This window comes from Butyricicoccus sp., assembly GCF_977037065.1.
Map to the genome: position 1 here is coordinate 57,672 of NZ_CDRQNY010000004.1, position 93,110 is coordinate 150,781.

The 93,110-nt window shown below is 55.2% G+C and carries 96 protein-coding genes, 1 other RNA gene and 1 other annotated feature; of the genes, 28 read left to right on the plus strand and 69 right to left on the minus strand.

Annotation, left to right across the window (positions count from 1 at the left end):
* The first annotated feature begins 100 nt into the window (after positions 1-100).
* Positions 101-1,117 (plus strand): 3-deoxy-7-phosphoheptulonate synthase, encoded by a 1,017-nt coding sequence (gene aroF, locus ACWVX6_RS02530; protein ID WP_455152269.1) that lies wholly within the window; start codon positions 101-103, stop codon positions 1,115-1,117.
* A gap of 237 nt (positions 1,118-1,354) precedes the next feature.
* On the opposite strand, the gene ACWVX6_RS02535 is transcribed toward aroF, so the two are convergent.
* Positions 1,355-2,182 (minus strand): polysaccharide deacetylase family protein, encoded by an 828-nt coding sequence (locus ACWVX6_RS02535; RefSeq protein ID WP_455152270.1) that lies wholly within the window; start codon positions 2,180-2,182, stop codon positions 1,355-1,357.
* A gap of 145 nt (positions 2,183-2,327) precedes the next feature.
* On the opposite strand from ACWVX6_RS02535, the gene ACWVX6_RS02540 reads away from it, so the two are divergent.
* Positions 2,328-4,076: a copper amine oxidase N-terminal domain-containing protein gene (locus ACWVX6_RS02540; protein WP_455152271.1), complete on the plus strand. Its 1,749-nt coding sequence runs from the start codon at positions 2,328-2,330 to the stop codon at positions 4,074-4,076.
* Between the two features lie 69 nt (positions 4,077-4,145).
* Here the strand turns inward: ACWVX6_RS02540 and pheT are convergent, their stop codons facing one another.
* The 28 genes from pheT to ACWVX6_RS02680 form a co-directional block, all read right to left on the minus strand.
* Positions 4,146-6,554: a phenylalanine--tRNA ligase subunit beta gene (gene pheT / locus ACWVX6_RS02545; RefSeq protein WP_455152272.1), complete on the minus strand. Its 2,409-nt coding sequence runs from the start codon at positions 6,552-6,554 to the stop codon at positions 4,146-4,148.
* A gap of 213 nt (positions 6,555-6,767) precedes the next feature.
* Positions 6,768-7,787 (minus strand): phenylalanine--tRNA ligase subunit alpha, encoded by a 1,020-nt coding sequence (gene pheS, locus ACWVX6_RS02550; protein ID WP_118478298.1) that lies wholly within the window; start codon positions 7,785-7,787, stop codon positions 6,768-6,770.
* Between the two features lie 214 nt (positions 7,788-8,001).
* Positions 8,002-8,236: a binding site (T-box leader), on the minus strand.
* Between the two features lie 807 nt (positions 8,237-9,043).
* Positions 9,044-9,229, minus strand: coding sequence for a type Z 30S ribosomal protein S14 (locus ACWVX6_RS02555; protein WP_110435201.1), 186 nt, complete (start codon positions 9,227-9,229; stop codon positions 9,044-9,046).
* Between the two features lie 14 nt (positions 9,230-9,243).
* Positions 9,244-9,789: a 50S ribosomal protein L5 gene (gene rplE / locus ACWVX6_RS02560; RefSeq protein WP_117555184.1), complete on the minus strand. Its 546-nt coding sequence runs from the start codon at positions 9,787-9,789 to the stop codon at positions 9,244-9,246.
* A gap of 19 nt (positions 9,790-9,808) precedes the next feature.
* Positions 9,809-10,126, minus strand: a complete 318-nt coding sequence (rplX, locus tag ACWVX6_RS02565; RefSeq protein WP_117491401.1) for a 50S ribosomal protein L24 — start codon at positions 10,124-10,126, stop codon at positions 9,809-9,811.
* Positions 10,127-10,141: 15 nt separating this feature from the next.
* Positions 10,142-10,510 (minus strand): 50S ribosomal protein L14, encoded by a 369-nt coding sequence (gene rplN, locus ACWVX6_RS02570; protein WP_116704662.1) that lies wholly within the window; start codon positions 10,508-10,510, stop codon positions 10,142-10,144.
* Between the two features lie 12 nt (positions 10,511-10,522).
* A complete protein-coding gene (rpsQ, locus tag ACWVX6_RS02575; protein WP_054326963.1) occupies positions 10,523-10,780 on the minus strand; it encodes a 30S ribosomal protein S17 in 258 nt (85 codons plus the stop codon).
* Positions 10,781-10,798: 18 nt separating this feature from the next.
* Complete coding sequence (gene rpmC, locus ACWVX6_RS02580) at positions 10,799-10,999, minus strand: 50S ribosomal protein L29 (RefSeq protein ID WP_110435205.1); 201 nt, start codon at positions 10,997-10,999, stop codon at positions 10,799-10,801.
* Positions 10,999-11,424, minus strand: a complete 426-nt coding sequence (gene rplP, locus ACWVX6_RS02585) for a 50S ribosomal protein L16 (protein WP_110435206.1) — start codon at positions 11,422-11,424, stop codon at positions 10,999-11,001. Before rplP ends, rpmC begins: the two co-directional genes overlap by 1 nt.
* A complete protein-coding gene (gene rpsC, locus ACWVX6_RS02590) occupies positions 11,424-12,191 on the minus strand; it encodes a 30S ribosomal protein S3 (protein ID WP_116704663.1) in 768 nt (255 codons plus the stop codon). The genes rplP and rpsC overlap by 1 nt, the downstream gene beginning before the upstream one ends.
* A gap of 13 nt (positions 12,192-12,204) precedes the next feature.
* The gene (gene rplV / locus ACWVX6_RS02595) at positions 12,205-12,540 is read right to left on the minus strand and encodes a 50S ribosomal protein L22 (protein ID WP_110435208.1); all 336 of its coding nucleotides are present in this window, start codon (positions 12,538-12,540) and stop codon (positions 12,205-12,207) included.
* 17 nt (positions 12,541-12,557) lie between these two features.
* Positions 12,558-12,839 (minus strand): 30S ribosomal protein S19, encoded by a 282-nt coding sequence (gene rpsS / locus ACWVX6_RS02600; RefSeq protein ID WP_110435209.1) that lies wholly within the window; start codon positions 12,837-12,839, stop codon positions 12,558-12,560.
* 18 nt (positions 12,840-12,857) lie between these two features.
* Positions 12,858-13,691, minus strand: coding sequence for a 50S ribosomal protein L2 (gene rplB, locus ACWVX6_RS02605; protein WP_116704664.1), 834 nt, complete (start codon positions 13,689-13,691; stop codon positions 12,858-12,860).
* A gap of 271 nt (positions 13,692-13,962) precedes the next feature.
* On the minus strand, positions 13,963-14,256 hold the full coding sequence (gene rplW / locus ACWVX6_RS02610) for a 50S ribosomal protein L23 (protein WP_110435211.1): 294 nt from the start codon (positions 14,254-14,256) through the stop codon (positions 13,963-13,965).
* Entirely contained in the window at positions 14,256-14,879 is a 624-nt protein-coding gene (rplD, locus tag ACWVX6_RS02615; RefSeq protein ID WP_117491403.1) for a 50S ribosomal protein L4, read from the minus strand. The genes rplW and rplD overlap by 1 nt, the downstream gene beginning before the upstream one ends.
* Positions 14,880-14,897: 18 nt before the next feature.
* Positions 14,898-15,593 (minus strand): 50S ribosomal protein L3, encoded by a 696-nt coding sequence (rplC, locus tag ACWVX6_RS02620; RefSeq protein ID WP_117491440.1) that lies wholly within the window; start codon positions 15,591-15,593, stop codon positions 14,898-14,900.
* A gap of 126 nt (positions 15,594-15,719) precedes the next feature.
* Entirely contained in the window at positions 15,720-16,031 is a 312-nt protein-coding gene (gene rpsJ / locus ACWVX6_RS02625) for a 30S ribosomal protein S10 (protein WP_054326972.1), read from the minus strand.
* A gap of 502 nt (positions 16,032-16,533) precedes the next feature.
* The gene (locus ACWVX6_RS02630; RefSeq protein ID WP_455152273.1) at positions 16,534-17,487 is read right to left on the minus strand and encodes an anti-sigma factor family protein; all 954 of its coding nucleotides are present in this window, start codon (positions 17,485-17,487) and stop codon (positions 16,534-16,536) included.
* On the minus strand, positions 17,480-18,094 hold the full coding sequence (locus tag ACWVX6_RS02635; protein ID WP_455152274.1) for an RNA polymerase sigma factor: 615 nt from the start codon (positions 18,092-18,094) through the stop codon (positions 17,480-17,482). The genes ACWVX6_RS02630 and ACWVX6_RS02635 overlap by 8 nt, the downstream gene beginning before the upstream one ends.
* 32 nt (positions 18,095-18,126) lie before the next feature.
* A complete protein-coding gene (gene dusB, locus ACWVX6_RS02640) occupies positions 18,127-19,110 on the minus strand; it encodes a tRNA dihydrouridine synthase DusB (protein ID WP_455152275.1) in 984 nt (327 codons plus the stop codon).
* Positions 19,111-19,262: 152 nt separating this feature from the next.
* On the minus strand, positions 19,263-19,772 hold the full coding sequence (locus ACWVX6_RS02645) for a DedA family protein (RefSeq protein ID WP_158576188.1): 510 nt from the start codon (positions 19,770-19,772) through the stop codon (positions 19,263-19,265).
* 120 nt (positions 19,773-19,892) lie between these two features.
* Entirely contained in the window at positions 19,893-20,153 is a 261-nt protein-coding gene (locus tag ACWVX6_RS02650) for a hypothetical protein (protein ID WP_455152276.1), read from the minus strand.
* 61 nt (positions 20,154-20,214) lie between these two features.
* Positions 20,215-22,569, minus strand: coding sequence for a SpoIIE family protein phosphatase (locus ACWVX6_RS02655; RefSeq protein ID WP_227108899.1), 2,355 nt, complete (start codon positions 22,567-22,569; stop codon positions 20,215-20,217).
* Between the two features lie 421 nt (positions 22,570-22,990).
* Entirely contained in the window at positions 22,991-24,916 is a 1,926-nt protein-coding gene (locus ACWVX6_RS02660; protein WP_455152277.1) for an ABC transporter ATP-binding protein, read from the minus strand.
* A complete protein-coding gene (locus tag ACWVX6_RS02665) occupies positions 24,916-26,646 on the minus strand; it encodes an ABC transporter ATP-binding protein (protein ID WP_455152278.1) in 1,731 nt (576 codons plus the stop codon). The genes ACWVX6_RS02660 and ACWVX6_RS02665 overlap by 1 nt, the downstream gene beginning before the upstream one ends.
* The gene (locus tag ACWVX6_RS02670; RefSeq protein WP_455152279.1) at positions 26,646-27,152 is read right to left on the minus strand and encodes a MarR family winged helix-turn-helix transcriptional regulator; all 507 of its coding nucleotides are present in this window, start codon (positions 27,150-27,152) and stop codon (positions 26,646-26,648) included. The genes ACWVX6_RS02665 and ACWVX6_RS02670 overlap by 1 nt, the downstream gene beginning before the upstream one ends.
* Before the next feature lie 541 nt (positions 27,153-27,693).
* Positions 27,694-28,203: an HD domain-containing protein gene (locus ACWVX6_RS02675; RefSeq protein ID WP_455152280.1), complete on the minus strand. Its 510-nt coding sequence runs from the start codon at positions 28,201-28,203 to the stop codon at positions 27,694-27,696.
* Positions 28,204-28,414: 211 nt separating this feature from the next.
* Entirely contained in the window at positions 28,415-28,729 is a 315-nt protein-coding gene (locus ACWVX6_RS02680) for an MGMT family protein (protein ID WP_118478278.1), read from the minus strand.
* Positions 28,730-28,946: 217 nt separating this feature from the next.
* Between ACWVX6_RS02680 and gdhA the strand changes: the two genes are divergently transcribed.
* Positions 28,947-30,290, plus strand: coding sequence for an NADP-specific glutamate dehydrogenase (gene gdhA, locus ACWVX6_RS02685; protein WP_455152281.1), 1,344 nt, complete (start codon positions 28,947-28,949; stop codon positions 30,288-30,290).
* A gap of 447 nt (positions 30,291-30,737) precedes the next feature.
* Here gdhA and ACWVX6_RS02690 read toward each other — a convergent pair whose 3' ends face one another.
* The 6 genes from ACWVX6_RS02690 to ACWVX6_RS02715 all read right to left on the minus strand — a co-directional run bounded on the left by ACWVX6_RS02690 (position 30,738) and on the right by ACWVX6_RS02715 (position 38,763).
* Entirely contained in the window at positions 30,738-32,333 is a 1,596-nt protein-coding gene (locus tag ACWVX6_RS02690) for a peptide chain release factor 3 (RefSeq protein ID WP_117491423.1), read from the minus strand.
* 752 nt (positions 32,334-33,085) lie between these two features.
* Positions 33,086-33,685: a recombination mediator RecR gene (recR, locus tag ACWVX6_RS02695; protein ID WP_110435225.1), complete on the minus strand. Its 600-nt coding sequence runs from the start codon at positions 33,683-33,685 to the stop codon at positions 33,086-33,088.
* A complete protein-coding gene (locus ACWVX6_RS02700) occupies positions 33,685-34,038 on the minus strand; it encodes a YbaB/EbfC family nucleoid-associated protein (RefSeq protein ID WP_118359721.1) in 354 nt (117 codons plus the stop codon). The genes recR and ACWVX6_RS02700 overlap by 1 nt, the downstream gene beginning before the upstream one ends.
* A 14-nt stretch (positions 34,039-34,052) precedes the next feature.
* A complete protein-coding gene (gene dnaX / locus ACWVX6_RS02705) occupies positions 34,053-35,678 on the minus strand; it encodes a DNA polymerase III subunit gamma/tau (protein WP_455152282.1) in 1,626 nt (541 codons plus the stop codon).
* A 372-nt stretch (positions 35,679-36,050) separates the two neighbouring features.
* Positions 36,051-36,317: signal recognition particle sRNA large type (gene ffs, locus ACWVX6_RS02710), an RNA gene on the minus strand.
* A gap of 55 nt (positions 36,318-36,372) precedes the next feature.
* Positions 36,373-38,763: a transglycosylase domain-containing protein gene (locus ACWVX6_RS02715; protein ID WP_118761104.1), complete on the minus strand. Its 2,391-nt coding sequence runs from the start codon at positions 38,761-38,763 to the stop codon at positions 36,373-36,375.
* 348 nt (positions 38,764-39,111) lie between these two features.
* On the opposite strand from ACWVX6_RS02715, the gene ACWVX6_RS02720 reads away from it, so the two are divergent.
* The 5 genes from ACWVX6_RS02720 to ACWVX6_RS02740 all read left to right on the plus strand — a co-directional run bounded on the left by ACWVX6_RS02720 (position 39,112) and on the right by ACWVX6_RS02740 (position 43,321).
* Positions 39,112-39,441 (plus strand): BofC C-terminal domain-containing protein, encoded by a 330-nt coding sequence (locus ACWVX6_RS02720; RefSeq protein ID WP_118359727.1) that lies wholly within the window; start codon positions 39,112-39,114, stop codon positions 39,439-39,441.
* Between the two features lie 159 nt (positions 39,442-39,600).
* Positions 39,601-39,846: an IreB family regulatory phosphoprotein gene (locus ACWVX6_RS02725; protein ID WP_110435230.1), complete on the plus strand. Its 246-nt coding sequence runs from the start codon at positions 39,601-39,603 to the stop codon at positions 39,844-39,846.
* A 406-nt stretch (positions 39,847-40,252) separates the two neighbouring features.
* Entirely contained in the window at positions 40,253-42,268 is a 2,016-nt protein-coding gene (locus ACWVX6_RS02730) for a YgiQ family radical SAM protein (RefSeq protein ID WP_455152283.1), read from the plus strand.
* A 68-nt stretch (positions 42,269-42,336) separates the two neighbouring features.
* Positions 42,337-42,750 carry a hypothetical protein gene (locus tag ACWVX6_RS02735; protein WP_455152284.1) on the plus strand — a complete coding sequence of 138 codons (414 nt, stop codon included), beginning with the start codon at positions 42,337-42,339 and terminating at the stop codon, positions 42,748-42,750.
* Positions 42,751-42,889: 139 nt separating this feature from the next.
* Positions 42,890-43,321: an Lrp/AsnC family transcriptional regulator gene (locus ACWVX6_RS02740; RefSeq protein ID WP_116704675.1), complete on the plus strand. Its 432-nt coding sequence runs from the start codon at positions 42,890-42,892 to the stop codon at positions 43,319-43,321.
* A gap of 217 nt (positions 43,322-43,538) precedes the next feature.
* Here ACWVX6_RS02740 and rsmA read toward each other — a convergent pair whose 3' ends face one another.
* The 23 genes from rsmA to ACWVX6_RS02855 form a co-directional block, all read right to left on the minus strand.
* A complete protein-coding gene (rsmA, locus tag ACWVX6_RS02745; RefSeq protein ID WP_455152285.1) occupies positions 43,539-44,402 on the minus strand; it encodes a 16S rRNA (adenine(1518)-N(6)/adenine(1519)-N(6))-dimethyltransferase RsmA in 864 nt (287 codons plus the stop codon).
* A gap of 85 nt (positions 44,403-44,487) precedes the next feature.
* Complete coding sequence (gene hpf / locus ACWVX6_RS02750) at positions 44,488-45,015, minus strand: ribosome hibernation-promoting factor, HPF/YfiA family (protein ID WP_118359735.1); 528 nt, start codon at positions 45,013-45,015, stop codon at positions 44,488-44,490.
* 195 nt (positions 45,016-45,210) lie between these two features.
* Positions 45,211-46,053: a fumarate hydratase gene (locus ACWVX6_RS02755; protein ID WP_110435236.1), complete on the minus strand. Its 843-nt coding sequence runs from the start codon at positions 46,051-46,053 to the stop codon at positions 45,211-45,213.
* Positions 46,050-47,222, minus strand: a complete 1,173-nt coding sequence (locus tag ACWVX6_RS02760) for an amidohydrolase (protein ID WP_455152286.1) — start codon at positions 47,220-47,222, stop codon at positions 46,050-46,052. The genes ACWVX6_RS02755 and ACWVX6_RS02760 overlap by 4 nt, the downstream gene beginning before the upstream one ends.
* Positions 47,223-47,581: 359 nt before the next feature.
* Positions 47,582-48,046: a S1 RNA-binding domain-containing protein gene (locus ACWVX6_RS02765; protein WP_110435239.1), complete on the minus strand. Its 465-nt coding sequence runs from the start codon at positions 48,044-48,046 to the stop codon at positions 47,582-47,584.
* 33 nt (positions 48,047-48,079) lie between these two features.
* Positions 48,080-48,343, minus strand: coding sequence for an FtsB family cell division protein (locus tag ACWVX6_RS02770; RefSeq protein WP_455152287.1), 264 nt, complete (start codon positions 48,341-48,343; stop codon positions 48,080-48,082).
* A gap of 64 nt (positions 48,344-48,407) precedes the next feature.
* Positions 48,408-48,866, minus strand: a complete 459-nt coding sequence (yabQ, locus tag ACWVX6_RS02775; protein WP_455152288.1) for a spore cortex biosynthesis protein YabQ — start codon at positions 48,864-48,866, stop codon at positions 48,408-48,410.
* Positions 48,867-48,872: 6 nt separating this feature from the next.
* Positions 48,873-49,157, minus strand: coding sequence for a sporulation protein YabP (yabP, locus tag ACWVX6_RS02780; RefSeq protein WP_110435242.1), 285 nt, complete (start codon positions 49,155-49,157; stop codon positions 48,873-48,875).
* Between the two features lie 74 nt (positions 49,158-49,231).
* Positions 49,232-49,471, minus strand: coding sequence for an RNA-binding S4 domain-containing protein (locus tag ACWVX6_RS02785; RefSeq protein ID WP_116704678.1), 240 nt, complete (start codon positions 49,469-49,471; stop codon positions 49,232-49,234).
* Positions 49,468-49,749 (minus strand): HU family DNA-binding protein, encoded by a 282-nt coding sequence (locus tag ACWVX6_RS02790; RefSeq protein WP_110435244.1) that lies wholly within the window; start codon positions 49,747-49,749, stop codon positions 49,468-49,470. Before ACWVX6_RS02790 ends, ACWVX6_RS02785 begins: the two co-directional genes overlap by 4 nt.
* An 11-nt stretch (positions 49,750-49,760) precedes the next feature.
* Positions 49,761-50,558 (minus strand): nucleoside triphosphate pyrophosphohydrolase, encoded by a 798-nt coding sequence (gene mazG / locus ACWVX6_RS02795; RefSeq protein ID WP_455152289.1) that lies wholly within the window; start codon positions 50,556-50,558, stop codon positions 49,761-49,763.
* 15 nt (positions 50,559-50,573) lie between these two features.
* The gene (locus ACWVX6_RS02800) at positions 50,574-52,199 is read right to left on the minus strand and encodes a putative polysaccharide biosynthesis protein (RefSeq protein WP_455152290.1); all 1,626 of its coding nucleotides are present in this window, start codon (positions 52,197-52,199) and stop codon (positions 50,574-50,576) included.
* 84 nt (positions 52,200-52,283) lie between these two features.
* Complete coding sequence (locus ACWVX6_RS02805; protein WP_455152291.1) at positions 52,284-52,676, minus strand: hypothetical protein; 393 nt, start codon at positions 52,674-52,676, stop codon at positions 52,284-52,286.
* A 170-nt stretch (positions 52,677-52,846) separates the two neighbouring features.
* Positions 52,847-53,770, minus strand: coding sequence for a uridine kinase family protein (locus ACWVX6_RS02810; protein ID WP_455152292.1), 924 nt, complete (start codon positions 53,768-53,770; stop codon positions 52,847-52,849).
* Between the two features lie 46 nt (positions 53,771-53,816).
* On the minus strand, positions 53,817-55,286 hold the full coding sequence (gene hemZ / locus ACWVX6_RS02815; RefSeq protein WP_455152293.1) for a coproporphyrinogen dehydrogenase HemZ: 1,470 nt from the start codon (positions 55,284-55,286) through the stop codon (positions 53,817-53,819).
* The gene (locus tag ACWVX6_RS02820; protein WP_455152294.1) at positions 55,283-55,915 is read right to left on the minus strand and encodes an MBL fold metallo-hydrolase; all 633 of its coding nucleotides are present in this window, start codon (positions 55,913-55,915) and stop codon (positions 55,283-55,285) included. The genes hemZ and ACWVX6_RS02820 overlap by 4 nt, the downstream gene beginning before the upstream one ends.
* A gap of 134 nt (positions 55,916-56,049) precedes the next feature.
* Entirely contained in the window at positions 56,050-56,502 is a 453-nt protein-coding gene (gene dtd / locus ACWVX6_RS02825) for a D-aminoacyl-tRNA deacylase (protein ID WP_455152295.1), read from the minus strand.
* Between the two features lie 456 nt (positions 56,503-56,958).
* The gene (locus tag ACWVX6_RS02830; RefSeq protein ID WP_110435252.1) at positions 56,959-59,145 is read right to left on the minus strand and encodes a RelA/SpoT family protein; all 2,187 of its coding nucleotides are present in this window, start codon (positions 59,143-59,145) and stop codon (positions 56,959-56,961) included.
* Between the two features lie 20 nt (positions 59,146-59,165).
* On the minus strand, positions 59,166-61,241 hold the full coding sequence (gene recJ / locus ACWVX6_RS02835) for a single-stranded-DNA-specific exonuclease RecJ (protein WP_118761117.1): 2,076 nt from the start codon (positions 61,239-61,241) through the stop codon (positions 59,166-59,168).
* Between the two features lie 180 nt (positions 61,242-61,421).
* Entirely contained in the window at positions 61,422-64,268 is a 2,847-nt protein-coding gene (uvrA, locus tag ACWVX6_RS02840) for an excinuclease ABC subunit UvrA (RefSeq protein WP_455152296.1), read from the minus strand.
* A gap of 131 nt (positions 64,269-64,399) precedes the next feature.
* The gene (uvrB, locus tag ACWVX6_RS02845) at positions 64,400-66,322 is read right to left on the minus strand and encodes an excinuclease ABC subunit UvrB (RefSeq protein ID WP_455152323.1); all 1,923 of its coding nucleotides are present in this window, start codon (positions 66,320-66,322) and stop codon (positions 64,400-64,402) included.
* 211 nt (positions 66,323-66,533) lie between these two features.
* On the minus strand, positions 66,534-67,238 hold the full coding sequence (locus ACWVX6_RS02850) for a JAB domain-containing protein (RefSeq protein WP_455152297.1): 705 nt from the start codon (positions 67,236-67,238) through the stop codon (positions 66,534-66,536).
* Between the two features lie 36 nt (positions 67,239-67,274).
* The gene (locus tag ACWVX6_RS02855) at positions 67,275-67,874 is read right to left on the minus strand and encodes an N-acetyltransferase family protein (protein WP_455152298.1); all 600 of its coding nucleotides are present in this window, start codon (positions 67,872-67,874) and stop codon (positions 67,275-67,277) included.
* Between the two features lie 260 nt (positions 67,875-68,134).
* Between ACWVX6_RS02855 and ACWVX6_RS02860 the strand changes: the two genes are divergently transcribed.
* From ACWVX6_RS02860 to ACWVX6_RS02880, 5 genes are all read left to right on the plus strand, one after another.
* A complete protein-coding gene (locus ACWVX6_RS02860) occupies positions 68,135-68,689 on the plus strand; it encodes a DUF4364 family protein (protein WP_158557284.1) in 555 nt (184 codons plus the stop codon).
* A 5-nt stretch (positions 68,690-68,694) separates the two neighbouring features.
* A complete protein-coding gene (locus ACWVX6_RS02865) occupies positions 68,695-69,063 on the plus strand; it encodes a CidA/LrgA family protein (RefSeq protein ID WP_147357269.1) in 369 nt (122 codons plus the stop codon).
* Positions 69,056-69,748 carry an LrgB family protein gene (locus ACWVX6_RS02870; RefSeq protein WP_455152299.1) on the plus strand — a complete coding sequence of 231 codons (693 nt, stop codon included), beginning with the start codon at positions 69,056-69,058 and terminating at the stop codon, positions 69,746-69,748. The genes ACWVX6_RS02865 and ACWVX6_RS02870 overlap by 8 nt, the downstream gene beginning before the upstream one ends.
* 109 nt (positions 69,749-69,857) lie before the next feature.
* Complete coding sequence (locus ACWVX6_RS02875; RefSeq protein ID WP_455152300.1) at positions 69,858-71,135, plus strand: glycosyl hydrolase family 18 protein; 1,278 nt, start codon at positions 69,858-69,860, stop codon at positions 71,133-71,135.
* A gap of 152 nt (positions 71,136-71,287) precedes the next feature.
* Positions 71,288-71,833, plus strand: coding sequence for a CAP domain-containing protein (locus tag ACWVX6_RS02880; protein WP_455152301.1), 546 nt, complete (start codon positions 71,288-71,290; stop codon positions 71,831-71,833).
* Between the two features lie 64 nt (positions 71,834-71,897).
* Here the strand turns inward: ACWVX6_RS02880 and ACWVX6_RS02885 are convergent, their stop codons facing one another.
* Both ACWVX6_RS02885 and ACWVX6_RS02890 read right to left on the minus strand, forming a co-directional pair.
* Positions 71,898-72,917 (minus strand): hypothetical protein, encoded by a 1,020-nt coding sequence (locus ACWVX6_RS02885; protein ID WP_455152302.1) that lies wholly within the window; start codon positions 72,915-72,917, stop codon positions 71,898-71,900.
* Entirely contained in the window at positions 72,914-73,396 is a 483-nt protein-coding gene (locus ACWVX6_RS02890) for an RNA polymerase sigma factor (protein WP_455152303.1), read from the minus strand. The genes ACWVX6_RS02885 and ACWVX6_RS02890 overlap by 4 nt, the downstream gene beginning before the upstream one ends.
* A gap of 487 nt (positions 73,397-73,883) precedes the next feature.
* Between ACWVX6_RS02890 and ACWVX6_RS02895 the strand changes: the two genes are divergently transcribed.
* Together ACWVX6_RS02895 and ACWVX6_RS02900 are read left to right on the plus strand one after the other, a co-directional pair.
* Positions 73,884-74,294 (plus strand): RrF2 family transcriptional regulator, encoded by a 411-nt coding sequence (locus ACWVX6_RS02895; protein WP_455152304.1) that lies wholly within the window; start codon positions 73,884-73,886, stop codon positions 74,292-74,294.
* Between the two features lie 30 nt (positions 74,295-74,324).
* Positions 74,325-74,870 carry an NADH peroxidase gene (locus tag ACWVX6_RS02900; RefSeq protein WP_455152305.1) on the plus strand — a complete coding sequence of 182 codons (546 nt, stop codon included), beginning with the start codon at positions 74,325-74,327 and terminating at the stop codon, positions 74,868-74,870.
* Between the two features lie 99 nt (positions 74,871-74,969).
* Here the strand turns inward: ACWVX6_RS02900 and ACWVX6_RS02905 are convergent, their stop codons facing one another.
* From ACWVX6_RS02905 to ACWVX6_RS02915, 3 genes are all read right to left on the minus strand, one after another.
* Complete coding sequence (locus ACWVX6_RS02905) at positions 74,970-75,113, minus strand: FeoB-associated Cys-rich membrane protein (RefSeq protein WP_116704689.1); 144 nt, start codon at positions 75,111-75,113, stop codon at positions 74,970-74,972.
* Between the two features lie 13 nt (positions 75,114-75,126).
* On the minus strand, positions 75,127-77,511 hold the full coding sequence (gene feoB, locus ACWVX6_RS02910) for a ferrous iron transport protein B (protein WP_455152306.1): 2,385 nt from the start codon (positions 77,509-77,511) through the stop codon (positions 75,127-75,129).
* Positions 77,512-77,825: 314 nt separating this feature from the next.
* Complete coding sequence (locus tag ACWVX6_RS02915; RefSeq protein ID WP_147358647.1) at positions 77,826-78,452, minus strand: IS256 family transposase; 627 nt, start codon at positions 78,450-78,452, stop codon at positions 77,826-77,828.
* Positions 78,453-78,540: 88 nt separating this feature from the next.
* Here ACWVX6_RS02915 and ACWVX6_RS02920 point away from each other — a divergent pair, with 88 nt between their 5' ends.
* The 4 genes from ACWVX6_RS02920 (at position 78,541) to ACWVX6_RS02935 (ending at position 81,004) form a co-directional block, all read left to right on the plus strand.
* A complete protein-coding gene (locus tag ACWVX6_RS02920; protein WP_118761125.1) occupies positions 78,541-79,629 on the plus strand; it encodes a DUF6076 domain-containing protein in 1,089 nt (362 codons plus the stop codon).
* Positions 79,630-79,663: 34 nt separating this feature from the next.
* Positions 79,664-79,894 carry a hypothetical protein gene (locus ACWVX6_RS02925; RefSeq protein WP_455152307.1) on the plus strand — a complete coding sequence of 77 codons (231 nt, stop codon included), beginning with the start codon at positions 79,664-79,666 and terminating at the stop codon, positions 79,892-79,894.
* 84 nt (positions 79,895-79,978) lie between these two features.
* The gene (locus ACWVX6_RS02930) at positions 79,979-80,194 is read left to right on the plus strand and encodes a hypothetical protein (RefSeq protein WP_442861266.1); all 216 of its coding nucleotides are present in this window, start codon (positions 79,979-79,981) and stop codon (positions 80,192-80,194) included.
* A 30-nt stretch (positions 80,195-80,224) separates the two neighbouring features.
* The gene (locus tag ACWVX6_RS02935; protein WP_455152308.1) at positions 80,225-81,004 is read left to right on the plus strand and encodes a hypothetical protein; all 780 of its coding nucleotides are present in this window, start codon (positions 80,225-80,227) and stop codon (positions 81,002-81,004) included.
* A gap of 194 nt (positions 81,005-81,198) precedes the next feature.
* Here ACWVX6_RS02935 and ACWVX6_RS02940 read toward each other — a convergent pair whose 3' ends face one another.
* Positions 81,199-81,639 carry a MerR family transcriptional regulator gene (locus tag ACWVX6_RS02940; RefSeq protein ID WP_455152309.1) on the minus strand — a complete coding sequence of 147 codons (441 nt, stop codon included), beginning with the start codon at positions 81,637-81,639 and terminating at the stop codon, positions 81,199-81,201.
* 137 nt (positions 81,640-81,776) lie between these two features.
* Between ACWVX6_RS02940 and ACWVX6_RS02945 the strand changes: the two genes are divergently transcribed.
* Genes ACWVX6_RS02945 through ACWVX6_RS02975 form a run of 7 tightly spaced genes read left to right on the plus strand, consistent with a single transcriptional unit; the run spans position 81,777 to position 87,153 of the window.
* The gene (locus ACWVX6_RS02945; RefSeq protein WP_455152310.1) at positions 81,777-82,544 is read left to right on the plus strand and encodes a carboxymuconolactone decarboxylase family protein; all 768 of its coding nucleotides are present in this window, start codon (positions 81,777-81,779) and stop codon (positions 82,542-82,544) included.
* Positions 82,541-83,368, plus strand: coding sequence for an SDR family oxidoreductase (locus ACWVX6_RS02950; RefSeq protein WP_455152311.1), 828 nt, complete (start codon positions 82,541-82,543; stop codon positions 83,366-83,368). Before ACWVX6_RS02945 ends, ACWVX6_RS02950 begins: the two co-directional genes overlap by 4 nt.
* Positions 83,369-83,390: 22 nt before the next feature.
* Entirely contained in the window at positions 83,391-84,080 is a 690-nt protein-coding gene (locus ACWVX6_RS02955; RefSeq protein WP_455152312.1) for a flavodoxin, read from the plus strand.
* A 15-nt stretch (positions 84,081-84,095) separates the two neighbouring features.
* Positions 84,096-85,067 (plus strand): alpha/beta hydrolase, encoded by a 972-nt coding sequence (locus tag ACWVX6_RS02960; protein ID WP_455152313.1) that lies wholly within the window; start codon positions 84,096-84,098, stop codon positions 85,065-85,067.
* 39 nt (positions 85,068-85,106) lie between these two features.
* Positions 85,107-85,556, plus strand: a complete 450-nt coding sequence (locus ACWVX6_RS02965; RefSeq protein WP_455152314.1) for a flavodoxin family protein — start codon at positions 85,107-85,109, stop codon at positions 85,554-85,556.
* Positions 85,557-85,602: 46 nt separating this feature from the next.
* A complete protein-coding gene (locus ACWVX6_RS02970; RefSeq protein WP_455152324.1) occupies positions 85,603-86,457 on the plus strand; it encodes an aldo/keto reductase in 855 nt (284 codons plus the stop codon).
* 15 nt (positions 86,458-86,472) lie between these two features.
* Positions 86,473-87,153, plus strand: coding sequence for a dihydrofolate reductase family protein (locus ACWVX6_RS02975; protein WP_455152315.1), 681 nt, complete (start codon positions 86,473-86,475; stop codon positions 87,151-87,153).
* A gap of 112 nt (positions 87,154-87,265) precedes the next feature.
* On the opposite strand, the gene ACWVX6_RS02980 is transcribed toward ACWVX6_RS02975, so the two are convergent.
* From ACWVX6_RS02980 to ACWVX6_RS03000, 5 genes are all read right to left on the minus strand, one after another.
* Complete coding sequence (locus ACWVX6_RS02980) at positions 87,266-89,248, minus strand: recombinase family protein (RefSeq protein ID WP_455152316.1); 1,983 nt, start codon at positions 89,246-89,248, stop codon at positions 87,266-87,268.
* A 54-nt stretch (positions 89,249-89,302) separates the two neighbouring features.
* Complete coding sequence (locus tag ACWVX6_RS02985) at positions 89,303-89,485, minus strand: hypothetical protein (RefSeq protein ID WP_118685717.1); 183 nt, start codon at positions 89,483-89,485, stop codon at positions 89,303-89,305.
* A gap of 115 nt (positions 89,486-89,600) precedes the next feature.
* Positions 89,601-90,446, minus strand: coding sequence for an ATP-binding protein (locus ACWVX6_RS02990; protein ID WP_455152317.1), 846 nt, complete (start codon positions 90,444-90,446; stop codon positions 89,601-89,603).
* Positions 90,443-91,123 carry a replication initiator protein A gene (locus ACWVX6_RS02995; protein WP_455152318.1) on the minus strand — a complete coding sequence of 227 codons (681 nt, stop codon included), beginning with the start codon at positions 91,121-91,123 and terminating at the stop codon, positions 90,443-90,445. The genes ACWVX6_RS02990 and ACWVX6_RS02995 overlap by 4 nt, the downstream gene beginning before the upstream one ends.
* Before the next feature lie 8 nt (positions 91,124-91,131).
* The gene (locus ACWVX6_RS03000) at positions 91,132-91,494 is read right to left on the minus strand and encodes a hypothetical protein (protein ID WP_455152319.1); all 363 of its coding nucleotides are present in this window, start codon (positions 91,492-91,494) and stop codon (positions 91,132-91,134) included.
* A gap of 457 nt (positions 91,495-91,951) precedes the next feature.
* Here ACWVX6_RS03000 and ACWVX6_RS03005 point away from each other — a divergent pair, with 457 nt between their 5' ends.
* Both ACWVX6_RS03005 and ACWVX6_RS03010 read left to right on the plus strand, forming a co-directional pair.
* The gene (locus ACWVX6_RS03005) at positions 91,952-92,155 is read left to right on the plus strand and encodes a DNA-binding protein (protein WP_270418290.1); all 204 of its coding nucleotides are present in this window, start codon (positions 91,952-91,954) and stop codon (positions 92,153-92,155) included.
* Between the two features lie 574 nt (positions 92,156-92,729).
* A partial coding sequence (locus ACWVX6_RS03010) for a response regulator transcription factor (RefSeq protein ID WP_455152320.1) occupies positions 92,730-93,110 on the plus strand: 381 nt, incomplete at its 3' end.

Consider the following 93,110-nt stretch of genomic DNA (forward strand, 5'->3'; position numbering starts at 1 on the left):
TATGGTATACTTCAAATCGTACGCTGTAAAAAAACTGAAAAAATGAAGCGTATATCCAATCCTACTTAAAATTTATCACATTGTGAAGGAGTGAACTGAAATGATCGTTGTACTCAAACAAAACAGCGACAAGGAACATGTCGAAAAACTGATGCAGCATTTCACGGATATGGGGCTGCGGATCAACTATTCCCAGGGTGCGGATACACTTATCCTCGGCCTGATGGGCGACACGACCCGGCTCGATGAAGGGGACATTATGGCGTATGACGTGGTCGAGCGTGTACAGCGCGTGACCGAGCCGTTCAAGGCCGTCAACCGCAAATTCCACCCCGAGGACACGATCATCGAGGTTGCGGGCCGCAAGATCGGCGCCGGCTACTTCAATGTTATGGCAGGTCCGTGCTCGGTCGAGAACGAAGCACAGATCGTCGAGTGCGCCGAGCGTGTCAAGGCGGCCGGTGCATCCTTCCTGCGCGGCGGCGCATTCAAGCCGCGTACCTCCCCGTACTCGTTCCAGGGTCTGGAGGCCGAGGGCCTCAAGCTGCTGCTCGAGGCAAAGCGTCAGACCGGTCTGCCGATCGTCACCGAGATCATGAGCGAAAAGCATCTCGACCTGTTCGCAGATGTGGATATCATCCAGCTTGGTGCCCGCAATATGCAGAACTTCATGCTGCTGAAGGAGCTGGGCCGCTCGAACAAGCCGATCCTCCTCAAGCGCGGTCTGTCCGCCACCATGGAGGAGTTCCTCATGGCTGCCGAGTACATTTTCGCAGGCGGCAATACCAACGTTATCCTGTGTGAGCGCGGCATCCGCACCTTTGAGAAGCTGATCCGCAATAATCTGGATATCTCCGCTGTTCCGCTGGTGAAGATGTTCAGCCACCTGCCCATCATCATCGACCCGTCCCACGCAGCAGGCCGCCGTGATATGGTGCAGCCGCTGTCCCGCGCAGCCATCGCTGCCGGTGCTGACGGCCTGATCATCGAGGCGCATAACGATCCCGCACACGCCCTCTGCGACGGTGCACAGTCGCTCGACCTCAACCAGTTCGATACCGTCATGAAGGACATCAAGCGCCGCGCCGAGTTTGAAGGCCGCGTGATGATGCCGTAAAAGCAAACAATGCACAAAACCCTCTCTGAAAATCCGGAGAGGGTTTTATTTTACCATATCGTTTTCCCGTACCTCGGCGCACCGTTTGTAAACCATCTGCAGCTGCGTAACCGTAGGGGCGAACAGTGTTCGCCCGAGAACCGTGTGATTTGGTGTTGCGTGGGAGCACACTGTGCTCCCCTACGGGATAACGCGTACCAATCGTTACATACGGTGCGCCGAGCCGCCCCCTGCGGTTTAGCCGGATGTAAGGTCTGTCAGCGAGCCAAAGGTATACCCCGCATTCTCCCACTTCGTCAGCAGTTCATCGAGAATCCTCGCATTGGTCTCACTGGTGGAATGCAGCAGCACGATGGCTCCGTTATGTATCCGCGGCAGCAGCTTGGAGAATGCCTGCTCATCGGTCGGCTGGTTATCCGTATACCAGTCCACATACGCGAGCGACCAGAAAACCGTGGTATACCCCAGCTCCTGCGCCTGCCGGAGATTCTCCTCGCTGAACTTGCCCTGCGGCGGACGATAAAATTTCTGCATCGGCTGACCGGTCAGCGCGGTGTATTTCTCCTCGAGACCGTTCAACTCAGCCGCAAACGCGCTCTTATCCGCAATGCCGGACATATCCGGATGGTGCAGCGTGTGGTTACCCACGATATGCCCCTCCGCTGCCATGCGCTTTACGAGTTCCGGTGCGGTATCAATAAAGTTGCCCACCACGAAAAAGCAGGCAGGCGCGTCATGCTTTTTGAGCGCATCCAGAATGGCAGGCGTGCAGCCGTTCTCGTAGCCCGCGTCAAACGTCAGGTAGATGATCTTTCGGCTCGTGTCACCGACGTAAAACGCGTTGTACTGCCGCAGTTCCTCGGCGGAGACATTGCCGACCGGCGGCTGCCCCTCGGTTTGGAACGACAATCCCCAGTCGCTGACAGACGCGGGAACCGCCTGTTCGGTGGCTGCCGGCTGAGCATTTTCGCGCGGAAACAGAATGAAAACCGCAGTCAGAACCGCAAAAACGCTAAGTCCCACACCGATTCGGCGCAGACCCGTGCGTGTGATCGTGATAAACATAGCAGTGCCCTCCCTTGCTCTACCCTATGCGGCTGCATGGGCAATATGCCGATTTTTCTCTGCCAATTTGCGTCAGGTTACAGGTAGACAACCCCTACCGATTTCCTGTACAATGGTAGTAACACCAACATGAGGGGGTTACGACATGAAAAAGATGAAACAATTTGCCTCTGCGGCACTGGCGGCACTGCTGCTGGCAGGCTCTGCGCCGAGTGCACTCGCGCTGGATTCCACACCGCCGATGTACAAGCAGTTCGGGTGTGACAGCGCTGAGGAGTACATGGATGAGGGACCGGGCTACGGCATTTTCGATTATGATACGCTCAGCGACCATTATCGGCAGCATCTGGACGCCATCCATAAAGATCCCCAGATCGCAGTCGATTACTGGGGGTATGACGATCTGGAGGGGCTGTCCTTCGGCTGGGACGGTGATTTAGAGGAATGCTATCGTGATACAGCGCGTGCCATGACAGAGGGCGAGGAATACAAACTCCGCTGTCAGCTTTCCGTGCAGCTCAACGGCGCGTATGTCCACTTTGCGGACGCACAGCCGGAAAAGGTAAACGGGCGCGTGATGGTTCCCTTCCGCGCCATTGCCGAGGTGCTCGGCGCCGAGGTCACATATGACGCCGGAAAAATCACCGCGAAAAAGGACGGCGACACGCTGTCGTTCGCGCTCGGCGGCAAGCAGCTTACCGTCACGGACAGCGCGGGCAAAACCGTCAAAACCGTGCAGCTTGATACCGCGCCGTACAAAAAAGGCGGACGCACCTATGTTCCGGTGCGCTTTTTCGCCGAAGCGTTCGGACTGACCGTGCAGTGGGATCAGGATATGCAGACCGCCGTGCTGTATGACCGCGCGGCGCTTGTAAACGACATTGACAGCAAGTTTACCGTGCTCAACAAGTGGATCAAGGCACAGCCATCCACCGAAAACGCCAAGACGCTGCGCACGGTGGCGACGATCGGCGCGGCGTACACCGCCTTCGACACCATCGACGGCAACAAGGATTACAAGGTCGATGTCAAAGCCGAAATTCTGGCGAACGGACAAGCCACCCAGGCGACCGTGACCGTCGATCTGCGCGTGCTGGCGTCTTATTTCCTCGGCGATCCGCAGACGGATGACGTACTCACCGCCGCACAGGCAGCGCTCCTGCGCAGTGCGCTGAGCAATGTCAAGCTCGAGCTCCTATGCAGCGCAGACAGCGGCGACCTGTATTTGAAGTGCCCTGCCGTGGCGAAGATTCTGGCGATGGACAAAACGGACGACGCCGATCTCAAGGCGCTGTCGAACGGCGCGTGGCTGCACATCAACTGGGCGGACAGCACATTCGGCGCTCTGTTCAGCGAAAATCTGAAGATTCTGAAGAACAATACCTTTACCTCGGTGGGCGAAAGCATCGTCACATCAAACGAATCTGCGGTGACCGCATATGAGCTCGGCTGGGAGGATTTTTATCGCAACATAAAGAATGACGTAAACCGCCTGAACGACCTGCTGGGCGATGAGAAATTCACCGCAAGCGGCTCGCGCTGCACGGCAAAGCTCGACAAACAGAATGACGACTACGGTCAAACCATGACCGGCAGCTACACGCTGAATACCGCGGACGGCTCGTTCTCGGGCACGCTCGAAAGCCGCTCCGATAGCTGGAACACCACCAAAACCGTGCTGACGTTTTCCGGCAGTGTGCAGAACTGTAAATTGAGCGTGACCTACCACACCAAGAACACCGGCATTCTGTCGCTCGATATCACGCTGACCACGACCGAATCCAGTGTCGAGCCGAAGAACGCGCCGCCTGCAGGCGACAAAATCGTCGAATGGACGCAGCATGAGTATTCCAATGACTGGGATTCTGTCAATCCGGACGGTTCTCTCGGATAACGCAGTATTAAACCATAAAGAAAGAGCAGATACGAGAGTATCTGCTCTTTTTTGTACTTTTTCGGGAACTTAACCGCGCAGCTGAGCGCCGAACTCGGTCTCGAGCGCCGAGATAGCGGCACGCATGGCCTTGTCGCACTCCTCGTCGGTGAGGGTACGGTCGGGTGCGCGCAGGGACAGCGAGTACGCCACGGACTTCTTGCCCTCCGGGATGCCCTTGCCCTTGTAAACGTCGAACAGCTTGACCGACTCGAGCAGCTTGCCTGCTGCCTTCTCAACAGCGGCCTGCATGGAAGCCGCCGGAACGGCATCGTCAACCAGAACCGCGATATCGCGGGTGGAAGCCGGGAACTTGGGCAGCGGATGATACAGCTTCTCCGGGTCGATGGCAGCCAGCAGCGCATCCATCTGCAGCTCGGCAGCGAGTACCTCGCCGGACAGACCGTAGCGTGCGGCAACGGTCGGATGAATGGTGCCGAATACGCCGATCTCCTTGCCGTCGATCAGCACCTTGGCGCAGCGGCCCGGGTGATAGGACGGGTTGGCCTTCTCGGGAGCGAAGGACGCGCCCTTGATGTTCAGCTCGCGCAGCAGCGCCTCGATCGCACCCTTGAACTGGAAGAAGGACAGGCGGCCGTAGCTGCCGAGGGTCAAAATCTTCTCCTCGTGCGGCAGTACGTCCGGGTCAGCCTTGCCGTCCTTGACGGTCGGCGTGTAGATGGTGCCCAGCTCGTACAGCGAAGCGGTCGGGTTGCGGTGCGCGTGGTTGTGCGCCAGATTATCCAGCATGGACGGCAGCACGGTGGTACGCATCACGCTGAAATCCTCACCGAGCGGGTTGAGGATGGTGGTGGAGATACGGCGCGGGTCGTTCTCGTCCCAGCCGATCATGTCGTAGAACTTCGGAGAGATGAACGAGTGGCTCATGGACTCGTCAAAGCCGGCCTCGCGGCAGACCAGCGCGGCAGCGCGCTCCGCCTGCTGAGACGGCGTGAACTCACCCTGTACCATCTCGCCTGCGTACAGCGTGGTCGGGATCTTGTCGTAGCCGTACATGCGGGCAACCTCCTCAGCCACGTCGCACATGCGGTTGATGTCGGTGCGGAAGAACGGCACAACGACCTCGTTGTTCTCGATCTTGAAGTCCAGCTTCTCGAGCAGCTTTACCTGCTCCTCCGTGGACAGCTCCAGACCGAGCAGCGCGTTCATCTTGTCCGGCTCGAACGGCAGACGCTTATGGTTCGGGTCGGAGTTGTCAACGTCGATAATGCCGTCAACGACTTCGCCTGCGCCGAGCATCTCGATCAGTTCGCACGCACGGTTGACCGCATCGAGGGTCATGCGCGGGTCAAGGCCCTTCTCAAAGCGACCGGAGGCCTCGGTACGCATGCCGAGCGCCTTTGCGGTGATACGAACGGTAGCGCCGTGGAAGTTTGCGGACTCGAAAACAACGGTCTTGGTGTCGTCCATAATCTCGGAGTTTGCGCCGCCCATAACGCCTGCAACAGCAACCGGCTTGTCGTTGTCGCAGATTGCAAGCATCTTGTCGCTCAGGTCGTGATCTACGCCGTCCAGAGTCTGGATGGACTCACCGTTGCGGGCACGGCGGACAACGATGCGGCCGTCGGACAGGCACTTGTAGTCGAATGCGTGCATCGGCTGGCCGTACTCGAGCATAACATAGTTGGTGATATCAACGATGTTGTTGATCGGACGAACGCCGCAGGCGTGCAGACGCTCGCGCATCCACGCCGGAGACGGCTCGATCTTGATATTCTTGACAATGCGGGCGGTGTAGCGCGGGCACAGGTCGGTGTCCTTGACCTCAACCGACATATACTCGTTGATGTCGCCGCCGACGCCCTTTACCTCCGGGGTCTTGACGGAGAACGGACGGTCGAAGGTAGCCGCAGTCTCGCGGGCCAGACCGATCACGCTCAGGCAGTCCGGGCGGTTGGACGTAATCTCAAAATCGGAAACCCAGTCGTCCAGACCGAGCACCTTCTTGATGTCCTCGCCAACCGGGGTGCCGGCCGGCAGGAACAGGATGCCGTTCTCACACGCATACGGTACGCAGCCGTGGGACAGACCCAGCTCCTGGAACGAGCACATCATGCCGTTGGACGGCACGCCGCGCAGCTTGCCCTTGGTGATCTTCACGCCGCCCGGCAGGGTGGACTTGTGCAGGCAGACCGGGCAGATCTCGCCAACGGACGCAGGCGTTACATTGGGTGCGCCGGTGACGATCTGCACCGGCTCCTCCTTGCCGACATCGAGCTGGCAGATCTTCAGATGGTCGGAATCCGGGTGATCGACAACCTCGAGGATCTTGCCGGTCACAACGTTGTCGATCTCCGCGCCGAGGTAGTAAACCTCCTCGACCTTGGAGCCGGACATAGTCAGCTTGGCATCATATTCCTTCGGGGTGATGCCGTTCATATCGGTATAATCCGAAAGCCAGGATAATGGCAACTTCATAGGATATTTCCTCCTTGATGGTATCGCGCCATCAGGCGCGCATGAAATAGAAACAGCCTTGCTGTTTCGTAAAAACGCGGGGCGTGTACCTGCGTTTTTACACCCCGACCCAGCCGCCGTGGGCGGCGTCGTTCGGGTATCGAAAAGCGGTTTCGCCAGGAACCGTTTTTCGTATATAGGGGACTTTTGAAGTCCCCTATAAGGCGTCAGCGCTTAGAACTGGTGCAGGAATCGAACGTCGTTCTCATAAAACAGGCGGATATCGTCGATCTTGAAGCGGCCCATAACCATACGCTCCAGACCGATGCCGAAGGCGTAGCCGGAGTATTCATTCGGGTCGATGCCGCTCATCTCAAGCACCTTGGGGTGAACCATGCCGCAGCCGAGGATCTCAATCCAGCCCTCGCCCTTGCAGAGCGGGCAGCCTTCACCGTGGCAGCGGTAGCACTGGATATCCATCTCCGCAGACGGCTCGGTGAACGGGAAGTGATGCGGACGGAAACGAACAACCGTGTCCTCGCCGTACAGCTTCTTTGCGAACAGCTCGAGAATGCCCTTGAGGTCGCTCATGCGGATGCCCTTATCGACAACCAGACCCTCGATCTGATGGAACAGCGGAGAGTGGGTTGCGTCAACGGCGTCCGAACGGTAAACACGGCCCGGCGCGATAATGCGGATCGGCGGCTTGCGCTTTTCCATCGTGCGGACCTGCATCGGAGAGGTCTGCGTGCGGAGCACAACATTATCCGAAATATAGAAGGTATCCTGCGTGTCGCGTGCCGGATGATCCTTCGGAATGTTCAGCGCCTCAAAGTTGTAGTGATCCAGCTCAACCTCCGGACCCTCAGCGATCGAGAAGCCCAGACCAAGGAAAATCTCCTTGAACTCGTCGAGCACGATGTTCAGCGGATGCTTCTTGCCGATGACAACGTCCTCACCCGGCAGGGTAACGTCGATGGTCTCCGCCTCCAGCTTCTTCTCGAGCGCAGCCTGCTCGATCAGCTTCTTCTGCTTTTCAATGATGGTTTCGATCTCCGCACGAACGTCGTTGATCAGCTGACCAACAACCGGACGCTCCTCTGCGGCAACGTCCTTCATGCCCTTGAGCAGCGCGGTCAGCTCACCCTTTTTGCCGAGGAACTTAACGCGGGCCTCGTCCAGCGCGCGCGAATCCTTCGCGGCAGCGAGCTGCTCCTTCGCGGTCTGCAAAATGCCTTGCAGCTTTTCTTTCATACCAATTCTCCTTTGGAATATGATTTTGTAATTGAGGGCGGCGAAATGTTGCATACAGGGCAGAGCGACCTCAGAAGGTGAATTGCCCGAAGGGCAAGAGAAGCCACCCGGGGGTGCCCCGCCGCATATAAATGAGTGCACAACGTTAGAAACGGCGGAATGGGGTCATCTCGCCACTCATTCACAGCGTAAAAAACGCCTTCCGTCCCCGTAAAATAGGGACGAAAGGCGTAAAACTTCCGTGGTACCACCCTGATTCCCGAAAAAAATCGGGCACTCATTGAACGCCGGTAACGGAGCGTTACTTCGCCGGCGCCTACTGCATCTATTCAGCACCGGTGCTCACAGGGGAACTTCGCGCCATACCTCGATAAACGGCTTGCAGCCATGGGACCGTTCTCTCTGAGAAAGAGGAACACAGCGTTACTTTTCCTGCTCATCGCATTGGAATATTCATAACAGAATAATTAAAACACATTTTGCGGGAAAATGCAAGAGGCAACTACGAGATTTTCGTTTTAATAGTCAATATATTACGATTTTTTCATACTGAAACTACCGCCTCACCGTATATAAATAACAGCAGATCGTTAAAAACGGCGGGGCACCCCAGGGTGGCTTCTCTTGCCCTTTGGGCAATTCACCTTCTGAGGGCACCCCGCCCTACACGATATATTGCGCAATAGGATTTTATCCTTAGTTGCCGTCCGTTGCAACGTGCCAAAGAGCTGCGCGACACTGCTATCCCCCAGGGGACCCTCTCTTGCCCTCCGGGCAATTCACCTTGTGTCGCGCCTGCGTAGAGTAAACCGCCTGTGTAGCAGTAAACTGTCTGGCACTGCGAATAGGTAGAGAAATGGGAGCACACTGTGCTCCCCTACGGTAGGAAAAATCCTCTGCCGTTCCCTTTTTTCGCAGCGGTCACATATAGGAAATCTGCGCCAGACTCTCCAAGGGAAAGGGGAGAAAATCAGAGGGTGGAAACCGCAGGTGTCTACCCTCTTGTGCGCCCGCGCGGCGTCAGCGCACTCCCCGCTGAGGTGCAGCGAAAAACTCCCCGCCCGGAAAGGGCGAACACGCCTGCGGCAGTTCGCGTACCCCGCTCAGCCGGTGCTGAAAAAAGCTGCCGCCTGTTAGGGGCGAGGCCGCTTACGCAGTTCGCGTGCCCCGATAACTCGGTGCAGAAATGGTCTCTGCCCACCGTTAGAGCATAAAAAAAGGAACCCTTACGGGTTCCTTTTTGAAATCGCTCTTCCTTACCAGGATGCCTTGCGGACACCCGGGATCTGGCCCTTGTAAGCCAGCTCGCGGAAGCAGATACGGCAGATACCGAAATCACGCAGGTAAGCGTGCGGACGGCCGCAGATCTTGCAGCGGTTGTAAGCTCGGCTGGAGAACTTCGGCTTAGCCTGCTGCTTGAGAACCATCGACTTCTTAGCCATTTAACTTCTCCTCCTTACTTCTCAAACGGAGCGCCCATCAGAGTAAGCAGCTCCTTTGCTTCTTCATCGGTATTTGCAGTGGTGCAGATAACGATGTTCATGCCGCGGATCTTGTCGATCTGATCATAGGAAATTTCCGGGAAGATCAGCTGCTCGTTCAGACCCAGAGCGTAGTTGCCACGGCCGTCAAATGCGTTGCCGTTGATGCCGCGGAAGTCGCGTACACGCGGCAGAGCTACGTTGAACAGACGATCCAGGAACTCCCACATGCGGTCACGGCGCAGGGTTACCTTAACGCCTACCGGCATGCCGTCACGCAGCTTGAAGTTTGCGATGGACTTCTTAGCGTGGGTGATGATCGGCTTCTGGCCGGAGATCAGGGTGATATCACGGACAATAGCCTCGATAACCTTGGAGTTACCGTTTGCTTCCTTACCGCAGCCGACGTTGATTACGATCTTGTCGAGCTTCGGAATCTGCATTGCGCTCTCGTACTGAAACTTCTTCATCAGAGCAGGCGCAACTTCCGCAGTATACTTTGCTTTCATATTCGGAACCATTTATTGCAACCTCCTCTTCTTAAAGCGTTTCGCCGCAGTGCTTGCACACCGTCAGCTTAGTGCCGTTCTCGGTGAACTTGTGCGCTACACGAGTCGGCTTGTCGCACTTCGGGCATACGCGCATTACCTTGCAGGCACGCAGCGCACCCTCGCGCTCGATGATGCCGCCGGTTTCACCCTGACGGCGGGGCTTGGTGTGGCACTTGATCATGTTCACACCTTCGATTACTACCATACCCTTCTTCGGGTTTACGGACAGGACCTTGCCGCGCTTGCCCTTTTCCTTGCCGGAAAGAACGACTGCGGTGTCGCCCGTCTTAACGTGCAAATTGTTCATTTGTTGGCGACCTCCTTACAGTACTTCCGGAGCAAGCGACAGGATCTTCATGTAATCCTTGTCACGCAGCTCACGAGCGACAGGCCCAAAGATACGGGTGCCGCGGGGGTTTTTGTCATCACGAATGATAACGCCAGCGTTCTCGTCAAAGCGGATATAGCTGCCGTCAGCGCGGCGCAGGCCCTTAACGGTGCGGACGATAACTGCCTTAACGACATCGCCCTTCTTTACGCCGCCGCCCGGGGTGCACTTGCGCACCGAGCAAACAACTACGTCACCGATGTTGCCGTACTTGCGTGCGGAGCCGCCGAGAACACGGATTACCTTCAGTTCCTTTGCGCCGCTGTTGTCAGCTGCACGCAGAAAGCTTTCCTGCTGAACCATGTGCTCTCCTCCTTACTTTGCCTTCTCGATGATCTCGACCAGGCGCCAGCGCTTGTCCTTGGACAGCGGACGGGTCTCCATCACCTTAACCTTATCACCGATGCCACACTCGTTGTTCTCGTCGTGTGCCTTCAGCTTATAGGTGTGCGGAATAACCTTCTTGTACAGAGGATGTGCTACACGATCCTCAATTGCTACGACAATGGTCTTATCCATCTTATCGGAAACGACCTTGCCTACTCGCGTTTTGCGTAATGCTCTTTCGCTCATAATATTCGTTTCCCTCCCTTATGCCTTCTCCGCGATCTGCTTCTCGCGGATAACGGTATTGATACGAGCAATGTCGTGCTTGACTTCATTGATCTTGTTGGTGTTGTCGAGCTGATTGGTAGCGAGCTGCAGACGGAGGTTGAAGAGGTCCTTCTTCAGCTCACCGAGCTTTGCAGACAGCTCCTCAGCCGTCAGTTCTCTGATCTCAGATGCCTTCATCATGCTTCACCGCCATTCTTCTCACGGGCAACGAACTTGGTCTTGCAGGGCAGCTTGTGGCTTGCCAGACGCAGTGCCTCACGAGCAACTTCCTCGGAAACGCCTGCGATCTCAAACAGTACACGGCCCGGCTTAACTACTGCAACCCAGTACTCGGGTGCGCCCTTACCGGAACCCATTCGAGCACCAGCCGGATGCTTGGTAACCGGCTTGTCGGGGAAAATCTTGATCCATACCTGACCGCCACGCTTGGTGTAACGGGTCATAGCGATACGGGCTGCCTCGATCTGATTCGAGGTGATCCAGCACGGCTCGGTAGCCTGGATACCGAACTCACCGTTCGATACGAAGTTACCGCGGGTAGCCTTGCCGGTCATACGGCCGCGATGAACGCGACGATACTTAACTCTCTTAGGGAGCAGCATTAACGGTTGCCTCCTTCCTGACGGGGAGCACGACGCTCGCCACGGTTGAAGTCACGACGGCCGCGACGGTCACCGCGACGATCGCGGCGCTCGAATGCCGGCTTCGGAGCTTCAATGGAGCGACCCAGACGCGGACCGCCGTGGAGAACCTCACCCTTGTAGATCCATACCTTAACACCGATGCGGCCGTAGGTGGTCGCAGCTTCAGCAAAACCATAGTCGATGTCCGCACGCAGGGTCTGCAGCGGAATGGTGCCCTCGTGGTAATGCTCGGTGCGTGCGATTTCCGCGCCGCCCAGACGGCCGCCGCAGGAAACCTTGATGCCCTTGGCGCCCATGCGCATTGCACGGCCCATGGACTGCTTCATTGCACGGCGGAAACCGATGCGCTTCTCGAGCTGAGCTGCAATGTTCTCAGCAACCAGGGTAGCGTTGGTGTCCGGGTTCTTGATCTCGATGATGGAGCAGCGAACCTTCTTGCCGTACTTCTTGGTCAGCTCTTCTTCGAGCTTCTTGATGTCCTCGCCGCCGCGGCCGACAACCATGCCGGGACGTGCGCACTGGATCATGATCTTGATTTCGTCGTTCTTGCGCTCGATCTCGATCGCCGGAACGCCTGCGTCGTACAGACGCTTCTTCAGATCCTTACGGATCTCGTAGTCTTCCACGAGGAGGTCGCCGAACACATTGTCCTTAGCGAACCAACGGGAATCCCAATTCTTGATAACGCCGACACGGAGACCGTTCGGATTTACTTTCTGGCCCATTGATTACCCTCCCTTATTCTTTCTCGCCAAGAACCAGCGTTACGTGCGAGGTTCTCTTGAGGATTCTGAATGCACGGCCCTGTGCACGCGGCATAACGCGCTTCATGATCGGACCGGGACCGACGTGAACTTCCTTAACGTAAAGCTTGTCGGTGTTCATGCCGTGATTGTTCTCGGCATTGGCAACTGCGCTCTTGAGGAGCTTCTCCATCGGCTCGCATGCTGCCTTGGGGGTATTCATGATGATGGCCATAGCTTCGCCCGCATCCTTGCCGCGGATCAGATCGCAGATCAGCTTGATCTTTCGCGGGGTCATGCGTACGTTGCGTACAATAGCTCTTGCTTCCATGTTACTTTAACTCCTCCTTACTTGCCGTTATTGGAGGTCTTGCTGCCCGCGTGACCCTTGTAGGTACGGGTGGGAGCAAACTCGCCCAGCTTGTGACCAACCATGTCCTCGGTAACGTATACCGGAACGTGCTTGCGGCCGTCGTGTACTGCGATAGTATGACCGACGAACTCAGGGAAGATCGTGGAAGCGCGGGACCAGGTCTTGAGGACCTTCTTCTCGCCCTTTTCGTTCATTTCAACGACTCTTTTGATAAGCTCAGGAGCCACAAAAGGGCCTTTCTTAACACTTCTGCCCATATTAAGATAACTCCTTTCTTACTTGCCGTTGCGACGACGAGCGATCTGCTTGTCGGTGCGGTGGTTCTTCTTGCGGGTCTTGTAACCCATAGCCGGCTTGCCCCACGGGGTAACCGGAGACGGACGGCCGATCGGGCTCTTGCCTTCGCCGCCGCCGTGCGGGTGATCGCACGGGTTCATTACAGAACCACGAACGGTCGGGCGGATGCCCAGATGACGGGTACGGCCAGCCTTGCCCAGCTGTACGTTAGAATGATCAGAGTTACCAACAACGCCGATGGTAGCCTTGCAGTCCAGACGGACGTAGCGCAGCTCACCGGAGGGCAGACGAACCATTGCCTTGCCGCCTTCCTTAGCCATCAGCTGAGCGCCGACGCCTGCGGAACGAACCAGCTGTGCGCCCTTGCCCGGGTACAGCTCGATGTTGTGGATCATGGTACCAACCGGAATGTTCTCAACCGGCAGGCAGTTGCCGGGCTTGATGTCGGCATCCTTGGAAGAAACGACCTTGTCGCCGATCTTCAGGCCCTCGGGAGCGAGGATATATGCCTTCTCGCCGTCCTCGTACTGAACGAGAGCGATGTTAGCGGAACGGTTCGGATCATACTCCAGGGTCTTAACCTCGGCGTAAACGTCGAGCTTCTGACGCTTGAAGTCAATGATACGGTACTTCTTCTTGTTGCCGCCGCCGATGTGGCGAACGGTGATGCGGCCGTAGCTGTTGCGGCCAGCGGTCTTCTTGACCTTTTCGAGAAGGCTCTTCTCGGGCTTCACCTTAGACAGACCCTTGTAGGAAAGCACAGTCATATTTCTGCGCGAGGGCGTCGTCGGGTTGAAAGTCTTGATAGCCATTTGGAATTTCAACTCCTTGATACGTTATTATCGGGGTGGCTTCCCCATACAATTACTTCGTTTGAAAACACGTTTTCAAACGAGAGAGGTTCCACCGCGCACAGCGCGGATGAAACCAAGGCTGCGAAAAGTTCCGACCAGCGAAACTTTTCTTCGCTCTTGTATAAAAACCGTGATACATGCTCCCGGTTTTTATGAATCTGCAAGCAGATTCTATTGAAAACCCGCTTCGCGGGAACACTCAGGCTCGCCTTAGCAGCCGAAGTGGTTTTTACATCATGTTCTCGAAGATCTCGATCTTCTTGGAGTCAGCGGTCAGGGTTACGATCGCCTTCTTGATGTCGGAACGCTTGCCAACGTGAACGCCCATGCGCTTCCACTTGCCCGGCAGCTTGATGGTGTTAACCTTGGCAACCTTAACGCCGAAGATCTCCTCTACAGCCTTCTTGATCTCTACCTTGCCGGCATCGATCGCTACTTCGAAGGTGTACTTGTTGTCCTGTGCGCCCATCATGGAACGCTCGGTGATGATCGGCTTCTTGATAATGTCGTATGCGTACTTCATTATGCGTATACCTCCTGCAGCTTCTCAACTGCTGCCTTGTCGATGATGAACTTGTCAGCATTGAGGATGTCGTATACATTGAGGGTAGACGCGATCGTGGTGCGTACGCCCGGGATGTTTGCCGCAGACTTAACTACGTTTACGCGAACTTCCGGAGTAACTACCAGGCTCTTGCCGGTTGCCTCAACTGCGTTCAGGAAACCAACGAAGGACTTGGTCTTGATCTCGCCCATATCCAGGCCATCGATTACGATGATCTCGCCTGCTGCTGCCTTTGCAGACAGAGCGGACAGCATAGCCAGACGCTTGGTCTTCTTGGTCAGGCTGTAGTTGTAGGAACGGGGCTTCGGGCCGAGGGCAATACCACCATGGGTCCACTGCGGAGAGCGGATAGAACCCTGACGAGCACGGCCGGTGCCCTTCTGACGCCACGGCTTGATGCCGCCGCCACGAACCTCGGCGCGGGTCAGCGTGGACTGAGTGCCCTGACGCTGGTTAGCCAGATAATTCTTTACTGCAGCGTGTACAACGGTCATGTTCGGCTCGATACCGAAAACAGCCGCGTTCAGCTCCATCTCGCCGGTCTTCTTACCGGTCATATCAAAAACTGCTACTGTAGGCATGATTTGCTCCTCCTTCCCTTACTTTCTTGCGGAAGCCTTCTGCGGGTTCTTGCTGATGCCAGCCTCGCCCTTGGCAACCTTGTTGTTCTTAACGGTGTTCTTCAGCACTACGATGCCGCCCTTCGGGCCCGGAACTGCGCCGCAAACGGCGATCAGGTTAAGCTCAGCGTCAACCTTTACAACGTCCAGGTTCTGAACAGTAACCTGCTCAGCGCCCATGTGACCCGGCATCATCTTGCCCTTCATGATCTTGGACGGATCAGAGCAAGCGCCCATAGAACCCGCATGGCGGTGTACAGGGCCGGTACCGTGGGTTTCCTTCAGGCGGGATGCGTTGAAGCGCTTGATTACGCCAGCGTAGCCCTTGCCCTTGGAAGTGCCGGTAACGTCAACATAATCGCCGGTAACGAACATGTCAGCCTTAACAACATCGCCGAGCTGGAACGGAGTGCAGTCCTCAAAACGGAACTCCTTCAGGTACTTCTTCAGGGAGTCGCCAGCCTTCTTCAGGTGACCCTTCTGGGGCTTGTTCAGGCGAGCTTCCTTAACATCCTCAAAACCGAACTGTACAGCATTGTAGCCGTCCTTCTCTTCGGTCTTGAGCTGAGTTACAACGCAAGGACCTGCTTCGATTACGGTGCAGGGGATAACCTTGCCGTCAGCATTGAAGATCTGGGTCATACCGACCTTCTTGCCGATGATTGCTTTGTTCAGCATTTGTTTTTCCTCCTTAAAGGTTATTGGTTGACGGCATTTGACCGCCAACATGACCTCGCCGCGCGTGTCGCGGCAGGGCTTCAAACCGCCGGTGGGTTAATCCGGTCAGCTTGTTGACTTAAATTAGAGCTTAACCTCGAACTCGACGCCAGCCGGCAGGTCGAGAGTGGTCAGAGCCTCGATGGTAGCCTGATTCGGGTTGATGATGTCGATCAGGCGCTTGTGGGTGCGGCGCTCGAACTGCTCACGAGAATCCTTGTACTTGTGAACAGCACGCAGGATGGTAACGATCTGCTTCTCGGTCGGCAGCGGGATCGGGCCGGAAACCTTAGCGCCGTTGCGCTTAGCGGTCTCGATGATCTTCTCTGCGGACTGGTCGATCAGCTCGTGATCATACGCCTTCAGGCGAATGCGAATCTTCTGTGCGTTTGCCATTGTGGAATTTCCTCCTCGTATGTGTGCCATACATTAAATAATGTTTTGACTCGCTACGGAGAGAAACTGCAACTCCGCCGTGCGTATCACGCAACGGGCATGAAAATAACCGGGCGCACTGACTCCGCAGCGCAACAATCCGGTCACGATAAGAAACGTAAGTGGTTCAAACCATCGGCTTGACGGCGCACGCGCCGCGAGTCCCGAATTTACGCATGAACATTGCGTTTTTGCTGAATATCTGAATTCAGCTGATAGCAGTTATCTCAACCGCCCGATTGTCGGACCTACTCCACCGAAGTTACCTGCCCATAGCAGCAATCTCCGGTATCATCGCGTTTTAACTTGCTCTTGCAAGTTCTTATACATAGTACAATACTTTCGGAGAAAAGTCAAGTGTTTGCACAAAATTTTCAGCGATTTTTTGTTGAAATCGGAATTTTTCGCGTTATGCACAAAAACAGACCTGAAAACCCTCGTTTCAGGTCTGTTTTGCCCAATCTCAACCGGTAACAACCGCCAAGATCCACGAATCTGCATGGCTGTCGATCGTCAGATCGACCTTATCATAGGCAGTCACCGTGCAGCCCGCCTGTTCTACTGTCTGCAGCGTCTTTTCGAGCGTCTCCATACTGTTGTCCAGCCGGAACCACGAAACGCCGTTCTCCTGCGCGAGCAGCTCACCATCGATATCCGGCAGGCTGCTGCCGCCGACGGCCACATAGCAGTACGCAGTGTGTGCGCCGTGCAGGCTTTGCGGCAGCGTGAGCACCGGACTGGTCTGCACCTGTACCGGCTCCTCCATGATCGGCTCGGGCGCTGCGATCGACCGCTCGCTGTCTGCATACTGCTCGGCATCGATGCCCGCATCGCTCTGCGTATTCGCCGCAGAGTCCTCGCCGGTGTCATTCTGTCCGCTGTATGCGCTGCCGTTCGTGCTCTGCGAAGCCGTGCCGCTCTGCTGCGCGCTCGAATTCGATGCTCCGCCGCTCGACGCATCGGCGCTCTCCCGTACGGACTGCTCGATCTCATCCTGCATACCGCCGTCCGCCGTGCAGTCTCCTGCGTCCGCCGAAGCGGAATCCGCTGCCGCCGTGCTGCCGCGGCCCACCGTGCTGAACGCGGGCATCAGTCCGCCGCCGAGCACGACCAGCACGACAACCGCCGCAGCGGCCACCATCGTGAACACCGGCAGACGGCGCATCGGCTTTTGCGGCGCGACCACCCGAACGGTTTCCTCCTGCCGCAGACGTTCCATAATGCTGTCATGCAGTCCGGCAGGCGGCTCGGTTTCGTCCACCGCCAGCATGCTGTGCATCTGCTCCAGATCCTCTTTCAGCGCGGCGCACGATGGGCACTCTGCCAGATGCTCTTCCAGCTTTTGCTTTTCGGAATCGGTCAGGGTTCCGTCCACACTGTTCGAGCAAAGCTGTTCAAAATATTCCTCCTCATTCATGCTCCTCGCCTCCTTCCATATCTTTAGACGAAGGCAAATGAAAAAAGTTCCCTCGTTTGAGTAAAATTTTGCGTAAAGCGATGCGTGCGCGTGACAGCCGCGACTTTACCGTGCCTTCGCTGACCTCGAGTATCTCAGCGATCTCGGTGTAGCTCATGCCGGAAACGTCCCGCAGCAGGACGATTCTGCGGTGCTCGTCGCTCACCTCATCGAGCGCGGCGGCAAGCTCGCGTCCCAGCTCACTGTTCTCCAGGTGCTCCTCGGGTGTCGGTGCGGTGTCCGGAATCGGCAGTTCGCGTTCCTCGTCCTCCTCGCCCTGCACGAGCGGCTGCGTCGGCGGCTGACTCTGCTTATGCCGCGCGTAATCGACGCACTGGTTCATCGTGATGCGGAACAGCCAGGTCGCAAAGCCGCTGTCCCCGCGGAAGTCCTTCATCGAGCGCCATGCCCGAAGGAAAACCTCCTGCGTGATATCTGCGGCATCCTCCGGCGAGCCGGACGAGCGCAGCGCGATGGCATACACGCGCTTTTCGTAGCGCGTTACCAGCTCCTCAAAGGCGGAAAGCTCGCCGCGCCGCGCCTGCGCCACAATATGCTTGTCATCCACTGCGTCTCCCCTCCCTTTCTCTTACCTTATTATTATACATTCTCCTTCACCGAAACGAAGGCTTTCAGTTCGTCTGCGATTTCATACAGGTCACTCAGCCTGGTGAGTGCGCAAATGCGGTTCTTGAACGTCTTGACACCGCTTTCCCGCTTGAGATAGCAGTTAACGTGTCGGCGTGCCTCGAGCATGGCGATATGCTCGCCCTTCTGCTCGGCGGCAAGCTCGATCTGCCGCACAGCCGTATCCATGCGCTCCGCGAACGGCGGCAGCGCCGGACAGATGCCGGTCTCGAGCAGTGCATTCGCCCGCTCGAACAGCCACGGATCACCGAGCGAACCTCGCCCGATCATCACGCCGTCCGCGCCGGTGTGCGCGAGAATGCGGACCGCGTCCTCGGGTTCGGCCACATCTCCGTTGGCGAACACCGGAATGCAAACCGCCTGCTTGACTTCACGAATCGCATCCCAGTCGGCGGTGCCGCTGTATTGCTGTGAGCGCGTGCGTCCGTGCAGCGTGATCGCTGCCGCGCCGGACTGCTCAGCCATTTTTGCAAATTCCACGCAGTTGACGTTTTTTTCATCCCAGCCCTTGCGAAACTTGACCGTTACCGGCACATCGACCGCGTTTACGACCGCTGCAATCACCTTGGACGCAAGCTCCGGATCCTTCATCAGCGCGGAGCCGTCACCGTTGTTCACGATCTTCGGCGCCGGACAGCCCATATTGATGTCGATGATATCACAGCCGGATTTCTCCAGCGCCAGTTTCGCGCCTTCGGCCATCGTGTCCGGCTCGTGACCGAAGATCTGGGCAGCCGCCGGATGCTCGTCCGCACCAAGTTCAAGCAGACGAGGCGTTTTCTTATCCTTATAGCACAGCGCCTTTGCGGAGACCATTTCGGTCACGGTCAGCGCCGCGCCGTGCTCCCGGCAGATATGGCGGAATGCAAGATCGGTCACGCCTGCCATCGGTGCAAGCGCCAGTTTTCCGTTGATTGTTACGTTGCCGATCTGCATATCGTTCCTCCGTCTTATACATATTATATAACGGTGTATATTTTATCATAACGCGACTGCAAATGCAACTTACAGAATGGATGCACCCATTTTTCGACCGAAAAACGCAAAAACAGGGCAAATCCGAGGATTTACCCTGTCGATATATTTGGTTACATTACCATGCTGAGAATCTTCTCGCTGAAGAAATACCCGAACGAAATGAGCGCGGTATTCCACACGGCAATGCCCGCCGCAGACCAGCCGACGAACCACTTTACCGGCATCCGGAGCAGTCCGGCCGGGATGGAAACAATGGTGCGGATACACGGGATCACGCGGATGATCGCCAGTCCCCGCCCATGCTGTGCGTCGATAAATTCATGACATTTACGCACAAGGGACTTGAATTTCTTGCTCCTGCCGAACAGCTTCTCCATCACCGGCTCGCCGCCCCAGTAGCACACGGCGTAGATGACAAGACTGCCGAGCACACCGGCGACCACGCTCAGAAAAACCGTCAGCGGCAGCGACAGCTCGCTCCGGGCGATCAGCACACCGACGCACGGCATGATAACGCCTGCCGGAAATCCGGGCAGGTTCATATATTCGCAGAAAACCACGGCACAGACCAGAATCAGTCCGTACTGGTTGAACAGCTGAAAAAAGGTTTCGGCCGTCATAATAGCCGCCTCCGTTTGATAGGTTGCAGACGCAGATACGCATCTTCGTCTGTATTTTATTATAGTATACCAACCAAAACCGGAGGGTACAAGGGAACGGCCGCTCATTTTATAATCTGTTTACAAAACGAGCGCCGTCAGCGCCCAAATGGTGCCGATGAGCAGTGCGCCTGCGCAGAATCCGGCCAGCATAGAAAGACCGTCCGCCTTTCTTCTCGACCGCCGTCTGCGCGGCAGATAGCTGTTTGCGATGCGGCAGGCCTCCCGCACCATGTCGCCGCGCGGCGCATTGTAGTCCCGCACAAGGAAAATAGCCTGCTCAAACAGCGCCGGCTGCTCCGGCTTGACGACAATGACGCGGCGGCTGACACCTCGTACCATATGGATTCCTCCCTGCTGTTTTTATCCCATCATTCCCCTCTTGCGTGATTTTATACCAGTCTCATTCCAGCTTTTCAATTTTCATGACCATTACGGTCCTGTCATCATCGTGTCCGCGGCCTTTCGCCTCATTCACAAGCTGTGCCGCGATCTCCTTCGGGCTGTCGCCTGCATGCGCGATGAGCAGCTGCCGCACCCATTTATCGTCCGTGCCGTCGGTCACGCCGTCCGAGAGCAGAACCACGATATCGCCGTCATTCATCTGCAGCGGCACGGCATCGCCCAGCTCGTCCTCCTCCGCCAGACCGATGGGCAGCGCCGTGCCCGGCAGAATGGTCCACCGGCCGTTCAGCCGCATGTAGGTCGGTGCGGCGCCGCACTTGAGGTTTTCCGCGCGTCCGCTGAACAGGTCGAGCGTGAATGCGTCCAGTGTGGTGAAGCGCATGCCGTCTGACCGCAGGCGCAGCGCCGGAGAGACCGCGTGCAGCGCGTCTCCGACCGAAATGCCTGCACGCAGGAACCGCTCGAGCGAGGTGATGAGCATGCGGCTGTCCCGTGACGCGGCGGCACCCGAGCCCATGCCGTCCGACAGGAGCAGGCACGCCGTTCCGGTGTCGGTGAGAAAGTAGCACGCGTTGTCGCCCGAGACCGACGCGCCCTCCTTCTGCTGACGGCCAATGCCGACCACCGCACGGTACGGCGCCCGCTCGTGCATCTCAACATGGATGCCCTGGCTGCCCTTTTTCTTCTCCGGTGCGGTCAGCGTCACGCCCAGCAGCGCCGACAGACCGGCTGAAAAGCCGTCCCCCTGCTTCATGATGTCGTCAATGCCCTCGCCGTACAGTTCAACGGTCAGCCTGCCCTGCGAATCCCGCACCGCGCACACGCGGTCGATCCATCCGAACGCTGCTGCGTACCGGCGCACCTGCCGTTCCATCAGCGGCTGCGCCGTTTCATCCTGCGTGACCTCCGCGCCAAGCTGCCGAAGAATATCCGTAATGCCTGCGTATTGCCTGGCAAGCAGACTCTGGTTTTCCTCCTGCTGCCGCCGAAGGCTTTCGCGCTCGCGCAGCGCAAACAGCGCACTGTTGATGGCACGCATCAGCTCGGGCAGACGCGCACACCGTGCCGCAAAATGATAGGGAAAATCGCTCATTTCCGCTCGCCCGCGCTGCAGCATCGGCTGGGTCACATCATTGAGCGCCGCCAGCGTGCTCACATAGTCCCGCTGCCAGCACTGCGTACACAGCATGCAGTTTTTGCAGACATGATCGCTCGCGTAGTCGAATACCGCCCGAATATTCCGGTCTCCGGCGGCTTTGCCCTCGCTGACGCCGTGCAGCATAGCAAGGTACAGCTCGTAGAACGCCTGCGCCGCCTCGGTCGCACAGGTGCCCGCGAGTCTGCGCACGCGCTGACTCGCGGCTTCGCCCATCAGGGTATCCGGCAGCAGGCTGCGCCGGATGGCCTCCCACACGAAGGGCGGCAGCGCTGCGAACATGAGGACCGCGCAGAACAGCTCTGCAATCAGCGGAATGAACAGCGGATGCTCCACGCCGAGCATAGCCGCGCACAGTCCGCCGCCGAGTGCACAGACCGAAAACCAGCCGCGGCCGCTGTCGTGAAACAGTCCGGCAACGAGCGCACACAGGCCATAGCAGCAGGTGAACAAGGCTCCGTAGCCGATGTTGAGATCCATTGCCGCGCCGAACGCGACACCGGCTGCCGCGCCCGCCGCCGGTCCGCCGAGATACGCCGCCGCCAGCACGAGCAGCAGTGCGCCCGCTCTCGCGGGAGCGAACACGCCGAACAGATTGATACCCGAAAGCGATAAAAGCACGGTTGCGGTCAGCACCAAAAGCGTTACCGGTCTGCGCCAGTCGTTTTCGTCGCGCGGCGGTGCAAAGGCCGCGCCGTACATCCAGCACACGCCAAACGTGATGCCCTGCACGAGCAGGAATGTCAGCACCGCCGGTGCGGTCAGCTCTGCGCCGAGCGGCAGAAACACGAATGTACACGCCGCGCTTGCAAACGTTGCTACACCGGGTGCAAACCACCGCTCGGACATCACGCGCAGACCGGCGCACACGCTCATCACGCACAGCACCAGCAGCGCTGCCGCGGCGTAAATGCCGCCGTGGAATCCGTCGCCGCGCAGCATGACGCCACACACCAGACCGCCGAGCGCGGAAAGTCCCGCTCCTCGAGCCATCAAGGCCGCCGTCATCGCCAGTCCGAACGGCATGTACCCGCCAAGGATGGTTCCCTGTGCCAGCACCGCACACAGCACGAATCGCTGTACGCCTGTGATGAGCGTCCGCAAATGCTCCTGTTTCCATAATCCGGCAGCCCATGCTGCTGCATGCCCGATCCGCACCGGTATCGACGCGGACCGTCTTGCCCTTTGTTTATCCATTTCGTTACGCCTCCCTTGCTGTTTCCCCAGTATATCCCAATGCAGACGTGCCGCTTGGCGGGAAATAACAGCGGGAATTGCGTTTTGAAAAAAGTTAAGCGCATATTCCAACTTTCGAGCGCGTAAAAGTGGCGGTTTCGCCACAGAAACAAAAGGATAGACAGCGGCGCTTATAAAGTGTTGGAATGTGCGCTGTCGTTAGTGCGGCGGGCCAAAAGGATAGACACCACCTGCGGTGGTGTCAACCCTCTTGTGACTCCCGTTTCCACCCTTGGCATAACTCGGCGCAAATCGGAGACCGGCGACCGCTGCGAAAAGGGGTACGGCAGAGAATTTTTCTAAGGATAGCGCAATTCTCCATTTTCAATTCTCAATTTTGCACAAAAAAGAACCCGAAACTCTCGTTTCGGGTTCTTTTATCTTACTCCAGCTCAAACGCTCCGGTATAGAGCTGATAATATTTGCCGTGTTCCGCGATCAGCTGCTCATGGTTGCCGCGCTCGATGATATGACCGAGCTGCAGCACCATAATAACGTCTGCGTTTTGAATCGTGGACAGGCGGTGCGCGATAACGAACACCGTACGTCCGTACATGAGGCCGTCCATGCCGGCCTGCACGATGGACTCCGTGCGGGTATCAATCGAGCTAGTCGCCTCATCGAGGATCATAACCGGCGGATCAGCAACAGCCGCACGCGCGATGGAAAGCAGCTGGCACTGGCCTTGCGACAGACTGCCGCCGTCGCCGTCGATGACGGTATCGTAGCCATCCGGCAGTCGGCGGATGAAGTCGTCCGCGTTAGCCAGCTGCGCCGCAGCCGCAACTTCCTCGTCGGTCGCATCCAGGCGACCGTAGCGGATATTATCGCGGATGGTGCCGGTAAACAGGTTGGTATCCTGCAGGACGATGCCGAGCGAGCGACGGAGATCGGCTTTTTTGATCTTATTGATATTGATGCCGTCGTAGCGGATCTTGCCGTCCGCGAGGTCGTAGAAACGGTTGATCAGGTTGGTGATGGTCGTTTTGCCCGCACCGGTTGCACCGACGAACGCGACCTTCTGACCGGGCTCGGCGTACAGCGTGATGTCGTGCAGCACGATCTTATCCGGGTTATAACCGAAATCCACATCGAAGAAGCGGACATCGCCGCGGACCTGCGTGTAGGTGGTGGTGCCGTCCTCGTGCGGGTGCTTCCATGCCCAGATGTTGGTCTTTTCCGGGGTTTCAACGAGTTCGCCGTTCTTGTCGTACTTGGCGTTAACGAGAGTAACGTAGCCGTTGTCTACCTCAGGCTCCTCGTCCATCAGCTCAAAGATACGCTCGGCACCGGCAAGCGCCATAACGATGGAGTTGAACTGCTGCGAAATCTGCGTTACCGGCTGGGTGAACGACTTGGTCAGCTGCAGGAAGGACGCGATAACGCCGATGGTGATGCTGTTTCCGACCACGCCGGACAGCGCCAGCGCACCGCCGACAACCGCCACCAGAACGTACAGCAGGTTGCCGATGTTCATCATGATCGGCATGAGGATGTTTGCGAAGGTATTCGCGCTCGCAGCGTTCTCGCGCAACTCATCGTTGAGCGCATCGAACTGCTCCTTGCACTTTTCCTCGTGGCAGAACACCTTGATGACCTTCTGACCGTTGATCATTTCCTCGATATAGCCGTTGACCCTGCCGAGCGACTTCTGCTGCTCGAGGAAGTACTTCGCGGACTGACCGCCCAGCTTCTTTACCACCTTGAGCATGACGCACACGCCGAGCAGTACGAACAGCGTCAGCCATACATTCGTCACCAGCATGCCGATGAACACCGAGATAATGGTCATCGCCGAGGAAAACATCTGCGGCACGGACTGGCTGAGCATCTGCTGCAGCGTATCGGTATCGTTGGTGAAATGGCTCATCAGATCGCCGTGGGTATGCGTATCGAAGTAACGAATCGGCAGCTTCTGCATGTGCGCGAACATCTCGTCGCGCACCTTTTTGAGCACGCCCTGCGAAATGCTGACCATCAGCCAGTTGTAGACAAACGTAGTCGCAATGCCGATGAGATAGATCACCGCCATGCTCATCAGCGCATGCAGCAGGCCGGTAAACACCGGAGATGCCTGCAGCAGCAGCGGAGAAATATAGTCGTCGATCAGGCTTTTGAGGAACATGGAGCCTGCCACGTTTGCCACAGCCGACAGAAGAATGCAGATGAGTACAACCACAAACTGTACGCCGTAACCCCTCTGAATGTATTTCATAAGACGTCCGAGCGTCTTTTTCGGATTTTTGCTGCGCTTTCCGCCCATCATGCCTCTGCGGCCGCCGGGTCCGCGCATCTGAGGTCTTGCCATTATTCCTCGCCGCCCTTTCTGTTCTGCTGATTGTAGATTTCCTGATAGATCGTGTTGGCGGCGAGCAGCTCATCGTGCGTGCCGACAGCCTGCACGGTGCCGCCGTCGAGAATGACGATCTGATCCGCATCCTGCACGGAGGAAACGCGCTGTGCAATGATAATCTTGGTCGTGTCCGGGATCTCCTCCGCGAATGCCTTGCGGATGAGCGCATCCGTCTTGGTATCTACCGCACTGGTCGAGTCATCAAGAATGAGGATCTTCGGCTTTTTCAGCAGCGCACGCGCAATGCAGAGTCGCTGCTTCTGACCGCCGGATACGTTCGAGCCGCCCTGCTCAATGTGGGTATCGTACTGATCCGGCATCTGCTGGATGAATTCATCCGCCTGTGCCAGTCTGCACACGCGCTCGAGCTCCGCATCCGAGGCGTTTTCGTCACCCCAGCGAAGGTTTTCCTTGATGGTGCCGGAGAACAGCACGTTCTTCTGGAGCACCATGGCCACCTGATCGCGCAGCGCCTCGATATCGTAATCGCGGACATCCACGCCGCCGACCTTGACCGTGCCGTGCGTGGTATCGTACAGGCGCGGAATCAGCTGCACGAGCGTAGACTTCGCAGAACCGGTGCCGCCGAGAATGCCGACGGTCTGACCGGCCTTGATATGCAGGCTGACGTTTTTGAGCGCCAGCTTGCGCTCATCGCCCTTGTAGCTGAAGGAAACGTCATCGAACTCGATCGCGCCGTCCTTGACCTCGTGAATCGGGTTTGCGGGATTGTGCAGGTCGGGCTGCTCATCGAGGATTTCGGCAACACGCTCTGCACTTGCCTTGGCCATGGTAATCATAACGAAAACCATCGCTACCATCATCAGGCTCATCAGGATCTGCATCGCGTAGGAGAACATGCCGGTCAGCTCGCCGGTGGTCATCGAGCCGCCGACGATCAGACGCGCGCCGAACCACGAAATGAGCAGCATGCACGCGTACATGCAGAACTGCATCAGCGGCATAACGCCTGCCATGGTCTTCTGCGCCTTGGAAAACGTGCGGTACAGCATGCCGGAAACGCCCTCGAACTTTTCAGTCTCGTGGTCCTCACGCACATAGGTCTTAACAACGCGGATGCCGCGCACATTTTCCTGTACGACCGTGTTCATGCGGTCGTAGATCTTGAATGCGCGCTCAAAGACCGGACCGACAACCTTCATCAGGATGCCCATGCCGATTGCCAGAATCGGCAGCACCGCGAGGAATACGAGCGCCATCCTGCTGTTGATCTTCATCGCCATGAACAGCGCAAAGACCAGCATGACCGGGCAGCGCACCGCGATGCGCGTGCACATCTGAAAGGCGTTCTGTACGTTGGTAACATCGGTGGTCAGACGGGTGACGATCGAACCGGTGGAGAACTTATCAATGTTGGAAAACGAGAAATTCTGCACATTGTAGTACATATCGTGACGCAGATTGCGGGCAAAGCCGGTTGAGGCTCTCGCCGCAAAGGTGCCGGCCGCCGCGCCGAACACCAGCGCGAGCATGGCGCACAGCACAAGGATGATGCCGTATTTCCAAATGGCGGCCATATCCTGCCCGTCAATGCCCTTGTCGATCAGCAGCGCCATAACCATCGGAATGATGACCTCCATCACGACCTCAAGCACAACGAAAAACGGCGTGAGCAGTGCGTCCTTTTTGAACTCACGCACACTTTTCAGCAGTCGTTTTATCATTATTTCTGTCCCTCCCTGCACATATTGCATTGGTACTGCTCCAGATTGGAGCGGATTTTTTCACAGACCGCAAACCAGCCCTTCAGCTCGTCCTTGGTGATGCCCTGCCGCAGAAGCTGTTCCATCTGCTTCATGCGCTCAGTAATGTATTCATCCATTGCACGCGCCTGCTCGGTCAGCACCAGACGTTTCAGGCGGCCGTCATGCTCCACCGGCTCACGGCGGATAATGCCGTGCTGCTCCATCAGCTGCAGTATGCCCGTTGCGGTCGAGCGGCGCATCTGGAACGCGTTTTCCAGATCCTTCTGAAATATATCGCCCTGTTTTTCGTGTATGATCAGGTGATGGACGATCATCGCCTGCATGCCGGTCACATTCGCTGCATTCGCAGTCTTTTCGGTCATACACGCCATCTGCCGCCGAAGCAGATTATGCAGCATGCCGATTTCTGCACCGATGCGGTCGTTCGAGTGACCGCAGCATGCATTATGGTCGCAACAATCCATTGTTAGCCTCCTTACTGTTAGCTTGCTAACATATTATACACCGTCATTCGGCAATGTCAACGAGTTTCACGAAATGTTCACATTTCGGGAAGTGGTCGCTTGAGAAGCGAGAGGAATCTTGCCTACCCGGCAGGGGCACAAGAGGGTAGACACCAAGGTTTCTACCCTCTTGTGAATCACCCGTTTCCTAAACATAGCACGGCGAAAATCGGAGAGCGGCGACCGCTGCGAAAAGAAGAACGGCAGTCGGGTTATCCCTTTGTAGGGGCGCGCATTGCGCGTCCATTACTTTACCTCTACGCAATGCTAGATACCTTTCTACTACACATACCGGCTACTCTACGCAGGCGCGGCATGACAGTGCCGCGCAACTCGGTTACACGTTATTGCGCCCAACATCTACGAATTCCATTCATTTGTACTATTTACATATCATATCCGTAGGGCGGGGTGCCCTCACCCCGCCGTTTCTCTCTGATTTGCACCAATAAAATGAAAAAACGGAGAATGAAAAACCATCTGGTTCATTCTCCATTTTCCACTATTTCGCCTGATATGCCGGTTTGAGAAACATTTCTTCAAGATACTGCTTACCGGTTTCGGTTCGGAACACGCGGTCTTTCGCGGTTTTACACTGCTCTGCCGTCATGCCGTCCTCGTAGGCGTTGACGAGGAAATCCGCTTCGAGCAGAATACGAAAATCTTTTTCCTCTCCGGCGGTATAGGTATGGTGATGCGCGATGAGCCACTGCACGCGCTCGCTTTCCTGCTCATCCGCGCCGCACTGCCGCAGCATGGGTGCCGCGACCGCCGGACCTTCCATCTCCTGCCAATGCCCGCCGTTCGAGCCGTGCTTCCGTTCGGCTTCGTGGATGCCGATATCGTGCAGAACGGCTGCGGCTTCCAGTACATTCTGCGTATGCTCATCCAGACCTTCCCTGCGCCCGAGCAGGCGGCTATATGCGTATACCTTTATAAAGTGCTGAATCCGTTTTGCGTCGCCTGCGTCGTATGCGATGGCGAGCGCGGTCAGCTTTTCGATGTCGATCATGCGTGTCACTCCTTTGGCGCAAGCATAGCACCGCACGACCGGATTTGTCAAGTCAGGGTAATACCACATAATTGAACAAGAGCGATTTACGAGTAAATTTTGCGGTCTGACTAGGCGTGATTTTGCGGTAATACTTTGTGTATTACCGTGAAAGCACAACGACGTCAGAGCACAAAATTTCCGTAAAGCGCCGCAGTTTAATTGTGCGGTGTTACCCTAATCCTGTCCAGCCGTATTTCGTCATATCCACGCGGCCGTCCTCGGTGAACTCGATGCCGTCCGCTTCGAGCAGTGCGCGCTGGATATCCGCGCCGCCGAACGCAAACGCCGGTGACGTTCGTCCGTCTTTCGTTACCACGCGGTAGCATGGAATACCCTCTGGATCGGGATTGGCATGCAGTGCATAGCCGACGACGCGCGCCCATCTCGGGTTGCCCGCGAGCAGCGCGACCTGCCCGTAGCTGGCCACCGTTCCGCGCGGAATTTTCTTCACCACTGCATATATACGGTCAAAGCTGTTTGCCATGGCTGTTGCCTCCTTCTTTTACTTTATTATATCAAGTCAGATTGCCGATATCCATAGGTTTTTCAGCCTAAAAAACTGTATAATTTTATCACGCTAAAGTATTGCATATACAAAAAAATTGCTATATAATAAAACCGTCACCAAATATAAGAGCATTCCACTCGGATTACTTACGAAAGTTAAGCGAGTGGTATAGAATGTAAGGAGGACAATAAAAATGGCACTTACCAATTCTTATCTGCAGGGCGTGTACGAAACCGTACAGAAGCGCAACCCGAATGAGCCGGAGTTCCAGCAGGCAGTTTACGAGGTTCTCGAGAGCCTTGAGCCGGTTGTTGAAGCTCGTCCGGAGCTTGAGAAGAACGGCATCATGGAGCGCATCGTAGAGCCGGAGCGCATGTTCATGTTCCGTGTACCGTGGGTTGACGATCAGGGCAAGGTTCAGGTTAACCGCGGCTTCCGTGTACAGTTCAACTCCGCAATCGGCCCCTACAAGGGCGGTCTGCGTCTGCACCCCTCTGTTAACGCATCCGTTATCAAGTTCCTCGGCTTTGAGCAGTGCTTCAAGAACAGCCTGACCACTCTGCCGATGGGCGGCGGCAAGGGCGGCTCCGACTTCGACCCGAAGGGCAAGTCCGATGCTGAGATCATGCGTTTCTGCCAGTCCTTCATGACCGAGCTTTCCAAGCACATCGGTCAGTTCACCGACGTTCCGGCAGGCGATATCGGTGTTGGCGGCCGTGAGATTGGCTTCATGTTCGGCCAGTACAAGCGTCTGCGCAACGAGTACACCGGCGTGCTGACCGGTAAGGGTCTGTCCTACGGCGGTTCTCTGGCACGCACGCAGGCAACCGGCTACGGCCTGTGCTACTACATGAAGGAAATGCTCGCATACAAGGGCACTTCGTTCGAGGGCAAGACCGTTGCAATCTCCGGTTCCGGCAACGTAGCGATCTATGCCTGCGAGAAGGCTACCCAGCTGGGTGCTAAGGTTGTTACCATGTCCGACTCCAACGGCTTCATCTACGATCCGAACGGCATCAATCTGGATGTTGTTAAGGACATCAAGGAAGTTAAGCGCGGCCGCATCAAGGAGTATGCTGAGCGCGTTGCAGGCAGCACCTACACCGAGGGTCAGCGTCCGTGGGGCGTAAAGTGCGACATCGCTCTGCCGTGCGCAACCCAGAACGAGCTGAACGAGGAGAACGCCAAGGCTCTGATCGCCAACGGCTGCAAGTTTGTAGCTGAGGGCGCTAACATGCCGTCCACCCCGGAGGCTGTTGCAGCATTCCAGGCAGCCGGCGTATTCTTCGGCCCGGCAAAGGCTGCTAACGCAGGCGGCGTAGCTACCTCCGGTCTGGAAATGAGCCAGAACTCCCTGCGTCTGTCCTGGACCTTCGAGGAAGTTGACCAGCGTCTGCACGACATCATGGTTAACATCTTCCACACCTGCATCACTGCAGCTGAGAAGTACGGCCACAAGGACAACCTTGTTATGGGCGCTAACATCGGCGGCTTCGAGAAGATCGCTGACGCTATGCTCGCTCAGGGCGTATGCTAAGACTTTCGTCTTCGAATTGAAGGGCCAAGGCCCTTCAATTCGAGAGACGCCCTTGACAGGCTTTGCCTGTAAGGGCTATTGCAATAAAAGAGCACCGGAATCGAAATTCCGGTGCTCTTTTATTGTTCGTTAAAAATGACCCGGCAAAGCTGGGCCATTTTTGTCGCGCTGAAAGCGCTCCATTTGATGCGCTCTGCGGCGTGATAGGTTATCTGGGTGCTGAAATCCCCGTCGGGGATTTTATGGGTTGGCGTGAACGCTGTCGCCCGCGAAGGACTCACCGCCAACAGGCGGCTGTCCTGTGGGTGCGGTTTGCGGGGCATACCGCGTATTTTACCGCGAACTGCGTTCGCGGGTGCGGGACACGGCGGCACAGCCGCCCGTGTCCCTCATTGCACATCCGGCTGCTCTATGCAAAAAAAGACCGCCGTAAGGCGGTCTTTTAGCTTATGCGTTTTCGGAAAAGTCTGCCAGACGCAGATTCTCGTTATGGTCGGTCGCGTAGGTGATATTCCACGGCGAAGTGAACAGCAGCAGGCTATTGCCCTTGAGATCCTCGACGATCTTGGTGTCGCTCGTGAGCTGGAGCTTCTTAATATCGAAGTCCTCCTCATCATTCTCAACCCAGCGAACGTGCTCATACGGCAGGTTTTCGCGGATGATCTCAACGTTATACTCGTTCTTCAGACGGTACTCGAGCACCTCAAACTGCAGCACGCCGACAACGCCGACGATGACCGATTCCATACCGGCATTCGGCTCACGGAAGATCTGGATGGCGCCCTCCTGTGCGATCTGCTCGACACCCTTGACGAACTGCTTGCGCTTGAGCGTGTCCTTCTGACGGACAACGGCAAACAGCTCGGGTGCGAACGTCGGGATGCCGGAGAACACGCACTTATGCTTGGGATCGCACACGGTATCACCGATGGAGAACACGCCCGGATCGAAAATACCGATAATATCGCCCGCATACGCCTCATCGACGATGGAGCGGTCCTGTGCCATCAGCTGCTGCGGTGCGGCAAGCACCATCTTCTTGCCGGACTGAACGTGCAGCACGTCCTGACCGCGCTCAAACTTGCCGGAGCAAATACGCATGAACGCAACACGGTCGCGGTGCGCCTTGTTCATGTTCGCCTGAATCTTGAACACAAACGCGGAGAAATGCGGGTCGAACGGGTCAATCACACCGATGTCAGCGGTACGCGCGGTCGGCGGCGGCGTCATCTGCAGGAACTTTTTCAGGAACGGCTCAACGCCGAAGTTAGTCAGCGCGGAACCGAAGAACACCGGCGACAGCTTGCCCTCGTGGACAGCCTTGAGGTCGAACTCATCGCCCGCACCGGAGAGCAGCTCCACGTCGTCGATCAAAGTCTGGTACTGGTCCTCGGGCAGCAGACCCTCGAGGATGGGATCATCGATGGACAGGCGCTGTGCCTTGACCTCGTGACGAAAGTCCGCGCCCTCAAAGGCAATGACCTCATCGTCCATGCGGTCGTACACGCCCTTGAAGCGCTTGCCCGAGCCGATCGGCCAGTTGACAGCGTAGGTGCCGATGCCCAGCTCATTCTCGATGTCCTCGAGCAGCTCGTACGGGTCGCGTGCCTCACGGTCCATCTTGTTGATGAAGGTGAAGATCGGCACGCCGCGCATCGCGCAGACCTTGAACAGCTTGCGGGTCTGTGCCTCGACGCCCTTGGAGGCGTCAATGACCATCACCGCCGAGTCAGCCGCCATCAGCGTGCGGTAGGTATCCTCGGAAAAGTCCTGATGACCCGGGGTATCCAGAATGTTGATGCACTTGCCCTCATAGCGGAACTGCAGCACCGAGGACGTTACCGAAATACCGCGCTGCTTCTCGATCTCCATCCAGTCGGAAACCGCATGACGGCTGTTTTTCTTGCCCTTGACCATGCCGGCCTCCTGAATGGCTCCGCCGTAGAGCAAAAACTTCTCCGTAATGGTGGTTTTACCAGCGTCAGGGTGCGAAATGATTGCAAATGTGCGCCGATTTTCAATTTCTTTTTTCAGGTCTGCCACAGACTTTTTCCTCCCGATCTATCAAAAATCTAATATTGTTGTAGAATGTACACAGAATGTTCACAATTCACCAGTATTATAAATGACGTGGAAAGCGTAAGATCCCCCCACATGTTCTTGCTTTCTACTCTCTATCCTACCTTTTATTGCGGGAGCAGCCGGACGAAAGTTCGGCTGTTCCTGTTTTTTTACCTTTTTCAAAGGTAGAACGAAAGCTGCGGCACCCGCCGCATCGGGGCAAGAGGGTAGACACCTACGGTTTCTACCCTCTTAACTCCCGTTTCCCTTAACTTGTTAGTCCAGCGCAGCTTTCCTATCTGTGACCGCTCCGAAAAAGGGGAACGGCAGTCGGTCTACCGCAGCGTGTCTTTCTCCGCCTATTCGCAGTTCACAGACAACTTACTGCTACACATATCGGAAAGTCTACGCAGAGGGCGGCACAGCTATGCCGCCCACTTAACCATTGCGTGCGGCACGCGCTGTCAGACGCAGAAGAGACCCTCGTCAACGTGTAAGGGTCGACTGCCGTTCCCCTTTTCGAAGCGGTCGCCGGTCTCTGATTGCGTCAGGCTAACAAACAACAGGAAACTGGAGTCCCAAGAGGATAGTACTCGTTTAATCCGCGCACGGCGCGGGAACAAGGTTTAGTGGCCTACGGGCAAACCTTGGTGTCTATCCTTTTGGACCACCCAGCTGGACCAGCTGCACCGATTCGATTCAGCCGAACCGCCCACAAGGCTGCAAAGGAGCCATCACAGCTCCTTTCGACCCTCCAGTGCACGGGTCAGCGTCACCTCATCGACGAACTCCAAATGCCCGCCAACCGGAATACCATACGCCAGCCGCGTAATCTTGATGCCGAACGGCTGCAGCAGCCGCGAAATGTACATCGCCGTGGCTTCGCCCTCGGTGTCCGGATTGGTGGCGAGGATAACCTCCTCGGTCTCCTCCTCCGCCACACGCTTGACCAGCTCGCGGATACGGATGTCGTCCGGTCCGACGTGCCCCATCGGAGACAGCGTGCCGTGCAGCACATGATACAGACCCTTGTACTCCTTCGTGCGCTCGAACGCGATTACATCGCGCGGCTCTGCCACCACGCAGATCACCTTCTGGTTGCGCGTCTTGTCCGAGCAGATCGGACAGATCTCACTGTCCGTCAGATTCTGACAGCGCTTGCAGGTGAACGTCTTGGCTTTTGCTTCACGGATGGCATCCGCAAACCGCTCGGCATCCTCTTTCGGCAGGTCGAGCACATGAAACGCCAGCCGCTGTGCGGTCTTCTGGCCAATGCCCGGGAGCTTTGCAAACTCCTCGATCAGCCGTTCGACCGGCGGTGCAAAAAGCTCCATTACAGCAGACCGCCCAGACCGCCGCCAATGCCGCCCGTAATCGCGGACATCTGGCTCTGCGACTTGTCGGAAGCCGCCTTGAGCGCCTCGTTGACCGCTGCAACGACCAGATCCTGCAGCATGTCGATATCGTCCGGATCAACAACGTCCGGCTTGATCTCAATGCTCTTGAGCGTGGAAGTGCCGGTTACAGTCGCGGTAACCATGCCGCCGCCTGCCGTGCCGGTGGATTCCATCAGCGCGATCTCCTCCTGCGCCTTGAGCATGCTCTCCTGCATCTTCTGTGCCTGCTTCATCATCGCCTGCATGTTCATGCCGCCGCCGAAGCCGCCGAAACCCTTACCCTTTGCCATAATAAATGTCCTCCTTAAAGCTGTTTCACTTGAATATCCATTGATTTAGCGCGGTCGATCAGTTCATCGACTGCGATATTTTTTTTCACACCAAGCTCCTCGCCCGCTTCGCGCACCTTGACCTTGATGGGTGCGCCGTTCAGCTTAGCCGCCTGCTCCCGGATGACCGAAATGGTCGGCTCCTTTGCCGCGAGAAGAGCCGTCATTTTGTCCTCGCAGAGAATGACGAGCGCGTTGTCCTCGAGCACGCCTTTCGCGCTCAGCTTGATACAGGTGTGCGCGCCGATGTTGATTTTGTTGGTCAGCGCCTTGAGCAGCGGCTGCCAGTGCTGCCACAGCGTCCGTTCCGGCTTGGGCGGTGCCGGTGCCGACTCCTCCTCGCTTACCCAGTCAGGCGCATCCTCGTCACCCGGAAGCGGCGGTGCATCATCGTCACACGGCGGAGGCGGCACATCGCCTGCCTGCTGCGCGGCTGCTGCGGGCACCATCTGCACCGGAACACCGTTCTTCAGCTTTTCCTCGAGCGCTTCTACGCGCCCGCCGAGTGTGTCGTAATTGTCAGCCCCCAGACTGCACAGCCGCACCGCGCACAGCTCAGCCTCAACGCGGCGATTGGCTGCCGTGCGCATGTGGTCGAGCGAATCGCTGATAATGCGGCTCCACGCGATGAGCGTGGACGACGCCAGACCGTCGCACAGCGCCTGCAGCGTCTTTACGCTGTACGCGGGAGAAATGAGCGCGGAAACGTCGGTCTTGCTGGTCTTGACCAGCAGTGCATCGCGGATCAGACCAAGCATCTGGTCGTACACAGACGCCAGATCACGGCCCGCATTGTAATATTCGTCCAGCAGACCGACCGCCGCCGCCAGATCACCGGTTTTCAGGTGCTCGGCCAGGCGAATGCCATCGTCCTGACCCATGACGCCAAGCGCCGCCGTGACGGTTTTCTCGTCCACCGCACCGGCTGCCGCCGCACGGTCGAGCATGGAAAGCGCGTCTCGCATGGCGCCGTCTGCCAGCCGGGCGATCAGGCGTGCCGCACCTTCGGTCAGCTCAATGCCCTCACCTGCCGCAACATCCAACAGCCGGCGGGCAATATCCTCCGCACCGATCCGGCGGAAATCGAACCGCTGACAGCGCGACAGAATGGTCGCAGGTACCTTGTGCAGCTCGGTGGTAGCCAGAATGAACAGAACGTGCTCCGGCGGCTCCTCGAGTGTTTTGAGCAGCGCATTGAACGCACCGATGGACAACATGTGTACCTCATCGATGATGAACACGCGCTTGCGGACCTGTGCAGGCGTGTAGCGCGTCTCATCGCGCAGGTCGCGGATGTTGTCCACGCCGTTGTTGGACGCCGCGTCAATCTCGGTCACGTCCAGCACCGAGCCGTCCAGAATGCCGCGGCACGCCGCACACTCGTTGCACGGATCGCCGTTCACCGGATGCTCGCAGTTGACCGCGCGCGCGAGGATCTTCGCACAGGTGGTCTTACCGGTGCCGCGCGTGCCTGTAAACAGATATGCATGGCTCAAACGTCCGGACTGCAGCTGCGCGCGCAGCGTGTCCGTGACATGCTGCTGCCCAATCACATCCGCAAACGTCTGCGGCCGCCATTTGCGGTATAAAGCCTGATACATTACGAAAATCCTCCCCTCAATAAAATAAAGAGGCGGGCGTAAGCCCGCCTCAAAGCGTCTTCCGCGAACCACGTTCGCGCATTAAATCATCCAACCGCTGCTTGCAGCGGTTGACTGCAAGGCAGGTTTTCCGAATGGAAAACCGAGCCTTTGGCCCCGCCGGAGCGGACCGCGTCTGCGACGCGGCATGCAATCCGCATCGCTCCGCGATGCAACAAATCGCCTAGCTTTGCCGGGTGATTTGTTACCCCGACCCAGTCACCTTGGGTGACGTCGTTCGGGTATCAAAATACGGTTTCTACGGAACCGTATTTTGTATATAGGGGACTTTTGAAGTCCCCTATAAGGTCTTTCGTTCAGCGCCCCACAAGACCGCACACAGGTAATTCGAATACACACACCCGGCTGCCTTTCCGCATTTCGGGCTCAGAATCGGCAGATCTGCGGCACACGATGGTTTCTGCTTAATGCTGCTCGGTTCCCCGCCTGACATGGTTCACAGTCCTCCGTTGCGCAGTACCGGTTCCTCATCGCCCTGTGAGTGGCTGCCTCGCCGCATGTGTGCTCCTTGTTACCCGCATAGTCCCCGCTGAAGCGGATTGCGGGTTCAAGGCACCGCTAACGCCCCGACTTGTGCGGCCTTGTGCGGCGCTGAACGATTTTCAGTTTTCAGTTTGTGCCGAACAATTCGGCTTTATGCTTCCGGATCCTCCGAGCTGTCACCGCTGTCTCCGCTGTCGCCACCGGAATCGCTGCTGTCTCCCGAATCGTCTCCGCTGTCACCGCCGTCTCCGCTGTCGTCACCGGAATCGCCGCTGTCGCCGCTGTCATACGATCCGCCGTCACCGGAATCCTCATTGCCGGTGTCGGTATCCGAAGAGCTGCTGTCCGAATCACTGTCATCTTCTTCATCATCGTAGTAATAATTATCTACGCCCATGTTCTCGAAATCATACTTGTTTTCGATATTCTGATGACTGCAGGTCTCGGTCGGAACCTTGCCCTTCCAGAATCGGCCGGTTGCAGCACGTCCCGCAGCGCGGCACGCGCCGGATGCCAGCAGACCGGTATCCATACAGTAGGTGACTTCCTCGAAATCCTGCGGATGCGAGTCAAATACCAGACCGGAATCACCTGCATGCACCTTCTGCATAACAGCCAGCCAGATATTCGCCGCATTGCGGCCGTACAGGCCGTCCAGACGGTAGTTATGCTCGTAGCCTACCCATACCGCACCGGAATACTTTGGCGTGATGCCGCAGAACCAGATATCGGTATTGGAGGTGGTGGTACCGGTCTTGCCGCCGGTTTCTACACCGTCAAGCTGAATGCCGTAGGCGGTACCGTGTGCGGTAACGTTCTGCAGACAGTCGAGCATATAATAATCCGTGCGGACATTGGTAAAGCCCTTATCCGTGTTGGGTGTATTCTCCATTACGGTGTTGCCTTCGCTGTCCGTCACCTTGGTGTAGGTGCGGGTACCGCCGCAAACGCCATCATTGATGAAGGTCGAGAAACCGCCCGCCATCTCACGAACGGTAACACCGTCCGTCAGTGCGCCAAGCGCCAACGGTGCAAGGTCGATATCCGACTGCACGGTACCATCCTCGTTGGTGCGGCTGTCTACCAGCTTAAAGCCAAGCTGCTGGGTCAAAAAGTTAAACGATACCTGCGGTGTCAGCGTTTTGAGAAGCTGTGCAGAGACCGTATTGAGCGAACGGGTCATGCCCTCCTTAATGGTCAGCTGACGGCCGGTCGGATATTTGCCGTCGTTCATCGGCCACGGATTGCCTTCCTCATCCTCCATGAGCGCACGATCATAAATCGTGCTGTCCGGCGTGACGATGCCGTTATCCATCGCCGGTCCGTAAGCCGAGAGCGGCTTGAGCGAAGAACCCGGCTGACGGCGTGCGTCAGACGCATAGGAGAAACCGCGGCTGCTGGTCTTTTCACCGCGGCCGCCGGCAATACCAACGATATTGCCCTGCTTGTCCGTGATGACCATGGCACTCTGCGGGATTTCGCCGTACTTCTCGGTGTTCGGGAAATTATCTGCGTTAGCCCAGACCTCATCAAGTGCATTCTGCACCTTGGTGTCGATGGTCGCATAGATGTTCAGACCGCCGGAGTAAACCATGTTCTCCGCAACCAGACGGGAATATCCCTTTTCGGTCATCAGGTCGTTGATCACGTCCTTGATAACTTCATCGGTGAAGTAGCTGTAGGTGGACTTGATCTCCTGCTGATACTCCTCGTAGGGGCGGTAGTTAAGCTCCTCTGCTACGGCAGCCTCATACTCCTCCTGCGAGATCATCTTCTGATCGAGCATCTGTGCAAGGATGGTCTCCTGACGCTTCTTTACCTTTTCGGGATGGTTATAAACGTCGTAAATCGACGGGTTGTTGGTAAGACCTGCCAGCACGGCGGATTCTGCCAGATCCAGCTGCGATACATCCTTGTCAAAGTACTGCATCGCCGCAGTCTGCACACCGTAGCTGTTGTAGCCCAGATAGATCGTGTTCAGGTACATGACCAGAATACGATCCTTGTCGTCAATCTCTTTCTCGAGTGCAAACGCGCGGAAAATCTCGTTTACCTTGCGCTTTACCGAGTAATCGTTATCAGCCGTGATGTTTTTGATCAGCTGCTGCGTTATCGTCGAGCCGCCGTACTGCGTACCGCCGAGCAGCCAGCCCTTGACCGCACCGATCGTGCGCACCCAGTCTACACCGTGGTGCTTGTAAAAGCGCTCGTCCTCGATTGCAACGACTGCGTTCTTGAGGGTATCCGGAATCTTGTCGCTGTCCACCCATTCACGGTTTTCCTTGCCCTTGATGGTTTCGTACAGCTTGTATTCATCGGAATCCGATTCCTTAGCATAAATGAATGAATTCAGATTCAGACCCAGTCCCTTGCTGATCTCCACCGCAGTTTCCTGCGCGGACGGATTGATATAGATGTGCACATACAGCGCAAACGCAATACCGCAGAAGCAGCCGCACAGCACACCGATCAATACCAGTGTAATCAGTATGCGGGAGAACAGATGTCCGATTCCCGTTCCTTTTTGATTGCCAGTTGCCAATTTGTTTTCCTCCTTGCCCTACGATATGCACCGCAGGGTCCTCTCGGGTAAGACGAAGAACACGTCCTATTTGTTCCCGCACACGGTCTTGTTTTTTGAAGCACCGTGTATTATTGGCAATACCGTAAAATTCATCGGTATTACCGTCTTATAAGGCTAAATGAATTGTACAATAGCTGCCTGTGCCGATTTTCTTCCGGCAGCTTACTGCCGAGGTAATAGGCACTCTGATAGCATTATACCACAGGACTTTGCAAATTCCAAACATTTTTTACGCTGCTTTTAGAATAGACCGTATTTTTGTGGGAATACTCAAAGCAAGTCCCACTGAGTGAAGGAGTTTTGACTATGATGCAGGGTTTTTATCTGCTTGCTATGCAGCAGGCGCGGCGGCGCACACAGTTCGCCGCGCTGGCGTGTCTTGCGGCAATGATCAGTCTGGTGCTGGCCGGACGTGCGCTTCTGGCTTCGCCGGCCGTTCCGGCGAGCGCATCGATTACCTATACGGTGCAGAGTGAAAACGACCGGCTTGTTATCCGGCAGAGCGACGGCTCGGTCCTGCGCACAGGCATCGACACGCGCACGCTGCCATCCGCTGAGCAGCAAGCGCTTGCGGACGGCATTACACTCGATAATGCAGAGGAGCTGGCGCGGCTGCTGGAAAATTACAGCTCGTAAAACACCGTCTCCTTTTCCATCGCCATACAGTGTATGCCACAGGCGGAAAAAGTTTTCATGCGAGTTTTACGCGGATAAGGCTTTACTTTTTCCGCTTTTTGTATTATGCTTTAAGTAACGATAAACACCGACAGGTAGGATCGGAAAGGAGAACCAAATATGCTTGACGGAACGAGAAAATTCAGTCTGGTAGACGAGTCCAACAAGGAGATGAAGCGCACGCTTACCACTGTGTATGACGCGCTCAAGGAGAAAGGCTACAACCCGATCAACCAGATCGTCGGCTATCTTCTCTCTGAGGACCCGACTTACATAACCAACCACAACAATGCCCGCAGCCTGATCTGCAAGATCGACCGCGACGAACTCATGCAGGAGCTGGTTCAGTTCTATCTGGATAACTGAGCTTTTGCAGAATAACCGTATACCTTATTTGCGAAAAAAATAACCGTTACCTTTGGCGAGGGCGGTTATTTTTTATTTTGCAAAACATTTCCGTTCTCTTCGGCTTGACTTTTACCGCAGATTTGCTATACTTATAGATAGAAAAGGGCAATCCGGCAGAAGACGGTTGACCTGGGTTCAATTATTTTGTTGAAAAAATAACCGTTACCTTTGGCCGAGGACGGTTATTTTTTTATGGTTTTAACGATTTCAAGCAGAATGATCAATGTAATAATCTGCAGAATCTGATCCACAATACCACCTCCCTTCAGGGAGTATGGTCAACCGTCTTCAACATCTTTTGCCGGATTACCCGTATTTTTATTGCAACCTATAATTTTCACCTTGTAAAGCCAAAGAGGTATATATGAACGGTTTTCTCCCTATTTCCAAACAAGATATGACCGACCGCGGATGGTATTACTGCGATTTTCTCATCGTCACCGGCGATGCGTACGTTGATCATCCGTCGTTCGGCACGGCGATCATTTCGCGCGTGCTGGAGGATGCCGGCTACAAGGTCGCTATCCTCAGTCAGCCGGACTTCCGCGATGAGCACGACTTCCTCGAGATGGGCCGTCCGCGCTACGCGGTGCTCATCAACGGCGGCAACATCGACTCGATGGTCGCGCACTACACCTCGGCGAAAAAGCGCCGTTCGGACGATGCATACACGCCGGGCGGTGTGGGCGGCAAGCGCCCGGACCGTGCGGTAACCGTCTATTCCATGCTTGCGCGGCGCGCCTTCCCGGAAACGCCGGTCTATCTCGGCGGCATTGAGGCCAGTCTGCGCCGATTTGCGCACTACGATTACTGGGCTGACCGCGTTATGCCGTCCATTCTGGAATCCACCGGCGCGGACGGCGTGATGTTCGGCATGAGCGAGCACTCGGTCGTTGAGCTGGCAAACAACCTCAAGCACGGCAAAAAGGGCGCAGACGCGTGCAAGGGTGTCCGCGGCACGGCCTATATGGTGCATGATACGGACGATCTGGAGTATGATGCGGTCGAATGCCCCTCGTACGAGGATGTCTGCGCCAGCAAGCCGGACTACGCCCGTTCGGTCAAAATCCAGTACGACGAACAGGATGCCGTGCGCGGCAAGGCGATTCTCCAGCGGCACGGCAAGCGCATCCTTGTGCAGAATCCGCCCGCAAAGCCGCTGACCACAGAGGAGATGGACCATGTTTACGCGCTGCCGTACATGCGTAACTATCATCCGTCGTATGAGGCGCTCGGCGGCGTACCTGCCATTCAGGAGGTACAGTTCTCCATCATCCACAACCGCGGCTGTTTCGGCGCGTGCAACTTCTGCGCGCTCGCGTTCCATCAGGGACGCTACATTCAGGTGCGCAGCCACGAGAGCGTGATCGAGGAAGCAAAAAAGATTACCCAAATGCCCGGATTCAAGGGATACATCCACGATGTCGGCGGCCCGACCGCGAATTTCCGCTTTCCGGCCTGCAAAAAGCAGGAGAAATACGGCTGCTGCAAGGACAAGCGCTGTCTGTTCCCAACCACCTGCCAGAACATCGAAGCAGACCACACGGATTACCTCGAACTGCTGCGTGAGCTGCGCCGCATCGAGGGTGTCAAGAAGGTGTTCGTCCGCTCCGGTCTGCGCTACGACTACATGATGGCCGAGAAGAACGATGCGTTCTTCCGCGAACTGGTCGAGCACCACATCTCCGGTCAGCTGAAGGTCGCGCCGGAGCACATGAGCGACAACGCCCTGTACTACATGGGCAAGCCGTCCTTCAAGGTGTACGAGCAGTTCCGCGAGCGGTATGCCCGCATCAACGAAAAGCTGGGCCGCAAGCAGTATCTTGTGCCCTATCTGATGAGCTCGCATCCGGGTGCAACGCTTGATGACGCCATCATGCTCGCGCAGTACCTCAACCGCGTCGGCTACATGCCCGAGCAGGTGCAGGATTTTTATCCCACGCCGGGTACGCTGTCCACCGCGATGTACTACACCGAGATTGATCCGCGCACCATGAAGCCGGTTTTCGTGGCAAAAACGCCCGAGGACAAGGCCATGCAGCGTGCGCTGCTGCAGTGGCGCCGACCGGACAAGCGCCCGATCGTCATTGCCGCGCTCAAAAAGGCGCACCGTGAGGATCTCATCGGCTTTGGCAGAGAATGTCTCATTCGTCCGGGCAGAGGCAGCGACCAGCGTATGCCGGGCAGCAAGCAGCACAGCGTCAGCCGCCACGGCGTGTCCAACGGCGGCAGACAGCAGAATAACGACCGCCGTCATTCTGCGCCTAATAACGGCAAGCACAGTGCACCGAACAGCAAACGACCGACTTCACGTCCGGCTCAGAGCAAACCGAATCAGGGTAAAAAATCCGGCTGGGCAAAACCGAAAAAGAAAAAATAATTTTATACGGAACTTTTTACGCCGTCTTTCGTCTATACTATCAGAGTTACGAAAGGCGGTGTTTTTTTATGACAAAACGTACTTTAGCAATGCTTCTTGCACTTCTGGCGCTGCTGCTGACCGGCTGCGGCAATGCCGAGCCGAAAACCGCGGAAGCCGAAATCGGCAGCCAAAGCACGGATGACGCAGCTGCCCTGCCGGATACCACCGAGCAGAAACCGGTCGCAGATGCACCCATGATGGTGATGGTGGATAACACGCTGTATCAGTCTACCGGTGAGGTCAGCACGGTCGATGGCCGCTGCGGCAACATGGACGGCGAGATCACCTCGCAGACGGCGAACGGCACGGACGCGCCCACCGAGAACGGCCAGTCCAACTTCGGCACGGGCTACGGCTATCAGCGCATAGACGACCATATCGAGGTGCTGATTGATAACCAGTGGATCGTGTTCAAGCCTATCACCGACTCGGATGTATAAAAACTTTTGTTCGAAGCCTTATTTTATTTGACAACAACCCGGTCGTGCTTTATAATAAACAGTGAACAAAGGAGTTCGTCCCGCGAAGGCGGGTCGGACTCCTGTTTTTATTTTTAGGATAAGGAGGGCTATTTGCCCCATGGACGAAATTGATCTGAAGCTCTTGCGGCTGCTGCAGAAGAATGCCCGCACCCCCATCAAGGCCCTTGCAGGTGAGGTTCGCCTTTCCTCCCCTGCAGTTTCCGCGCGTATTGAGCGGCTGGAAAAACAGGGCGTTATTCGTGCGTATACGCTCGATCTGGACCCGCTGCAGCTTGGCCATCACATTCTCGCGTACATTCATCTGGATATGCAGCCCACCCAGAAAGAGGAATTTTATCCGTTCATTGCTGCGTGCTCGAATGTGCTCGAGTGCAACTGCGTGACCGGCAACTACTCCATGCTGATCAAAGTGTCGTTCGCCTCGACGCAGGAGCTGGACGGCTTTATCGGACGTCTGCAAAAATTCGGCAAGACCGAAACACAGATCGTGTTTTCCTCGCCGGTGCCGCCGAGAGCCATTGTGGTATAAGAAAAAGCCTGCGTGTGCAGGCTTTTTTCTTTTATCCACAGGGTGGGTATAGGTTTGCGTATTCCATTAGGTATAGCCGGTAAACGGCACACGTTCCGTAGGGGCGCACTAATGTGTGCGCCCTAATCTAACCGATCGCCAACCACGGAAAAGGGCGGACACACTGGTCCGCCCCTACGATAGCCTGTACAGGTTGATTAAACCCACAAATCAAAATTTACTGCAGTTTTTCCGCCGCGAGATCTGCCAGTTTCGCATACTCTGCAAGGCTCAGCCGCTCACCGCGAACGCGGACATCCAGACCGGCTGCTTCTACGAGTGCGGTGATCTCCTCCTTGCTCATCGACGAGCCGAGCACCGGACCGAGCGCGTTCACGAGCGTCTTTCTACGCATATTGAAGGCTGCACGCACAAGGGAAAAGAACAGCTTTTCATCCTTGGTCTCAACCGCCGGCTTGTCGAGCGGCACGAGCTTGAGCACCGCCGAATCCACCTTGGGTCTGGGCACAAAGCAGTCCGCCGGAACATCAAACAAAATTTCCGCCTTGGCGTGGTACTGCACATAAATCGAGAACGCCGAGTACGCCGCCGTGCCCGGCTCTGCGCAGATGCGCTGCGCGACCTCCTTCTGCACCATGACCGTCACCTGCTCGAACGCGCCGCTCTCGAGCAGCGCCGTAATCGCCGGTGTGGTGATGTAATACGGCAGATTGGCGCACGCGATCGCCTTTCCGTCACCGAATTTCTCCTTGCAGAGCGCGGCAAGATCGGTTTCGAGCACATCGCCGTGCACAACCTCGAAGTTATCGTAATCCGCGAGCGTCTCTGCCAGAACCGGCATGAGGGCACGGTCCAGCTCGACCGCTACGACCTTATCCGCGCGCTGGCACAGCTCCGCCGACAGGCAGCCCATGCCCGGGCCGACCTCAATCGCGTTGCCGCACTCGGCCGCGCCGCTCATCTCCGCAATGCGGCGCGGCACGCTTTCGTCCGTCAGAAAGTTCTGTCCGAGCGATTTGGAAAAATGGAATCCGTGACGGCCCAGAACCGCCCGGATTGTCTCAATATCACATAAATTCATTCGTTTTCCCCTTTTAACCGAAAAGAACCGGCGGCAGAGCGCCGCCGGTCCTTATGTAATGCACTTTGTATTGTTAGAGCAGCGCTTACTCTTCGCCCTCGATCAGACCGTAACCGCCTGCCGCACGCTTGTAAACAACGGCGTGGATATTGTCGTTGTCGGCGTTGCGGAAGAAGTAGAACTGGTGGTCAAGCAGGTTCATCTGCAGGATAGCCTCGTCCACGCTCATCGGCTTTACGTCGAAGCGCTTGCGGCGTACTACATCGAAATCCTCCTCGGTCAGTGCAGCCTTCTGCTCTGCCATCTTGTCGAATGCACCCTCACGCAGGCGCTTCTCCAGACGGGTCTTATGCTTGCGGATCTGGCGCTCGATACTGCTGATGGCACCGTCTACGGAAGCATACATATCAGTCGTCGTTTCCTCGGCGCGGACAACCAGACCAACCTGACGCACCGTGATCTCGACCGTCTGCTTGCCGCGCAGCTCGCTGAATGTAAGCGTGGTATCCGAATCCTGCTGGAAGTAGCGATCCAGCTTTTCTACCTTACGCAGTGCGTACTGGCGCAGCTCGTCCTCGATCTTGATTTTTCTTTCGACGATAGTGAACTTCATAAAATCATCTCCTAACAGGCGTAAACCGCCTTTGATGGCTTTATCCGCGGCCGCCGTGGTGTGGCGGAAACGGTATTGGGTTTTTGCTATCTTCAGTATAGCACAACCTATGCAACTTGTCCAACAATTTTTCAGAAGTTCACAATTTGTTCAGCATATTTCCCAAGAGGTTTTACAATTTCTTGTCAAGGTTGCTTACAGCTCGCCCTCTGCGTGACGGGTAACATGGCAGGAAATATTAACCACGCACGGCAGACCGGCGATATGCGTGCCGAACGGCTCAATCGCGCACGCAAGAGCGGTAACCGTACCGCCGAGTCCCTGCGGGCCGACACCGGATGCGTTGACCTTATCGAGAATCTGCTGCTCCATCTCGGCGTACAGCGGATCGGCGTTGTGCTGATCGACCGGACGCAGCAGCGCACGCTTGGCGAGATATGCCGCCTTATCGCTCGTGCCGCCCAGACCGACACCGATAACGATCGGCGGGCACGGGTTGGAGCCGGCATGGATGCACGCATCCGCGATGAAATCCACGATCTGCGCCTTGGTAGCGGCAGGCGTGAACATCTTCATCTGGGTCATATTCTCCGAGCCGAAGCCCTTCGGTGCAACCGTGATCTTCACCTTGTCACCCGGAACGACCGAGGTGTACAGGATACACGGCGTGTTGTCGTTGGTGTTTTCGCGGCGCAGCGGATCACCGACCACCGACAGGCGCAGATAGCCGTCAATGTAGCCGCGGCGGACACCCTCGGTGACTGCATCCTCGAACGAGCCGCCGGTCAGATGCACGTCCTGACCGATCTCCGCGAACACGATCGCCATGCCCGTATCCTGGCAGACCGGCACGTTGTTCTCGCGTGCAAGGTCGCAGTTGGCGATCATTTCACCGAAGATGGTCTTGCCGAGTGGAGACTCCTCCGCGTTCTGACCATCCACGAACGCCTGCCGCAGATCTGCGGGCAGATAGTAGTTGGCGTCAATGCACAGCTGACGCACCAGCTTGGTTACTTCCGAAACCTCAATCGTCCTCATTTTGTCCTCCTATATTCCGGTGTGCCATTTACAAAAACAGCCTGCACCTGGGTTGCAATATCCAGCGGATCGCCGCTCCACAGCACACAGTCTGCATCCAGACCGGTTTTCAGGCTGCCGATTCTGTCCTGCATGCCCGCAATTTTCGCGGGTACTGATGTGACAGCGCGCAGCGCATCCGTTTTATCCATACCCGCACGCACCGCCAGCATAAGCGCCATCGGCAGCAGCCGCAGCGGAATTTCCGGGTGATCGACCGTAATGGCGGTTTCGATTCCGGCCTTGCACAGCAGTCCGGGCGCGGCATCCGACAGGTTGCGAATCTCCGGCTTGGAACGGTCGGTCATGTACGGGCCGCTGACCACCGGAACGTGCTCCTCCGCCAGCAGGTCAGCCACAAGGTGTGCCTCCGTGCCGTGAATGATAACCGCCCGCAGACCGAACTCCTTCGCAATGCGCAGTGCGGTAAAGATATCGTCCGCACGGTGCGCGTGGAAGTGCGCCTCGGCCTTGCCCCAGAGAAGCGGCTGCAGCGCTTCCATCTTGATGTCGAAATCCGGCTCGTCCTGGTCCGGGTCGTTCTCCGCGCGCGCCTTTCGCGAGAAATACTCCTTCGCCTTGTACAGCTCCTCACGGATGATGCCCGCGGTTGCCATGCGCGTGACGGGCGTTTCATCCTTGTCGTGGTAGACCGACTTCGGGTTCTCGCCCAGCGCGAACTTGATCGCCAGCGGCGCCTTGAGAATCATATCGTCCACACGGCGGCCTGCCGTCTTGAGCAGCGCAATCTGTCCGCCGATGGGGTTTGCGCTGCCCGGGCTGACTGCGGCAGCCGTCACACCGGCCTCAAGTGCCTCGCGGAAGCTGCGGTCGAACGGGTTGACGCCGTCCAGTGCACGCAGGTGCGGCGTCGCCGGATCGGTGTCCTCGTTGCCGTCCGCGCCCTCAAAGCCGAGGCCATCCTCGTACAGACCGATGTGCGAGTGAATGTCGATCAGGCCGGGTGTCAGCACGCCGCCCTCGCCGTCAATGACGCATTCGCAGTCCGGCGTTTCCCCCTCGCCCATCGAGGCAATTCTGCCGTTTTCGAGCAGAATCCAGCCGAAAAAGCGAGAATCACGCTCATCCATCGTCCAAATGTTGATATTTTTGATCAGTGTTTGATTCATGGAAAACCTCTTCCAAAAACTGTTGACAAGTATGGTAATTTATGGTATATTTATTATGGCGGTTGGGAAAGCCGCCATGCACCGTTCATATCTTTATCCCCACAATCCTACTTTTGGCGCTCTTTCGCAAGGAAGAGCGCGCTTTTTTTGCATAAAAGCAGGATTTCGTTACTTTTCCAGCACAAGCTATGCCGGGCAGGCAAACTCCCGCTGAATCTCAGCGAAAAACGCACCGCCCGTCAGGAGCGAACACGCTTACGCAGTTCATGTGCACCGGACAGCCAGTGCCGAAAAGCTCTGCCGACGCTTCGTGCACCGGCATATAAAAGCAAAACCGAGGTTTCCCTCGGTTTTCTTCTTTATCTGCGGCGGCGCGAACCGTTCTTTCGATCGGTTGCGTGGCGCACATCGGCCTGACGGCTTTCACTGTCCGACATAAACGCCTTCAGCTTATCCTCAAAGCTCATCGTGGACGGGTCCTTCGGTGCCTGCTGCACACGTCCGCGCGGTGCGGACGAACGCTGGAAACGCGGCTGACGCGGCGCAAAGCCGCCCTCACGGCGCTCCTGTCTCGGCTGACGCGGCTCCTGCGGCTGCGCCTTCTTGATCGACAGATTGATACGGCCTGCCTGATCAATATTGATGATCTTTACCTTGACCTGCTGGCCCTCCTGCAGGAAATCCTTGATGTCATTTACGAAAGTCGAAGCGACCTCCGAAATATGCACCATACCCGACTTGCCTTCGGGCAGCGCAACGAATGCACCAAACTTGGTGATGCCGGTTACCTTGCCCTCTACGATTGCTCCCACTGCCAAATCCATATAAGCTGTTTTGCCTCCGTTATTATTTCCCTTTTACCGGCTGGACGTATCCTCAAAAATACGCTCGCCCGGTTCCGCATAGCCCAGTTCTGTCCGCGCCATCTCTCCGATATCCTCCTCGGAAATGCCGCTTTGCATTTCCTGCCGGAGCGTCTCGTTCGCCTTCTGATATTCCTCCACCCGCAACGTCAGAGACGCGAGTTCATCCCGCTTGCTCTTGATCTGCGTGCGCAGGTTTACCACATTGACGACCGCGTAAAGCAGAAACACCACTACCGCTGCCCTGATAAGGATCATCCGCGTGCGCCTTGTCATCTGCTCACCTCATATCGTTTGCTTGCGCGTCAGACTGATACAGGTTTTATTTTATACCTTTTTTGCGAAAAAGAAAAGAGTCTTTTTTAAATTTTTTCGTCAAAAACCGAATTTTTACCGAACTGCACCGCTGTTTTACCACCGTTTGACAGTGCACCCGCAGGCCGTATACGGCGCGTCTCAGCTTCGCAAGCGCCTGCAGAAGCCGCATAATCGCCTCCAGCACGGTTTCGCTCAGCGCCGCAAAGTACAATCCCATGCCGCCTGCCGCCGTTAAGAGCACAAAGCCGCGCGGCTGACCGGCGGCCGCGATCAGCCCGAACTCGAATAAGGCCGCCAGCACGATCGCCCAGAACAGCGTATCGAGCAGCGCCGCCCCTGCCCATCCGCACCGGAAATGCAGACGCAGTGCCCGCAGCATGTCATACACCGCCCCGATCCCGACACCGAGCAGCAGGCTTTGCAGCACGAGCGTGACCTGCTGGCTGTTCGTAAACACCGGCATGGCCGCTCACCCGCCGAATATCCGCCGGAACAGGCTGTCGCGCGGCTGCACGCTGTCGTCGTACTCAAGCAGGCCGATCTCACCCTGAATGATCAGTTCTCCGGCCTCGAGCTGCAGCCGCTCTACATGCAGTCCCTGACCGCGCACGACCAGCATGCCGCGCACGGTTTCGAGCAGCACCTGTTCCTCATCAAAGCTGTGCACGTCGGTCACACCGGAAATCGTCAGCTTCTCTCTCCCCTCCAGAATGACACTGTGCGGCATTTCACGGCTTCGTTCCTCCTGTGCCATATAACTCCCCTCCTGACTGCAAAAAAGTATCCCGCTCTGCAATATATGCGAGAGCGGGATACGTTATGTTCGGTTTACAGTTCCTTATATAGCGCAGACGCATCTGCCTTGAGCGTATGCTCCGCGATATTCAGCACTTCCACCTTCATCGTGCGCTGACCGAATGCAATCTCGATCACATCGCCGATCTTCACCTGATACGAAGCCTTGGCCGGCTTGCCGTTGACCGTGATGCGCGCTGCATCGCATGCATCATTCGCCACCGTGCGGCGCTTGATCAGGCGGGATACCTTCAAATACTTGTCTAATCTCACTTGTTTCCGTCTACCTTATCCTTCAAAACTTTGCCCGGCTTGAACACCGGCATAGTAGCCGCTGCAATATTGATCTCCTCGCCGGTACGCGGATTGTGTCCTGTGCGTGCTGCGCGCTCCTTGGTCTCAAACGTGCCGAAGCCGCTGATCTGTAGCTTGTCACCGGCTGCCATGATATCCGCAATGGCGGTAAACACGGTGTCGATCGTCTTTTCGGTGTCCTTCTTGGAAAAGCCGGTCTTTTCTGCAACCAGCGTCACCAGTTCGCTTTTCTTCATGGTTTTGCTCCTTATGCGTGTTCCTCATGCTTTGCGCTGTCCCACAGTGCGTCCAGCTCGGGAAGGGACAGGTCAGCCAGCTTTTTGCCTGCGGCAGTCGCCTGACGCTCCATCTCCGCAAAGCGGCTGACAAACTTGTTGCAGGTCTTTTCGGCGGCAGCCTCCGGGTCGATCTTCAGGTGACGCGCCACGTTGACGGACGCGAACAGCAGATCGCCAATCTCCTCCTCCGGATCGCCGTCGCCGTCGATGGCACGGCGGACCTCGTCAAGCTCCTCCTGCACCTTGTCAAGTGCATCCTTCACGTTATCCCAGTCAAAGCCGACCTTTGCCGCCTTCTTCTGCAGCTTTTCTGCACGGATCAGACTCGGCAGGCTCTTTGCTACGCTTTCGAGCGCCTGCGTATCGGTCTCCTGATGCTTCTCCTTGCGCTTGAGGTCATCCCAGTTCTTGAGGACCTCCTCGGACGAGGCGACCTCGACATTGCCGAAGATATGCGGGTGACGGAAGATCAGCTTTTTGCAGATGCCGTCCGCCACGTCGTCGATGTCGAATGTGCCCTTTTCCTTCTCCATCTGGGCGTGGAATACCACCTGCAGCAGAACATCGCCGAGCTCTTCCTTCATGTGCTCGGTGTCCTCGTCATCGATGGCCTCACAGACCTCGTAGGTCTCCTCGATGAAGTTGCGGCGGATGGAATGATGATCCTGCTCACGGTCCCACATGCAGCCGTCCGGCGCGCGCAGGATTTCCATAATGCGGAGCAGATCATCGAACTTGTAACAATCCTTTATTTCAAAATCAACCATTTTTGCACTTCCTGATTATTTTAGATGTAAAATATCTGCGATTTTCTCGCCCTTGGGCAGCAGCAGAACATCATCCCGCTCGACTGCACCGAGCGCGAGCAGCAGAACGGCATACACGGCAACCGCTACACCGATGCACGCGAGCGTGATCAGCTTGTCAGGCATGGTGCCGGGAGCTGCGCTCAACGCACCGTTCAGCACGCGCTGCACAATGAAAATCGCCGCACTCATGCCGATGGTGGCCGCCAGCGGACGGCAGACCGTTTTTCCGATCGGCGGCAGCGAACCCGTCAGACGCCTGATGTGGAACAGGTTGATGACCGCGATCAGCCAGTAGCAGAGCGCCGTACTGATGGGCGCACCCATGATATTCAGCGCCGGATTGCCAATGAGAAAATAGTCGCCGAGCATTTTGACAACCGCGCCCGCAAACATCGAGACAAGCGGCAGGTCAATGCGGCCGAACGCCTGCAGCGTCGAGTTGGTGACAGCCACAAGTGCCGCCGCCGGTACGGCAAAGCCGAGCAGACCCATCAGCACACCGCCAAGCTCCGTTCCCTGCGAGTACAGCATGCGCAGGATCGGTCCGGCGAGCATGATGAAGCCCGCGCCGGCCGGCAGGGTGATGATAATCGTCATGCGCAGCGTGGTACCCAGTGTTTTGGAGACCTTGGCATGGTTGCCCGCTGCGCGTGCGCTTGCGATGGTCGGCAGCACGCTGACCGCCAGTGCGGTGATGAGCGTCTGCGGCAGGTTGAAGAAGTTGATGGCCTGACCGGTGTAAATGCCGTAAGTGGACATTGCTTCTCTTGCCGTCATGCCGACCGCCGGACTTTGCAGACGCGTGGAAATCAGCGCCACGTCGATCAGGTCGGTCAGACTCATAACCGCTGAGCTGATCGTGATCGGAATGGACAGGCTGAGCAGCGTTTTCGCCAGCTGGCCCGCCGGACGCACGCTGTCGTCCAGCGCGTGCACTGCCGAGCTGCTGCGATGCGTGATCGCACCCTGAATGAGCATGTAAACAGCGGCAGCCACCTCGCCGATGGTAACGCCGAGGACGGTCATTGCCGCGACTGCCTGATCGGAAAAGTTATGCTGAACCGCGTAATACGCCAGTCCAAGACCGATAAACAGCTTGCCGAGTGACTCGATCACCTGCGAAACCGCCGTCGGCACCATGTTCGAGCGGCCCTGATAGTAGCCGCGGAACACCGCCAGAACAGCAACCATCAGCACGCTCGGTGCGATGGCCATAACCGCCAGCCGGGAATCCGCGCTCTTAATCCAGGATGCAAACGTGCCCGCGCCGAGGAACAGCACGACCGAGCAGACCGCACCGAGCGGAATGAAAATGCTTCCCGCCACACGGACGGTGCGCCGCACCTCATGCTCTCTGCCGCGGGCTGTGGCCTCCGCGACCATTTTCGCCAGCGCCGCCGGAACACCGACGGTCGAGATCATCAGCATCGCCGTGTACACACGGTACGCCGCGCTGAACATGCCGAACGCAGGCGAATCCTTGCCGCCGATCATGTTGAGCAGCGGTATCTGGAAAAATGCGCCAATCACCTTGACCAGCAGACTGGCCAGCATCAAAATGAACGCACCCTGAATGAAATTCTGTTTTTTACGCTGCAAACGCCGTACGCCCCTTCCTTTGATCAGAATGGGCATAGCTGCCCTTGCCCGATATTACAATATGATGCATCAAACCGTATTATGTTACAGCTCTGCACCGCAGGACGAGCAATATGCGTCATCCCTGCCGCACGGTTTGCCGCAGTGCGGGCACGCCGTTACCGAGCGCATTTCCGCCAGCTTGTCGCGCAGCGTGGCCAGCTTTTCCTGCTTGGCATCGACCTGCGCCATCTTTTCGTCCATTTCCTCGTTGGTGACCTCTGCACCGCGGTGCAGATCGTACACCAGCTTGCCGATTTCCTTGTACAGTGCTTCGCACTCGGTGTTCAGATCGAAAATCTGCAGGTTGATGCGGGTCGCCAGTGCAAGGTCGTTCGCCTTTTTACCGGCTACGCCTGCCGCATGACGGGAGACCTTGCCGGTCTTATCCGCCATGTCCTTTACCTTATCGAGAAACGCCTGCATTTTCATATCCATAGCTTGTCGCTCCTTCCGACGGAATGTCTCCGTTTCCGGTCTCATGGTAATATTGCGTAATGGAACAAGGGCGATTTGCGGGAAAATTTCCGCAAAACGCCGCAGTTTCAATTATGTGGTATTGCCATTATACTTCATACCCTGCCAAAAAGCAAGAATCCGGACACTTTTCAGCCGATAAACTCATGCAGAACCGAATCCTCCGGCATATACGGCTTGTAGTCGATCGGCGAAACCTTATCCAAAATCGCGCTGAGCGGTGCAAGGTCGGCCTGCTCGAGCATTTTCTCCTCGCCCTGCAGCTTTTCGCTCAGGTACTGCATGAGGATGTTGGTCTCGTACGGCAGATAGGTGTCCACCGTAAGATCAGCCTGCCCGCGGTACGGCGAAATATACAGTCTCTCGCCTCTCCGCACCGAGTTCCACTGCTTTAAGGTGTACTCCACCGGCGAGCTGCGGAACAGGCTGTCGCGCATGGCGCGGCGCAGAAAGCGCAGCATGTGCGGCTCAACGCGGACGTTGCGGTCCGTAAACAGCACACTCGCCACCGAAAGATAGACGCTTGTCGCATGCTTCTCCAGATCGCCCATGATGACCGGATTGAACGCGTGAATACCCTCGATCATCACAATTTCGTCCTTGTGCAGCTGCACCGGACGGTCGTTGCGATGCGAGGTACGCGTTTCAAAGTCGAAGCGCGGCACCATGATTTCCTCGCCTGCCACCAGACGCGTCAGGTGGTCGCGGAGCAGATCCAGATCCATGCACTCCGGACTTTCGAGGTCATTGACGCCGTTTTCCTCGTCAAACGGAATGTCGTAGGTGCCCGAGGTACGGTAATAGTCGTCCATCGAGATCATGTGCGCGTGAATGCCCGCTAGCTCGAGAATGCGGCCCAGACGGTCGTTCGTGGTGGTCTTGCCCGATGAGGACGGGCCGTTGAGCAGCACGACCGGCTTGCGCTTGCAGTTCGCGGCGATCTGGTCAGCCACCAGATGCAGCTGACGATGATAGTGCTCCTCGCAGTCGTTCACAAAGGCTTCCGCGTCGCATTCGGCACGGTGATTGATGTATTTCAGTGTGTATTCTGCCATAGCCAGTCCCTTCTTACGGAATTACTCACTCATTTCCCTATCCTGATCATTTCTTGGGGAACAGCAGCTTTTTCTTGCCGTTGGCCAGTCTGTCCGTCGCCTGAATGTACTCAAGCGGATATTTCGGATTGTTCGCGCGCTCGATCCAGCCGGTCTCGCGTACGACGCGCTTGGAAACACCACCCGCACCGAGCGACAGAATGGTCTGCAGCTCCTCCATCATGCTCACGTTGTAGAAGCATTCGGTGCCCGGCTTGCACCAGCCGACGTTCTCAAAGCCGCCTGCCATAAATTTCTGCCGGTAGAGATAATACGGACCGTAGCCTGCGTTCTGCAGCGCGTGCGATGCTCCATCCAGCATTTGAGAAACCGTCTCGCGCTGTGCGGCGGCAGCCGCCTTATCGGTCAGGTCGGCGCCGCGCTTGATGGCGAGCGTGTGCACCGTGATATTCTCCGGCGAAAGATTCAGCAAAGTATCCACAGTCTGTGCAAAAGTCTCGGCAGTGTCTCCGGTCAGACCCGCAATGAGGTCCATGTTGATCTCGTCAAAACCCGCCTGCCGCGCCTCGTCAAACGCGCGGAGCACGTCTGCCGAGCCGTGTTTTCTGCCGATTGCGGCCAGAACGGCGTCATTCATGCTCTGCGGGTTGATGCTCACGCGGCCAACGCCCGCGCTTTTGAGCACGCGCAGCTTTTCCGGTATGATGGTATCCGGACGGCCCGCTTCTACAGTATATTCGCGCAAATGCGAAAAATCAAAGTGATTTTCGAGCGCCGACAGCAGCCGTGCCAGCTGATGCTCGTCCAGCGTGGTCGGTGTGCCGCCGCCGATGTAGACGCTCTGCACCTGCTTGCCCGCTGCGCGGACAAGCGCGGCTGTCTCCTCGATCTCGCGGCAGAGCGTGTCCAGATACGGCTCGATGAGTTTACCGGACTGCGCCGTGGTTGCCGATACGAACGAGCAGTAATAGCACCTCGACGGACAGAACGGAATGCCGACGTACAGCGAAATATCGTCTTCACCGATGGTCTTGTCCATCTCCATCGCGGTTGCGGCCGCGCGGATGGTCAGCGCCGTGCGCTCGGGCGAAACGTGAAAGTGCTCACGCAGCTCGACCGCCGCCTCACCGCGCGTCATGCCGCGCTCGATCATGCCGCGCGCCAGCTTGGCCGGACGCACGCCGGTCAGGCTGCCCCAGACCGGAGCCTGCGGCAGGAACGGTACGACCGCATCGTACACGGTCGTTTTCACCAGTTCGGTGATGGTGCGCTTGCAGTCCAGCGCTGCCAGCCCAGTGACGGACGCGCGCTTTTCCGCCTCATGCACTGCGCCGTCCATGCAGACGATCGCACGCGCGGCGGCTTCGCCGTTCTCCTCGGTCAGGATGCTGCGGCAGTACGGCTCGGTGAGCTGCTCGACCGTCCCAACACGCGTTAATGTCTCGGTCGGCAGCAGATGAAACAGCATTTCCTCTACCGCATGTTTCAGTTCGTGATTTTCCAGTGTATAGATCATTTTCCCATCGCCTGCAGCATATACGGATTGTATGCGCGTTCCTCGTTCAGCGTAGAAATGCCCTCGTGACCGGGGAATACCTTGTAATCGCCGTCGAGGTCATGCAGACGCTTCAAAGAACGCAGCATGGCAGAAAAATCGCCGCCTTCAAGGTCGCAGCGGCCGCACTCGTGGCGGAACAGCGTATCGCCGGTGAACAGGCAGTCGCCAATCCTGATGACGGACGAGCCGGGCGTGTGACCGGGTGTTGCCATGTAGGTTGCGGTCATGCCGCCGAACGTCACCTCGGTGCCCTCGTTCGCCAGAATATCCGGCGTATCCTGCACATAATTGCGTGCCAGTCCGCGGAACTGACCCATGTTGTCGCGGCTCAGCAGCCAGGTGTCCTTCTCCGGCACAACATACTGTGCGCCGGTCGCTTCGAGCACCTCATGCGCCGCCAGAATGTGGTCAAAATGCGCGTGCGTCAGCAGCACATACCTGACATTCAGCTGTTCCTCGTTTACCGCGTGCAAAATCGACTTGGCGTTGTCGCCCGGATCGATCACCGCGGCTTCGCGGGTGGTTTCGTCGTATACAATGTAACAATTCGTGCGGACCATGCCAACACAGAGCTGCATTAACTTCATCAGTTATACCCTTTCTTCGGCATTTAAGCCTTCTTCGTAGGGCGGGCTGCCCTCAGCCCGCCGTTTTTAACGTCATGCACCGATTTACAGCGGCGGGCTGAGGGCAGCCCGCCCTACGGAACAGGTTTATCTTGTCAATGACGCATTTCTTTCGTGTCCATCCACAGCGTTACCGGGCCGTCATTGAGCAGCTCGACCTTCATATCCGCGCCGAACTCGCCGGTCTCGACCGGCAGGCCGCTCTCGCGGCAGCGCGCGATGAATGCTTCATACAGCGGGATGGCGGTCTCCGGACGGGCAGCATTCGTGAAGCTCGGGCGGTTGCCCTTGCGGCAGTCACCGTAGAGCGTGAACTGCGACACGATGAGCAGGCCGCCGCCGACATCCGCGAGTGAGCGGTTCATTTTGTCGTTTTCGTCCGTGAATACACGCATTTTAACCGTTTTATCGGCCAGATAAACCGCATCGTCCACGGTATCACCATCTGTGATGCCGAGCAGGACAAGGAAGCCCTGTCCGATCTGTCCGTGAATTTTGCCGTCGATCGTCACCGACGCGTGGGAGACGCGCTGAACCAGTGCCCGCATTGTTTTTCCTCTTTTCGTAGTAAGTTTTGAATTTAATCTGTTGATTTTTTTGATTTGGAATGGGTGCCAAACCTTGGCTGGGGTTCCAAAAGGGTAGACACCAATGGTTTCTACCCTCTTGGGACTCCCGTTTCCTTTTTGGGATACCTTGAGTGCAGATGGTAGACTTCGTAAGCAGGAAAGGAACGGCAGAGGATTTTTTCTTCCGCATGGTATCCACTTATTCGCATTTCGGATACTGTACTGCTACATCCAATTGGGGTCTACGCTGGGCGCGGCATAGCAGTGCCGCGCAACTCCTTTGATGATACCAGTTAGATACATCGTGGGGCTCGATGACCCATCGAGCCTTTGTAAACCTTCTGCACCAACCAATGCCTCCCCTTTTAGGGGAGCCTGAAACGCGCAGGCACAAGCGCTTTCCGCGTCTCATTCTCCATTCTCAATCATCAATTATCAATTCGTATCCACCGTTCTGGTCACATCCACGACGCCCTTGATGGAACGCAGGCGGCTGATCATATTATCCAGCTGATGGACGCTCGTGACGTCAACCATGGCGTTGATAACGCCGTAGCCGTCGTTGAGGTCGCGTGCGGAAATCTCATGCACATTGATCTTACTCGATGCAAACGCCAGCGTAACGTCACTCAGCACGCCGATACGGTTGCGCGTGGAAATCTGCAGGCCGGTGGAGAACTTATTGACGTGACCGGCATTGGCTGCCATATCCTCATCCCACCAGGCACGAACCCAGCGGTCGGGCTCTTCCTCGATATGGACATTCACGCAGTCGCGGCGATGGATGGAAACACCGTAGCCGCGGGTGACAAAGCCGACGATCTCATCGCCCGGAATCGGCGTGCAGCAGCGGGCAAACTTGACCAGACAGTTATCAATGCCTTCGACAACAACGCCGTCGCTGGATTTATTCTGGCGGCGCTGCTGCTGCTCATTCTGCGGATGTGCAGCACGCTCGGCCTGCTCGCGCTGGCGGCGCAGCTTGCCGACATCGTCCTTAACCTTATTGATGACCTTGGTCAGCATAATGCCGCCGTAGCCGATGGCCGCGTACAGCTCATCGACCGTGTTGAACGAGAACTTGTTGAGCGTGTTCTTCTGCACCTCTTCGTTCTCATAGAAGCCGTTATACAGCAGGTTGGCACGCAGCTCGCGGTCGAGATCCTCCTTGCCGTTGACGATATTTTCCTCGCGGCATTCCTTCTTGAACCACTGCTTGATCTTGTTGCGCGCCTCGGTGGTCTTGACGATCTTCACCCAGTCACGGCTCGGACCGTGCGCCTCCTTGGAGGTCAGGATCTCGACAATATCGCCGTTTTTCAGCTGGCTGTCGATCGGTGCGATACGGCCGTTCAGCTTGCAGCCGGTCATGCGGTTGCCGACTGCCGAGTGAATCGCATACGCAAGGTCGATCGGCGTTGCACCTGCCGGCATGTTGACCACATCGCCCTTGGGCGTAAAGACGAATACCTCGTCCGCGAACAGGTCAACCTTGATGTTTTTGATAAAGTCCTCGGCCTCGGTGTCCTGCTGGGCTTCAAGCAGCTGGCGAATCCACGCGAACGCTTCCTCGTTGCCCTTCTTGTCCAGACCCTGCTTGTACTTCCAGTGCGCCGCAACACCGTATTCCGCCATTTTATGCATCTCTACGGTACGAATCTGCACCTCAAACGGGATACCCGCTCGGCCGATGACCGTCGTATGCAGCGACTGATAGCCGTTCGGCTTCGGCGTGGAGATATAGTCCTTGAAGCGGCCCGGAATCGGCTTGTACAGGTCGTGGACGTAGCCGAGCACGTTGTAGCAGTCCGCCACGGTATCGACAATGACGCGCACGGCGCAGATATCATAGATCTCGTTGATGGTCTTGTGCTGGGCATACATTTTGCGGTAGATGGAGTAAATATGCTTGACGCGAGCCGAAATTGCGTTGTGGATGTTCGCTTCCTTCAGCTTGGTGCTGATGCGGTCCTGAATGCCCTGCAGGAATTCCTCGTGCTGCTCGCTCTGAGCCTTTAAGCCTTCCACAATCTCGTTGTAGCCGATGGGATCGAGAACCTTCAGCGACAGATCCTCCAGCTCCCACTTGATGCGGCTCATGCCGAGACGGTGCGCGATCGGCGCGTAAATCTCCATGGTTTCCAGTGCCTTGTCGCGCTGCTTGCGCTCGGGCAGGAACTGGAAGGTACGCGCATTGTGCAGTCGGTCGGCCAGCTTGATGAGGATAACGCGGATATCCTTCGCCATGGCGAGGAACATCTTTCGCAGGTCCTCGAACTGCTCCTGCTCCTTGGAGTAGCGCAGCATGCCCAGTCGGGTTACGCCGTCCACCAGCTCCGCGACCGGCGTGCCGAATTTGTTTTCGATCTCCTTGTAGCCGAACTCGGTGTCCTCAATGCAGTCATGCAGCAGCGCTGCACAGATGGAATCCGTATCCAGACCCATCTCCACAACGATCTCAGCGACAGCGACCGGATGAATGATATACGGCTCACCGTTGCGGCGCTTCTGTCCCTCATGTGCCTTGGCCGCACATTCGTATGCCGCGCGAATCTTCTTGATATTCGCCTGCGGGTTTTGTTTTTGTACGCGTTCGATCAAAAAATCCAGTTTCGTTTGCATAGATCCTTCCCCCATTCGTGTCACCCCGCCATACTTTGCAATGTGGCAAGGACAACCGATCCGGAAATATCGGCCTTGCCCTCGTAGGGTTTGAGCAAAATATTGAGCATGCCTTCCTTGAAATGATAGCTGATGAGTCCGGACTCCTGAAAAACGTCCAGACAGACGAACAGCTTGCCGATGTTAATGTCGCGTCGGCTTTCCCACGCAACCCGGCGGGAAAGTGCCCCGTCCGGTACGGAAAGCCGTCCGTCCTCCGCGCGGCAGGTCACATGCCGCCAGACAGCAACCAGATCCTTGCGGTCGGGCAGGAGCAGACGCGCTTCCCTTGCGGTGAGCGGGCCGTCCTGCATGAGTGTATTATACAGATTGAGAATCTTCTGATCTGCCAGATGCTCGCAGTCACTCAGCTGCACATCGCAGATGGTCAGCTGCACCGAACGGCGGCCTCGAAATTCGTTGATCTCCAGATGAAAGGCGGCATCCACGGTGTTGCCCTCGACAAAGCCGAGACCGCCCGCACCGATGCCGAACCAGATTGCAGAAAAACGCTTGCCGTCCTTGATGAGCGACAGACGAACGTGCCGATCGCTGGACAGCGGCGTAATCTCCTCAACGGTCATGTTCTTCATGCAGAACACAGGCTCCGCGTTTTTCATGCCGTACGGCTCGAGTACGCCCAGAGATTCGATGTTCTCCTGCGTCAGCCACTCCGGCTGCACCATGCAGTCGATGTGCAGCTGCGGAACGAGCTCCGCCATGGTGACATGCGTTTCCGCGTACTTGCGCAGGCGCGTGCGGAGTTCTTCGATCCTGTCCGCCTGCACGGTCAGTCCTGCGGCAAGCGCATGACCGCCGTAGCGCTCGAACAGGTCCTCACACGAGGTGAGCGCCTCAAACAGATTGAAGCTGCCGATCGAGCGGCCGGAGCCCTTGCCTACGCCGTCCTCGTCCACCGAGATGAGCACGACCGGACAGCCGTAGCGGTCGCACAGGCGCGAGCACACAATGCCGATAACGCCCTGATGCCAGCCTTCTCCGGCCAGCACGATAATTTTATCCTCAAGCGGGTTGTATTCGCGGCGCAGGCGTGTGAGCGTCTGCTCGAGTATCTTGTTCTCCTCGCTCTGGCGCAGCTTGTTCTGCTCGCAAAGCTCGGCGGCAAGCGCCTGTGCGCGTATCGGATCTTTCGTCAGGAACAACTCTGCTGCCAGTTCGGCCTTGCCCATGCGGCCCGCCGCGTTGATGCGCGGCGCGAGCACATAGCTGATGGTCGAGGAGGTCAGGCGTCGGTTCTTCATCCCCGCCTCACGCAGCAGCATTTCCAGACCGATATTTGCCGTCACGGACAGCTTTTTCAGTCCTTCCGCCACAATAATGCGGTTTTCACCGACAATCGGCATGACATCGGCTACCGTGCCGAGCGCTACGAGGTCGGCGTACCGGTCGAGCACGGAAAGCGTGTCGCCCTCGAGTGCGCAGATCAGCTTGAATGCCACACCGACACCCGCAAGACTGGAAAACGGATAGGTATCGTCCGTCCGCTTGCAGTCCACGACCGCCTGCGCGTCCGGCAGGTTTTCGTGGCACTCGTGGTGGTCGGTAATGACGACCTGCATGCCGAGCTCGCGTGCGACGGCAATCTCCTCGTTGGCTGTAATGCCCGAGTCCACCGTGATGAGCAGGCGCGTGCCCTGCTCATACAGCTGCTCCATCGCCGGACGAGTCAGACCATAGCCGTCCGTCAGACGATTGGGAATGTAATATTCACATTTTGCGCCCTTGCTGCGCAGATAATCCACCAGTGTGCACGTTGCCGTGATGCCGTCCACATCGTAATCACCGTAGACCACCATTTTCTCTCCGCGATCTATTACATCGCGGATGACCTCGACTGCCTTATCCATATCGGTCAAACCGAACGGATCATGCAGTCCTCGCGCATCGCAGCTCAGGTAATCCGCCGCAGCCTGCGGTGTGTCGATGCCGCGCGCCGACAGCACCGCCGCCGTCAGCGGTGTATAGCCGGTCTCCCGCGACAGCACCCGCACCCGCTCGGTATCCGGCGAGGCGATCACCCATCGCTTTGCTCTCATATTGAACGATCCCTTCCTGAGTCACGGCAGCAGCACGCCTTCCGGCGCCTGCGTATAGTAACTCCGATTTTATATTATCACTATTATACCAAAACACACCCAAAATCACAACATCTTTATCAAATACAGAAAAAACAGGTGTCTCGCTAAGAAACACCTGTTTTATTACACATTTCGACTTTATTTATCGCGTTTTCCGCCGTTTTTGCGGGCGAGAATCGGGCCGAGATACTGTCCGGTATACGAACCCTCGCACTGTGCAACCTCCTCCGGCGTACCGCAAACGACCAGTCGGCCGCCGCCGTCGCCGCCCTCGGGACCGAGGTCGAGGATATAGTCCGCAGTCTTGATGACATCCAGATTGTGCTCGATGACAACAACCGTGTTGCCTGCGTCCACCAGCTTCTGCAGAACATCCACAAGCCTGTGGACATCTGCGACATGCAGACCGGTGGTCGGCTCATCGAGGATATAGATTGTCTTGCCGGTCGAGCGTTTGGACAGCTCGGTCGCCAGCTTGGCGCGCTGCGCTTCACCGCCGGAGAGCGTTGTGGAGGACTGCCCCAGCTTAACGTAGCCCAGACCGACCTCGCGCATGGTCTCCAGACGGCGTGCGATCTTCGGCACGTTGGCGAAGAACTCACACGCTTCATCCACCGTCATATCCAGCACTTCGTAGATGTTTTTGCCCTTGTAGCGCACCTCGAGCGTCTCCTTGTTGTAGCGGCGCCCCTTGCACACATCGCAGGGAACGTAAACGTCCGGCAGAAAGTGCATTTCGATTTTGAGCAGGCCGTCACCCGAGCAGGCCTCACAGCGGCCGCCCTTGACATTGAAGGAGAAACGGCTTGCATTGTAGCCGCGTGCCTTCGCATCTGCCGTCTTGGCGAACAGTTCGCGGATGTCGTTGAACACCCCCGTGTAGGTCGCCGGGTTGGAGCGCGGCGTGCGTCCGATGGGCGACTGGTCAATATCGATGACCTTGTCGAGATTCTCGATGCCGATGAATTCGTCATGCGCACCGGCACGAGTCTTCGCGCCGTTCAGCTCCGCTGCCAGCTTTTTGTACAGGATTTCGTTGACGAACGAGGACTTGCCCGAACCCGAAACACCGGTCACACAGGTCAGCGTGCCGAGCGGAATGGTAAAGTCCGTATGCTTGAGGTTGTTTACCGCACAGCCCTTGACCGTGATGCTCTTGCCGCTGCCTTTGCGCCGGATTTCGGGCACCGGAATGAATTTTCTGCCCGAAAGGTACTGTCCGGTGATGGATTTATCACTTTTCAGCAGCTCGTCTATCGTGCCCTCGAAAACGACCTCACCGCCGTTGCGTCCCGCCCCCGGACCGATGTCCACGATGTGGTCAGCCGCAAACATGGTGTCCTCATCGTGCTCGACCACGATGAGCGTGTTGCCGAGGTCGCGCAGCCGCCCCAGGGTCGCAAGCAGCTTATCGTTGTCGCGCTGATGCAGACCGATGGACGGCTCGTCGAGGATATACAGCACGCCCATCAGTGATGAGCCAATCTGCGTTGCCAGCCGGATGCGCTGGCTCTCGCCGCCGGACAGCGTACCGGACGAACGCGAGAGCGTGAGGTATTCCAGTCCGACCGACTGCAAAAAGCCGAGGCGATCCATGATCTCCTTGATTACTCTGTCACCGATTTTGTGCTGCATTTCGGTCAGCTTGAGCGTGTGGAGGAACTCCATCGCCTTGACGACCGACTTTTCCGCGAACTCTGCGATGTTCAGTCCGCCGAGCGTGACCGCCAGCACCTCTGGGCGCAGACGGCGGCCGTGGCATGCCGGACACAGACTTTCGCTCATCACTTCTTCAATCTCGCCGCGCGACCACTCACTGTTGGTCTCACGGTAACGGCGCTCCAGATTGGGGATGATACCCTCGAACGGTTGGCGCATCACGCCACCCGAAATACGGCTGACCGACAGCTCGAGCGGTTCATCTCCGGTGCCGTACAGCAGCTCGTCGAGCGCCTGCTCGGAGAACTCCTCGATGGGCGTTTCCAGCGTAAAGCCGTGTTTTTTGCCGAGTGCAGTGTAGTACATGCCCGCGATCGTACCCGTGTCGGCGTTCCCCCACCCGGACGCGCGAATGGCGCCCTGCTTGATGGAAAGGCGGCGGTTCGGAATGACGCGGTCGGGATCGACACGCTTCTGAATACCCAGACCGGTGCACACCGGGCACGCACCGTACGGGTTGTTGAATGAGAACATGCGCGGGGTAAGCTCTTCGATGGAAATGCCGCAGTCGTCGCAGGCATAGTTCTGCGAGAACGTGATGGGTTCGCCGCCAATGACATCCGCAATCACCAGACCTCCCGACAGCGCAGACGCGGTCTCCACCGAATCAGTAATGCGTCCGCGGGCGTCCGGACGGATGACAACGCGGTCAACAACGATCTCAATGTTGTGCTTCTTGGTTTTCGCCAGCTTGAATTCTTCCGAAAGATCATGGATTTCGCCGTCTACGCGCACGCGGACATAGCCCTGCTTGCGGGCATCCTCAAACACCTTAACGTGCTCGCCCTTCTTGCCGCGGATGACCGGCGCAAGCAGCTGCACGCGCGTCTTTTCTTCAAGCGCCATCAGTCGGTCAATGATCTGGTCGATGGTCTGCTGGTGTATCTCCTTGCCGCATTTCGGACAGTGCGGCGTACCGATGCGCGCCCACAGCAGGCGCATGTAGTCGTAGATCTCGGTGACCGTGCCGACCGTCGAACGCGGGTTCTGCGAGGTGGTCTTCTGGTCGATGGAGATGGCGGGCGACAGACCGTCAATGTAGTCTACGTCCGGTTTGTCCATCTGACCAAGGAACTGCCGCGCGTAGCTGGACAGCGATTCAACGTAGCGGCGCTGACCCTCGGCGTAGATCGTGTCAAACGCCAGGGACGATTTGCCCGAGCCGGACAGGCCGGTGAACACCACCAGCTTGTCGCGCGGAATCTTGATGTCGATGTTTTTCAGGTTGTGCTCTCGCGCACCTTTAACGTGAATGTATTCCTGCATTTTTATTTTCCTTTATTGTTACGCATAACGGGTTGAGTAATTGAAAATTATCGCCGCAAAGCGGCGCACCTCGTCGCAGCGCGGACGGAACTCGCGCAAGAATAGCGACATTTTCCATTTTCAATTCTCCATTATCCATTTTCAAGCGCCTTAATCTGATCACGAAGCTGTGCTGCGATCTCAAACTCGAGCATCTTCGCGGCCTCCTTCATCTGGCGGGTCAGGCGGGCGATCTCCTGCTGTTTTTCGCCCTTGCTTCGCAGCTTTTTCTTGCTGCTCGATGGCACATTCGAGGTGATCTCGATAACATCCTGCACCTTTTTATGCACAGACCTGGGGATAATCCCGTGGGCCTTATTAAACGCATCCTGCAGCGCACGGCGGCGCTCGGTCTCGTCCATCGCGCGCTTCATCGAGGGCGTGATGCTGTCTGCATACAGCACGACCATGCCGTGCTCATTTCGTGCGGCGCGGCCGATGGTCTGGATGAGCGAGGTCTCCGACCGGAGAAAGCCCTCCTTATCCGCATCGAGAATAGCGACGAGCGACACCTCCGGGATGTCGAGGCCCTCACGCAGCAGGTTGATGCCGACAAGCACATCGTACACGCCGAGACGCAGATCGCGCACCAGCTCCTGCCGCTCGATGGTCTTAACATCGTGGTGCATGTAGCGCACCTTAATGCCTGCAGTTTCAAGGTAATCGGTCAAATCCTCGGCCATTTTCTTGGTGAGCGTGGTGACCAGAACCCGTTCTCCCTTGGCTGTGCGGGCGTTGATTTCGCCAATGAGATCGTCGATCTGGCCATCGACCGGACGCACAACAACCTCCGGATCGAGCAGACCGGTCGGGCGGATGACCTGCTCGACCACCTGCCCCGAGCGCGACAGCTCATACTCGGCAGGTGTTGCGGAAACATACACAATCTGGTTCAGACGGTCGTTGAACTCGTCAAAATTGAGCGGGCGGTTGTCATACGCGCTCGGCAGGCGGAAGCCGTTTTCGACCAGACTTTCCTTGCGGGCGCGGTCGCCGTGATACATGGCGCGCACCTGCGGGAGCGTGACGTGGCTCTCGTCCACGATGAGCAGAAAATCCTTCGGGAAATAGTCGATGAGCGTGTACGGCGCACTTCCCGGCGCACGCCGCGACAGCACGCGCGAATAGTTCTCGACGCCCGAGCAGAAACCGATCTCCTGCAGCATTTCAATGTCGTAGCGGGTGCGCTGCGCGATGCGCTGTGCCTCGATCAGCTTGCCGTTCTCCTCGAAGTATTTCACGCGCTGTTCCAGTTCTTCTTCGAGGTCCTTGATGGCTTCCTCCAGCTTTTCCTTGGGTGTAACGTAGTGGCTCGCCGGAAAAACAGCAATATGCCCCAGTTCACCGAGAGAAACGCCGGTCAGCGGGTTAATACGGCTGATGCAGTCCACCTCATCACCGAAAAACTCGATACGGACAACATCCTCATCCGAGTATACCGGCCAGATTTCCACCGTGTCGCCGCGCACGCGGAAGCGGTTGCGCTCGAACGCAATGTCGTTGCGCTCATACTGAATGTCTATCAGTCGACGGATGAGCTCCTCGCGGCTCATCTCCATGCCCGGACGGATGGAAATCACCATGCTCTTGTAGTCGATCGGGTCGCCGAGCGAGTAAATGCACGAAACCGAGGACACGATGATCACATCGCGCCGTTCGCTCAGCGCCGAGGTCGCAGAGTGACGCAGGCGGTCAATCTCATCATTGATGGCGGAATCCTTCTCAATATAGGTGTCGGTCGAGGCGATATACGCCTCCGGCTGGTAATAATCGTAGTAGGATACGAAATATTCTACCGCATTCTCAGGAAAAAATTCGCGCAGCTCGGTGCAGAGCTGTGCGGCCAGCGTTTTATTGTGCGCGAGCACCAGCGTCGGGCGCTGGGTCTGCTCGATGATGTTCGCCATAGTGAACGTCTTGCCCGAGCCGGTAACGCCCATCAGCGTCTGCTCGGTCAGACCGTTGTTGATGCCCTCCACCAGTTTGGCTACCGCCTCCGGCTGATCGCCTGCCATTTGGTAGGGGCTGTGTATCTTGAAATCAGGCAAGGAAATAGACCTCCCTCTTTGCTCTTAGCGTGTGCAGTAATAAAAAATTGAAAATGGAGAATGGAGAATGTCGCTATCCTTGCGCGAGTTCCGTCTGCGCTGCGACGAGGTATCGTGCTATGCGCGATTATTGAATACGCCGCTTTGCGGCGACTCCTCCATTTTCCATTCTCAATTTTTAATATCGTTTGCGCAGGCTGCCGCTTCTTAATCGACCGATAGATGTGAAATTGCTGCGTGCCACAACACAGTGATCGACCAGCTCCACCCCCAGTTCGGAGAGCGTGCGCTGCAGACGGTCAGTCATATCAAAATCCTCCTGTGAGGGTGTCGGTGTGCCGTTCGGATGATTATGCGCCAGCGCAACGCCTGCCGCACCGGCCATCAAGGCACCGCGGGCAATCTTGTAGCTGTCCACCTGCACCCGCGCATGTCCGCCGCGTGCGATTTCCTCGCACTTGAGCACACGTCCCGCGCCATCCACATAGGCGGCCAGCAGCACTTCCTCCCGCTCGGCGCACAGCTGTGGCACGAAATATGCGCCGATGCGGTCATAGGTGTTCAGTTTGTCGGTAAACTGCTCCATTTTCGCCACATCCGCCTGATAACGGTGAAACAGGGCAAAGCACAGGTGCAGCAGCTCCGCCGAGCGCGGACCGACGCCTTCGACCGTCTGCAGCTCGTCCTCGGTTGCCTCGAGCACCGCATGCAGTGAACCAAACCGCTGCATCAGCCGGTGTGCTGTCGGGTTGGTGTCGCCCTGCCGTACCGCAAAATACAGCAGCATCTCCAGCACCTCGTGGTCGCTGAAAATCTCCAGTCCGAACCGGCGGAATTTGTCCAGCATGCGCTGGCGGTGACCCACATGGTGATTTTTCGGCATGGTGTACCACCTTTCTTTTTAATTAGTAGTTAGTAATTAAAGGTGTATCTTCTCCACCGCCTGATTGAGCGCTCTGGTTACCAGCGGACTGTCCTTAATCTCCGGGAACGGAACGGTCGGCTGCGGTGCGCCGTCATGCGGACGCAGGCTCTTGCCCATCCAGAGGACATCGCGCCACTGACCGAATTTATACATGCTTTCCTGATATGCGCCCGAAATGATAAAGCCCATGGCTTTATGGAACTTCATCGACCGCTCATTCGGTGAAGTGATGCCGACGTAGATATTATAGTATCCCTGCATCGCCAGCAGTTCAAACAGCGCGGCGTAAATCGCACCGGCGATACCGTGGCGGTGCTGCTCCTGTGCAACGTATATGGACGTTTCGACCGACCACTGATAGGCAGCGCGGGTACGGTGCGGCGCAGCATAGCCATAGCCGACAACCTCGCCGTCAATGCGGCAGACCAGCCACGGCAGCTTTTGGGTATAGGTGCGCCACCGGCGGGTAAACTCCTCTATCGAAGGAGCATCGTACTCGCTCGACACAGTGGTTTGAATAACATACGGCGCATACAGCGCAAGCATCTCGGCAATATCTTCTTCCTCTGCAGGACGCAGAACAACTTCCGGCATGATTTTTTCCTCGTTTCGACATAATCTCGATATAAGTATACCGCATTCATTTTTTATGTTCAATAGGATATTATCAAAAAATCGCACATTTGTTCGCCTTGCATCTGCTGATTTTTTTACAGTATAATTCTTGCCGTTCTATATAATATTCTTTGTCATTTCAGCCGATTGCATTTTGCCCTGCCGAGTAGTATACTATGAAAAGCACTGACGAAAACGGCGTTTCGCCCTGCCGGGGAAGAGAAGGAGGCATCGCGCATATGGTTCGCTACGGTTTCATCCATACCAAAGAGGATATCAAGTTTCTGGTCCTGTTCGCCATGGATCTGCTGCCATTTCCGGTCAGCTTCAGCACCATTGTGGACTTAACGACCTGGTGTGACGAAGGCTTTGGCTACTTCGAGCTGAGCGAGGCTTTCTACGAGATGGTCCCGACCGGGCACATCGAGGAGATACCCGACGAAGGAGAAACCCTGTACGCCATCACCGAAAAGGGACGCGAGGCTACCCGCATTTTCGAGAAGCAGCTTCCCTATCCTGTCCGCGAAGCCGCACAGCGCTCTGCGCTGCGTGTCGTCCGCCAGATCCGGCGCGACGCCGGCATCCACACCGCCGTCACCGAGCACGGCCCGAACGACCTGACCGTCCGCATGGAAATGGAGCAGGTGTTCGCGGTGGAAATGAACGTCGTCAGTCACGGACAGGCTGCCATGCTCGAGCGTACCTTTAAGGAAAACGCCGAGGCTGTCTACCAAACATTGCTCACCGCAATGACCAAAAACTACGCAAACGAGAAAGAAGCGCAAAAACCTTGAAACACATGAAGCAACTCGGTGTGCTGCTTGCCTGCTGTGTCGGCGGCTCACTGCTCTCCCTTTTACTCCGCGGTCTGCTGCCCGGCAACGTGCTCGGTCTGACCCTACTGCTCGCCCTGCTCATCTTCGGTGCGGTTCGTCTGCACCATGTAGAGAGCGTAGCGGATTTTCTGCTGCAAAACATGGCATTTTTCTTTCTGCCCGCCATGCTGGGCGTGCTGGAAATCTGGAACGACATCAAAAGCGAAGCACTTGCCATCCTTGCCGTCTGCCTGCTGACCACGCTGTGTACTGCCGCTGCTACCGCACTGACCGTACATATCGTGTTCCGTCTGCAGCACCGTGAAACCGAGGAGGCGTTCGACCATGACTGATCTTCTCTCCTCCTCGCAGTTCTGGCTGCTGGTTTCCATCGGTTTTTATGCGCTTGGCGTAGAGATTCAAAAGAAAACCGGTTCTGCGGTCTGCAATCCGCTGCTGATCGCCTCGATTCTGGTCGGTGCGCTGCTGATCACAACCGGCACCCCCTACCAGACCTATGAGGAATCCGGCAAGCTGATCTCGTTCTTCCTGACACCGGCAACGGTAGCGCTTGCGATCCCGATTTACCGCAAGCTGGATGTACTGCTGAAAAACCTGCTGCCCATCCTGCTCGGCGCATTCGTCGGCTCGATGGTATCCATCGGCAGCGTACTGCTCTTCAGCCATCTGTTCGGTCTGAGCGAAAGCACGACGCTTTCTCTCGTGCCGAAATCGGTAACAACTCCGATTGCAGTCGCGGTAGCCGAAATGCTCGGCGGCGTAACCTCCATCACCGCGATTGCGGTTGTCATCACCGGCATCATCGGCGCGATCATCCTGCCGACCTTCCTCAAGTGCATCGGCGTACGCAATCCGGTGCAGATGGGTCTGTCCATCGGCACGGCAGCTCACGCAGTCGGTACCTCGCGTGCCATTGAGCTGGGTGAGACCGAAGGCGCGATTTCCGGTCTGGCGATCGGCGTTGCCGGTCTGCTGACGGCACTTATCGTGTCGATTGGCTCGGCAATTCTGTTATAATTGAAAATGGAGAATGGAGAATGTCGCTATCCTTGCGCGATACCCTAATTCTCCATTCACAGAACCACCTTTCCCCTGCATAAAATGCAGGAAGAAAGGTGGTTTTTCTATGGTGATCCATGTCGTTCAGCCGGGCGATTCGCTGTACCGCATTGCACAGCTGCACAGTGTTCCCCTGCCGTTCCTCATCCAGCAGAACGAGCTGCACGAGCCGTACCGGCTTACGCCCGGGCAGACCATTGTCGTTCCGCAGCCGGAAAAGACGTACATCGTCCGCCGCGGCGACACGCTCGGCAGCATTGCCGCGCAGAACGGCACAACCGTGATGCAGCTGTGGCAGAACAATCCGCAGCTTGGCGGCATCGACCGCATTCAGCCGGGGCAGATGCTTGTACTCAGCTATGGAAACAAGCTGGGACGCTTTGCGGTGAACGGCTACGCCTATCCGAGCATCGACCTGCGCGTTCTGCGCCGCACACTGCCCTATCTGACGTACTTATCCGTATTTTCCGTCGGTTTTGACAACGCAGGACGCATTTTACCGTTCTCTGCCGAGCTGCTCGTGCGCATGGCGCGGCAGTATCAGGTGAAGCCTTTGCTCGTGCTGACAACACTCGGCGAGGACGGGCAGTTCTCCGGCGAACGCGCCCACCGGCTGCTGAACACCCCGACGGCTCGCGCGGCGCTGATCGAAAATCTGGCACAGGTGCTTGCCATGCAGGGCTTCGCCGGTGTGGACATCGACTTTGAGTATGTGCCGCCGGAGGACGCGGACGCGTATGCCGCGTTTGTCCGCTCGGTCCGTGAGCGGCTCTCGCCTGCCGGATACACGGTCTTCGCGGCACTCGCACCTAAAACCTCCGCCGCGCAGCAAGGTCTTCTGTATGAGGCGCACGACTATGCCGCGCTCGGCTCTGCGGCGGACCGTGCCCTGCTGATGACCTATGAATGGGGTTACGCGTTGTCCGCTCCGATGGCGGTCGCGCCGATTAACAAGGTAGAGCAGGTCGTGCGGTTTGCCGTGTCGCAGATGCCGCAGGATAAGCTGTTCATGGGCATCCCGAACTACGGCTACGATTGGACGCTGCCCTATGTGCAGGGACAGTCGCGCGCCCGCAGTCTGGGCAGCGTGCAGGCCGTCGAGCAGGCGATTCAGGTCGGTGCGCCGATTCGCTATGATGCCACGGCGCAGTCTCCGCACTACAACTACTGGCGCGACCGTGCCGAACACGAGGTCTGGTTCGAGGACGCGCGTTCTGTCCGCGCCAAGCTGGCGCTTGCCGGAGAATATCAGCTGGCAGGCGTCAGCATCTGGAATATTATGCGGTATTTTCCGCAGCTGTGGCTTGTGCTGAACAGCCTGTACGACATCGAAAAGCTTGGATAAAATTCACCAAACCGACCGAATTTCCCCTGTTTCGGTCGGTTTTTTCCGTGCTTCGGCAGTTTCTCCTTGGATTTCCATTGCAAAACGGTTACAAAACCCGCTATCATACGGTGCATGGGAATTTCCCGCAAAATCCAAGGAGGTATCTACCTATGAAGTTCAAGAGACTCGTGCCGCTGGCACTTACGCTTGCCATCGCATCCACCACTGCTGCAGAAGCCGCACATCTGCAGCAGAACCGCTTTTCGTTCGTCGTGCGTCCGAATTACACGCAGACGGTCAGCCGTCCTTCTGCGAGCAAGCCCTCACAAAGCACCGCCGCGAACAGCAGCTACGCCGCGCAGGTGGTCTCGCTGGTAAATGCCGAGCGTGCCAGACAGGGACTGCCCGCGCTGACCATCAGCACCACGGTGCAGCAGGCGGCGCAGACCCGCGCAGGAGAACTGCAAACCAGCTTTTCGCACACGCGCCCGAACGGCGCGTCCTGCTTTACCGCGCTGACCGAGGCCGGCGTTTCCTACGCGCGTGCCGGCGAAAACATCGCCTATGGTCAGAGCACGCCAGAGGCTGTTGTGCAGTCGTGGATGAACTCGTCCGGCCACCGCGCGAACATTCTCAGCAGCAGCTTCACCTCGATCGGCGTCGGCTGTACCGTTGTGAACGGAACCGCATACTGGGCACAGCTTTTCACCGCATAATGGACTTTTTCAACAAACAAAACAGACCGCATTTGCGGTCTGTTTTGCTCTATCCTGCCGTTTATCACGAGAGCGGATACACCTCGCCGTTGATGGTGACCGACTGCACATTATCCAGGTCAAATGCACGCGCAAGCACCGCAATCTCGGTGTCGATGCGGTCGGTGTCCTCAGTGGAATTGAAACCGTAAGTGTACAACGTCCGGTCGATATCGGCGTTTTCGTCCAGAATAACGTACTCCGATCCGTCCTTCAGCTGCACGCTCAGCGTATCCACATCATCCACCGTGCAGTGCATATCCGCGTTGCGGATGCGAATGCCGATCTGCGACAGCGTTACATCACCGTCTGCGCTCGTCAGGTATGGCATCTGCTGAAATTCCGGCAGATCGACTGCCAGAACTGTCTTTGCGGTACCCGCTCCGTCCGCACGCACGGTCGTTCCGCTCGGATCAAGTGCTTCCAGACGGAGCGGCTCCCCCTTTTGGTAATCGCCCGAAATCGCAAACGCACCTTCTAAATAATAGTCGTTGTCGGTCGAACGCGCGGTATCGAGGTAAAATTCACTGCCGCAGAAGCCGCTGTCGCCGTACATGACCTCGAAATCAAGCTGTCCCTCCTCGGCATAGCACGAGGACAGCGTGGACCATGTGATGTCTGGCTTGTTCTGATAGCTGTCGATCAGGTGCGCCAGCGTGAACGGCTTTACGCCGTCCTGCTTTTTGTTTGCAAGGTGCAGACTGATCACGCCCGTGCCCGCGCTTTCGTCAAACAGCACGGATTCTACGGACAGGCGGTAGCTGTCGTTCTCGTCGGTCAGCCTGGTGCTGTCCGCCGTCTGCACATACCCTTCGAGATTCGCGTCTCCGCCATTCGGAAACAGCAGCGGAAACCAGCTCTGTGCATTCGCGGCAAATGCGGTTCCGCCGATGCACAGCGCGGCAGCCAGTCCGGCGCAGACGATTTTCTTTGCTGAGAAACGGCGTACCGGCTTGCTTTCTCGCTCGGGCAGGCTGTCCAGCGCCTTGCGGACACTGCGGTCAAATTCTTCGGTCATTTTCGGGAAATCATTATGGTTCATCATGCGAAGCACGCTCCTTTCAAGTCCTTGCGCAAATGCTCTCTTGCCGCTCGGAGACGGGTCTTGACCGTGTTTTCCGGTATGCCGAGCATTCCGGCAATCTCACGGGTCTTGAAGCCCTCTAAGTAGTACAGCTCCACCGGCAGGCGCAGCTTTTCCTCCAGTGCGGTGATGGCGGCATACAGGTCGCTGTGATCATCAGCCGCAGGCGCCGGTATCGCCTCTGCAGCAGCCGCGTCATACGACGCAAGCCGCTGCTGACGGCGCAATATCGTGCTGCACTCGTTGATGAGTATGCGGACCAGCCATGTTTTGAAATACCGCGTACTGCGCAGCGAATCCAGCTGCTCCCAGGCCCGCAGGATTGCCTGCTGCGCCGCGTCTGCACAGTCATGCTCGTTGCGGAGCATGGTTTTCGCGACCCGGTACAGCGTAGGCTCGGCTGCCAGCACCGCGGAGGTAAATTGCTCTCTATCCATCATAAGCGGGTTCTCCTTTCCGAAAGCGTCCGGACAGCGCAGACAGGTTTCGCGAAAAGCGCTTCCTGTCTGCGGCTTTCATCTATTAGACGGTTCGGTGCGGCAAATGGTTTTGTGAAAGGGAAAATTTTTCGTACTTGCATTTTGCATTACCTATTATACAGTACAAGCGCACAGAATGAAATCGGTGCAAAGATTCAAAGCGCATTTCCCCATTCGTATCACACAATACAAATGAATAAAGGAAGAATGCTGAATCCCCACGTTCATTTTCCATCCTCAACTCTCCATTCCTGAACCGATAGACAAAAGTCTCCCGCCATGGTATACTGTCCTTATCTGGTATAGTTAATTGAGCTGAAGATTGAGTTGCTTATTTGATAACTATTATCAAATAAAAAATATTATTTATTTCTACAAAAAACTATTGACATTTTGGCACAACACGGTTATACTAAAGTTGTTCCAAGGAGAGAAAGGAAGGAACGATTTGAGAATCACACATGAAGCGGATTATGCAATTCGTGTGACCTATTGTCTGGCACTTGCAGGCGAAAAGCAGTGCGCGAAGGATATTTCCGAGGCAACCGGCGTAACACTCCGGTTTGCGCTTAAAATTCTCCGCAAGCTGACACAGTCCGGTATTACAAAATCCTATAAGGGCGTTGCCGGCGGCTATGAGCTGAACTACTCCCCATCGGAGATCAGTCTCGGCGCGATCATCGAATGCATTGATGGTCCGATTGCCATCAATCACTGTCTTGCAAATGAGTTTCAGTGCACCCACATGGGCACCCAGAATGAATGTGATTTTCATCGCGTGTTCTCGGAGATCAACCGGTCTCTGCGCGATCAGCTTTGTTCGATAACAATGGATCGTTTCCTGCCCCCTCAAAAATAAATTTGTTCAACGATACAGGAGGAAAAAATCATGAAAAAGTTTGTTTGTTCCGTATGTGGTTATGTATATGAAGGCGAAGCAGCTCCGGCAGAGTGCCCGATCTGCCACGCACCGGCAGAGAAGTTCAAGGAGCAGTCCAGCGAAAAGACCTGGGCAGCTGAGCACGTTGTAGGCGTTGCACAGGGCGCTCCGGAGGACATCATGGCTGACCTGCGTGCTAACTTTGAGGGCGAGTGCTCCGAGGTTGGTATGTATCTGGCAATGGCTCGCGTTGCACACCGCGAGGGCTATCCGGAAATCGGCCTGTACTGGGAGAAGGCTGCATTCGAGGAAGCAGAGCACGCTGCTAAGTTTGCAGAGCTGCTCGGCGAGGTTGTAACCGACTCCACCGAGAAGAACCTGCAGATGCGTGTAGACGCTGAGAACGGCGCAACCGCCGGCAAGTTTGATCTGGCAAAGCGCGCTAAGGCTCTGAACCTCGATGCGATCCACGACACCGTACATGAGATGGCACGCGACGAGGCTCGCCACGGCAAGGCTTTCGAGGGCCTGCTGAAGCGTTACTTCAACAAGTAATTGAGACTATTCAGAGGGCAGGCAGAAATGCCTGCCCTCTTTTTTTCAGAAACCGATAAACAGCAGCCTGTCCGCTCTTGGAACGGACAGGCTGCTGTTTTATTTGTGTTTTTCACTTTTGCATTGCACGGGACAGCCGGAGCAGTGTCCGGAACAGCCGGACGGATGCTTTTTCATCGAACGGAGCGCGGCAAACAGCGCGATACCGATCAATGCCAGAATCAAAATAGTGGGGAGATTCATATACCGTGCCTCCTTATGCCAGACCAAATGCAAGACCGACACAGCGGACGGCAAAGGCAATGAGCCATGCAATCACGCATTGGGTCAGCGCAGTCGTGATGGCAGCCCGTGTGCTGCCCATCTCACGCTTTACGGTGGCAATTGCCGCAACACAAGGAGTGTAGAGCAGCACGAATACCAGAAATACGACCGCGGTAAACGGCGTAAACAGGGTGCCGATGCTGGATACCTCACCGCCAAGCAGCAGGGTCAGCGTGGATACAACGCTTTCCTTTGCGGTAAAGCCGGTAATCAGGGCGGTGGACACGCGCCAGTCCGCAAAGCCGAGCGGTGCGAACAGCGGTGCAAAAATGCTGCCCAGCGCAGCCAGCAGGCTGCTTTCCGGCATAGACACCACATTAAAGCGTGCATCGAAGGTCTGCAGGAACCAGATTACGATAGAAGCGGCAAAGATGATGGTAAATGCCTTCTGGATAAAGCCCTTTGCCTTTTCCCAGATAAGGTGCACAACACTTTTGGCACTGGGCAGACGGTAATTCGGCAGCTCCATAACGAACGGAACCGGTTCGCCCTTGAAGCGGGAGACCTTCAAAATGACCGCATACAGGATGCCGCAGAGAATGCCGAATAGATACAGGCCAATCATGACAAGCGCACGATACCGTCTGGGGAAAAAGGCGCTGATCATCATGGTGTAGATGGGCAGCTTGGCCGAGCAGCTCATAAACGGGGTAAGTAAAATCGTCATGCGGCGGTCACGCTCACTGGACAGTGTACGGGTAGCCATGATGGCCGGAACCGAGCAGCCGAAGCCGACCAGCATCGGCACAAAGCTGCGGCCGGACAGTCCCAGCTTGCGGAGCGGCCGGTCCATGATAAAGGCCACACGCGCCATATAGCCGGTGTCCTCCAGAATCGAGAGGAAGAAGAACAGCGTTACAATGGTCGGCAGGAAGCTGAGTACGCTGCCAACGCCGTTTGCGATACCGTCTACAACGAGCGAGTGAACAACGGGGTTGATCTGCAGGGCGGATAACCCGGCATCCAGCCACGAAATGCAGGCATTGACCAGAACGGTCATGCCATCGGACAGCCATGCGCCGATCCAGCTGAAGGTCATGATGAAGATCAGACCCATGATACCGGCAAAGCAAGGGATAGCGGTGTATTTGCCGGTCAGAAAGCGGTCGATCGCCATACTGCGTTTATGCTCTTTGCTCTCGTGCGGGCGGACGACTGTTGTGCTGCACAGGTTTTCCAGAAAGCTGAACCGCATGTTTGCCAGCGCCGCTTCGCGGTCCAGACCGGAATCCTTCTCCATGACGGATACGATCTGGTCAAAAGCGGAGCGATTGTCATCGGACAGCGCGAGCGCCTTTTCGATGAGCGGGTCCTTTTCGATCAGCTTGGTGGCGGCAAAGCGCACCGGCAGACCGGCTCGTTTGGCATTCGGCTCGATCATCAGGGCGGTTGCATGGATGCACCGGTGAACAGCGGCTACCGGATCGTTCTTATCACTGCTGTCCTGGCAGAAGTCGATGCCTCCGGGTGTTTCCTGATAGCGGGCGATGTGGATCGCGTGGTCGATCAGCTCATCAATGCCTTCGTTCTTTGCGGCTGAGATCGGCACTACCGGAATGCCGAGCGCCTGCTCAAGCTCATTTACATGGACGGTGCCGCCGTTCGCACGAACCTCGTCCATCATATTCAGCGCCAGCACCATTGGAATGCCCAGCTCCATCATCTGCATGGTCAGGTAGAGGTTTCGCTCAATGTTGGTCGCGTCTACAATATTGATGATGCCGTCCGGCTTGTTGTCCAGCAGAAAGCTGCGGGTTACGATCTCCTCGCTGGAATACGGCGACAGCGAATAGATGCCGGGCAGGTCGGTAACGGTTGCCTCCGGATGGCTGCGGATCGTGCCGTCCTTGCGGTCCACCGTAACACCGGGGAAGTTGCCGACATGCTGGTTGGCACCGGTCAGTTGATTGAACAGCGTCGTTTTGCCGCAGTTCTGATTGCCGGCAAGCGCAAATGTCAGTTTTTTATCGGCAGCCGCGGCTTTGGCGTGCTCATAAATGTGGTAGTCCTTGCATTTCCTGAGCTCGCCCATGCCGGGGTGCGCCGCAGGATGGTGGCGTACCTGTCCGGCGGAAGGCTTTTTTGTTCGCTGATACGGTGTGCCGACTTCGATCTTCCGCGCTTCATCCAGGCGCAGGGTCAATTCATAGCCGCGCAGCTCAAACTGCACCGGATCACCCATCGGAGCGACCTTCTGCAGCGTGACCTCGGTCTGCGGCGTCAGTCCCATATCGAGCAGGTGATGGCGTAAGGCTCCGCTCCCGCCTACTGCGGTGATTTTCGCACTTTCATGCGGTTTCAGTTTATCCAATGTCATATCTATATCTCCTCGCGGCTTCGTGCCGTCGACAGTTTTGCTCTATACTCGTAGACTATTATTCTCCTATGAGCGGGAGTTGTCAATGTTTATTATACAGCAATCCTGCCGATTGTGCACGCGCAGCGCACGGATGACATTGAGAATTACAAGGAACATAACGCCGCCATCGGAAAACATGACAAATCATGTGTCCGCAATACCGGCAGCGCCAGACGAGCGAGCTTAACGAACAGGGCAAAAACGATATTCCGGTACGCTGCAAAGCAGACCGCGTCAAGTAAAGATCGCAAAAAGGCTCCTGAAAAATGAAGTTAGGCTGCGGTGGTCAGTGTGGCCGCAATGGATTCATGGCTTATGTAGGCTCTGGAAACAGACCAGTCCTCGGCGTATTCCATGAGATACGTTGTCACCAGACGAACATAAGAACTTTCATTTGGAAAGATTCCAATCACGCTGGTACGTCTGCGGATTTCACGATTCAATCTCTCAATCATGTTGGAAGATGAAATCCTTCGCGCATCCAGCATTGGGAATGTATAGAAGACCAGAGAATCTTCCAATCCGTCTTCAAGGCACTGAACCGCTTTCGGAAAGCGCTTGGCATAGGAGTCGATCATATCATATGCGCGCTTTCTGGCGAACTCAGCCGTAGGCGCCAGCCAGATTTCCTTTAGTACTGCGGCAAAGGCTTTCTTCTCTTTCTGCGGCACATAGGCAAGAATATTCCGCATGAAATGCACCTTGCAGCGCTGCCATGAGGCTCCGGAAAAGGACTCACGAATTGCCGAAACCAACCCAGAGTGAGCATCGAAAATGATAAGCCTGGGCGTAGACAGACCACAGTCCTTCAGATTCTGAAACAGCACTCCACAGGAGCTCTTGGATTCTTCGGCCATAGGTTCAACGGCGATGATGTCTCGATGTCCATCCTGTTTCAAAAAACAGGACAACTTATCTGAGATCAGAGATTTCTTCACATTTACATGATATAATTAGAAAAATAAAAAACAGGACAGAAGGTCAAGCATGAATCCAGAATTGATGACTTTGGATTTCTGGCAGGATACGGTCATATATGAGGGCAAAACATTTCCTGTCGGTACGCTTGCCTGTGATGCACTGAATGTCCCTGCGAATACTATTACAAAAATGAACGAGCAATGCGAGAAAATCAATCTGCTGCTCGGGATGCTGAATGCCGGACAGGATGCTTATGCACTCTGTCCTATGGCAAGGGAAGCTGCTCTGGCGATGCTGGATACTCTCAGCGAAACTCCGCCATTCTCTTATATGGACATATCAAAACACAGAGAACGGATAGAACGGGTCTTTACTGCGGACAATGCACTGAAATATGTGGAGTTTGCCATAAAAGCCGCAATAAATTCCTTGCAGTTTGAAGAAATCCAGAACTATGCCGAAGCAATCATGCTCCAGCGCTATACCGCCGTATGCGGGCATCTGGCCTACTCCTTTGGGGAATACCAAACGGCCATGCTTGATTTTGCAGAAAAATCAGACGGCAACGAAGCAGACCGCACCGCAGAGGGCTTTGCCAGAATGTTCGGTAGTTATTTCACGCCGGAGTTTTCCATCACGGAGGACAATGCCTGGATGTCTACCCTGAAAAATTCCGTTCAGTATGTATCCGTCATCCGTCCCGGCGAAAAAGTTGCGAAGCTGGTCAAGCGGATGCACTATGTATCCTTTGTAAGGATGTTCCGGTCTGATCTCTTTGAGGGCCTGTGTGTTGGTCATGCACCGAAGAAATGCAAAATCTGCGGAAAGTGGTTTCTGACCACCAACGCAAGGCACACCAAATACTGCGGCGGCTATGCACCGGGGGACAAGCTGCACCGCACCTGTCGGCAGATTGGCAACCTGAAAGGCAGAGAACAACGGGAACTTGCGGACGATCATCCGCTGAAGCAGATTTATGAGAAACGGCTGAATACCATAAACCGCTATGTGAAGCGTGGTACTCTGGACGCTGATCTTGCAGAGGTTATGAAGAAGCTGGTAAAAGATAAAATGCTTCGAGCGCTGAGCGATGTCGCCTATGCCAAAGGTGATTACGAAAAAGAGATGGGACAGGCAGCTTTGAAGAAGCTATGAGAAAACTTTGAATTTGACAAGGGAGTGTGATTGTATGAAAAAGTTGAACAATATCTTAAATATCATTATTGGTTCTTTTGTTGGTGTATTCATTGGGCATGGGTTTTATGTTCTTTGGGACTTCAAAACTCGCCCTGAGCTGTATGCTATGCAATCAGCACCTTGGTACACAAGCATTTTGGTTTATGGAGCATTTGCCCTTGTTATGTTGCTGATATGCTTTGTAATAAAAGCAATCATCAAACACAAGCAGAAAAAGAAGTAAGCCCATTCCAATTTGTAGGGAACAGAAAATTTCAGCTTTCTGAATGTTCGCAAATATAATATTAAATCGGGAGGGATGTGCGCTATGCTGAATGATTTTACATGGAAGATGACCGGATACATATCGAAATACCATGTCAATCCGCACAGTGATGGTATCATTCCCTATGTGGCAGAACGCATCTTCCAACTGGAACCGGAGCTGCCAGCGGTGAACAGTCTGAACGAATATATCCTGTCTGCCTTGCAGGAAAAGAATTTGCTTTATTTTTCGTTCTTCCTGCATCACTACGAGCCGTAGCTCAACAAGCGCATCAAAGACTTTCTCGGTGTGGATGGTGGCGATCTGTACGACACAGACCGTTTTCTGGATATAAAGCTCTCCTGCCGGGAACAAATGCTCCAAAAACTGATGGACTATGACCTTGCCAAGGGTGCAGAGTATGCTACATACATTTTCCCGTTCATCCGGGATGCTATGCTCCGTTTTCGCATAGGCGAAGAAAAATGGTCGGTGTCCTCTCTGACCAATTACAAAATGGTGCGGTCAATGGCTTGGCTGTACCACAATACCAATGATGCGGTCAACGAGTTTTCCAAGAAGTACAACTGCGACCTTGTCCTTGCGGAAGAATACCTGAAAGTAGTCCGTGGCATCCACAATCAGCAGCCATTCTATGTCACGGATGAGAACGGGGAGGAAACAGGCGAGGATGTAGCCCTTGACGATAGCTGGAACTATACCGATATCCTCTGGAACGGCATACAAGCAGAAAAGGTGCAGCGGGCATTTAAGAAACTGAATTACCGGGAACAGACCTTGCTTGAAAAGCGGTTAGCAATTTGCATGACCTGTGGGCGTGTCGGCTCGTGGAAAGACCGCCCCACTTTTGAAGAACTGGCTGTGATGTTTGAGGGAAGCACTGCCAGCGGTGCGGAGCGAGCCTACCGGAAAGCGGTGGACAAGCTGACGGAATTTCTGGTTGCCGAGGGTGCAATCCATGCTGTCCGGCTGAAACAGAAATTCAAGACCAATCGCAAAAAAGAAAATCGCCGCCGCAATCTACGAATACCAAGCAGACTGCGACGGCGAATGGCGAACTATCTCTAAATTTTGAAGCTAAAACAGCTGAAATTATTAGACTGGCAGACTGGGGCACAATTAAGTCCAACAAGTATGCAAAAGCGGCAATTTCCTATCTGCTGTACTGTAAAAATGCGAATTGTCCAAAGGACATAGTAATTCCGTTTGAATACTAATAATGCCGTATATTTGTCTCTAATTGGCAAATATACGGCATTTCTTTATTCTTTATGTGCGTGATCGTACATCTTTTGAATATCCTCCGGCAGCTTATCCGGTATCATACCATGTACCCGATCTTCGTTGCCGTCCTGCATGGCTTGTTCATAATACCAGCACTTGAATTTAATCATATCCAACACACGACTTAAATGTTCAATTTCAGCTTCCACTGTTTTCTTTTGCTTCTCAAACAGTTCTTTTCGTTGAGGATAAGTAGCTGCTCCCTCCACACACCAGTCCATAAACTGCTTAATATCCTTGATTTCCAGACCGGAGCGTTTCAGACACTCAATTACACGTAGTGCTTCAATCTCTTTCTCACTGAATTTACGGATGCCAGAAATTCTTTCCATTCCCGGAAAAAGCCCCTGCTTGTCATAATAGCGCAAAGTTGAAATCGGAAGTCCAAACATTTCCGAAACCTGTCCAATCGAATACATGTATGCCTCCACAAAAAGTTAACAAATTTATTTTACAAAGTCCCTTGACCTAAAGTTAGGTTCAGGTTTTATCATTAGTATAGCAGTTATACAGAAAGATTGCAATGGCTATTCAGAAATATAGGAGGAATGATTTTATGGCAGAAAAACAAACCGCAGGAAGAAATGAATTGGGAACATTCGCTCCCAAGTTTGCGGAACTGAATGATGATGTGCTGTTCGGGCAGGTGTGGAGCCGGGAAGACAAGCTTTCCCTGCGGGACCGCAGTATTGTAACAGTGGTGGCGCTGATGGCGCAGGGGCTGACGGATTCGTCTTTTCAGTACCATCTGACAACTGCAAAGAACAACGGTGTGACCAAAACGGAAATCGCGGAGATCCTGATCCACGCGGCATTTTATGCGGGCTGGCCCAAGGCATGGGCAGCCTTCCGTATGGCAAAGGAGGTATGGACGGAGGACAATGCCGCTGACGCAAAAGCCAAGCATCAGAATGAAATGGTCTTTCCCATCGGCGCACCCAATGACGCCTTTGCGAAATATTTTATCGGACAAAGCTATCTCGCACCTCTTTCTACGCAGCAGGTCGGCATTTACAATGTGACCTTTGAACCCGGTTGCCGCAACAACTGGCACATTCATCATGCCAGAAATGGTGGCGGTCAGATTTTAATCTGCGTTGCCGGACGAGGCTATTATCAGGAATGGGGCAAAAAAGCTATCGGGATGCTGCCCGGCGATGTGGTAAATATCCCTGTCGGTGTGAAACATTGGCACGGTGCAGCTCCTGATAGCTGGTTCTCTCACTTAGCGGTAGAAGTTCCCGGAGAGGAAGCCTCTAATGAGTGGCTGGAAGAAGTCAATGATACTGACTACATTCAAGCAACGAAAGGAGAAACATTATGAAAAAAGTTATGCTATTAGTCGGTGCCGGACAGATCGGAATGGCGATTGCCCGCCGTGTCGGCACCGGAATGAAGATTATTGTAGGCGATAAAAAGACGGAGAATACAGAAAACATTGCGGCTATTCTGAACAACGCTGGATTTGACGCTTTTCCTGTGAAAACCGACCTTTCCGATAGGGCTTCCATACAGTCCATGATTGCCAGAGGGCAGGAATATGGGGAGATCACCATGCTTGTAAATGCGGCAGGTGTTTCGCCCAGCCAAGCACCCATTGAAGCTATTTTGAAGGTCGATTTATATGGAACGGCTGTCTTGTTGGAAGAAGTGGGCAAAGTGATTGCAAGCGGTGGTGTTGGTGTGACGATTTCCAGTCAGTCCGGTTGGAGAATGCCTGCATTGACCGCACAGCAAGATGAGCAGCTTGCTACGACCCCAACGGAAGAACTTTTGTCACTGGATATCTTGCAGCCGGGAAATATTCGTGACACGCTCCATGCTTATCAGATGGCAAAGCGTTGTAATGAAAAGCGTGTCATGGCTCAATCTGTAGAATGGGGCAAGCGTGGAGCGAGGCTCAATGCCATTGCCCCCGGTATCATTGTGACGCCCCTTGCGATTGATGAGTTTAACGGCATTCGGGGAGACTTTTATAAAAATATGTTTGCAAAATGTCCTGCCGGTCGCCCCGGTACAGCCGATGAGGTGGCAAATGTGGCAGAACTTTTGATGAGCGATAAGGGAGCATTCATTACCGGCTCTACTTTTCTGATTGATGGCGGTGCAACGGCAAGCTATTACTATGGTTCTCTGAAACCACAATAACCTTGAAAGGATAGCATGGATTATGAAAAAAGTTATATCGTTGTTACTCATACTTTTCATGTGTTTTGCGTTATCCGCATGCAATAGCAGTCAGAATGCCGAAACAACAGAAACTACCGGGTATACCGTTTCAGAAGAAAGCAGCGGCACACAACAAGATGAGAATGGAGATACAGAGACTATGAAAGTTTTAGTAACATACTTTTCCCGTACTGGTGAGAATTATGGTGTCGGGCATATTGAAAAAGGAAACACGCACATAATAGCAGATATGATTGCAGAACAGGTCGATGCTGACCTATTCGAAATCAGCACCGTTGTGCCATATCCCGATGAATACGAAGCTTGTACAGAAACCGCAAGGCAGGAGCAGAAAGAAGATGCCCGTCCTGAACTGTCAGCTACCGTGGAAAACATGGAAGATTATGATGTTGTCTTTCTCGGTTACCCGATTTGGTGGAGCGACATGCCGATGGCCGTCTACACATTCCTTGAGAGTTATGATTTTTCGGGAAAGACAATCATTCCGTTCTGTACCCACGAAGGAAGCGGCCTATCTTCCACCGACAGCAGCATTGCTGAAATCTGCACAGGTGCAGATGTTTTGGATGGATTAGAAATAAGAGGTTCTGTGGCACAAAATTCGCAGGATGAAGCATTAACAGCAGTTACAGACTGGCTTGATAAAATTGAAATTTTAGATGAGAACTAAGGAGATATTACCATCATGGAAAAATTAAATTTAACACAGGAATGGGATAAGGTGTTCCCGAAAAGTGACAAGGTAGACTATAAAAAGGTGACCTTTCATAACCGCTACGGCATCACACTGGCGGCGGATATGTACACACCGAAGGGCGCAGTTGGCAAGCTGCCCGCCATTGCCGTCAGCGGTCCGTTTGGCGCGGTAAAGGAGCAGTCCTCTGGTCTGTATGCACAGAAAATGGCAGAGCTTGGCTTCTTGACGATTGTCTTCGACCCATCCTATACCGGCGAGAGCGGCGGTACACCCCGCTATGTCGCTTCGCCGGACATCAATACCGAGGATTTCTGCGCAGCGGTAGACTTCCTCTCCGTGCAGGAGAACGTTGACCCAGAGCGCATCGGTATCATCGGTATCTGTGGCTGGGGCGGCATGGCGATCAATGCGGCGGCAATCGACACCCGCATCAAAGCTACCGCTGCTATGACCATGTACGATATGACCCGTGTAACTGCCAACGGATATTTTGATGCTGAGGATTCTGGGCAGGCACGCTATGAGAAGAAAAAAGCCATGAATGCACAGCGCACTGTAGATTACAAAAACGGCGCCTATGCTCTGGCAGGCGGTGTGATCGATCCGCTGCCGGAGGACGCACCGCAGTTTGTAAAGGACTATTACGCCTACTATAAGACTCCGCGTGGCTACCATCCCCGCAGCCTGAACTCCAACGGTGGCTGGAACGCGACGTCTTCGCTGTCGTTCCTGAATATGCCTATCTTGCAATACAGTAGCGAGATTCGCTCCGCCGTGCTGCTGGTACACGGAGAAAAAGCGCATTCCCGTTACTTCAGTGAGGGAGCTTATGAAAAAATGACCGGAGATAATAAAGAGCTGCTTATCATTCCGGGAGCGAGCCATGTTGATCTTTATGACAATTTAGATGTCATTCCTTTTGAAAAGCTGAACAGCTTTTTTAATATGCATCTTAAATAAGAACAGAAAAATCAGTGTATAGGATAGGAGGAATGGAACATGAAGTATTTATTTATCAATGGCAGTCCAAATCCAAACGGCAATACTGCTGCATTAGCGGCAGAACTGCTTGAAGGAAAGAACTACAAATCTCTGAATTTAACAGATTACATCATTGGTGCTTACGGTCAGGAACTGCCCGGTGACGGGCTGGAAACTGTGATCGCCGCCATGGAGAACGCCAAGACCATTGTCATCGGCTCTCCTGTATACTGGCACAACATCTGCGGAAGTGTCCGCAATATGCTGGATCGTTTCTATGGAAAAGTAAAGGACGGCTCCCTGGGTGGTCGCAAACTGTATTTTATATTCCAAGGTGCCGCCCCAGAAAAGTGGATGCTGGAAGCTGGTGAATATACCATGAAGCGCTTTGCCGCCCTCTATGGTATGACCTACGGCAGTATGGTGACAAATAAAAATGAAGCGTCAAGATTGAATAGCTCCCTATAAGGAGGAGTGGAACACGGAATATATAACTTTGAATAACGGTGTAAAAATGCCGCAGCTCGGCTATGGTGTCTATCAGGTTACAAAAGATGAATGTGAACGCTGTGTCAGGGATGCCTTGAAAATCGGCTATCGTCTCATCGACACCACCCAGAGCTATTTTAACGAGGAAGAAGTGGGTAATGCCATTGCAAAAAGCGGTATTCCAAGAGATGAAATTTTCCTAACCACCAAAGTCTGGATTGAGCATTACGGCTATGAAAGAGCAAAAGTATCCGTATTGGAATCCATGCGAAAATTACAGGTTGACTACCTTGACCTGTGTTTGCTCCATCAGCCTTTTGCAGATGCCTACGGTGCATACCGGGCATTGGAGGAGCTGTATGACGAAGGAAAAATCCGTGCTATCGGCATTTCCAATTTCTATACTGACCGTATGGTGGATTTTGCTTCCTTTAATCGAATCAAGCCGATGGTAAATCAGGTGGAAATTCATCCTCACAATCAGCAGACGGAAGCGAAAGCATGGCATGATAAATACGGCATACAGATGGAAGCATGGGCGCCATTCGGTGAAGGGCGGGGCGATATGTTCCACACGCCGGAACTGCAAGTCATTGCTGAGAAGTACGGAAAGTCTGTTGCTCAAGTCATTCTTCGTTGGCATTTGCAGCGTGGAATTGTCATCATTCCCAAATCTACTCACCTCGAGCGTATGGAAGAAAACTTTCATGTATTTGATTTTTCTTTGAGCGAGGATGATATGGCGGTTATTGCTACGATTGACAAAAAACAAAGCAGCTTCTTCTCACACACCGATCCGAATATGGTGGAGTGGTTTGTGAAGATGGTGGAGGAACGAAAACAGCAACACGACTGCACCAAAGATAAGAAAAACTGGTAATCGAGGAGGATATATATGAAAAAACCATATACGATCTGCCACATGATGATGTCTGTGGACGGAAGAATTGATTGTGGCATGACTGTAAAAATTGCAGGTTCCAATGAGTATTATGAAGCGCTGAGTGCTTTGGATGTTCCCACAAATCTCAGCGGCAGGGTGACTGCACAGCTCGAATTGGCAGAACCCGGTGTGTTTATAGCAAAGAATCCAACAGAGAGCGTTGGAAAAGAAGGCTTCTCAAAAAAGCGGAGTGCAAACGGTTATCAGGTGGTGGTCGATACCAAAGGAACGCTCCTGTGGCATGACGATAGTAACGGCGATTCCCCGTTGATTGTCATTATGTCCACAGAGGTTACAAAAGAGTATCTTGCCTATCTGGATTCCCTGCATATTTCATGGATTGTCTGCGGTGAAACGCATATTGATCTACATAAAGCCGTTGAAATTCTGTATACCGAGTTTGGCGTGGAACGCATGGCGGTTGTCGGTGGAGGTACGATCAACGCTGCTTTCCTCAATGCCGGACTACTGGATGAAGTCAGCATTCTACTCGGTCCCGGAATTGATGGTCGAAAAGGTATGACTGCTACTTTTGACGGTTTACCGTTAGACACAGACCCCGTCAATTTGAAGCTCCTAAGCGTACAGCCCTATGACAATGGTGCTGTCTGGCTTCGGTATGCTCTGCACTGATTGTTCTGCAAGTAAATCGTAATTTTACGTAAAAAGCAAAACCGGCAGCATGGATTCTTTCCCTGTTGCCGGTTTTGCTGCTTGTTAGCCATCCAAAGGCTTTACCAAAGTATTAAATCATCCCAAAATACTCAAATGCTTCCATGATTGCTTTCTCTTTTTCCGGCGGGCATTGGGGCTGTCTGGCATCGTCAGACTTGGGCTTGTTGTAATTCTCCCGCTCGATGATACCGCACTTCTGTTTCACCTGTGCGATATAAAGACTACTGACCTTCAAGCCGCTGCGTTCCAGAACATAATCCTTGATCTGCCCATAGGTTGCCAGTCCTCTTTTATCCTGCACCATTTCTTCTACATCCACATCAATGTTGATATGTGTTATCGGATTTCTCAGAACTAAAAGACATACCGTCTCGACAGATGCCCCGCATTCATCAAATTGCGTGAGCACCTTTTGCTCAATAGGAAACTTGTACGCAATCGCCTTTACAAAGCGTTTCTGAGTCTTTTGCTCCTCACGCGGGAACAACTCAACCTCGGAAATCAGGTATTTCACAAGGTCGCGCCGTTCTGCTGCATTCATTCTATCATAGATTGCGTCAAAAGACGAGAGGATTCCTATCATAGATTGCACAGACATCTGCTTGCTTTCCAGAGTTGCTTTTTTCATCATGCTTTCTTGCAGCAGATCCTCCGCCTTATAAATCTGGTCATAGAGGTCATTCAGGCGGCGGGTCATGTCTGCGCGGCGGCGCTCTGCATATTTGTCATCAGGGGCAATGCGGTCAATATCCCGCTCCAAGCTGTCGCGGCTGCGCTGTAAAGCGGATAGCTGGTTTTTGTAGGCGGTAATGTCAGTCTCGACCTCGGTCATGTCCACGGCGGTCATTACCTTTTCCTGCAAATCTTTGATAAACTGCGGATTGCGAACAATCTTCCGGGTGTACTCCATCACCTCGTCCTCAACCTGACTGGCTACCACGCCATTCCTGCGGCATACCGAAGTCCCTCTATGTTTAGTCGCATAAGAACAGACATAAGATTCTGTGCGGCGCTCCGTGCCGTCCTGATTTGTCCACTTGGTCATACCGATATACATAGGTGCGCCGCATTGCGGACATTTTACGATACCGGACAACAGATGCGCGTTATACTGACCAATGTTGTGATTACCCTTTTTCCCACGAATGGCTTTGATCTCCTGCACCTTGTCAAAACCCTCTTTGGAAACAAACGCCTCATGGGAAATAACCTCACTCAAAATATACTCATCCTGCTTCACAAGTCGATATTCGTTATCTTTGCCGGGAACTTTCTCTGTCCGTCGCTTTCCCCATGCCACGCGCCCCGTATAAACCGGATTGCTAAGCATTCTCTTGATGTGGTCAGAACTCCACTCTCCATAGCTGGGGCGGATGGCATTCTTTGCCGGTAGGCGAGTATAACCGTTTCGATTGAGATAGCCATAAATTGCCGTGTATCCCATATTTAGGTTCAGGAACATATCAAAAACCAGTCGCACGACAGCCTTTTCTTCCGGGACGGTCTCCAATTTCCCTTTACTCTTGTCATCGCCCTTTACCAGACGGTACCCATAGGGTGCAAAGCCGCCGTTCCAGCCGCCGGACTTTGCTTTTTCCTCGCGCCCCAAAAGGCTCTGTGCAATGATGTTCTCACGTTCCAACTCAGCTACCGCACCGAGAATGGTAATCATCATTTTTCCCATAGAGGTTGAGGAATCAAGCCCATCTTCTACACACATCAGGTGAACGCCATATTTCATAATAAACTCAAGGGAGTTCAGCACGTCCCGCGCGTTTCTGCCAAACCGCGATAATTTGAAAACCAGCACATAGTCCGTATGTACCTTTCCGCGCTGAATGTCATCCAGCATCCGCTGGAACTCCGTCCGCCCTTCAATGCTTTTGCCGCTTTTGCCTTCTTCAACATAAGTATCAAGAACCGTCATACCCCGACGCTCGGCGCATTCAGCCAGATAGTGCTTCTGCCCATCCAGACTATACCCATTTACCTGACGCTCACTGCTGACGCGGATATAGATAACACACGATTTGCCCTCTTTCGTATTATACATAGATTGCCTCCTATTGCAGGACCGGTCGGTCATCGACCGCCCGGAATACTCTGCTCAGATTTTCTGATTTTCCTTTTCTGCGGCAGCATACTTGATCAGGATTTGTGCCAGAACATTGATAAAGTTCTGGTAGCAGTCCCGCTGCTCCGCCGTCATCTGAACCACACTCTCCTTGGGAAAGCGAAGCTCAGTTCCATTGTTTGCAGTGTAGCTCTTGTAGTTTTCGTTTTCTACCATGTAATCACCCCATTTGACGTTATGTTCGTCAGCCGAATGAAGTGCCGCTTTTTCAATGGTAACTCAGTAGTTACTATTATTCCTGTCTCATGGGTGGGTAAGCTGCTGCAACAGCTTACCCATTCAGCATTTCTGCGGCTTTTTTGATATTTGCGCTGGCATTGCCTTTGCGGAAGTTCTCCCCGTCGAAGCGAATCGGGACGCAGACTTCCAAGATGCGGTCAAAAATGCGGCGGTCATCCAAATCGGCAGCTTGCTTCATAACGGAAAGCGGGATATTCGTAGTGACGATCATGGGCTTGCCGGTCAGCAACCGCTTGTCAACCACATCGAATACGCGCTCCTTGCCGAAGCTGGTGTTACGCTCTGCACCCAAATCATCCAGAATGAGGAGGTCGGGACGCATAAGCGATTTCATGTAATGGTCGCGGTCTGTGCCGAAGTTGCCCTGCATACGGTTGACCACATCGGACATTCCCACAAAGAGGACAGACTCCAAACGGTCAATCAGAGCGTTGGCAATGCAGCCAGCGGCATAGGATTTTCCCGTGCCGACATTCCCGAACAGGAGCCGTCCGATCCCCGCTTTTTTGAACTCGTCCCAATTCTGCGCGTAGCCCCTCGCCTTTGCAAGTTGGGGCGTTGTAACTGCGGCTGACTCAAACCGCCAGAGCGCGGCGGGCATATCGTGGAACGCTTCACTGCGGAGCATTGTCATGTGGGACATTCTCTCGTATTCCCGGCGCTTTGCTTCTTTCCGTTCTCGGCGTTCGGCAGCGCACTTGCACATAACCGGGTGCTTGGTAAAGCCCTGCGCCTGAAGGTCAGCGGGAAAAAACGCTTCTTTCGGCGTGCGGCACTTGCCGCAGTATTTCAGCCCATCAGAGGCATTGATGTAATCGTCAGGTGCGGCATTAGCAGCTTCAACGGCATCAACCATTTTCGTAAAAATCGGATTCATAGACACTCTCCTTCGTTATCGTCGTAGGTGTAGTTTTTCGCGCTCCTGCCCTTGCTGTCCTCGTCCAACCACTTCTTGATGGTGGCGTAATGATTGGCATAGTGCCTGTCATTGGAAGCCATGTACCGGGACAGCCGCTCAATGTATTCGGCAGCTTTGCCGGGATAAGCCGTTTCCAGCTGGGTACATTCCTCGCCTGACAGGAAAACATTTTGGAACTCTCCATATCGGCGGCGCGTACTCACTACTCTTTCGGTCTTACTATGTTCTTTATACTCTGCATCAGTATTACTTGTGGGCAATTTCTGCCCCATGCAAGGGGAAGAATCCTGCACATCCATTGGGCAGGTATTGCCCTCTGGACGGGAAGAAACCTGCACCCTGTCTGGAATTTGCAGAAAGATGCGGTTCACCTGATTCCAGCCCTGACGGACGCGGGTGATCAGCCCGGCATTTTCCAGCTCCCGCAGGGCGGTTTTGACCGTCCGCTCACTCCGGTCAAGGTCATCCGCCATCTGCTTGATCGTATAGATCACATACACATTCCCATCCTCGGACACCCAGCCGCTTTTCTGGGAAAGCGTAGTGCAGTTGAGCAGCAGCCCATATAGCAGCTTGGCGTTGATGGAATATTCGCCCGCCAGCATGAAGCGCGGCAAGGGAATGAACGGCGGCAATGTGGTGTTCAGTTTGAAATAGATTTTTCATCACATCCTCTCTGGTCTGGTGTGATACGGCTGCTATGGCGGCTTGTCCGTTGGTCCCCTTGGAAGCGAGGCAGTGCGCCCCGCCTTAGAGCGTTTCGACTGATAATGCGGGCAAATAACGACAACCGCCCGGAAACTCTGCTTGCAATCGTGGACGCAGCGGCGGCTAACTTTTTCTGCTCGGTGTAATCGACCTTGATGATGTACCCGTCAATCAGCATTTTCCGGACATACGCGCCGAAGTTGCGGGTGCCAAGCTGGTTCATCTTGTGGCGAACCATGCTCAATTCCTGCTCATTCAGGCAGATTTCTTTGCGGATGGGTCGCGTGCGGTCTGGCATATTGAAACACTCCTTTCACAATACAACGGACATTTTTTCTCAAAAACTTGGTAGTGACGAAAAGAAAATTTTGAAGACGAGGGCATTGGCGATTCGTTGCCCCTCACTTTACAACGGACATTTCTTCGTCGAAACGCAGGTATCGAAACGAAAGATTTTCAAAAAATATGCGCCCCTGCTTTTGCGAAAGCGGGAGCGCGTTGTATTTGCGGATATGAGATTTGAGAGAATAGCAAGCACATCCGGTGTCCGTACACACCGGAAAAATGAGCGTTTCAGCCTTGCAGCCGATACGCCCATTTTGATTTTTGGGGAAGCCCCAAACCCTTGATTTTTAAGTTGTAGATACTTTCTGGGCTTTTCCGAAAAGCCCTTTCTTTTATTCGCTTTGACGATTATAATTATACTGTGATTTTATAAGCAGACGCAGAACGGAACTGCAACAGGAGTACCGCCCATGAAGTATTTATCTATCGCACAAACCGCCGAACGCTGGGGTATCTCCACCCGCCGTATTCAGATTTTGTGCGGCGAGGGGCGCGTCCCCGGTGCGATCCGCATTGGCTCGGTCTGGGGGATTCCAGAGGACGCAGAGAAGCCAGCGGACGCGAGAATCAAGAACGGCAAGTATATCAAGAAGCCCGCCGAAAACGAAAAATGAGCCGCATCATGTCTCAACGGAAAACATTCTGCCGGACGAGCAAGGTGTTGCTTCCTTTGGCACAACTGATTCTTCAGAGCAAGTGACATATTTTCAAGCGGAGGACGTGCTTGTTAGCAACAACCGCCCATATTTCAAAAAGATGTGGTTCGCAACAACTTCGGGCGGGTGTAACGCCGATGTCCTGTGTTTTAGAGCCTTGGACAAGAAGTACGCATACCTTCTGAAATCCATCATGTTTCAAGATGGATTCTTCGATTATGTCATGTCAGGGGCAAAAGGAACAAAAATGCCTCGTGGTGACAAAACTCACATCATGCTGTACCCGATCCCGCGTTTTTCCGAGACACAGCTCCTGAAATTTATTGAATATAATAAAATTAGTTTTGGGGAGAGAGGGCGAATGCGGTCCCTTTCCCGCGTCAGCCGGAAGCAAAGGTATAGCACACTAGACTTTCCTGCGGAAAATCGTGTGCCAACAGGAATGCAGAATTCGCCTGAATCAATAAAAGCATTTGCAGTATTTGATGTAACGTTTAACATATATAGCTAAGACGGAAGGGTGGTTTGAATTATGCCAAATATCCTTGTGGTTGAGGACGATGAAAACTTGAATCGTGGAATCACTTTTTCACTGAAAAAATCCGGATATGAGGTTTTTTCAGCAGAATCAGTGGAAAAAGCGAAAAGAATTGCAAGTGATAATAATGTGGATGTTGCCATTTGTGATGTGAATCTTCCGGATGGAAACGGATTAGAGCTTGTCAGATGGATGCGGAATTGTCAAAATGTATATATTATCTGTCTTACCGCGTTGGATCAGGAGACAGATCAGGTCATGGGATATGAAGCAGGGGCAGATGATTATATTACAAAGCCGTTTAGTCTTTCGGTACTTCTTTTGAAAATAGAAGCACATTTCCGCCGCAGACAGGAGAAAACGGAAGCCGGAAAG

Coding starts and splice junctions, on each gene's coding strand:
- aroF (WP_455152269.1), top strand. CDS start 101: ATGATCGTTGTACTCAAACAAAACAGCGACAAGGAACATGTCGAAAAA.
- ACWVX6_RS02535 (WP_455152270.1), bottom strand. CDS start 2,182: ATGTTTATCACGATCACACGCACGGGTCTGCGCCGAATCGGTGTGGGA.
- ACWVX6_RS02540 (WP_455152271.1), top strand. CDS start 2,328: ATGAAAAAGATGAAACAATTTGCCTCTGCGGCACTGGCGGCACTGCTG.
- pheT (WP_455152272.1), bottom strand. CDS start 6,554: ATGAAGTTGCCATTATCCTGGCTTTCGGATTATACCGATATGAACGGC.
- pheS (WP_118478298.1), bottom strand. CDS start 7,787: ATGAAAGAAAAGCTGCAAGGCATTTTGCAGACCGCGAAGGAGCAGCTC.
- ACWVX6_RS02555 (WP_110435201.1), bottom strand. CDS start 9,229: ATGGCTAAGAAGTCGATGGTTCTCAAGCAGCAGGCTAAGCCGAAGTTC.
- rplE (WP_117555184.1), bottom strand. CDS start 9,789: ATGGTTCCGAATATGAAAGCAAAGTATACTGCGGAAGTTGCGCCTGCT.
- rplX (WP_117491401.1), bottom strand. CDS start 10,126: ATGAACAATTTGCACGTTAAGACGGGCGACACCGCAGTCGTTCTTTCC.
- rplN (WP_116704662.1), bottom strand. CDS start 10,510: ATGGTTCAGCAGGAAAGCTTTCTGCGTGCAGCTGACAACAGCGGCGCA.
- rpsQ (WP_054326963.1), bottom strand. CDS start 10,780: ATGAGCGAAAGAGCATTACGCAAAACGCGAGTAGGCAAGGTCGTTTCC.
- rpmC (WP_110435205.1), bottom strand. CDS start 10,999: ATGAAGGCATCTGAGATCAGAGAACTGACGGCTGAGGAGCTGTCTGCA.
- rplP (WP_110435206.1), bottom strand. CDS start 11,424: ATGCTGCTCCCTAAGAGAGTTAAGTATCGTCGCGTTCATCGCGGCCGT.
- rpsC (WP_116704663.1), bottom strand. CDS start 12,191: ATGGGCCAGAAAGTAAATCCGAACGGTCTCCGTGTCGGCGTTATCAAG.
- rplV (WP_110435208.1), bottom strand. CDS start 12,540: ATGGAAGCAAGAGCTATTGTACGCAACGTACGCATGACCCCGCGAAAG.
- rpsS (WP_110435209.1), bottom strand. CDS start 12,839: ATGGGCAGAAGTGTTAAGAAAGGCCCTTTTGTGGCTCCTGAGCTTATC.
- rplB (WP_116704664.1), bottom strand. CDS start 13,691: ATGGCTATCAAGACTTTCAACCCGACGACGCCCTCGCGCAGAAATATG.
- rplW (WP_110435211.1), bottom strand. CDS start 14,256: ATGAAGTACGCATACGACATTATCAAGAAGCCGATCATCACCGAGCGT.
- rplD (WP_117491403.1), bottom strand. CDS start 14,879: ATGCCTACAGTAGCAGTTTTTGATATGACCGGTAAGAAGACCGGCGAG.
- rpsJ (WP_054326972.1), bottom strand. CDS start 16,031: ATGGCAAACGCACAGAAGATTCGCATTCGCCTGAAGGCGTATGATCAC.
- ACWVX6_RS02630 (WP_455152273.1), bottom strand. CDS start 17,487: ATGAATGAGGAGGAATATTTTGAACAGCTTTGCTCGAACAGTGTGGAC.
- dusB (WP_455152275.1), bottom strand. CDS start 19,110: ATGCAGATCGGCAACGTAACAATCAACGGAAAACTGGCGCTTGCACCG.
- ACWVX6_RS02645 (WP_158576188.1), bottom strand. CDS start 19,772: ATGACGGCCGAAACCTTTTTTCAGCTGTTCAACCAGTACGGACTGATT.
- ACWVX6_RS02650 (WP_455152276.1), bottom strand. CDS start 20,153: ATGGTACGAGGTGTCAGCCGCCGCGTCATTGTCGTCAAGCCGGAGCAG.
- ACWVX6_RS02655 (WP_227108899.1), bottom strand. CDS start 22,569: ATGGATAAACAAAGGGCAAGACGGTCCGCGTCGATACCGGTGCGGATC.
- ACWVX6_RS02660 (WP_455152277.1), bottom strand. CDS start 24,916: ATGGCAAGACCTCAGATGCGCGGACCCGGCGGCCGCAGAGGCATGATG.
- ACWVX6_RS02665 (WP_455152278.1), bottom strand. CDS start 26,646: ATGATAAAACGACTGCTGAAAAGTGTGCGTGAGTTCAAAAAGGACGCA.
- ACWVX6_RS02670 (WP_455152279.1), bottom strand. CDS start 27,152: ATGGATTGTTGCGACCATAATGCATGCTGCGGTCACTCGAACGACCGC.
- ACWVX6_RS02675 (WP_455152280.1), bottom strand. CDS start 28,203: ATGATCGACATCGAAAAGCTGACCGCGCTCGCCATCGCATACGACGCA.
- ACWVX6_RS02680 (WP_118478278.1), bottom strand. CDS start 28,729: ATGGCAAACAGCTTTGACCGTATATATGCAGTGGTGAAGAAAATTCCG.
- gdhA (WP_455152281.1), top strand. CDS start 28,947: ATGGCACTTACCAATTCTTATCTGCAGGGCGTGTACGAAACCGTACAG.
- recR (WP_110435225.1), bottom strand. CDS start 33,685: ATGGAGCTTTTTGCACCGCCGGTCGAACGGCTGATCGAGGAGTTTGCA.
- ACWVX6_RS02700 (WP_118359721.1), bottom strand. CDS start 34,038: ATGGCAAAGGGTAAGGGTTTCGGCGGCTTCGGCGGCGGCATGAACATG.
- dnaX (WP_455152282.1), bottom strand. CDS start 35,678: ATGTATCAGGCTTTATACCGCAAATGGCGGCCGCAGACGTTTGCGGAT.
- ACWVX6_RS02720 (WP_118359727.1), top strand. CDS start 39,112: ATGATGCAGGGTTTTTATCTGCTTGCTATGCAGCAGGCGCGGCGGCGC.
- ACWVX6_RS02725 (WP_110435230.1), top strand. CDS start 39,601: ATGCTTGACGGAACGAGAAAATTCAGTCTGGTAGACGAGTCCAACAAG.
- ACWVX6_RS02730 (WP_455152283.1), top strand. CDS start 40,253: ATGAACGGTTTTCTCCCTATTTCCAAACAAGATATGACCGACCGCGGA.
- ACWVX6_RS02735 (WP_455152284.1), top strand. CDS start 42,337: ATGACAAAACGTACTTTAGCAATGCTTCTTGCACTTCTGGCGCTGCTG.
- ACWVX6_RS02740 (WP_116704675.1), top strand. CDS start 42,890: ATGGACGAAATTGATCTGAAGCTCTTGCGGCTGCTGCAGAAGAATGCC.
- rsmA (WP_455152285.1), bottom strand. CDS start 44,402: ATGAATTTATGTGATATTGAGACAATCCGGGCGGTTCTGGGCCGTCAC.
- hpf (WP_118359735.1), bottom strand. CDS start 45,015: ATGAAGTTCACTATCGTCGAAAGAAAAATCAAGATCGAGGACGAGCTG.
- ACWVX6_RS02755 (WP_110435236.1), bottom strand. CDS start 46,053: ATGAGGACGATTGAGGTTTCGGAAGTAACCAAGCTGGTGCGTCAGCTG.
- ACWVX6_RS02760 (WP_455152286.1), bottom strand. CDS start 47,222: ATGAATCAAACACTGATCAAAAATATCAACATTTGGACGATGGATGAG.
- ACWVX6_RS02765 (WP_110435239.1), bottom strand. CDS start 48,046: ATGGATTTGGCAGTGGGAGCAATCGTAGAGGGCAAGGTAACCGGCATC.
- ACWVX6_RS02770 (WP_455152287.1), bottom strand. CDS start 48,343: ATGATCCTTATCAGGGCAGCGGTAGTGGTGTTTCTGCTTTACGCGGTC.
- yabQ (WP_455152288.1), bottom strand. CDS start 48,866: ATGCCGGTGTTTACGAACAGCCAGCAGGTCACGCTCGTGCTGCAAAGC.
- yabP (WP_110435242.1), bottom strand. CDS start 49,157: ATGGCACAGGAGGAACGAAGCCGTGAAATGCCGCACAGTGTCATTCTG.
- ACWVX6_RS02790 (WP_110435244.1), bottom strand. CDS start 49,749: ATGAAGAAAAGCGAACTGGTGACGCTGGTTGCAGAAAAGACCGGCTTT.
- mazG (WP_455152289.1), bottom strand. CDS start 50,558: ATGGTTGATTTTGAAATAAAGGATTGTTACAAGTTCGATGATCTGCTC.
- ACWVX6_RS02805 (WP_455152291.1), bottom strand. CDS start 52,676: ATGGATATGAAAATGCAGGCGTTTCTCGATAAGGTAAAGGACATGGCG.
- ACWVX6_RS02810 (WP_455152292.1), bottom strand. CDS start 53,770: ATGGCAGAATACACACTGAAATACATCAATCACCGTGCCGAATGCGAC.
- hemZ (WP_455152293.1), bottom strand. CDS start 55,286: ATGATCTATACACTGGAAAATCACGAACTGAAACATGCGGTAGAGGAA.
- ACWVX6_RS02820 (WP_455152294.1), bottom strand. CDS start 55,915: ATGAAGTTAATGCAGCTCTGTGTTGGCATGGTCCGCACGAATTGTTAC.
- dtd (WP_455152295.1), bottom strand. CDS start 56,502: ATGCGGGCACTGGTTCAGCGCGTCTCCCACGCGTCGGTGACGATCGAC.
- ACWVX6_RS02830 (WP_110435252.1), bottom strand. CDS start 59,145: ATGCAAACGAAACTGGATTTTTTGATCGAACGCGTACAAAAACAAAAC.
- recJ (WP_118761117.1), bottom strand. CDS start 61,241: ATGAGAGCAAAGCGATGGGTGATCGCCTCGCCGGATACCGAGCGGGTG.
- uvrA (WP_455152296.1), bottom strand. CDS start 64,268: ATGCAGGAATACATTCACGTTAAAGGTGCGCGAGAGCACAACCTGAAA.
- uvrB (WP_455152323.1), bottom strand. CDS start 66,322: ATGGCAGGCGATCAGCCGGAGGCGGTAGCCAAACTGGTGGAGGGCATC.
- ACWVX6_RS02850 (WP_455152297.1), bottom strand. CDS start 67,238: ATGCCGAAAAATCACCATGTGGGTCACCGCCAGCGCATGCTGGACAAA.
- ACWVX6_RS02855 (WP_455152298.1), bottom strand. CDS start 67,874: ATGCCGGAAGTTGTTCTGCGTCCTGCAGAGGAAGAAGATATTGCCGAG.
- ACWVX6_RS02860 (WP_158557284.1), top strand. CDS start 68,135: ATGGTTCGCTACGGTTTCATCCATACCAAAGAGGATATCAAGTTTCTG.
- ACWVX6_RS02865 (WP_147357269.1), top strand. CDS start 68,695: ATGAAGCAACTCGGTGTGCTGCTTGCCTGCTGTGTCGGCGGCTCACTG.
- ACWVX6_RS02870 (WP_455152299.1), top strand. CDS start 69,056: ATGACTGATCTTCTCTCCTCCTCGCAGTTCTGGCTGCTGGTTTCCATC.
- ACWVX6_RS02875 (WP_455152300.1), top strand. CDS start 69,858: ATGGTGATCCATGTCGTTCAGCCGGGCGATTCGCTGTACCGCATTGCA.
- ACWVX6_RS02880 (WP_455152301.1), top strand. CDS start 71,288: ATGAAGTTCAAGAGACTCGTGCCGCTGGCACTTACGCTTGCCATCGCA.
- ACWVX6_RS02885 (WP_455152302.1), bottom strand. CDS start 72,917: ATGATGAACCATAATGATTTCCCGAAAATGACCGAAGAATTTGACCGC.
- ACWVX6_RS02890 (WP_455152303.1), bottom strand. CDS start 73,396: ATGATGGATAGAGAGCAATTTACCTCCGCGGTGCTGGCAGCCGAGCCT.
- ACWVX6_RS02900 (WP_455152305.1), top strand. CDS start 74,325: ATGAAAAAGTTTGTTTGTTCCGTATGTGGTTATGTATATGAAGGCGAA.
- ACWVX6_RS02905 (WP_116704689.1), bottom strand. CDS start 75,113: ATGAATCTCCCCACTATTTTGATTCTGGCATTGATCGGTATCGCGCTG.
- feoB (WP_455152306.1), bottom strand. CDS start 77,511: ATGACATTGGATAAACTGAAACCGCATGAAAGTGCGAAAATCACCGCA.
- ACWVX6_RS02920 (WP_118761125.1), top strand. CDS start 78,541: ATGAATCCAGAATTGATGACTTTGGATTTCTGGCAGGATACGGTCATA.
- ACWVX6_RS02925 (WP_455152307.1), top strand. CDS start 79,664: ATGAAAAAGTTGAACAATATCTTAAATATCATTATTGGTTCTTTTGTT.
- ACWVX6_RS02930 (WP_442861266.1), top strand. CDS start 79,979: ATGCTGAATGATTTTACATGGAAGATGACCGGATACATATCGAAATAC.
- ACWVX6_RS02940 (WP_455152309.1), bottom strand. CDS start 81,639: ATGTATTCGATTGGACAGGTTTCGGAAATGTTTGGACTTCCGATTTCA.
- ACWVX6_RS02945 (WP_455152310.1), top strand. CDS start 81,777: ATGGCAGAAAAACAAACCGCAGGAAGAAATGAATTGGGAACATTCGCT.
- ACWVX6_RS02950 (WP_455152311.1), top strand. CDS start 82,541: ATGAAAAAAGTTATGCTATTAGTCGGTGCCGGACAGATCGGAATGGCG.
- ACWVX6_RS02955 (WP_455152312.1), top strand. CDS start 83,391: ATGAAAAAAGTTATATCGTTGTTACTCATACTTTTCATGTGTTTTGCG.
- ACWVX6_RS02960 (WP_455152313.1), top strand. CDS start 84,096: ATGGAAAAATTAAATTTAACACAGGAATGGGATAAGGTGTTCCCGAAA.
- ACWVX6_RS02965 (WP_455152314.1), top strand. CDS start 85,107: ATGAAGTATTTATTTATCAATGGCAGTCCAAATCCAAACGGCAATACT.
- ACWVX6_RS02970 (WP_455152324.1), top strand. CDS start 85,603: ATGCCGCAGCTCGGCTATGGTGTCTATCAGGTTACAAAAGATGAATGT.
- ACWVX6_RS02975 (WP_455152315.1), top strand. CDS start 86,473: ATGAAAAAACCATATACGATCTGCCACATGATGATGTCTGTGGACGGA.
- ACWVX6_RS02980 (WP_455152316.1), bottom strand. CDS start 89,248: ATGTATAATACGAAAGAGGGCAAATCGTGTGTTATCTATATCCGCGTC.
- ACWVX6_RS02985 (WP_118685717.1), bottom strand. CDS start 89,485: ATGGTAGAAAACGAAAACTACAAGAGCTACACTGCAAACAATGGAACT.
- ACWVX6_RS02990 (WP_455152317.1), bottom strand. CDS start 90,446: ATGAATCCGATTTTTACGAAAATGGTTGATGCCGTTGAAGCTGCTAAT.
- ACWVX6_RS03000 (WP_455152319.1), bottom strand. CDS start 91,494: ATGCCAGACCGCACGCGACCCATCCGCAAAGAAATCTGCCTGAATGAG.
- ACWVX6_RS03005 (WP_270418290.1), top strand. CDS start 91,952: ATGAAGTATTTATCTATCGCACAAACCGCCGAACGCTGGGGTATCTCC.